The following is a 115343-nucleotide window of genomic DNA, read 5'->3' on the forward strand; positions in this document are numbered from 1 at the left end:
GCGGCAAGACCCACGAAGAGCTGTATTCCACCGACAATCGCACGACGCCAGACGGGCTCGCGGGTCTGCCAAAGGACTATTCGGGTGTGCCGAAGCTGGGGCCGCCGCTGCCGGGCGATCTCGGTCGCCCGATCCTCAACGCACAAAACTCTGGCCAACCGGTGCCGACCCCAAACATCGGCGCGCCCAATTCGGGGATCGATCAGGAAGAGCAACGCCGTCATCAGGAGTTGGAGTCGGCCAGAACAGCGCACCTGTTCGCATCTACCGAGACCAGGCCCGCCAACAACGCGCCCGCGCCCGCCACGATGCCGGTGCTACCGCAGCCGGACCTCGCGAGCCTGGGCCTCGCGCCCCAGCCTGCCACGCCATCCGCGCAAGACCGCCAACTCGCCTTCCTCAATCAGACCCCAGACAAGCGCACGGTCTCGACCGATCGCGTGGCGGCGCCTGCCTCGGCAAACGTGCTCCAGGCGGGCGCCGTCATCCCAGCCGCGCTGATCACCGGCATCCGATCCGACCTTCCAGGCCAGATCACCGCGCAGGTCACCGAGAACGTCTATGACAGCCCCACGGGCCATATCCTTCTCGTGCCGCAGGGTACGCGCGTGATCGGTCAGTATGACAATGGCGTCGGTTTCGGGCAGCGCCGCGTGCTGTTGGTTTGGAACAGGCTCCTGTTCCCCAATGGTCGCTCGTTCGTCCTGGAGCGCCAACCGGGCGCGGATGCCGAGGGCTACGCAGGCCTTGAAGACGGCGTCGACTACCATTGGGGCGAACTCCTCAAAGCTGCCGCGCTGTCGACCATTCTGAGCGTCGGCGCCGAGGCCGGGACGAGCCAGAACGAAAACAGCCTCGTTCAGGCGCTGCGCTCAGGCGCTTCCAACAGCATCAGCCAGACCGGACAGCAAATCGTCAGCCGCCAGCTCAATATCGCGCCGACATTGACGGTCCGGCCCGGATTTCCGGTACGCGTCATCGTTACGCGCGATCTCGTGCTCGAACCCTATGGAGGCTGAAATGGCGAAGCTGAAACTGCCCCCCATCGCAGACGACAAGCCCGTGAAGGTCGCTATCGAACTGCCGGCCAGCCTGCATCGCGACCTTATCGCCTATGCGGAGATCCTGGGCCGCGAGTCAGGCAAAACGCAAAGCGATCCGGTTCGACTGATCGTTCCGATGCTAGCGCGATTCATTGCGACGGATCGGGCTTTTGCGAAAGCAAAGCAGAGTCGGCCAGTTTAGGAGGAAACTCGCCGATCTCCCGCGATTGCCCGATCCCAGCCATGGACCTGGCCATCTCGAGAAGTCGATGCAAAGCCGGATTGTCGTTTTGCGGCGACCAAACCGCGCAGAAAGGCAAAAGTTCGCCAGCGATGGGGCGGTACATGACGCCCGGAAATTGCGCCGCCGTGGTCGCTTCGCTCGTGACCGTCAAACCGCGGCCGAGCGCCACGAGGCGCATCAGGTTATCGCGACTGACGGCCTGATGGTGGATTTCAGGGTGGCGTCCCAGATCGGCAAGTCGCTTGACGAGATAATCGTGGATTTCCTCGCCCGGCGCACTCTCGCTGACAATAAAGGGCTCGCCAGCAAGTTCTGCGAAATCAACTTCCCCCTCACCGGCAAGCCGATGGTCGGTCGGGAGCACGACATAGATGCGTTCGGTCCAGAGTTGCCGACCATCGCAGCCTGGCCAGTCCGCGGCGCCGGTTATGAACGCGACATCAAGTTGATGCTTTCGTATCGCCGCGACATGCTCAGCCGGATTGCCGTCGATGAACGTCAGCTTCACTGCTACATGGTTGATGCCGAAGGATTCGATCAGGTCGGACAAAAATCCTGACGCCAAGGATGAAAATATCCCGATCCTGACGTGTCCATCTTCACCACGTCCGATCGCCGTCGCCTCGGCCCTTGCAAGGCCGATTTCCAATAAGGCTTTACGCCCGCGTTGGACAAACTGCTTTCCCGCGTGGGTGAGTGCCACACCGCTTGGAGAGCGAATGAAGAAAGCGGTCCCGAGTCGTTCCTCGAGTTCGCGGATTCGGCGGCTTATCGCCGATTCCTGTATTCCCAAAGCTGCCGCTGCGCGACGAAAGCTGCCGTGGTCCGCTGCAGCAATCACATACTGGATGTGGCGGACTTGTACCGGCAAATCGACAGCCTCACCGATCAAGTCGCAAAGCAGGAAACAGTTTCGCTGCCTGCCGTGCATCAATGCATCCGCTGATCGCGCCGTTCAATTTCCTGAAAAGGGGTTCTCCAGCCGCGAATCTAACGCCTGAGGTTGGGCACACAGAGTTGGAGCCCCATGGATTAACTTCCCCGTCGTGCAAGTTGGCAGTCGCCTCGGGTGTGGGCATATATCGTTTCACGCATCCAGCAAATCGTCTCATTGAAATCCAAACCTACGATTGAAACTCGGCGCGCTCCCGATGGCGGGCAAGCCGTCGGCGATGTTCATCCGTCAGGGTGATGGGTGCGCTCCAGCGAAGCTCGGAACGAGCTTGATCGCTGAGACTCGGCGAGTACTCCGGCCGGCCCTGGTCGTCGAAGGTCACAAGCGCGCGGTCGAATGCGGCATCCCACAGCGCCGAGAGGAGGAGGCCGTTGTGCACGTCGAGCCTTTCCGCGTCGGTCTCGCATTCCGCCCAGGGTACGATGTGAGAGGCACGAAGTAGGGCTGCGTCGGTTATGCCGGTCAGGGGACAGCGGCCTTGCCAGTAGTCCATCAGACGGGCACGGAAAATGTCCTGGCCGATCCGCTGTACGACGAGACGCTCGGCCTCGGTGGTCCGCGGCAGATTCGCGACGCGGGTTTCGAACTCGCGCAGCGGCGCGTCAGGAAGGCTGAGGCCAAGTGCGTATACGCGATCGAGCGCAGCGTAGAGTTCGCGCAGAGTTGCGAAGGCGTAACGGGCTTTGCCGGGGCCTCGCACAGCCGCGGAAGGCGGTTCGAGCTCAGCGACTGCGCCAGCATGATCTACAGCGAGAAACCACGGACCATTGATGCCCTCGGCGGCAAGATAGATAACTCCGTGCGCCGTGGTGGAAGCGAAAGCTCGCCACCCGGCTTCTTCGCCTAGAACACGTCGAAAACCGTTCTGCGAGGCGGCCTTCTCACATTCCTCGCGAACCACAAAGGACTGGGGCGCTTCAATCATTGTCTATAGATCTCGCGCCATGAGACGTTCCGACCCAGGCGCTCCTCTCAGGGTCAGCCTCAGCCAAGGATCGCAGCGGAGGTCATCAGGGGGGCGGGTAGTGGTCGTGACGATATATTGAAAGGCCGCTGTTCCGGTCATTTCCTCAAGCTCGCGCATCAGCCGGAACAGCTCGTCATAGATGCTAAGACCGAGATCAGCCTCACGGGGACTATCGTGAACGAGGAATGCCGGGATGCGCGTTGCGCCCTCGATGCTCAAACAGAGGCAGGCGAGGTCGAAAGCCAGCACCTTCAGCGAGTCGATGGCGGCTGTACGGCGATCTCCGTCGACATCGACGGCCAATTGCAGTCTATCGCCGCTCAGCGTCACGGTTCCCTTAGCATTATCATTGACAAGCCGACGAACGATGGCGGAGAATTTTTCCGTTATTCGGCCGAAAGTAAGGCCCTGCTTGTCGCGGAAAGCTGCGAGCCGTTCTCGTTCTTTGGTCAACCTGTCCTCGAGATTGCGGAGCCGCTTTCGGACCTCGTCGCGCTCGGTCGATAGCTCCGTAAACCGTTCGACGCCTTCCTTGAGTCGCGAGGCCGCCTGCCAGGCGGACGTGCGCGCGTCGCGCACGATTTCGATGGCTTGAACTCGCTTCTCCGCCTGCTCGACCTGTTGGCGCCCGAGCGCGGCGGCTGGCTGAAGAGCTTTTAGTCGACTCTCGAAGCCGTCGATCTTTTGCTTCTGATCGCCGACTTCCTGGCGCTTGGTAGCGAGGCGGGCTCGGCATTCTGTCTCATTGTGCAGCTTGTGGGAAAGGCCGCATTTCTCCGCTAGCGCCTTGTCGATTGGCACCTCACAAATCGGACACACTTGACTGGCCGCATTCTCCGCCGCCGCTGACAGACTTGGTATTTCGCTGGAGAGCAGAGTCAGGACCTGCTTCTCAGCCGGTATCTGCGCTTCCACGCGGATGCGTTCTTCGTCAGTCCGCCGCAGTTCTTCACGGGCTACCTGCAACGCCTTCCGGGCCTGCCCGAGTTCCGAGGTGTCACCAGTCGGAAGCTGTGCAGCCGCAGCGAGCCGCTCATCGGCGGACTTTCGGAACAGATCCAGGAGAAGGGGCATCTCCGGCAAGGTCTGTCTGCCGAGGTCGAGCTGATCAATCAGTCGTTCTTGGCGTCGATTGCGATCCCAATCGAGGTAGGACGCTTCCCGCTCTACCGTGGTGACTTCGGCTCGCAGCGCTTCCTCCGCGCGTCGAGTTTGCTGTTCCTCCTCGGTGATCGCCATAAGGAATGCCCGAAGCGCCTCACGCCGAGGGCCGGTTTCACGTCCGCTCGCGGGAAGCGGCGCGTCAGAGCCGGATGCCGGGGAACGCCAGTCAAGAACATCGTCGAAGCGGCATTCCTGATCGCGGGTAAGCCAGGCGAGCGCGATCGGCCATGCTTTTTGGTCCGGCTGGAGGCGAGCCAGGGCCGCGACTCCGGGTGTCACGATGGCCTGTTCGATGGCCTCGATCAGCGGGTCGATACTTGTGGTCGCGCCGTCGCCGGCCGCGATCTCATCCAGATTGCCTTCAGCCATCGCGACATGTCGGCGCCGCATTCCCAGTGGCCGCACGACAGCCCAGCACACGCCGTCGAGCATCACCTCCGCGCCGACGACACCGTTCGGCAAGGCGAGCGCAATGCTTTCCCGCTGGGTCTCGTCTGCGAAGCGCTGCTCGCCAAGGCAGTAGCGTAGTAGGCGGCAAAACAGCGTCTTGCCACTTCCGTGGCCTATGGCGCGTACGCCGCCAGCGGTGGCGTCATCGAACCCATCTGGCGACCACACGACGTTGAGGCCCGGCCGAAGCTTGATGTCGCGGATTTTCTGGCCACCCGGCGCTTCCCAAATCGCCAAACGCCGCACCCAAAGCCGCGGCTCTTTCAGGCCTATCGGTATAGTCAGGCTGAGCTTCGGGAGCTCGAACATTTCATGCTGCGGCGGCATCTACAATCCAGCCCCGGACCTCGTCCGGCATCGAGGTCATGGTTTGATCAAGATCGAGCTGCCGCAGAGCTTCGAGCACAAACCAAGCCCGACCGTCGGGCCAGCCCGCCGTATCGAACGCATCGAGGCCTGGTCCCGGCGCCCACGTTCCTGCGGACAGGTCTTCGATCAGCCTGCCGTTGCCACGGTGGTTGGAGACGGCGACGCCCCAGCCCTGATTGGTGCGCGCTGCGAAGCCGACCACATTGCCCGAGCGCGGCTCGGCTTCTTGCCCAACCAGTCGTCGCCACTCCCGCGCTTGGGCAGCCGAAAGCAGCGAACTCAGCAGATGCGGCTCCAAGATCATTGCGGTGGCGAGACGGACGGTCCGGCTTGTTGTGGGGCCATGGATCGCCTTCAAAATCGCAGTGAGGGCAGCACCGGAATCATTCGGCTGCAGCGATGCGCGTATCCAGACCCGATCCGGCAGAGTGGAGAGAGCGGGCCTCGCCTCGGCCACCGTCACCTGATCCCACGCTTCTAAGATCAGTCGCTGGGTTCGAAACTCATTAAATTCGCGCCGCTCGCGATTGCGAAGCGCCTTGAAGGTCTCAATTCCGCAATCCTCTCCAAGAATATTTGCGGGATCGAGGATGTACAGCATCTCGTCCTTGCTGAGCCCATAGACCTCGCGCGCCACCAACATGTCGATCTCTGCCGCCAACACCGCACGATGAGCGGGATCTTCAACGACATCCTCTGGAGACGAGATTATTCCAGCCTGTACAGCTGCCTCACGGAACGCTTGCATTTCAGCTCCGACAGCGCAGAGCGCACAGGCGCGACGGGAAATCTCGGCAGCAGCGAGGGTATGTCCAAAGTCCCGCGGGAACGGTAAAGTGTCCATGATTGTGTAGGACATGGTCAGCGAGACTTTCTTGCGTGCGAGGTAGTCCATCACGAGGGAGTTAGCAACGCCCAGCCAGAGTAACGAGTATTCCATGGAGCCGTCGACAAACTCTATTGTCGGTACTTTGTGGCCGCTAACGCTTCTTGCTGGCAACAACGCTGCGATCAGTGCGCGCTGATTCGTCGGGCTCGCGACGTCCCCAAATCCGATCCTGTAGCGATCAGTTCGCCCAGCGAGTTTGTCAGGAATTTTCGCTTGCAGGACGCGCCATTGCGGCTGAATGCGTTTGCCATGCGAACCAAAGGGCAGATCATCCCATACAGCCGCTCGACCGCGACCGGAGACATAGCCTTTGGCTCGGTAGTCGTAGGCGTCGATCATCCGTCCCTCGAAGACGGGTAAACCATCATCGCCTTCAGAGAACAGGCCGCGGTCCGTTCCCATGTCGACTTCGCGCATATAGTGCCGGTATGGAATGCCTTCGATTTCGGCCCCGAACTTCGGATAGCGCCCATACATATTCGCGCAAACATCGATTTCCGACTGCGCGGCGAACTCCATCACCGCCATTGCGTCGGGCGAGAACTCCTCGACTATGGCTACTGGGATCGAGAGTATGCGTCCCGCCAAAAGATCCTGGAGCTTCTGCTGAGTATTGACCCGAAATGCCGCCGAAAGCCGCTCCGTTTGCCCACCTTTCCACGCTACGTAGAGGCAGAACTTCATCCGAGTATCAACCGCGGGGAACCAAATCCCTCTGGAGTTCTCAAAGCCCGCGAGCTTCTCGACGCGAAATTTTGTGAAAAGCTCCTTGCGAATAGCTGTGGCATTCGCACCGTTGTACAGACCTTCCGGCACGAACTGCGCCGCTACGCGGCCTTCGCGGGTAGCCGCCAACGCAGTCTCGATAAACATGCGGTAGACGTTGAAGTCACCTTTTCCAAGATTGCCTTCGGAAAACAACCTGTAGCGGCCACTCGATTTTATGAAATGGACGGCGGCGTAAAGTGCCGCACAATGCTGCTCCCAGCGTTCCGCTATCTTGCGATCAAGCAGAAGTTCTTCATAAGCGATCTTTTGATCCGCAGGAGACAGGTGGCGGACATTTGGATCATAGGTTGAAAAGAACTCTTTGTAATCCGGGCTCATCGTATCCCAGGGAGGATTACCCAATACTACGTCGAACCCACCGCGGGCCATCACGTCGGGAAATTCGAGAGGCCAATGGAACGCTCGCGCATTGTGAGCGGCGTCCACGCCCGCTCCGATTAGCGGTCCAAACGGTTGGACACCGCGCAGCCATTCCCAGACGGTGCCGCTCGTCGGCACAGTTTCGGCGCCGCGGCGCGGTAGGCCATCCGGCCCCGCGTGGGGTCCGCCTTTCAACTTCGGCAGCAGAAAGGCTGCAACGAAGAGATCGCATGCGGTTTCAAGCTGCCAAGCAGCGGCACCTTGGATTGTCAGTTTCCGGAGGCGCGCCGCTTTGGCTTCGATCTGCTCGACCGTGTTTTCCGGCATGGCTCGTAGAGCTTCGAAATCGCGCAACAGATCGCTGGCGCGGTAGAAACCAAACCCCTCAGAAACTCGGCCTTTTTCAGCCTGCTCTCGCTTATTCTTTTGCGCGTAGTATCTCGCCACCTCATTGTCGTCGCCAGCCAACGATTTGTAAGCGGCGTCGGGGATACCTGTTTCGAGGACCTTCAGATCGAGCACGCCGATCAGAGCATCACCGCAACGAATTTGCGCGTCGAAAAAGCCCAGCGGCAGGCCGGGATCCACAGTCTCGATCCAGAGTGCAACCTTGGTCAGCTCTACTGCCATGGGGTTGCGATCCACACCGTGAAGGCAGCTGCGCGCGACATCGCGCAACGCGTGTCGGAAATCAGCTAGCGACGGCGTGCCCTCTGCGCGGATCCGCGCGACCCGGGTGGCGATACGTCGGGCGGCCGCCAGGAGGAAATGGCCGGAACCACAAGCTGGATCGATGACGCTCAGCTTTAGCAGCCCGGCAACAGGATCGATCTCCTCTGCCTCGGTCTTGTCGAGCACGGGATCCAGCGCCGTATCGAGCAGCGCCTGAACCAGACTATCCGGCGTATAGTAGGAGCCAGTGGTCTTGCGCTGGTTGCCCTTCTGTTCGGCAGATTCAGACGCGAAGACCAACGTCTTCCCGTCTTCGCCTAGTTGCGGTTGCAGCTCCAGCAGCGATTCATAGACCGAGCCCAGCTCCTCGGTTTCCATCGCGCGCCAGTTCACGGGCGCCACGCCGGCTTTTCCCGGTAGCCAGGAGAGGCGGTAAAGGGCCTCCATGAAGGCCCGGTTGCGCAGCCGCGCGGTTTCCAGATGCGGCAGCATCCCGGCGGCGAACAAACCGCCCAGCGCCGGCAGGCCAAGCGTCGGTTGACCGTGGGCCAGAGCGCGGAAGACGATCTTGATGCCTTCGTAACGGTCATGGTGCTTGTCCCACGACGCCGCGCGGACGCTCTGCACACGCAATGCCGCAAGGCTGTAGCCCTCGGCATAGAGCTTGCGCGCCTCCGGACTCACCGCATCGGGATGAAGCAGGTTCCTGTCCTCAGCCACCATTAGGAAGATCAGGCGATAGATCAGGCGCAGCAGTTCGTTGAACCATTCCGTCAGGTTGACCTCACCAGAGTGCAGCCGAGTGGCAAGATCGGGGTTCGCTTCCAGAAAGCCTGATCCGAGCACCTTCAGCGCGACTTCGACCTGCGCGGCGAGCCGGTCGCGCGCTGTCTCGCCCTCGCGCGTGCCGGCCTCCCGCCAGCGTTCCAGTGCGCAATCGGTGACGGGCGCGCCGGCGGTGCCGAACCGCGTGCGGTGGATGAGTGACCAAAGGACGGCAAAGGAAGCTGCGTCCTCATTGGTGAAAATTTGTGCCAGGTCGGCTTCGACATAAGCCGGGCGTGTCAGCGAGGCATTGTCGCGCATCAGCCGGATCACGCTTCCGTTCGTGACCAGGCCCCAAAGGGCCTGTTCGCTGTCGTTGAGATAATCCTGCAACGCGAGGGCGGGTGACCGCGAGCGGTCGATCGAAAGTGTCGGGCTACGCCGATCAAGCTTTTCGTCGGAAGGCGGGACGACGACGATGGGAACGCGGCCACCAGCAAGAAAGGAGATCATGCCGTCGGCCGACGCGAGATCTTCGAAGCCGAAAGTTTCGGCGAGGAATCCGCGCACGAACCGTCGCGTCGCCTCGACCGACGGGTTCTGCAGCTTTGCAAAGGCATCGTAATGAGATTGACCCACCCGGAACGCGGTCGAGATCTCCTCGCGAATCGTCAGCCCCTTACGGACGCGGTAGTGCTCTTCGGCCTGTTCCGGGGCTTGCCTGCGGTCGACGCTGGCGACCATGGCGGGAGCTATAAGGTTGCCCTCAAGGGTGAGCGAGGGCCAGGCGGACATATCCGTGATTGGTTTGCGCGCCATGGCTCAGACCTCACCCGGCATCAGCGCGAACAGGCCAATGACGTCCGGTGGCAGAACCGCTTCCACCGTGACGCGCGATGCGGTGCCGGATGCGGCGCGGAGCCTCGCATGGTCCGCCATAAGTTCTTCCGCGCGCGAGTGTACGAAGTCGGCGATCGGTCCCTTGAGCAAGCTGGGCAATTCCTCCTTCGCCCCCACGATGAACCTGTCGCGCGCAGCGGGCGCCAAATCAGCCGTGGCGGGCGCGTTCAGCAACTCTCGGGCGGCTTCGCCGGCCGCGACGAACTGGCCGCCCTGGATCGCGACAAGGGCGGCTTCCTCCGCCAGCAGCAAGCGTTCCTTGCGTGCATGGACGGTCAGCTTGAACCGGATGCGGAGCAACGCAACACGAGTCACTTGCCGCACCGCCACCGTCGGCCAGGCGCCCACTCGACCAATGCCGAGTCCTGCAAGCGCCTCCGGGTCAAGCGACGCCTCGACCAGCGCTTCGGCAAGTGTGGCTGTCAGGGGGTGCGTCCGAGTCAGCAGCGCGGTGCCTGACGGCGCCGGCTCGGCTGTTGCGAGCCGCACCGATCCGTTCAACGCATGTTCTGCCAAACGCCCGCGCAGGCCAGCTTCAAGCGCATCGACGTGGGCAAGAAGAACGGTCTTCCGCGCTTCGAGCGGCACCCCGAAACGCGCCATCGCCCGTTCAACGAACTGCCTCGCATCTGCCGGAGACCCGAGCAGCGTCCGCACCTTTTGCCACTCAGGAGCGATCTCCTGCGGTCTCATGGCATTTTGCGCAAACCGCGCGCGGGACTTCTTTTCGTTCTCCTCTGCGTCCCGCCAACTCGCCTCCATCGCCCGCGTCCCATCGTCGAGCCGAAGATCGAGTGAAAGCTGCTGGTGCGTTCCACGCCGAAGCATCATCGACGCCATCAGCGCGTCCGTGACCGGACCACGCTCGTCCGGCAGCGGAACGGTCACACCCGTCGTTTTTCGGATCTTGTTCGCCTTACGGAGGATGACGTCGAGCACAGCGCCGTCGATCGCGCTGTCAGGCGAGAACATCATGATCGATCGGACAAGCTCCGCCGGCTGGCCGAACCGATCGACCCGTCCCTCGCGCTGTTGGTGCCGAGTCGGGTTCCACGACAAATCGTAGTGGACCACTGCATCGAAGAGCTGCTGAAGGTTGATCCCTTCCGAAAGGCAGTCGGTGGCAACGAGGATGCGCGGAACCTGTTTTTCTTCGTCAGCGGGAGTCATATCGGCCACGCGATCACGCCGCTCATCGGGCGTAAGAACACCCGTGACGGCTTCGATCATCAGCTTCGGAAAAGCCTTGCGCAGCCCGTTTCGGACATGCTCGGCCGTTGCCAGGTAGCGACAGAACACAACCGGATTTGCGCCTTTCTTTATGAGAGGCGTCAGGGCATCCACCAGAGCGGTTAGCTTCGGATCAGCTTCGTCGGCCAGGTGCTCGGCGCGCGTCACCAGCGAACGGAGTTCAGGATCGATCTGAAAGGCCGTGCCAGGCTCGAGATCTACCGCGTCCTCTTCGTCTCCGTCCTCGTCGAAAATTTGCGGTTCAAGTCGATCGCTTTCGTTTGCAACCCGGTTTCTCAGAGCGCTCAAAGCCGCAGCCGGTGAAGAGCCGACACAACGCATCAGCGCCAGCGTTCCCCAAAACGCCAAGCGTCGCTCCCTTTGCCCGGATCCCGCTCGGGAGACGATCCCGAGGCAGTAATCCAGCGCCGCCTCCTGGAATTCGAGATGCGCCTTCGAAAGGCGATAAGGAAACTCCGTCGTATCGTGCTTCGGGAAGGCGCGATCTTCATCCCAATCCCCTGAGGTGAGATCGATCCGGCGGCGCTGCACGTAGTGCCGCGCCAGACGTTCCCGATATCGTGCGTCATCGAAGTTCGCCGCGGCGAATGATGGCTCGATCAGAGAGAGAAGGCGCGAGAAGGCTTCCTCGTCCCCGGAATGCGGGGTTGCCGTGAGAAGGATCATCCGGCGGTCCGGATTCAGAGCCAGCCCGGACAGAAGCTCGAACCGCTGTTGCCGACCCTTGTGGGTGCCGACGCAGGCATGGGCTTCATCGACGATCACGAAATCCGGACAAGTGCGAGCGAATCCTTCCCGGCGTTTCTCGGCCTTGATGTAGTCGAGGCTGACAACAGTGAAGGGATAGGCATCGAAGAGGCTTTGTGTGAGAGGCAGGCCACGCTCCAGCCGACTTGCGGTGCCGGAAGTGACCGCGACGGCTTCTATCCCAAATCTATCCTTCAGCTCTCCAACCCATTGTTCGACGAGATGCGGCGGGCAGAGCACCGAGAACGCGTCCACCTCACCCCGGTCCATGAGTTCGCGCAGGATCAAGCCCGCTTCGATCGTCTTGCCGATACCGACGTCATCGGCGATCAACAGGCGTGGTACGGGCAAGCGAAGGGCCATCAGCAAGGGTACGAGCTGGTAGGTTCGTGGCTCGAAGGCGAGTTGCGCGGCTGAGCGGAAGGGGCCGGCGCCCCGGCGTAGGGTCAGGCGCATCGCATCGGCGAGCAACGCCGCTTTCGCCTGAACGGTTGCGGCCGCGTCGGCAGGCAGGTCAAAGCGGGCCGGCTCGACCGGAAGAAGTTCAAGCGCCGGGTCGAGGATAACCCTGTCGTTCTCGCCGCCCGAGAGAGGTCGGAGAGCCAAAATGCCGTCCTGTAGGGACGGCAGCGCGACCCATTCGCGCCCACGGGCGCGAACCAGATCTCCGGGGGCGAAACTCATCGTCATCAAGCCTTTTCCCCAAACATCGACACCAGCGCATCGGGGACGCCCGCGGCAACTTCTGGCAACTCGAACAGCGTCCAGCCTTTAGCTTCCGCCTCCTCTCGCGCCGCCTTGCCGATGGGCGCGACGCTGGCGGCGACAAAGTGGCTGCGCCAGGCGAAAATCATCTCCTGACCGGCGAAGCTGGCTGTGGAGGCATCGGGCGCCGGTACCCCCGCAACCTTGAAGGTGCTCGCCCAAGAACCGCCTTCTGACGCCCCGTCTGGCGCCACAGCGACCACCACCTGCCCACGCGCCAGATCGATGAGCATCTGTTTTGCTTCATCGCTTGTCCGATCGATCAATTCGTGGTCGGGCTGATTGAAGTACGACAGCAGGCAGCGATAGCAGCCGCGGACACAGGCCTCCCCGTCGTGACTATGAAGCAATGTGGAATCGCCCTTTGCGATCGCTTCGTCGACGTTTTCGAAGTGCATGAGCCGCAGCGCTTCCCTGGCGATTTTGCCAAGGGCCTGCGGGTCCTCGACCAGCCGGCTTAGCACCCCGGCCCCGCCCTCCGTGGCTTCGTAGGCAAGGACGGCGCGCCGATTGTCGCGAGCGGGCAGCGGTTCGCCGAGAATTTCGCCCTCTTCTAATTGGAAGACGACCTCAATTCCCCGCATGATTGCATGCTGCACCGTCGCGATCGTCTCCGGCGCATAGGCCAAGGGGTCGCTGAAACGGAAGAGAAGCGCATTCTTGTGATCGCGGACGATGGGGACGATCCGCACCGGTCTAACGACATCAGGCGGCACATCGACATCAGGATCTTCGTCGTTCGATTTCGCCCAGTAACCGCTGCGCGGATCGATATAGAAACCGAAGACGGTCTGATTGGCGCGCCGTTTCAGCCCTTTGTTGATCCGACTGATCTCGGCGCTGTTGGCATATTGCAGCTTGAGGATCGAGGCGTCGTCGCAACGGAAGTCGGCCTCAACGATCTGAATCCGGCCGTCTCGCTTCGGCCAGGAAAAAACGGTCTGAATATCAAAGCCCTGCCGGACCCGCTCTTCGTCATTTGCCGTGATGCGCTCTACCGGCGCGGCCTCAACATTGTCGATCCTCAGCGTCCTTTGCACCGGCACCTCGCCTGCCATCGGTGTGTTGCAAGCGTGGCAGCGTTCGACCTCGCCGTCGTGGCAGGCGCCACAGTTCGGGCAGATGAAAATATCTCTCGTGGCGAGCTCGGCGCCATCTCCCGTACGGACTTCCGGCGGAAGCTTCGCCTTCATGACCCGGTACGCCCGGCCTTCGTGATAGATCAGACTACGCGGACCGAATTCCGAGATCGCCAGGAAACGGGCGCGCTGGAGAAACGATCCGGTCTTTCCCTCTCCGGGGATAAAGGCATAGAGCGGCAGCCGAGGAAAATTATACCCTGGTAGGAATCCTTCCGTTGCCAGGTAGCGGTAGGAATAGAAGTCTGAGCCGTTTGTCGCCTTACCCTGTTCCAGAATGCTGATCTGGTCGCTCGCCTGCATCTGCGCCGCCTTTATCCGACGGCGATCCGCACCAGAGAGTCCTGTAATCTCTGATCGGGCATTGGCTTCCATAAGCTGGGTTCGGGCTGAGTTGTAGAGTTCACGCCATCGATCAAAGGCACGGTCGAACTCCAGCGGTGCGCGCTGGGCGACCGCAGTGACGAAATCGTCAGGCTCGCTCATCCAGACTGGTTTCCGGCCATCCACCGAGGCGAGCACCTGATCGAGCACGCGCTTCATTGTGGGGCGCGCTGCTATGGCCAACTCAGGTCGGTCGATTACATCGTGAATCTCTTGTTTGAGAGGATAGCCGGTCTGAGTTAGATCGAGGATTTCCGGAATGTCCGGAGACAGAGCGAGCTTCGCCTCCGCAAGCCAGACGGCATGTAGGTGTGAGCGCACGAGCTCTTCGTTGGTGATGTCAAGCGCGGGAGGCCGAACGACGCCAGCGACCATGTCGTTCCGCCGTTCGAAGAAGTACTGGTCGTGCGGCGATTGCGCGGCGCAATAGGTTACGATCACGGCTGCCTGCCCGGAGCGACCGGCGCGGCCGGCGCGTTGCGCGTAATTCGCCGGCGTCGGGGGTACGTTTCTCAGATAGACGGCGTTCAGCGCGGAAATGTCGACGCCAAGCTCCATGGTTGGCGAACAAAACAAAGCTGGCAGGAACTGTTCCGACTCTCCTGCCGCCTTGAGCTCACCGGCATTCTTCGTAAGATTTTCTTGGTCTTCCTTTTCAAAACGGAAGCGCCACTCGCGCCATTCGCGCTGTCGTTGCGACACCTGGGCGGTGTGTTCACGACCTTCCAGCCCCCAAAAACTGCTACGACCGGCCTTCAGATCTTCAGCGATCTCATTGTAAAGATCATGAAAATATAGGTTTCCCTGAGCGGTCTTTTTCCTAACTGCTTCGCCAGGAACGATGCGAACAGCTGAAGGTGACAAACGCCAACCTTGTTGGTCAGCCTCGATGTCGACGCGAGACACCACTCCTTCCTGCGAAAGGAGTTCCATCAGGGCGGTCATCACGCTCAGGTAGTCCGACTTCCCAAGCTTGGTCCCGATGACGCTCTTGCGATTGATGAGGCGTCCGATACGGGAGTTATGTCCCGCTCGGATGATCGTCTGCTCCTCCCGCAGTCCCACCCTGTCCTTGCCCGGCGCTTGCAAAAACATCGCCGTGCGACTTCTGGGCGTTTCCTTCGAGTCGATGGCCCACGGTGACCGCAACAGATTTCGTGACTTTTGGGCCACGGAGTCGAGCTCGGTCAGATCCAAAGCTTCCGTACCGACGGCTAGGCCGTCGAGCATGGCGCCGAGCAGCAGTTTCAACATCGCTTTCCGCGCTGGCGCGTCGAGCTTGCCGAGATCCGGCAGGATGGCCGCCATCCGTTCGGTGTCTGCCGCAATCTCATCGAGCCCGATGAAGGCGACGTCGATGAGCTTGAGAACGGAGAGACTCGGGTTCGTGTAGCGCCAACCCCGGCGGAGATCAGTCCAGACCCGATGGGCGAGAACTTTCGCTAAAGAGCGTTGCGCGTCTTCGCGGACTACGGCCCCTGACTCCGGATCCATCATCCAATGGATACGGGCGTCCTTGTTAGCCGCGGTGAATCCAAGCGCCTTTACAACTCGGAGACCGAATTCGTCCTCGGCCATACCATCGTCGCCGGCGTCCAGAACCGCCCGCAGGATCGCACCACGCAGCAGACTTACGAACAGATAGTCATTGAAATGACCCGCCTGGAGAGCCGCATCCTGGCGGTTGTCCGTGAAGCCGAGCAGCTTGCGTTTCTCTTTTGGAACGCCGCTGTTCCTCGAATTCATCCATTCCAAGGCGGTCGAAACTAGAAGTGTCGTGGCTGAGCTGCGGCCTTCACCGGATAAGCCTGCAAGCTTGGTGCGTTCGCGCATACTCGGATGCGGCTGATCGAGGCAGCACGGACAAAAACCGAATTTCCCCGGAATGAACCAAAAACTTCTCCCAGATGAATCTGGGCGTCCATCTGGAGCTACCTTTATCATCTGGGGAGCCCGGCGCTTCCTGTTCGCCCGAAGCCGCTCGACGCCATTACGCTCTTCTCGCCAATCCTCCGGGTAGGTCTCGATGTCACCGGTGAAGGCATAATCTGGATCGTCACCGCTAGTGGGGGTCAGATAGCCAGCAGTGTCTCCTTCTTGATCGTCGAGAGGCGCATCATCGATGTTCCTTGGAATAAACCGCACCCCATCGACATCATCGCTCTTGGAAACGACGTGAACCTCATGTCCACATCCCCGGCAGAACCGGGTCGGATAGAGCCGATGTCCCGGTGCGTCGGGATCTTCGAGCTGACCCTCGAACAGCACGTTTCTCGGCTTTTCGGTCAGCGTGGTGAATGTCTCACCAGCGCCCGAGATGAACTGATGAAGTTTGAACGCTAGAAATGCGCCTGTTCCCAAGCCCCCTCGTTCCGTCTCCGGAAGGCTAATACGGGTCAAGAATGACTCAAGCGCAGATCGGCAGGTCTCGATCTCTACGCCGCTATCCTTCGACAGCAGTTCAGCTGCATCTTGGAATGGAATTGGCTTTTTGCGCTTGAGTTCCTGTTTGTCATCAAGCCCGATAGCCAGTTCGGTCCAAACCGCCAATGGGTGCTTGGTCAGAACTTCATCTGTCAGTATATCAGGCAGTGAAGATGTCAGGATAGGCGCGAGCTTCGATCGTACATCCTCAAGTTTCAGGCAATCATCCGTCGCCCGTTGAAGCGACTCGTCAATAACGGATTCCGGACCGATGAACGTACCGAAAAGGCGCGAGGCAACGTCCGCGACGGCCTGTGCGCGGCTGATTTCGGATCCTTCGCTTGCCATGGTGGCCGAGGTCCCGATGCAGATTGGCGCTTTGCCGGGCGTGCAACGATTTCGAAGGCGGCGTACGAGGATGGCGACATCAGCGCCTTGGCGACCGCGATAGGTATGCAGCTCATCGAGAACGATAAAGTTCAGACCGGTTGCGTTCTCTATCACCTTGATGTCGAGACTATCTTGGCGCGTAAGTAGTAGTTCGGCCATCATAAAATTGGTCAAGAGGATGTCCGGTGGGTCGTCGGCAATCCGTCGCCGCTCTTCTTGGCTTTCTTGACCAGTGTAACGCCGGACAATCGGCTTGAGATCACTTGGCAGGCCGGACTGGGAGATGAACTTATCGATCTCGTTCATCTGGCTGTTGGCCAGTGCGTTCATCGGATAGACGATGATCGCACTCGTTTTGCGTGCCTTCCCGGCTTTTCGCGCTCGGACGATCGCATCGACTATTGGCACGAAAAAGCAGAGCGACTTTCCTGAACCCGTGCCGGTTGTGACGACGTAGCTCTGGCCGGTGCGTGCCTTGGCGATGGACTGCGCCTGATGTCGATGAAACCGTATCGGCGTCGCGCCAAAACGGAAAATGCGACCAGTCGCTTCGTCGAGGTCGCCCGAAGCGACCAGATCATCCACTGTCGCTCCCTGAAGATATCGGGGATTGAGAGACAGAAGGGCGTCTGGCCAGAAGCGCCCAGCGTCGTATTGGTGATCGATTTCAGACTTCAGGTCGTCAGACCGAATGGTGCTGAATGACCGCGAGAAGCTGGCGTAGGAGTCGATCAAACGATGGTCGAATTCGAACGCCTTCATTTTTGGAACCTCTCGGCAAGGTAGGATGGCATTTCGGCGAGAGACAACTCCTGAGAGGAGTTGCCACTGCGCACGTAGAATTTTTCTTGGCCGACGCCGTTCTTATCCTTCACGGTGAGCACGAGGGGTTTCGCTGATGGCTGAACATCGACTTGGCAAATCTCGACCTCGCCGATAGCCGGGAACAGCACCTTCAGCTTGCTACTGACGAAGGCCGCTCCAAACGCGCCGTTCATTAGGTTGCGCAGGTGCAACTCGAATTTGTCCCGGTTTGCGCCGCCGAGCGACAGATAGTCCCCTTCGAGACCAAGGATCTCGCCAGTGTCGCTGACGCCGATGAGCAGTGTCCCGCCCTGGCTGTTGGCGAAGGCCGCGACCGTCTTGACGATCACCTCCTCCAGTTTCTTGTTGGTCCCCAATTCCTTGAAGTCCCAGCGCAGGGACGATTTGAACTCCAGTTCGTCGTCCTCACCCTCGGCAATCAGCTCTTCCAGAGTGATGGCGGCTTCCGGCGGCTTGGTGTCGGTGATGCCTTTCAGGAAGGCGTTGAGATGCGTCGCCAACGCTTTACGCCGGGCTTGCAGAAAGGCCTCGTAGTTCTCGATTTCCCACAGTGCAGGGTCTTCGGGAACGCATTGCAGGGCCAGGCTATCGGGGAATCGCTCCTTCACGTCGGCGAGATATGCCTTTGCGTCCGTGGCGCTCTTGGTGCGATTGGCGATCTGGGTCAGAATTGCGCGGTTGGTCAGTTCCTGCGCGAGCGAATATTTCAGGCGATTTTCCTGGCCGAATCCCTGGGCCTTTAGCTTCGAGTACGGGAAGATGTGGTCGTTCTCGAGCGCATACTTTTTGCCCATGGCCTGGCGCAGTGCGACACCGGTCGTGAAGCAGACGGCGTTACGGCTCTTCAAATACCAGCGCAGGAGGCCAAAGAGCGGGTGGGAAATTGATCGGCCGACGAATTCGTCGGGTGTGATCTCCAGGCGCCGCTCCTCCTCAATGACCGCCAACAGCTCATCGAATGGGTTTTTCGATTCCTTGATCGTGCGCAGGTCGCGGTCCAATTTTTGAGGGAGCTGGCTGACGTATCGCGTCCTGATCTGGGAGTAGTAGAACCACTTCACCAGCTTGCGGATCTCCGCATCATTCAGGTGTGCGCCGCCTTTTTCGAAGCAATAGACGGTGATCGGGATCAGCGCGTAAACGGAGTTGATCTCATCCGTGTGGTCGACGAAGGCATGAGACCGCATCAGGCTTGCGACGTAATCAAGGACCTGACCGTCCAGCAGCTTCCACGCTGCGCGCAGCTTTTCGTCGTTGTCGGCGTCGTGGAGCTTTTTCATCTCTGAGCCGAGGTGGTAGAGGCAGCCCAGCAGGACGTAAACGATGAAGTCCAGCTTGAAGACAAAGCCCTTCTCGGCCAGCTCGCTCAGCTTTTTCTTGAAGGTGTCACGAGCTTCCGGCCAGTACCCCGAAATCTGAGCAAGCGCGAGTTCGGCGTCGGTGAGCGACACGCCGCTAGCATTCACCTTATAAAAGATGTCGATGGCTTCACGCACGCTGGCTCGAACAGGAATGGTTTGTTCCGGAAACTCCCGGTCGAGGATGTTCTCGATCGCCCGCGTGTTGTCATCCATCACATCGTCGCGCTCGCGACTGACCGTCTCACCTTTCTTTTCCAGTTCGCGGACAATGTCTTTGGCGCGAATTTTCCGCTGGAAAATGTCCGTGATGTTTTGCCATCGCGCGTCATTTTCCATCTTGTTTTTCGTGTAATAGGCGAGTTCTAGGGTCTCCACGTTCACGTACAGGCCGCGCGTATCATTCAGGATTTCGGAAGCGGTGTAGTAGGGCGGGATCTCGCCGCGCACGAGCATGTAGAGCGTCGTGATGCGCTGCTGGCCATCCAGCAGGATGCGAACGGCTCCCTGCTTTTCATTGTATTTATGCGGGCCTTTGAGTTCCGGCGGGTTCGCCGTCTCCCAGGTCAGCATCGTGCCGGTGGGGTATTGCTTGATGAGGGAGTCGACCAGCTGCTTCGCGTCATCCCGCTTCCAGACGTACTCACGCTGAAAGGCGGGGACAAACAATTGATGCTCGTCGATTTTCTCCAGTGCTGTCGAAATCTTCATCAAAACCCCTTCCGCGCCGCCCGCGCGCCCAATGTATTGTGCTTCTATTCCGTCAGACCGGCGGTCGGACACACGTCGGGCGCTGCGCCCTGAAAGGGAGCGACTTTAATTTGCGCTTCCCGCTCACGCGTCCGAGCGATGTCGTAACTATTCTGCATGCGCATCAGGGTATCCATCGAGACGCCGAATGCCTTTTCCAGACGGAGCGCCATTTCCGGTGACAGATGCGCTCGCTCATTGAGAACCGCTGACAGCGCCGCTCGCGTAACCCCCAGCGCCTGAGCCGCGTTGGTGACGGAAAGCCCCAACGGCTCGATGACTTCGCTCTTCACGAAACCGCCTGGATGCGCAGGGTTTCTAAGCCTCATACCGCCCATCGCCATCGTCGCCGCCTCCTACCGGCCGTCTAACCAATCGAGATCGAGGATCTCGGCTTGCCCTTTATCGACCCGAAATATGAGACGACAGCCCTCCGCGACCGGAATGCTTAGCCTCTCCAAGGCGCCCTCTGCCAGCGAGAGCGTGCTCCAACCTGGAACCGTCCGGACCTCATCTCCCCCGTCCATGTCCTGAAGAAAGGACACGATCCGACGCACTCTCGTTGCGACGGCGGGGGCGAGACCGGCAGCATCATCGTCGGAGATGAACTTGCGCAGCCCGTCATGGACTACGTTTCTGATCTGCATGGCTGAAGCTAGCCAAGGTTACGAATAGCGTCAAGCGACACTATACGCCTTCCAAACCAAAACTGATGCGTTCCTGAGCGGAGGAATTCGGTGCTGTATCCAGCGCGGGACCTGTGGACGGATCGTCGAGCATATTCATAGTTTTCCAAAGGTATGTTCTTGATGGAATTGACCTCTGCCGCACATCCGATCTGCACGCCAGAGCACGCGTCGTCACTACGCTCGCCGATTCTGGCTTCAAGTATCAGCGTCTATCGCCTTCTATTCCTCGCATCCGATGCGATGGAGGGACTACAGGTGAGACAGCGGATTGAAACTACAGTGCGCCGAACAATTCGGCGGCATGAACTCCGGGAAATGGTCCCGCTGGCTGACACCACCATCTATGACATGGAACAACGCGGCGAATTCCCGCAGCGCTTCTATCTCACGTCTCGCTGCGTGGTTTGGGATCTCGCCGAAGTCGAGGCGTGGCTGGAGGAACGGCGCCGCGCCTCACGCGCCAAGGCTGTGAAACGCGCGCCCATTCCCGACGTCCAGCTTCGCAAGACACGCCCCATCAAACATCCGGTTCGGGCGTGAGCAGATCCATCGTCGGCGGATAGAGAGTCGGCGTGTATTTCCGACCGGCGACCCAGGCGTCCACCAGATTGGACCACTCCTGTATCATGTGCCGACGCTGATGCTCATATTCAGCCTTGTTGTATATGCCCCGCGAAGATCGACCGTCTTCGTGCGCCAGGCACTTCTCGATCCAGTCGCTGTTGAAGCCCAACTCGTTCAGCAGAGTTGAACCGGTTCGCCGGAGATCGTGAACCGTAAAGGGCTCCAGCGGCAAACCCTCCTTTTTGGCCCTTTCCACAACCGCCGTCGTGATCCGGTTGAAAGTCGCCCGCGACATCGGAGCGTCCGCGTCGTAACGCGACGGAAGGACGTATTTCGAGTTACCGGCGCAGGTCTTGAGAGCAATGAAGATGTCGAGCATCTGCTGCGACAGGTAGACGTTGTGCGCCTTCGAGCGCTTCATACGCTCCTTCGGGATCGACCAGACGGCGTTCTCGAAATCAACCTCATCCCAAACCGCATCCTGCAATTCGCTCTTTCGCACCATCGACAGTAGGATCAGCTTTATCCCGAGCCGGATCGTCGGCAGCGTCGCCACATGCTCGATCTGTCCGAGCATGATGCGGATCTCCCCCGGAGACAGAGATCGGTCCTTCGGCACGAAGGTCGCTATCGACGCCGGGCCAACCTCGTCGGCCGGGTTGGCGACCTTTTCGCCGTGCAAGATGGCGAAAGCGAAGACCAGCTTCACGATGTCTCTGACGTGAACCGCCGTTGCCGGCGCCCCACGTTCCTTCACCTTCGCACACAGCCCGCGTAAATCCTCCGGCAGGATTTCCGGAAGCAGCCGGTTGCGAAAGGCCGGAAGGATGTCGCGCTCGAAGATCGATCTGCGCATGGCCCTCGTACTATCGGCCATTCGCGCTTCCTGAAGCCAGCGTTCGCCAAACTCGCCAAAGCACTTCGCCTCCTGGAGGCGGCGTTTCTCACGTTGCTTCTCCTGTGCGGGCGAGCGGCCTTCCGCAATGGCGCGCCGGGCATCGATAACTTTTTCGCGCGCCCGCGCCAGCGAGAGGCCCGCCGGGCCGTAGCGACCCAACGTCAACGTCTCCCGACGTCCGTTCAGCCGGTAGTCTAGGCGGAACACGATCGCACCCGACGGCTGAACCACGACGTACATACCGTCACGGTCCACAAGTTTGTATAATTTCTCTTTTGGTTTCAGTGCTTTGATTGCAGCGTCGGTTAGCATCTCCGCCCTCCAGAATAGCCTATAAATGCCGGAGAGCGTCCATTTATACCGTCAGGTCAAAAACGACCATTCGTGACAGATATTTTCTTTTATATTACAATTAGTTAGATCAGAAAATATACCGTCATAAGCTCTCTTACCTCTGACGGTATATCCGATTTTGAGTTGAGACAAGATGGGCCATACCGTCAGCCATACCGTCAATTCGCAGGCTAGCCCGGCGATAGACGCCGAAAGTCTACTAGACAATTATTTATATATTTCAGTTTGTTACGTCGTATTCTGGCGTAGTTTCGGATACCCTCGGATGGGCAAAAATTATTCCCACTCGATCGTGCCGGGCGGTTTCGAGGTGATGTCGTAGGTCACCCGGTTGATGCCCTTCACCTCGTTGATGATCCGGGTCGCGGTCTCGCCGAGGAAGTCGTGGCTGAACGGGTAGTAGTCGGCGGTCATGCCGTCGACCGAGGTCACGGCGCGCAGCGCGCAGGCGTAATCATAGGTGCGCCCGTCGCCCATCACGCCGACGGTCTTTACCGGCAGCAGCGCGACGAAGGCCTGCCAGATCTCGTCATAAAGGCCGTGGCGGCGGATCTGGTCGATGAAGACGGCGTCGGCCTGGCGCAGGATCGCGAGCTTTTCGCGCGTGACCGCGCCGGGGCAGCGGATGGCGAGGCCGGGGCCGGGGAAGGGGTGGCGGCCGATGAAGGAAGGCGGCAGGCCAAGCTCGCGGCCGAGGGCGCGGACCTCGTCCTTGAACAGTTCGCGCAGCGGTTCGACCAGCTTCAGGCCCATCTTTTCCGGCAGGCCGCCGACGTTGTGGTGGCTCTTGATCGTGACCGAGGGGCCGCCAGAAAAGCTGACCGATTCGATCACGTCGGGGTAAAGCGTGCCCTGGGCGAGGAATTTCGCGCCGCCGACGTCATGGGCGTGTTTCTGGAACACGTCGATGAAGAGGCGGCCGATGGTCTTGCGCTTCAGCTCGGGGTCGCTGACGCCTTCGAGCGCGGTCAGGAACAGATCGGATTCGTCGGCGTGGATGAGCGGGATGTTCCAGGTGTCGCGGAACATCGCGACGACCTCGGCGGCCTCGTTCTGGCGCAACAGCCCGTGGTCGACGAAGACGCAGATCAACTGATCGCCGATCGCCTCGTGGATCAGCACGGCCGCGACCGACGAATCGACGCCGCCCGACAACCCGCAGATCACCTTGCCGTCGCCGACCTGCGCGCGGATCTTGCGGATCGCCTCGTCCTTGTAGGCACCCATCGTCCAGTCGCCGGTGAAACCCGCGAGGCGAACGAAGTTGGCGTAAAGCTGCGCGCCCTTGGGGGTGTGGTGCACCTCGGGGTGGAACTGCACGGCGTAGAAGCGGCGCGCGGGGTCGGCGGTGATCGCGAAGGGGGCGTTGGGCGAGGTGCCATAAACGCGGAAACCCGGTGCGATTTCAGAGACATGGTCGCCGTGGCTCATCCAGACCTGCTCGCGTCCGCCGTCGGTGAACCAGCCGTCCAGCAGGGGCAGGCGGTCGTCGGTGGGTGTCACGAAGGCGCGGCCGAACTCGGCGGTGCCGTGGCCGCGTTCCACCTTGCCGCCCAGCATCTGCATCATCACCTGCTGGCCGTAGCAGATGCCGAGGATCGGCACGCCGAGATCGAACACCGCTTCGGGCGGCCGCGGCGAGCCTGCGTCGATCACCGAGGCCGGGCCGCCGGAGAAGATCACCGCCCTGGGGGCGAAGTCCTTCAGAAAGGTGTCGGTGACCTTCTGATAGGGGTGAATCTCGCAGTAGACATTCAACTCGCGCAGGCGGCGGGCGATCAGCTGCGTCACCTGGCTGCCGAAGTCGATGATGAGAAGGCGGTCATGCTGGGTCATCCGCGCGGGATATTGCGACCGGCGGCGTCGCGCAAGGGGGATGGGGCCGGGCGGGGGCCAGCCCCCGCGCCCCCGGAGTATTTTCACCAGGAAGAAGGATGGGAGGCCGGGAAGCGACAGCGGTTTTGTCGCTTTCCATCGCCAAGCGCCGCAATCCGGTCAGGGGGACGGCGCGAAAGGCGTAAAAGGAGCGCCAGGAAACAGGCGCCCCGTGGGCGCGGCGGGAGAGGTTCTCATGAGCGACGTGGCGACGGCAGGGCGGCGAGTGCGGAGCGGCGGCGGTGCGACGCGCCGGGCCGAGCGGACGGCGGTGCATTTCGAAACCGCGCGGTTCATCGAGCGGCAGATCCCCAACTTCGAGATTCTGAACGAGGAAGCGCTTCAGATCATCGAGTGGAACGCCGAGACCGTGCTGGAGGAGATCGGCGTCAACTTCCTTGAGAATCCCGACGCGTTGGCGCTGTGGCGGGCGGCGGGCGCCGACGTGCGGGGCGAGCGGGTGCATATCCCGCGCGGGCTGGCGCGCAAGCTGTGCGCGACGGCGCCCGCGCGGTTCACGCAATACGCCCGCAACCCCGAACGCAACGTCGAGGTTGGCGGGAAAAACCTTGTGCTGGCACCGGTTTACGGGCCGCCCTTCGTGCGCGATCAGGCCGGGGGACGGCGCTATGCGACGATCGCGGATTTCCAGAACTTCGTGAAGCTGGGCTACATGTCGAAATGGCTACACCATTCCGGCGGCACGGTCTGCGAGCCGACCGACGTGGCGGTGAACAAGCGCCATCTGGACATGCTGCTGGCCCACATGACGCTGAGCGACAAGCCCTACATGGGCTCGGTCACCGAACCCAGCCGGGCCGCGGATTCGATCGAGATGTCGAAGCTGCTGTTCGGGGCGGATTTCGTTGACCAGAATACGGTGATGACCTCGCTGATCAACATCAACAGCCCGCTGACCTTCGATTCGACGATGATGGGCGCGCTGGAAGTTTATGCCAAGGCGGGTCAGGCCGCGATCATCAGCCCCTTCATCGTCGGTGGGGCGATGGCGCCGGTGACGGTGGCGGGCACGCTGACGCAGGTGCTGGCCGAGGTGCTGGCGGGGGTGGCCTATTCGCAACTGGTTCGGGCGGGCGCCCCGGTGATCTTCGGCGCCTTCGTGACCTCGATCGACATGAACTCGGGCGCGCCGACCTTCGGCACGCCGGAAGCTGCGCATATCACCTATGGCGCCGGGCAACTGGCGCGGCGGCTGGGGCTGCCCTACCGCTCGGGCGGGGCGTTCTGCGGCTCGAAACTGCCCGACGCGCAGGCGGCCTACGAGTCGGCCAACAGCCTGAACATGGCGCTGCTGGCCGGGGTGAACTTCATGCTGCACGCCTGCGGCTGGCTGGAGGGTGGGCTGGTCTCGTCCTACGAGAAGTTCGTGATGGATGCCGACCAGTTGGGCACGCTGCACCATCTGGCGCAGGGGGTGCACATGGACCTGAACGGGCAGGCGATGGATGCGATCCGCGAGGTCGGGCCGGGTGGCCACTACCTGGGCTGCGCCCACACCCAGGCGAACTTCAAGAGCGCATTCTGGCGCTCGGACCTCTTTGATTACAAGCCGTTCGAGACCTGGGCCGAGGAAGGCGCGCGCGATACCGAGACGCTGGCGGCGGAACGGGTGAAGAAGATGCTGGGCGATTACCAGCAGCCCGCGCTGGACGAAGGCATCGCCGAGAGCTTGCGCGACTATGTCGCCCGCAAGAAGGCGTCGATGCCCGACGCCTTCGTCTGAGCCCGGTCAGGCCCGATCCGTTTCAGGCCCGATCCGTTTCAGGCGGGGGCGGGCAGCAGCCGCACCTCGGCCATCAGGGCAATGAGCACCTCGACATGGCGGGCGATGTCGTAACCGGCGTCGCCCGCGCGGCGCGTCTGTTCCAGCGCGGCCTCGGCATCGAGCAGCGCGGGCAGCGCGTGGTCCGGAGCGGCCGGCGTTCCGGCGATGCGGCGCAGATCCCGCTCGCGCCGGTAATCCGCCATCCCGAGGCGCGCGGCCTGCACCAGAAGGCGCGGGCGGCGCAGGTTTTTCAGCAGGTCACGGAAATCGGTCATCGGGAATCCTCCGGTTGGTGGCTCCTCTTCTTGACACGTCACAACCTTGCGTTGCGTCTCGCCGTGCAACAGCGCGCGGGCATTTCAATTTTCTTTAGGTTTCTTAAAGAAATATGACCGCCGGGTCGTGTGTTAACAGGTGGGTAACCAAGGCAACTCACGGTTGCATCCGGCCCGGACGGCAACTGACGGACGAGGGAAGGCGGGGCGCGGGGGATGACGGCCAACATCGGGATGACATGCGATCTGCCCCGCTGGGTGCCCGACGCCGTGCGCCTTTACCTCGACCACACGGAGGAGGGGCTGTCGCTGCGGGCGCTGGCCCGGCGCGAGGGCTGCCACGCCTCGACCGTGCTTCGTCAGGTGCGTCGCTACGAGAACCGGCGCGACGATCCGTTGATGGACGAAGCGCTGGCGCATCTGGGCCGCGCCCATGCGGCCCGGACCCGAACCCCGGACAGAAAGGACGCCGACATGACCGCGCCGCTCCGCCGCGAGACTTTCCTGAACGACGAGGCCACCATCGCCCGCGAGGCGCGCCGCATCCTGCGCCGCCTGTCGGAGCCCGGCGCCGTGCTGGCGATCGCGCCCGACATGGACAAGGCCGCCGTGCTGCGCGAAGGCCCCGACGGGCGCACCACCCGCACCGGCGTGCTCGACCGCGCGGTGGCGCAGGCCTTCGCGCTGAAGGACTGGATCACCTGCCGCACCCCCGGCCGGGTCTCCAGCTACACCATCACCGCCGCCGGGCGCGCCGCGCTGAAGCGGATGCTGGATGAGGACAACCGGGCGCGCCAGGGCCTGGCCGAGGCGCCCGCCGCCTTTGGCGACCAGCACCGCGTCTGGGGCGAGCGCGAGGTCCGGGAGCCCGGCGAAGAGCCGCGCCGGCTGCGCTGCAACCTGGCGGAAAGCCCGGTGACCGCCTTGTCGCGGCGGCGCGACAAGGACGGCGAGCCGTTCCTGAGTGGCGATCTGGTCGCGGCGGCGGAACGGCTGCGCGAGGATTTCGAACTGGCGCAGATGGGACCGCGGGTGGCGCAGAACTGGGACCGGTTCCTGACCGCGGGCGACCGCGGCGCCTTCGCGGGCGGCAGCGGCCCGGCCGAGGGGCCGCGCGCGGCGCGCGAACGGGTGGCGGGCGCGCTGCGCGATCTGGGGCCGGGCCTGGGCGACATGGCGCTGCGCTGCTGCTGCTTTCTGGAAGGGCTGGAGGTGGCCGAGCGGCGGATGGGCTGGTCGGCGCGCTCGGGCAAGATCGTGCTGCGCATCGCGCTGATGCGGCTGAAGCGGCATTACGAGGAGAACGGCGGGCTGGCGGCACCGCTGATCGGCTGACCGGGCAGCAGGGAGGGGACTGTCTGCCCCCTCTTGGCCTGCGTCCAATTCACTCCCGAGGATATTTGCGAACGGAAGAGGGGCGCCGGGGTTGCGGCGCCCTTGCATGACAGGGCTGCTCGGCGGGGCGTTGCGCGGCGCGGCCTGCGGGGCTATGTCAACCGAAAGGCCCCAGAGCGGAGCATGATCTTGCGCGACCTCAAAATCCCGTCGGAACGCCATCCCGAAAAGGCGCATCGCGCCGACACCGAGCGCCTGAGGAAGCCGGACTGGATCCGGGTCAAGGCGCCGGTCAGCGCGGGCTACAAGCAGACCCGCGACATCATCCGCGACCAGAAGCTGGTGACGGTCTGCGAGGAGGCGGGCTGCCCCAACGTCGGCGAGTGCTGGAGCCAGGGTCACGCCACCATGATGATCATGGGCGAGATCTGCACCCGCGGCTGCAGCTTTTGCAACGTGGCGACGGGCAAGCCGAGGGCGCTCGATGCCTTCGAGCCGGGGCGGGTGGCCCATGCGGTGGCGCAGCTTGGCCTGAAGCATGTCGTGGTGACCAGCGTCGACCGCGACGATCTGGACGATGGCGGCGCCGAGCATTTCGCGATGACGATCCGCGCCATCCGCCACCGCGCGCCCGACACCACGGTTGAAATCCTGACCCCCGATTTCCTGAAATGCCCGCCCTCGGCGCTGGAGACGGTGGTGGCGGCGCGGCCGGACGTGTTCAACCACAATCTTGAAACCGTGCCGGGACTTTACCCCGAGGTGCGGCCGGGGGCGCGCTATTTCGCCTCGCTCCGGCTGTTGCAGCGGGTCAAGGAACTGGACCCGGCGATGTTCACCAAGTCGGGCATCATGGTCGGCCTCGGCGAAGACCGCCAGGGCGTGGCGCAGGTGATGGATGACATGCGGGCGGCGGATGTCGATTTCCTGACCATCGGGCAGTATCTGCAACCGACGCCGAAGCACCATGTGGTGGACCGCTTCGTGACGCCCGAGGAATTCGCGGCCTATGAAAAGGCGGCCTATGGCAAGGGCTTCCTGATGGTGTCGGCGACGCCGCTGACTCGGTCGTCCTATCACGCGGGCGAGGATTTCGCCCGGCTGCGCGCGGCGCGGCTGGAAAGGCTTGGCCGCGGCTGAGGCCGGGGTCAGAACCGCCAGATCACCCCCACCGAGGAGATCGCGAACGACACCCTGGTCTTCTTGCCGTCGCCATAGTCCTTGTTGCCAAGCCGGACGAAGACCATGTCGAAGCGCAGCGAGGTGCGGTCGTTCAGCGCGTATTCGAGGCCCGATCCGAGTTCGTAGCCGACCCCGGTGCCGCTGCCGTCGGGTGTGTGCAGCCCCGCCGCCGCCAGCCCGGCGGTCAGGAACATCAGGGTCTGCGGGCCCGCGAAGCCGATGCGGCCGTTGGCCAGCGCCAGGCCGTGCACACTGAACCCGCCGCCCTTCAGGCCGGTCGCGAAGCCGCGCGCCTCGACCCCCGCGACGACCCGCGGCCCCAGCGCCCAGTTGACGCCCGACAGCACCGACACGGCGCCGCCGCGCAAATGCGCGGTCACATCGGCACCACCGCCGACGTAGGAGTAGACCCCTTCGCTGGTGTTGGAGGTGGCAACCACCGTGCTGCCGTTAAGGTAGTCTATGGCGACCGTGCCCGCGGGATACTCGTCGGACGAAGGCAGCAGGATCAGGCAGTCGTAGGGGTTCGGGATCGGTGAGCCATCGACATAGATCGAGCTGCGCCCGTCCGTCGCGGCGATCGGGCCCGTGGTGCCATAGCGCAGCGCCTGGACCTGCACGACGTCGGTGCGGTAGAGCCCGTCGAGGCTGTAAAGCGCGCCGCCAAGACCGGTGGTAAGCAATCCATCGTTCGCAACCATGCCCAGCTTCGCGGCGTCGACGTAATAGCCGACGTTGATGTATTTGATCGTGTCGGGCGGCGACGAGGGCAGCGGCAGCATGTCGATCAGGAATGACCCCGGGCCGAAAAGCTTGGTATCGGCCAGCGTGTACTGCGTGCCGCCGATGCTGCATCCGGTCGGCGCACCGCCGCCACCGGCTCCGGGCTGCTTCGCCGATCCGGTGGCGGTCCCGAGGCTCAGGCCGAAGTAGGGGCCGACCCAGCGGGCCGACGGGTCGGCAGGTCCGGCGCTGGCGGAGGGCACGATGCCGACCAGGGAAACCGCCGTGAGCAGAGCGAGCCCGACAGTCCGAGAACCCGACGCACGACGCATTCAGTGACCCTTTCAAAGAGGAAACCACTTCTGTCGTTCACAACTGCGTGATCCTTGTGCGGCGTCTTGTCAATCCTGTCCGGGCAGCACCCCGGCAAGGGCCAGGGTCGCGCGGTCGGGGAACCACATCGCCGTGTTGGGTGTCCGAAGCACCCGGCCAAGGAACGCCGGGGTGACGCCGCGGCCTTGCAGATAAGCGGTGTCGCGCGCCTGTTCGGCGCCAAGGTTCACCAGGCTGACCGGGTCGTTCAGCGCCTCGGCGTGGAACCCCAGCCGCCCGTCGGGCCCGAGGCTGCGGTGGTCGGCGGCGATGAACACCAGCGTGCAGGCCGACAGGCAATCGCCCAGAACCTCGGTCGCCAGCCCGCGCGCGGCGACGCGCTGCGCCAGCGCACGGGCGGCGTAGACCAGCCCGCCCGTGCTGTTCAGCCGGAGCGTGGCAAAGCTGGCGGGCGGCGTCGCGTCGAAGCGGTCGAGCATCGCGTAGTCGATATCGCCCGAAAGGACGGCGGTTTTGCCGGTGACGGGAAGCGGGGCGACCGGCACGCGGGCCACGATGGACGGCGGAACCTGGCGGGTCAGGTGGTCGAGCCAGCCGTTGAGCATCACTGGCAGGCTGAGCGCCACGACCCCCTGGGCGGCGAACACGGCAAGGCGGTCGGCGACGGGGTCGAAGGAACGCCGGATACTGCGCCAGGCGCCGGTGACCTGCCAGACCGCCACCCCGGCGTCGAGCAGGAGAAGCACCAGGAACAGCGGGCTGGGCAACGGGGCGGGCAGCCGGTGCCAGGCTAGGGCCAGCGCGACCCGCCCGCCCACCAGCACGCCGAAGACCGCGATCCAGGGCGGCATCGCGCCCTGCCAGCAGCGCCGCAGAAGGCCGGGGCGGGGCGGGGTGCCTCGGGCCGCCACCGCTCAGGACCGGGGCGGCAGCAGTGCGAGGTAGGCGATGATCGCCTTGCGGTCAGCCTCGGGCAGTTGGCCGAGGTTGTCGATGATATGCGCCATGTCGCCGCCCGCGGCATCGAAGGCGGGTGTCATGCCGGTGGTCAGGTAGGTCAGGAGATCGTCGGCCGACCAGTCGAGCTTGGCCGGCGTCAGGTTCGGGATATGCCCCTTGCCGGTCGGGTTGGCCGCCCCGGCGAGCCAGCGCGCGGTCTCCATCGCACCAAGGGCGTTGCGCGGGGTGTGGCATTCGCCGCAATGCGCCAGCGCCTCGGCCAGATAGCGGCCGCGCGTCTGTTCGGGCGTCAGCGGCCCTGTGATGACCCAACCGGGGCGCAGGAAAAGCCAGGTCCAGCCCCCGATCAGACGGCGGATGTTGAACGGGAAGTGCAGGTCGTGCGGCTGGTTGGGGCTGGCGACCGCGGGCAGGGTGGCAAGGAAGGCGCGCAGGTCGACGACGTCCTGCAGGCTGGCGTGGCTGTAGGAGGCATAGGGGAAGGCCGGGTAAAGGTGCCGGCCGTCGGGTGACAGCCCCCGGATCATCGCGTTGGCGAGATCGAGCGCCGACCACATGCCGATGCCGTGCTCGGGGTCGGACGAGATGTTGGGCACCGCGAAGGTGCCGAACTGGGTCACCAGTTTCTGGCCGCCACCGAGCCGCAGCCGCGCATCGCCCTCGGCCTGCTTGTCGGCGTGGCAGGACGCGCAGCCGCCCGCCCAGAACACCAGCCGTCCGCGCGCGGCATCGCCGCTCAGCCCGGCCAGCGCGTCGGCGGGCAGCGGCTGCGGCCGAGTGATCCACCAGAAGACCCCGGCGCCGATCAGCGCGAGGGCCGCAAGCAGGACAAGCGCGCGGCGCACCCCGGTCAGTTCAGCGGCGCGCGGTATTCCTTGTGGCAGGCACCGCAGGCCCCGCCGATCTGAGCCATCGCCGCCTTCAGCCCGTCAAGCCCGCCACCGGCCGCCGCCTGCATCGCCAGCGTCGCCTTGTGCATGTCCTCGTATTTGGCAAGAAAGTCATCCATTCCGGTCCAGATCGCGGGCAAGGCGTGGGTCTTGGGGTTGGCGGAATTGTCGGTGCTGGCCGGGAACAGCATCGAGACGTCGATCGCGGTCACCGATTCCAGATCATTAGCGGCGATCGTCGCGGCCTTGGCATCGTAGGGAACCTTGCCCTGCGCCATCTGTCCGAGCTGGCCGACGAAAAAGACCTGCAACCGCATCAGCGATTGGCGCGCGGTAATGGCCGCGTCGCCCGCCGGGTCGGCGAGGGTTGCGGAGGCGAGACCGCCCAGCAGGGCGCCGCACAAAAGAGGACGAATAAACTTCATCGGGCACGCTCCACGGTTGGATGATCTTGCGCCCAAGCTTATGGGCTTTTGCGCAGAATTCCACTGGCGTTTGCGGCCCACACGCGGGCGTGACACCGCGACAGCGGCAGAATGTTCAGAACGTTCGCGGCATCCGCAGCGGGCGATTGACCGACAGCCAGGCGGGCCAGCCCCAGAGATGCTCGATCCCGGCCAGCACGAGGCAAACCGCGACAACGCCCAGAACCAGCGCCACGCGCCCGGCCGAGGGTGGATGGCGCGCCCAGCGGGACATCCGCAGGAACCAGATCATCGGATTCATTGCGGCCTCAGGTAAAGCGCACCTTGCCGATATAGGGCAGGTTGCGGTTGCGCTGCGCATAGTCGATGCCGTAGCCCACCACGAATTCGTCGGGAATCTCGAAGCCGGTCCAGGTCGCCTTGATCGGCACCTCGCGGCGCGACGGCTTGTCGAGCAGCACGCAGGCCTCCATCCGGGCGGGTTCGCGGGTCTGCAACAGCTTGAGCACATGGGTCAGGGTGAAGCCGGTATCGACGATATCCTCGACCACCAGCACGTCGCGGCCACCGATCTCGCCGCGCAGGTCTTTCAGGATCCGCACCTCGCGCGAGCTTTCGGTGGAATTGCCGTAGCTGGAAACCTCCAGGAAATCGACCTCGATCGGCAGGTCGATCTCGCGCACCAGATCGGCGATGAAGATGAACGAGCCGCGCAGCAGGCCGACCACCACCAGCTTGTCGGTGCCCGCGAAATGCGCGCTGATCTCGCGCGCCAGCGCCTCGACCCGGGCGGCGATCGCCTTGGCCGAGATCATCCGATCTATGACATAAGGTCTCTGCACCATGCCTGCCCCTTGATTTCGGCGGGAAAACTATCGAAGTCTGCCGCCCGAGTCATCAAACTTTCATGGCCCTATGCCAAAGCACCACGAAACCCGCCCGCTGCCCTACACGGCGCAGGAAATGTACGATCTGGTGGCCGATGTGGCCGCCTACCCGCAGTTCCTGCCCTGGACCTCGGCGGCGCGCATCCGCTCGCGCATGCCGATCGCGGATGGCGGCGAGGTGATGGAGGCCGACCTCGTGATCTCGTTCAAGGTCTTTCGCGAACGCTTCGGCAGCCGGGTGACGCTCTGGCCCGCGCAGATGAAGATCGACACCGAGTATCTGGACGGCCCGTTCAAGCACATGCGGTCCAACTGGATGTTCCGCGACCGGCCGCAGGGCGGCTGCGAGATCGAGTTCTTCGTTGATTTCGAGTTCCGCAACGCGATCCTGCAAGGCATCATCGGCGTCGTTTTCAACGAGGCGATGCAGCGCGTGGTGAAGGCGTTCGAGCGGCGCGCGGTCGATCTTTACGGTGCGCGCAGGCTTCAGCCCTGAGGCGGCAGCGCGGCCAGCAGCATCCGCAGCGCATGGGCAACACTGAGCGCCCGCACCGTGCCACGCCCCAGCGGGCCGAGGTTGATGGTTTCGGTATGCGTGGGTTGCCCCTTGCGCGCCAGTCCGAAGCAGACCCGCCCCTCGGGCTTGAACTCCGACCCGCCGGGGCCCGCGATGCCGGTGACCGACACCGCCAGCGTCGCCTCGGACCGGTGCAGCGCGCCCTCGGCCATCTCGCGCGCGACCGGTTCGGACACCGCGCCGTGGGCCAGCAGCGTTTCGGCCCGCACCCCCAGCATCGCGCGTTTGGCGGCGTTCGAATAGGTGACGAAGCCGCGGTCGAAGATGTCGGATGATCCCGACACCTCGGTGATGGCGGCCGAGACGAGGCCGCCGGTGCAGCTTTCGGCGGTGGCGATCTTCGCCCCGGCGGCACGCGCGGCGGCCAGCAGTGTCTCGGCCTGGGTCATCGCGCCAGCACCCCGTGATAAAAGCCGGCCGCGACCACCACGACCACCCCCGCCATCGCGCCGGCGTAGAGGTCATCGAGCATCACCCCGGCCGCATCGTGGCGCCGGTCGGCGCGCCCGACGATCCAGGGTTTCCAGATGTCGAACAGCCGGAAGAAGAGGAAGGCGCTCACGTAGCCGGGCCAGGGAAAGTCCCAATTGTCGAGCCCGGCGAACCAGAACCCGGCCGAGGGCGCGCACATCGCGAGCCATTGGCCCGCGACCTCGTCGATGACGATCTCGGACGGATCGGTATCGCCCGGCGCCCGGCTGGCCAGATCGGCCCGCACGACGAAGAAGCCCAGCACGCTGACCAGGATCGTGCAGATCAGCAACAAGGGGAACCCGCCCGCGCCGTGCAGGAAGATGGCGAAGACCACGGCCAGCGCCGAGGCCCAGGTGCCGCTGCCGGGCTGCACGTTGCCGACGCCGAACAGGGTGGCAATCATCCGGTTGATCTGGTTCATGCCGTCACCAGCGTCGCGGTGGCCAGCGCCGCGATCCCTTCCTCGCGCCCGGTGAACCCGAGCCGTTCGGTTGTCGTTGCCTTCACGCTCACGCGGTCCTCCTCGACGCCCATGATGCGGGCGAGTTGCCGTTGCATTTCCACCGCATGTGGCCCGATCTTCGGGCGCTCGCAGATCAGCGTCACGTCGCAGTTCGCCAGCCGGAAGCCGCGCGCCCGCATCAGGTCGGCGGCGTGGGTCAGGAAGATCGCCGAGGCGGCGCCCTTCCACTGCGGATCGCTGGGCGGAAAATGGCGCCCGATATCGCCCGCCGCCAACGCGCCATAGATCGCGTCGGTCAGCGCGTGCATCCCCACGTCGGCGTCGGAATGGCCGATCAGTCCGCGCGGATGAGCGACCTTGACGCCGCAGAGCCAGACGTGATCGCCCGGCCCGAAGGCGTGCACGTCAAACCCATTGCCGGTGCGGATGTCCATGCGGCCCCTCAGAATGTGCTCGGCCCTGACGAAATCGCCGGGGAAGGTGAGCTTCAGGTTCTCGTCATCACCCTCGACGATCGTCACGTCAAGACCGGCGGCGCGGGCAACCTCGACATCGTCGGCGGCACCGCCCGGATGGGCGCGGTGGGCGGCGAGGATCGCCTCAAAGGCGAAGGCTTGCGGCGTCTGCGCGCGGAAAAGGCCGTCGCGCGGCACGGTGCCGCTGACGCGACCGTCTACGCCGCGCCAGAGCGCATCGGTGACCGGCAGCGCGGGTGCCGCCGCATCGGCGGTGTCGAGCGCGGCGAGCAGGCGGTGGATCAGCGCAGGCCCGACCAGCGGACGGGCGCCGTCGTGGATCAGCACGCGGGTGACGCCATGACCAGCCAGCGACTCGAGCGCCGCCTTCACCGAGGCGTCGCGGGTGGCGCCACCCGGCACGGCGGTGATTCGCGCGGTCAGGAGTGGCGCGGCACGGGCCATATCCTCGGGGTGCAGCGCCAGCACGATACGCTCGATACCCGCCACCGCCGCGAAGGCTGCGACCGCATGGGCCAGCACCGGACGGCCCGCCAGCCTCTGCCACTGCTTGGGTTCGGCGCCGCCCGCGCGGGTGCCGCGCCCGGCTGCGACAAGGATCGCGGCGGTTGTCATCTTGCCTCCATCATGCGACGGCATCTGTGTAGGCGATGCCGGAGACGGTGACAACGTGCGGGCGGATCGGGCATTGGCGCCTAAAAATTGGGCAAAGCGTGTTTTCTGATCAGATGGTTCAGGCCGTTCGATTGCCAAAATTGTGATCAACCGCTAGCTGCGAAGACAAGCGTAAGGATTGGGCAGTTGTCGATTAGACTTGCAGGTGAAGCGATCGACCCTCCGGTGCTGCTGGCGCCGATGGCGGGGATCACCGATCTGCCGTTCCGCCGCATCGTTGCGGGCTTCGGCGCCGGGCTGGTGGTCAGCGAGATGGTCGCCAGCCGCGAGGTGGTGGCGGCGCAGCCCGAGGCGCGGGCGCGGGCCGAACTGGGCTTCGGCGAGGCCGCGACCTCGGTGCAACTGGCCGGGCACGAGGCGCACTGGATGGCCGAGGCCGCGCGGCTGGTCGAGGCGCAGGGCGCGCGGGTGATCGACATCAACATGGGCTGCCCGGCGCGGCGGGTGACGACGGGCTATTCCGGCTCGGCGCTGATGCGCGATCTGGACCATGCGCTGACACTGATCGAGGCGGTGGTGGGGGCGGTCACGGTGCCGGTGACGCTGAAGACCCGGCTGGGCTGGGACAGCGACGCGCTGAACGCGGCGGAACTGGCGCGGCGGGCGGAAGCTGCGGGCATCGCGATGATCACCATCCACGGCCGCACGCGCTGCCAGTTCTACACCGGCCGGGCCGACTGGGCCGCGATCCGCCGGGTGAAAGAGGCGGTGACGATCCCGGTCATTGCCAACGGCGACATCACCGATGCGGCCAGCGCGCGCGAGGCGCTGCGGCTGTCGGGCGCCGATGGCGTGATGGTCGGGCGCGGCATTCAGGGGCGGCCCTGGGCGCTGGCCGGGATCGCCGCCGCACTATACGGGCGCCCGGCGCCGCTGGTGCCGGTGGGCGCCGCGCTGGCCGATCTGGTCGAGGATCATCACGGCGCGGTGCTGTCGTTCTACGGTGCCGACCTCGGGCTGAAGGTCGCGCGCAAGCATCTGGGCTGGTATTGCGAGGCGGCGGGGGTGGCGCCGGGCCTGCGCCACGCGCTGGTGACCGCCGCCACAGCGCAGGCGGCGCGGACGCTGATCCGCACCGCTTTCGGCGAAACCGAACAGGTGGCGGCATGAAGTCCGACATCCCGGCCCCCGGCATCGTCTGGGCCGCGCTGCCCATTCCGGCCTTGCTAATCGGTGCCGACAACCGCATCAGCCATGCCAACCCGGCCGCCGAAACCTTCCTGAACGTCTCGGCCAAGGCGCTGCGCGGCACTTCGGCCTGCGATCGTCTGGCGATCGACGCGCCGCTGGAGGAAGCCTTCGGCCGGGTGCGGGCGAACCAGTCGGCGCTGTTCGTCAACGATGTGGATGTCGGCGCGGGCGAGCGTCAGTCGGTGCAATGCACGATCCAGATCGCGCCGCTGAACGACATTCCCGATGTGCTCTTGCTGCTGATCTCGCCGCGCGACATCGCCGACCGGCTGGGCCGGACCAAGACGATGCAATCGGCGGCGAAATCGGCGATCGGCATGGCCGAGATGCTGGCGCACGAGATCAAGAACCCGCTGGCGGGCATTTCCGGGGCGGCGCAGCTCTTGTCGATGGGGCTGAGCGCGGAAGACCGCGAGCTGACCGACCTGATCGTCGAGGAAACCCGGCGGATCGTGAAACTGCTGGAGCAGGTGGAGCAGTTCGGCAACCTGCGGCCGCCGGAACGGCGCGCGGTGAACATCCACGACGTGCTCGACCGCTCGCGCAAGTCGGCGCTGGTGGGATTTGCCGCGCGGATGCAGATCATCGAGGATTACGACCCCTCGCTGCCGCCCGCCTGGGCTGATAGCGACATGCTGTTGCAGGTGTTCCTCAACCTCTTGAAGAACGCGGCCGAGGCGGCGGGGCCGAAGGGTGGCACGATCCGGCTGCACACCTTCTATGACCAGTCGCTGCGCCTGCGGCGCAAGGATGGCGCGCGCGCGCCGCTGCCGTTGCAGATCGAGGTCATCGACGACGGTCCCGGCCTGCCACCGGCGATCGCCGCCGACATCTTCGAGCCCTTCGTGTCGGGGCGCGAGAACGGCACCGGCCTCGGCCTTGCGCTGGTGTCGAAGATCATCACCGACCATGACGGCTGGATCGCCGTCGATTCGGTGCCCGGGCGAACCGTGTTCCGCGTGTCGCTGCCGGTGGTTCCCAAGAACATGGAGAGCGAGTGATGGACGGAACGGTTCTGGTGGCGGATGACGACCGGACGATCCGCACGGTCCTGACGCAGGCCCTGACGCGGGCGGGCTGCAAGGTTCATGCGACGTCGAGCCTGATGACGCTGATGCGCTGGATCGAAGAGGGCAAGGGCGACCTTGTGATCTCGGACGTGATCATGCCCGACGGCAACGGGCTGGAGGCGCTGCCGCGAATCGCCAAGGAACGGCCCGGCCTGCCGGTGATCGTGATCTCGGCGCAGAACACCATCATGACGGCGATCCAGGCCGCCGAGGCCGAGGCCTATGACTATCTGCCCAAGCCCTTCGATCTGCCCGACCTGATGAAACGCGCCGCCCGCGCGCTGGAAACCAAGCGCCGCGTCGTGCCGCGCAAGCCCGAGACCCGGGCCGAGGGCGATGACCTGCCGCTGGTCGGGCGCACCGCGCAGATGCAGGCGCTGTACCGCCTTGTCGCGCGGGTGATGAACACCGACCTGCCGGTGCTGATCACCGGCGAATCGGGCACCGGAAAATCGCTGATCGCGCGGGCGATCCACGACTTTTCCGACCGCCGCAACCAGCCCTTCGTGGTGGTTTCGGGGGCCGACCTGGTGGGGAGCGACGGGCCTTCATCATTGCTGGCGCGCGCACGCTCGGGGTCATTGGTGTTCGACGAGGTGTCGGACTACGACGACGAACAGCAGGCCCGCGTGGTGCGGATGCTGGATGCGCTGGGTGAGATGGCACCGCGGGTGATGGCGACCAGCCAGGCCGACCTGGCGGGCCAGATCGAGGCGGGCAAGTTCCGCCGCGACCTCTTTTACCGGCTGGGCGGGGTGACCATCGCGGTGCCCAGCTTGCGCGAACGGGTGGACGACATTCCGCTGCTGGCCGAGCATTTCCTGACCCGGGGCGACCGCGAAGTGGGCACCCGGCGGCGGTTCGCGCCCGATGCGCTGGACCTGGTGCGGGCCTATAGCTGGCCCGGCAACGTGCGGCAGTTGGAAAACACCGTGCGGCGGCTGTTGGTGACCTCGTCCGAGGAAGAGATCACCCGGACTGAGGTGGAGGCCGTGCTCGGCAGCCAGCCCGCGATGGAACCGCTGCGCGGCGGCGGCGAGGGGGAAAAGCTGTCGGCCTCGGTCGCGCGCCACCTGAAGCGGTATTTCGACCTGCATGGCGGTGCCCTGCCGCCGCCCGGCGTCTATCAGCGCATCCTGCGCGAGGTCGAAACGCCGCTGATCGAGATCGCGCTGGATGCCACGGCGGGCAATCAGGCGAAGTGTGCCGACCTGCTGGGAATCAACCGCAATACGTTGCGCAAGAAGATTACTGATCTGGATATTCGCGTGACACGGCGACGGAAATTGATGTAAAAGCGCAACAGAGGCGTGGCCGATCGGCGCCAGTCGATGCAGCGCACCCGGTTTGAGGCGGTGGGGGGAAGAGCCCCGAAGGTCAAGGAATCTCGCGTGCAGCGGGCGGCGCGCAATCTGACGCTTCGGCGGCTCAACTGGCTGCGCAAGCAGCGCCGTGTGCAAACGGCGGCAACTCTTGCGCTGGTGACGCTGGGCCCGGCGCTGACGCTGGCGACCTATCTGGTCTTCGGCCCGTTCAATCAGGGCGCCTCGTCGCCGATGCTGCGCGTCGTGCTGCTGGCCGACCTGGTCTACATCCTGGCGGTTGCGGCGCTGGTGCTGATCCGGATCGCGCGCATGATCTCGGAACGGCGGTCACAATCGGCGGGCTCGCGGCTGCACATGCGGCTGACCGGCGTCTTTGTCCTGATCGCGCTGATTCCGACCATTCTTGTTGCCACCTTCGCGGTGCTGACGGTCAACGTCGGGCTGGAGGGGTGGTTTTCCAATCGGGTGCAGCAGGTGGTGGCGAGTTCGCTGGCCGCCGCGCAGGCTTACGAGGGCGAACACCGTCATGACCTGACGGTGGATTCCGATGCGCTGGCAAAGTTCCTCGACGACGCGCGAGTCATCAATTTCTACGTCGACGACGGCGACCTGCGCCAACTGCTGACCGAGGGGCAGGCCAAGATTCAGCGCGGTCTGCGTGGCGCCTATATCATCGACGGTGCCGGCCAGATCCGGGCGCGGGGCGAGCGATCGTATCTGTTCAACTACGATGCCCCCTCGGCGCAGAACCTCGCCGACGCGGCGGCCGGCAAGACGGTGCTGATCGACGACTGGAACAACAACGAACTGCGCGCCCTGACCGTGCTGCCGGCCTATGCCGACCGCTACCTATATGTCAGCCGCGTCGTTGACGGCAACATCCTGAAACTGCTCGATGAAACCCAACAGACCGTGCACCTTTACCAGCAGCTTGAAACCAACCGCGGGTCGCTGCTGTTCGAGTTCGGGCTGTTGTACCTTGGCTTTGCGCTGATCCTGATCCTGGCGGCGATCTGGCTGGGCCTGTGGTTCGCCGAGCGGCTGGCGCGCCCGGTCGGGCGTCTGGCCGGGGCGGCGCAGCGCGTCGGCGCGGGGGATCTGGACGTGCAGGTGATCGAGGAGGAGGGCGACGACGAGATCGCCATGCTGGGGCGCATCTTCAACCAGATGACGCGGCAGTTAAAAGGTCAGCGCGAGGCGTTGATGGAAAGCCACGGCCAGACCGAGTTGCAGCGGCGGCAGTTCGACTCGGTGCTGTCCTCGGTGACGGCCGGGGTGATGGGGCTGGACGCGGAAGGCCGGATCGACTTCATCAACCGCGCGGCGCAGCGCCTGCTGGGGCTGGCGGAGGGGCGCGCCAACGGCCGCGACCTGGCGCGGGCGGCGCCCGAATTGCAGCACCTGTTCGAGCGGTTGCGCGATGGCACCGGCGGCGTGGTGCAGGAGGAAATCAAGATCAGCCGCAAGGGGCGGCTGGAAAGCCTGCTGGTGCGGATGGCGATCCGACGCAGCGAATCGGGCAGCCTCGAAGGCTATGTGGTGGCCTTCGACGACGTGACCGAACTGGTCAGCGCGCAGCGCATGGCGGCCTGGGGCGACGTCGCCCGCCGCATCGCGCACGAGATCAAGAACCCGCTGACGCCGATTCAGCTTTCGGCCGAGCGCATCAAGCGCAAGTTCCGCCCGCTGGTCGGCGATCAGGTCGAGGCGTTGGACCAATACACCGACGTGATCGTGCGCCAGACCAACGACCTGCGCCGGATCGTCGACGAGTTCTCGAAATTCGCCCGGATGCCGGAACCCGAGCGCGCCGAGCACGACCTGACCCGCCTGGTGCGCGATGCGGTCGTGTTGCAGGAAAGCGCGCTGCATGGCGCGCGTCTGGTGGCCGACCTGCCGGACCTGCCGATGATGATGGACATCGATGCCACGCTGTTGTCGCAGGCGCTTACGAACCTCATCAAGAACGCCGGTGAAGCGATTGAAAGCCTTGTTGAAAAAGGCGCCCCCGCGGACTACGCCCCAGAGGTGCGGGTGAGCCTGGGGACAGACGAGTCGGCGGTGGTGATCCGGATCGCGGACAATGGCATCGGCCTGCCGGAAGACCGGGCCCGGCTCTTTGAGCCCTATGTGACGACGCGGGCCAAGGGCACCGGGCTGGGCCTGCCGATCGTCAAGAAGATCGTCGAGGATCAGGGCGGCACGCTCGCCCTGCTCGACGCGCCGCCGTTTGGCGCGGACGGGCGGGTGGGTGCGATGGCCGAGATCAGGTTGCCCCTGCCTGCGCGACAGACGCGGGGCGCACGCGAACGCAACAAGACCCCGGCGCCAGGGGACACGGAACCGGCGACGACGGAACAAGAGGGACGGTAGCATGGGCGGCATTCTCATTGTCGACGACGAACGCGATATCCGCGAACTGATCTCGGACATCCTGCGCGACGAGGGCTACGCAACGCGGCTCGCCGGCAACTCGGACGAGTGCATGGCGGCGATCAATGCCGATGCCCCGGCCCTGATGATCCTCGACATCTGGCTCAAGGACAGCCGGATGGACGGCATCGACATCCTCAAGGCGGTGAAGCGCGACAACCCCGACGTGCCGGTGGTGATCATCTCGGGGCATGGCAACATCGAGATCGCCGTCGCCGCGATCAAGCAGGGGGCCTATGACTTCATCGAGAAACCCTTCAACATCGACCAGTTGATGGTGGTGGTCAGCCGCGCGATGGAAACCTCGCGGCTGCGGCGCGAGAACGCCGACCTGCGCCGCCGCGACGTGACGACGGCCGAGTTGATCGGCTCGGGGTCGGCCTTCAAGGTTCTGAAATCACAGATGGAAAAGGTCACGAAGTCGAACGGGCGGGTGATGCTCTGGGGGCCGTCCGGGTCGGGCAAGGAGGTCGCCGCCCGCTTCATCCATGCGCAGTCGACGCGCGCGGCGGGGCCCTTTGTCACCGTCACCTCGGCCTCGATCCGTCCCGACCGGATGGAAGAGGTGCTCTTTGGCCGCGAAACGCCCGAGCGCGGGATCGAACCGGGGCTGCTGGAACAGGCGCATGGCGGGGTGATCTACTTCGACGAGGTGGCCGACATGCCGCTGGGCACGCAGTCAAAGATCCTGCGCGTGCTGGTGGAACAGCAGTTCACCCGCGTCGGCGGCACCGACAAGGTGCGGGTCGACATCCGCGTGATCTCCTCCACCACCCACGATCTGAAGGCCGAGATTGCGGCGGGGCGGTTCCGCCAGGAACTGTTCGACCGCCTCAACGTGGTGCCGATCGCCGTGCCCGCGCTCGACGAGCGGCGCGAGGATATTCCCGAACTCGCCCGCCACTTCATCGAGACATTCAACCGCACGCAGGGGTTGCCGCTGCGCGCGCTCAGCGAAGAGGCCACCGCGCTGTTGCAGACGATGCCCTGGCCCGGCAACGTGCGCCAATTGCGCAACGTGGTGGAACGGGTGCTGATCCTGGGCGAGGGGACCGGCCCGATCGAGGCGCGCGAACTGCCGGGCCGCGAGGGTGGTGGCGCCGACAGCGACGGCCGGATCGTGCTGTCGGGCGGGCTGGCCACGCTGCCGCTGCGCGAGGCGCGCGAGTTGTTCGAGCGCGAATACCTGCTGACCCAGATCAACCGCTTCGGCGGCAACATCAGCCGCACGGCCAGTTTCGTCGGCATGGAACGCTCGGCGCTGCACCGCAAGCTGAAGTCGCTGGGCGTGGTGACGACGGCGAAGGCGGGCAACCGGGTCGCGCATCTCGACGAGGACGAGGAAGACGCGGAGTGACCCTTGGGCAATAGGTCCGTAACGGACTGATTTTGGGGCTGGAATCTCGTGAACTCCCGCATCATACTGTCGCAGGGGAGGCTTGGAGCCTTCGCATCAGGACGTGCCGTGCAAGGCACGCGACAAGAAAAAAGGCAAAAAAGACCATGGCCGCCGACAAACAGAATTTGCAGGACGCTTTTCTCAACCACGTTCGCAAGACCAAGATTCCGGTCACCATCTTCCTGATCAACGGGGTGAAGCTGCAGGGCGTCATCACCTGGTTCGACAATTTCTGCGTCCTGCTGCGCCGCGACGGGCAATCGCAACTGGTCTACAAGCACGCGATCTCGACCATCATGCCGGGCCAGCCGATCAGTCTTTATGACGGCGAGGACTGATCCCCGTCATGGCTGAGGGCGACGTCCTGCGCGCCTATGTCCTGCATCCGGACCTGAAGTCCGACCGCAGTCGCCGCACCCCCGAACACGGCCTGGCCGAGGCGGTGGCGCTGGCCCATGCGATGCCCGATCTCGATATCGCCGGGGCCGAGGTGGTGCGCGTGTCCCGCATTTCACCCGCAACGCTGTTCGGCTCGGGCAAGGTCGCCGAGCTGAAAGAACGGTTCGCGGCGCTGGAGGTCGGTCTGGTGCTGGTCGATGGCCCGGTCAGCCCGGTGCAGCAGCGCAATCTGGAAAAGCAGTGGGGGCTGAAGCTGCTCGACCGGACCGGGCTGATCCTCGAGATCTTCGCCGACCGCGCCCGCACCCGCGAGGGCGTGATGCAGGTGGACCTTGCCGCGCTATCCTACCAGCGCACCCGGCTGGTGCGGGCCTGGACCCACCTCGAACGCCAGCGCGGCGGCTTCGGCTTTGTCGGCGGCCCCGGCGAGACGCAGATCGAGGCCGACCGCCGTGCCATCGACGAGCAGGTGCTCAAGCTCAAGCGCCAGCTCGACCGCGTGGTGACGACGCGAGAGCTGCACCGCGCAGCGCGGCGCAAGGTGCCGTTCCCGGTGGTCGCGCTGGTCGGCTACACCAACGCCGGGAAATCGACGCTGTTCAACCGCATGACCGGCGCCGACGTGCTGGCGAAAGACATGCTCTTTGCCACCCTTGATCCCACGATGCGCGGGGTCGTGCTGCCCTCGGGGCGCAAGGTGATCCTGTCGGATACCGTGGGCTTCATCTCGGACCTGCCGCCACAACTGGTCGCCGCCTTCCGCGCCACGCTGGAAGAGGTGCTGGAGGCCGACCTGATCCTGCACATCCGCGACATCTCGCACCCCGAGACGGCGGAACAGGCGGCGGATGTGGCGGGCATCCTGACCAGCCTCGGCGTACGCCGCGAGGTGCCGCAACTGGAGGTCTGGAACAAGATCGACCTGACCTTCGGCGAGGCGCGCGAGGCGCTGGAAACCCAGGCCCTGCGCAGCGAGACGGTCTTTGCCGCCTCGGCGCTGACTGGCGAGGGGCTACCACGGCTGCTGGATGCCATCTCGGCCCAGTTGGACGAGGAAAAGACCGAACGAACGTTCAATTTACCCTTTTCCGCGGGCCGCCACCGCGCCTGGCTGCACGAGCAGGGGGTGGTGCAGTCCGAAACGCAAGGCGAGGACGGCTACTCCGTCACCGTCCGCTGGACCGCGCGGCAGGAAAAGCGCTACCGCGAGCTCTGAACGCCGCGCGCCCCATTCTTCTTGGCGGAAATACTCTCGGGGGGTGCGGGGGGCAGACAGCCCCCCGGTGCCCGACTCAGCCGCCCGGCGCTGGCGTCAGTTCGGTGATCCCGACCGCCCCAGCCCGCGCCAGCCCCGGATCGAGCGACATCGGGATGTATTCGCCGCGCCGCCACAACTCGCCCAGATCATCGTAGAACCGGCTGAGCGGATGGCCCGACTGGCCGGTGGTGGTGATGAACACCGAACTGTCGGGGTCGGCGAAGTCGTAGACGCCGCGGTAGCCCGCGCCGTGCACGTCAAGATAGGGGTTCGGCCCGCTGCCCTTGGTCTGGCCGCGGTTCAGCGTGTCGTCGCCACCGCTGACCGACTGTCGGATGTTGACGAAATAGCGCAGCAGCGGCGTGTTTCCCAGCACCGGATGATCATGCGTCGCCTCGTGCGCGTCGCCCCAGCGCCAGCTTTCGACGTTCTTGCCATAACGTTGCGACAGCCACAGCAGGGCGTCATCCAGCGCCACCCTGGCCATGTCGTCGCAGGTCTCGACCCGCGTCGATTGCACCACGTTGCACCAGACCCCGGCACCATCGGTATTCCTGAACACACGTTCAATGAACACCGGGTCGAGGTGGTCGAACTCGTCCGCCAGCGGCCCAAGTTCGTCGCGGATGATGCGGTCCTGCAGGAAATGCATCCAGGCGGCGTAGATCAGCGGCTCGGGCATGTGCTCGTTCATCTCGCCGTTCCAGTCGGCCAGCAGCTTGAGTGCCTTCTGCCGCATCGCGTCGGGCGTGCCATCGGGCGCGGCTTCGCCCGCGTACCACAGGTTCTTGGCGATCAGCGGCAACAGCCGCCGCGCGGTCGGGCTGACGGTGTCAAGCTGCGCCTCGGTAAAGCTTTCACGGGTATGCACCTCGCGCGTCTTCATCAGCGCCAGCCAGCGCTGGATGCGTTCGGTATCGCCCCATTCAAAGCTGAAGTTGTCGGGGTAGGGGCGGTCGACGATCTTGTTGTTGGTATTGCCCAGGATGCCGGTCGAGGGGTTCACCCAAGCCGGATTGTCGGCATAGGGCCGCAGCCCCAGCCAGCGGTTTTCCGGCAGCCAGCCCTGATTGGGCATCCGCCCTTGCGTGGTGTTGCGGGCGTCCCGCTTCGGCATCGCGCCGATCACCTGCAGGGCGATGCCCTGCTTGTCGGCCAGCATCAGGTTCTGCGACGGCGCGATGTATAGCTCGCCCGCCTTGATCGCCTCGGCCACCGATTGCGCGTGATCGAGCCGCAGCCCGGCCGTCATCGAGGTGTCGGCGTCGCTCAGCGCCGTCCAGCTTAGCGACATCACATGCCCGGGCGGCGTGATGGCGGCCAGGTTGTAGAGCGTGCCGGGCAGCACCGGGCCGTTGTCGGTCCAGTGCAGCGTCACCGTCACCGGCGCGGCGCCCTTCACGGTAATGATCGACTGCCGGGTGACGAAGGGTTTCCAGCCCGTCGGCGTCTGGTATTCGTTCGGGTTGTCGGGGTTCAGCTTCTCGATGTGCAGGTCCTGATCGTCGAGGTAGGACGTCGTCAGCCCCCAGCCCAGCTTGTCGCTGCGCCCGACCAGCACCAGCGGCATGCCCGGAATGGTGCCGCCGATGATGCCGCCCGATTGCAACTGAAGCCGCGCCAGATACCAGATCGTCGGCGCGGTGAAGCCAAGATGCGGGTCGTTCGCCAGCAAGGATCCGCCCGCCGCCGACCGCGACGGCGCCGCCGCCCAGGCGTTCGAGGCGCCGGCGAAGGCGATATCCTTGACCGGCGACAGCGGATCGGGATCGACATTCAGGCCCGCGTAACTGGGTTGCACAGTCGGAAACAGGCTCGAAAAGCTCGGCAGCGCCGCCACCGGGTCGTTCGGATCGTCGGGCAGGATGTCCGTCAGCCGGTCGGGCGCGACGATCAGCGAGGTCCGCGCCCTGAGCACCTCGGATTCGAGATGCGAGGACAGTTGCAGCGCCATCAACTTGAGAATGCCGATCGAGTCGGCGGGCGTCCAGACCGCAACCTTGGGCGAGAACAGGAAGAATTCGGGCGCGCCGCGACCAAGGGCGTCCTTGTTGACAATGTCGATCCAGGCGTTGACACCGCGCGAATAGGCCTCCAGCGCCGCTTTGGTGGGCGCGTCCTGCGCAACGACCGACTGGGTCGCCAGGCCGTAAAGGTCGAGCCGCCGCATCAACTCGTCGATCTTCTCGGTGCGGGCGCCGAACAGTTCCGACAGGCGTCCCTGCACGGTGCGGCGCATCATCGTCATCTGCCACAACCGGTCCTGCGCCTGCACGAAACCAAGGCCGAAATACACATCCTCATCCGTCTTGCCGAAGATATGCGGCACGTCGGCGTTGTTGCGCACGATCTCGACCGGGGCGGTGATCCCGGCAATCGTGTAGTGCGCGTTGTAGTCGGGCAGCGAGCGCGACAGGAAGTAATAGGCCAGCACCGCCGTCAGCGCCGCCAGAACCAGAAGCCCGGTGAAGAGGCGCAAAAGCCAGCGGAACAGGGTGACCATCGGGGCGCCTCGGCTTGACGGTTTCGGGGAAGCGGTTAGGTAGGGTCGAGCTTTAGTCGAAACCGGTCGAGGGGGGAAGTGATGGCAAAGGTTGCGTTTCTGGGACTCGGGGTGATGGGCTTCCCGATGGCGGGGCATCTGGTGAAGGCCGGGCATCAGGTCACGGTCTGCAACCGCACGGCGGCGAAGGCCGCGGCCTGGGTCGCCCGGTATGGCGGTCAGGCGGCGGAGACCCCGGCCAAAGCCGCGACGGGTGCCGACTTCGTGCTGGCCTGTGTCGGCAACGATGACGACCTGCGGGCGGTCTGCCTGGGCGCGGAGGGTGCTTTCGCCGGAATGGCGGCGGGCGCCGTCTTTGCCGATCACACCACGGTTTCCGCCAAGGTCACGCGCGAGCTTGCGGCGGCGGCGGCGGCGCTGGGGATCGGCTTTGTCGATGCGCCGGTCTCGGGCGGGCAGGCGGGCGCCGAAAATGGCGCGCTGTCGGTGATGTGCGGCGGCACGCAGGCGGAGTATGACCGCGCCGAGCCGGTGATCGCCGCCTACGCCCGCATCTGCCGCCGCATCGGTGACTGCGGCGCCGGGCAGATCGCAAAGATGATGAACCAGATCTGCATCGCGGGCACCGTGCAGGGCCTCGCCGAGGCGCTGCGCTTTGGCGAAAAGGCCGGGCTGGACGGCGAGGCGGTGGTCGAGGTCATCAGCCAGGGCGCCGCCGGATCCTGGCAGATGGCGAACCGCCACAAGACCATGCTGGCGGGCAAGTTCGACTATGGCTTCGCGGTGGACTGGATGCGCAAGGATCTGGGCATCTGCCTTGATACCGCCGACGAGATCGGCGCACCGCTGCCGCTGACGGCGCTGGTCGATCAGTTCTACAAGGACGTGCAGGCGATCGGCGGCGCGCGCTGGGACACCTCGTCACTGATCGAGCGGCTGCGGCGGCTGAGCTGAGCCAGCAAGGCGCGCGGCGGAACCCGCGCGCCACATCGCGCGATCAGGGCAGGATGCGCGTGTATTTGGTGCCGCCAAGCGTCGCCCCGGCGATCAGGCCCGCCTGACCGAAGACGATCGCCACCACCGGCGCCATCTCGGTCGTGGTGTCGATGCCCATGCTGCCGCCCTTGTTCGACAGCGCATAGCGCATGTCGGCGCCGGCGGTCCAACCGTCGGAGCGGCGGAAATCCTCCAGCGCGGGCTGGGTCATGAAGTAGAGCACATGGGCATACTGCTGTGCCCCGATCTGAAAGCCGAAAGTCGCCTTGGCGGCCGAGTAGTAATCGACCGTCACGTCGTTGATGCGCAGCGCGCCGCGCCCGTAGGCGCCGCCGATGCCAAAGCCTGCCTCGGTGATCAGCGGCATGTAGAGGATACCGACCGACTTGCGCTTCAACTCGTCGGTGCCGGGGAAGCTGTGTTGCAGATACTGGATCGTTGCATCCACGCGGGCGTCGATCGTGGCACCGCCCCGGTTGCCGACTCCGTTGCCGCAGGCGGCAAGGGCCGCCGTGGAACCGATCCCGATCAGGACGCCGCGTCGGGTCACACCGTTCATGTTTGTCATCTGCTCCTGCCTGTCGTGTTGCGGGCCGCGCCCGATGTGGGGCCGTTTCCCGGCCGTTGCACCAAGGATAGTGGTTTTTCGGCACGCTGTCACGCCTTGCCCGTGACCTTCGGGCGGAGCCTTGCCGACGCTCAGAGCCCGGCGGCCAGCAGACGGGCGGCCTCGGGCGCGAAATAGGTCAGGATGCCGTCGCAGCCCGCGCGCTTGAAGGCCAGCAGGCTTTCCATCATCGCCTTCTCGCCGTCGATCCAGCCATTCAGCGCGGCGCCCCGGATCATCGCATACTCGCCCGAGACCTGATAGGCATAGGTCGGCACCCCGAACGTGTCCTTTACCCGCCGACAGATGTCGAGGTAGGGCATTCCCGGCTTCACCATCACCATGTCGGCGCCCTCGCGCAGATCGCGCTCGATCAGCCGCAGCGCCTCGTCGGAATTGCCGGGATTCATCTGGTAGGTCTTCTTGTCGCCCTTCAGCGCGCCACTGGCCCCGACCGCATCGCGGAACGGCCCGTAGAAGGCGCTGGCGTATTTCGCGGCGTAGGAGAGGATCGTCACATTCGTGTGACCTGCCGCCTCCAGCGCCGCCCGGATCGCCCCGATGCGGCCATCCATCATGTCCGACGGGCCAAGAATGTCGGCGCCCGACTCGGCCTGGGCCAGCGCCATCTTCACCAGCGCCGCGACCGACTCGTCGTTCAGGATCACGCCGTCGCGCACCAGCCCGTCATGCCCGTCGGCGTTGTAGGGGTCGAGTGCCACATCGGTCATCACGGCGATCTCGGGCACCGCCTGCTTGATAGCGCGAATCGCGCGGTTGGCGAGATTGGCGGGGTTCCAGGCTTCCTCGCAGGTCTCGGTCTTCAGGGCCGGATCGGTGTAGGGAAACAGGCAGATCGCCGGAATGCCAAGCCCCGCCGCCCGTTCCGCCGCCGCCACGACCCGGTCGATCGACAGCCGCGAGACGCCGGGCATCGAGCCGATCGGCTCTTCGACATTCACGCCATCGCGGATGAACACCGGCCAGATCAGGTCTTTCACCGACAGCCGGTTTTCCTGCGTCAGATCGCGCAGCGCGGCGCTGGCGCGGGTGCGCCGGAACCGTGTGGTGGGAAAGGCGGCTTGCGTGGGGCGCATCGGCGGCTTCCGTGCTGGAACATCTCGTCTTGCGTGGCACGGATTTCGGCGTATCTCAAGGCTAGGATTCAGGTCCGGGCGCCGCTAGGGTTGCCAAAAACCAAGGCGGAAGGCTGGGGCAGGTGCATTTCTACAATACGGTGCTTGAACTCATCGACCTCAGGTCGTTTTCCAATCTCTGGTTCTGGATCGCGCTGGCGGTCGTGTGGTCCTCGACCAGCCATTGGGTTCTCGGCGTCCCCTATGACATGCTGCTGCGGGCCCGGCGCCACGGCGGGCAGGCGATGACCGACCTGGAGGATATCGCCCGCATCAACGCCGCCCGGATGCTGTTCATCGCGCGCACCTCGGGGCTCTGGCTGCTGGGGTTCCTGTTCTTCCTGCTGACCGTCCTCGCGGTGATGGGGTTCTTTTACAAGATCGAGTTCGCGCAGGCGGTGTTTCTGCTGGCGATGCCGCTCAGCCTCGTCGGGGTGCAGAGCATCCTGACCGCCCGCCGGATCGAAAACGGCGAGGGCAAGGGCGAGGCGCTGGAGCGGCGGCTGCACCGCCATCGGCTGATCACTCAACTGATCGGCATGGTCGCGATCTTCGTGACCGCGATGTGGGGCATGTATCAGAACATCGCGCTCAGCCTGCTCGGCCATTGACATCGCGGCCGGTGCGGATAGGTCAGCGCGATGACGAACGGCACCCGGATCGTGATGGGCGGCGCGCCCGAGGGCTTTGATGCCCGCCTGCTGGCCCGCGAGATGGAGCGGACCGGCCGCGCCGTCGTGCATGTCGCGCGCGACGACAAGCGGCTGGAGGCGATGCGCCAGGCGCTGGCCTTCTTCGCGCCGCAGGCCGTTGTGCTGACCCTGCCCGCCTGGGATTGCCTGCCCTACGACCGCGTTTCCCCCAACCCCGACGTGTCGGCGGCGCGGATGGCGACGCTGGCGGCGCTGGCGCAGGGCGTGGCCGGGCCCTTCATTCTGCTGACCACGCTGAACGGCGCGACCCAGCGGCTACCGGCGCAGGCGGTGCTGAAGGGGGCGGCGTTCACGGCGCGCGTCGGCGGACGGATCGACGAGCCCGCGTTGCGCGGGTTTCTGGTGCGGATGGGGTTTTCGCAGACCTCGACCGTGTCGGAACCGGGCGATTACGCGGTGCGCGGCGGCATCATCGACATCTATCCGCCGGGCGACCTTGGCCCGGTGCGGCTTGACCTCTTTGGTGACGTGCTGGATGGCGCGCGGCGGTTCGACCCGGTCAGCCAGCGCACCACCGAAAAGCTGACCACTGTCGAGTTCGCGCCGGTGTCCGAGGTCATCCTCGACGAGGCGGCGATCACCCGGTTCCGGCAGAACTACCGCATCGAGTTCGGCACGGCGGGCACCGATGATCCGCTCTATGAAGCCGTCAGCGCCGGCCGCAAGCATCAGGGCATGGAGCATTGGCTGCCGTTCTTCCATGACCGGCTGGAAACCCTGTTCGACTACCTGCCCGATGCCTCGGTGATGCTGGACGATCAGGTCACGCCGCAGCGCCTGAGCCGCTGGGACGGCATCGCCGACCAGTATGAGGCGCGGCGCGAGGCGCTGACCGCCAAGGGGCGGATGGACACGGTCTACAAACCCTGCCCGCCGCACGCGCTGTATCTGGACGATGCGGGCTGGGAACAGGCGGTGGCGGGGCACCGCGTGGTGCAACTGAACCCGCTGCCGCAGTCGGTCGGCCTGAACGCGGTGGATGCGGGCGGTCGCATCGGGCGCAATTTCTCGCCCGAGCGTCAATTGGAAAACGTCAGCCTTTTCGGTGCCTTGTCGGACCATCTTCGGGCAAAGCGTCAAGACGGCCAAGTCGTCATTGCCAGCTATTCCGAAGGCGCGCGCGAGCGTCTGAAGGGGCTGATGGAGGATCAGGGCGTCAAGGGCGCCACCGAGATCCGCGACATCCGCGAGGTGCCGGCGGGCAAGGGCGGGCTGTTCCTGGCGATCTGGCCGCTGGATCACGGCTTCGAAGGCCCCGGCCTGACGGTGGTGTCGGAACAGGACGTGCTGGGTGACCGGCTTGTCCGCTCGACGAAAAAACGCCGGAAAGCCGAGAACTTCCTGACCGAGGCGCAATCGCTGTCACCGGGCGATCTGGTGGTGCACGTCGAGCACGGGGTGGGCCGCTACACCGGGCTGGAGACGATCACCGCGCTGGGGGCCCCGCACGAATGCATCGCGCTGGAATACGCCGAGGGCGCGCGGCTTTACCTGCCGGTCGAGAACATCGAACTGCTCAGCCGTTATGGCCACGAGGAGGGGCTGCTCGATCGCCTTGGCGGCGGCGCCTGGCAGGCCAAGAAGGCCAAGCTCAAGGACCGCATCCGCGAGATCGCTGACCGGTTGATCCGCATCGCCGCCGAACGCCAGTTGCGCCACGCCCCGATCCTGGAGGCGCCGCATTCGATCTGGGAAGCCTTCGCCGCACGCTTTCCCTATCAGGAGACCGACGACCAGCTTGCCGCCATCGAGGACGTGATCCGCGACCTGGAGGCGGGCATCCCGATGGACCGGCTGGTGGTCGGCGACGTCGGCTTCGGCAAGACCGAGGTCGCGATGCGCGCGGCCTTTGTCGCCGCCATGTCGGGCGTGCAGGTGGCGGTGATCGCGCCCACGACGCTGCTGGCCCGCCAGCACTACAAAAGCTTTGCCGAACGCTTTCGGGGCTTTCCGATCACGGTGCGGCCGCTGTCGCGCTTTGTCAGCGCCAGGGATGCCAACGCCACCCGGGCCGGGCTGACCGATGGCACGGTCGACATCTGCATCGGCACCCATGCCCTGCTGGCGAAATCGGTGAAGTTCAAGACCCTCGGGCTGATGGTGATCGACGAGGAACAGCACTTCGGCGTGACGCACAAGGAACGGCTGAAGGAAATGCGAACGGACGTTCACGTTCTGACGCTGACCGCGACGCCGATCCCGCGCACGCTGCAACTCAGCCTGACCGGGGTGCGCGATCTGTCGATCATCGCCACCCCGCCGGTGGACCGGCTGGCGATTCGCACCTATGTCAGCGAGTTCGACACCCTGACGCTGCGCGAGGCGCTGCTGCGCGAACACTATCGCGGCGGGCAGTCGTTCTTTGTGGTGCCCCGCATCGCCGACCTGCCCGAGATGCAGGCGTTCCTGGCCGACCACATCCCCGAGGTCAGCGTGGTGGTGGCGCATGGCCAGATGGCGGCGGGCGAGCTCGACGACCGCATGAACGCCTTCTACGACGGCAAGTATGACGTGCTGCTGGCCACCACGATCATCGAAAGCGGCCTCGACATCCCGACCGCCAACACCATGATCGTGCACCGCGCCGACATGTTCGGCCTGTCGCAGCTTTACCAGATTCGCGGCCGGGTCGGGCGATCCAAGACCCGCGCCTATTGCTACCTGACCACCAAGCCGCGCGCGCCGCTGACGCCGCAGGCGGTCAAACGGCTGCGCCTGCTGGGCAGCCTCGACAGCCTCGGCGCGGGCTTCTCGCTGGCGAGCCAGGATCTCGACCTGCGCGGCGCGGGCAACATCCTGGGCGAGGAACAGTCGGGCCACATCACCGAGGTGGGCTACGAACTTTACCAGTCGATGCTGGAAGAGACCATCGCGCGGATCAAGTCGGGCGAGTTGCAGGGGCTTTCCCCCGCCGACGACCAGTGGGCGCCGCAGATCAACCTGGGCGTGCCGGTGCTGATCCCGGAACCCTATGTGCCCGATCTCGACGTGCGCCTTGGCCTGTACCGCCGCCTGTCGCAACTGGCGACCAAGGTCGAGCTGGAGGGCTTCGCCGCCGAGATGATCGACCGCTTCGGGCCGCTGCCGAAAGAGGTCAACACGCTGATGCTGGTGATCCGCATCAAGGCGATGTGCAAACGGGCGGGCATCTCTCGGCTCGATTGCGGGCCGAAGGGCGCCACGGTGCAGTTTCACAACGACAAGTTCGCCAACCCGGCGGGGCTGGTCGAATATCTGCAGGCGCAGGGCGGCAGCGCGCGGATCAAGGACAACAAGATCGTGCTGGCGCAGGCCTTCACCACCGAGGCCGAGCGGATCAAGGGCGCCTTCGGCATCGCCCGCGATCTGGCCGAGAAGGTGGTCAATCCGGGCGCCCCGCCGAAGGCCGCGCCGAAACCCGTGCCGGCGCCACCCAAGTCGGCGCCGAAACCCGCGCCAAAAACCCCCGCCAAACCCTCGTGGGCGAAGTCGCGCCGTTAGGGATAGCGCGGGATCGTCTGCATCAGCCCCCAGCCCACCGCGCAGAGCGTGGCGACCGCGACCATCAGCGGCACCGGCGTGCCGTTGAACGCCAGCCCGATCGGCACCGCCAGCGCGACCGCCAGCACCGTCGCGATGAAGCCGTTGACCGAGGCCGCCATGCCCGCGATGTGGCCCAAGGGCTCCAGCGCCAGCGCGTTCAGGTTGCCCAGAGTCAGCCCGGTCATGAAGAAGACCGAGATCGTCCAGACCAGATAGGCGGGGAAATAGAGCCAGTCGGGCCAGACCCCGGCCGCGCACATTGCCGCCATGACGACCGACAGGACGACCTGCGCGCCCAGCGTGACGGTGATCAGTAGCCGCATCCCCAGCCGCACCACCAGCGTCGCGTTCAGGAAACTGGCGCCCCCCGCCATCAGCGCGATCACCGCGAACCACACCGGAAAGCTTGTCGCGCGGCCAAAGCTGATGTCGAAAATCTGCTGGGTCGAGGACAGCGTGCCGAACAGCGCGCCATAGACCAGCGTCTGCACGGCGATCGAGGTGACCACGACGCGGTGCGACATCACCTCGCGGGCCGCGCGCACGAGGGGCGACAGCCGCAGCGGGCGGCGGCGCGCCTTCGGCAGCGTCTCGGGCTGGCGCAGCACCATCCAGAGCGAGCCGATCAGCGAAAACCCGATCACCGCGCCGAAGATGCCGCGCCAGCCGAAACCCGCGATGATCACCGCGCCGACCGAGGGCGCGACGGCGGGCACCAGCGTGAAGATCATCATCGCGAAGGATACGATGCGCGCCATCTGCCGCCCGGAATGCAGATCGCGCACCATCGCCAGCGTCACGATGCGCGGGCCCGCGGCGCCCAACCCCTGCAGCACGCGGGCGGCCAGCAGAAGCTCCAGCGATTGCGCCATCGAGGCCAGCGCGGCGCCCAGGATGTAGATCGCGACCCCGCCGACGATCGTCGGCTTGCGTCCGAAGGTATCGGAAATCGGCCCCACAAACAGCGTGCCGACCCCCATGCCCAGCACGAAGGAGGTCACGATCAGCTGCGCCGCGTTCACGTCGTCGGGTGTCAGCTCACGCGCGATGCGGGGCAGGGCGGGCAGCATCCCGTCGATGGAAAACGCGACAATGGCGAACAGCGTCGCCATCATCGCGATGAATTCGGTCCGGGGCATCGGTTTCGTCGGCATCGTGCATGTCCGAGATGGGATCACGCAGGCCGATCAGGCGAACTGCCGTGTCACTGGTCTTCGTTGGATTGGCGCGACACATAGAGGCCGATCTGCTGCACGGCCAGAGCGAAAACACCAAGGCCGACAAAGATCAGGATGGTGGCGCCGATCTTGCCAAGGTCGGTCCGCGGCGTCAGATCGCCGTAGCCCACGGTGGAAAGCGTCACCACGGTAAAGTAGTAGGCGTCGATCCAGGCCCAGCCCTCGACGTAGTGGAAGAAGGTCGTCGCGACTGTCACCACGGTGAACACGAGCCCGACGACGGTGCTGATGATGAACCGCATCGCCGCCTATCCCGGCTGGTCCGCGCCGTATCGCGGCGATCCGACGGGTCTGCGGGCGAACCGGCGCGGCGGCACCATCGTCACAGCCCGCGCAGGATCAGGGCGGCGACCGTAAAGGCGATGCCGGTCGACAGAAGCTCCACCCCCAGCAGCAGCCCGAGGATCGAGGTCGCGGCGGCGGGAAAGTTCGCCAGGATCATCGCGCCCAGCAGAACCGACACCAGCCCCGAGACCATCACCCAGCCCCCGCCCCTCAGCGGGCGCAGGCGGAGCGCGAAAACGATCTTGAAGGCCCCGATCAGGATGAACAACACCGCCACCATCACCGTCAGCGACACCAGACCCGCCAGCGGATTGGCCCAGAGCCCGAAGCCGAGAAAGATGAACAGCGCCGCGATCAGCAGCGAGAAGATGAAGGCGCCGGTATCGCGGATGCGGGCGGCGTAAACCGCCTTCATTATGCCCGCCATGATGAAGCAGAGCGCGGCGAGGGAAACGACGGTCAGGCTGGCCGCGAAGGGATGCACGAAGGCGAGCACACCGCCGACAAAGCACAAGAGCCCGAACCCGAGCAGCCAACCCCACCCGTCGGCGAGTGGGGAACGTGAAGAGGCAAAGGGCATGGCGGCGATCCCTCCTGACAACCGAAAGAAGTTAACAGGCGCAAAGGTATATACGGCCCCCTGGTGAAGGATGCCAAGCCAATTGAGTCGTCCAGGATGAAAAACGCGAGCCGTTCACGGCGGCGCGAGCGCGCGTGTCAGCCGCGTGAAGTGTCAGCCGCGTGAAGCCGCGATCTCGGCGATCACCTCGGCCCAGAGCGCGGCCGGTTGCGCGCCGGACAGGGCGTATTGATTGCCGACGATGAAGGTCGGCACCGCGGTCACACCGCGTTCGCGGGCATGGGCGTCGCGGGCGGCGATCGCGTCGCGGTCGGCGTCGCTGGCCAGCAGGCGCGCGATCATTGCCCGGTCCAGCCCCAGTGCCCCGGCGATGTCGGCCAGCACGGTGGGGTCGCCGATGTCGCGCCCCTCGCGCCAGTAGGCGCGAAACAGCGCCGCCACGGCAGGCGTCTGCCGCCCCTCCAGCCCGGCCCAATGGATCAGGCGATGCGCGTCGAGCGTGTTGGGAATGCGGGGAATGCGGTTGAAGTCGATCTCGATCCCGGCGTCGCGCGCCGCCTGCTCGACGCGGTCATGGATCTGCGCCACGCGCTCGCGCCCGCCGAACCTGGCGGCGAGGTAGTCGGCGCGGTCCACGCCGCCCGCGGGCATGTCGGGGTTCAACTGGAACGGGTGCCATTCGATCGCGAAGGGATGATCAGGTGCGGCTTCCAGTGCGCGGTCGAGGTAGGTCTTGCCGATGTAGCACCAAGGGCAGACCGGGTCGGAGAAGATATCAAGCTGGGTCAAGCGTCGCCTCCAAGTCGCGCCGCAGCACGGGGCGCAGCAGTTTTCCATTCGCCCCGCGCGGCAGCGCCGCCACCTGCCGCCAGAGCCTTGGCTGCTTGTAGCGCGCAAGGCGGCCGGCCGCAAATGCCTGCAACTCCGCCTCGGGCACCGGGTCGCCGGTATAGGCCAGCGCGATCACCGTCACCTCGGCCTTCAGGCGCACCTCGACCGCCGCGCAGTCGCGGATCGCCGGGAGGGTCGCCATCGCCGCCTCGACCTCCAGCGGCGAGACGCGGTAGCCGCCCGCGTTCATCATGTCGTCGTCGCGGCCCAGATAGGTGATCGCCCCCCGTGCATCCATCACCACAGTGTCGCCGGTCAGGAACCATTCGCCGCGAAAGCGCGACAGTGTTTCCGCCTCGGCCTCAAGGTAGCCGAGGAACAGGCCGGGATCGCGCGACGACACCGCCAGCGTGCCCGGCGTGCCGCGCGGCACCGGCGTGCCATCGGGGCCCAGCACGGCCAGCCGTCGGCCCGGTTGCGGATAGCCCGTCGCGCCGGGCGGCGCGGGCCGGTCGGGCGACCCCGAGACGAAGGTGGAGCATTCCGACATCCCCAACGCCTCGTGGACCCGCGTTCCCGTCGCGGCCGTCCAGGCCGCCGTGGTGGCATCGGGCAGCCGTTCCCCGGCCGAAAGCCCGTGCCGCAACCGGGGCAGGTCAAGCTTCGCGTGATCTCTCAACATCTGCCGGTAAATGCCGGGTGCAGCGGCGAAAAGCGTGGCATCATAGCGGCGCAGCAACAGCGGCAGGTGGGCCGGATCGACGCCCGCGCCGGGGATCAGTGCGGTCGCGCCACTGGCCCAGGGGTCCAGCAACCCGGTGCCGAGGGTGTAGGTCCAGTTGAACGCCCCCGCGTGCAGGATGCGGTCGGTCGCCGTCAGCCCATACCATCCCGCCCACATCATCCGCCGCGCCCGGATCGCGCGATGGGCATGCAGCACGGCACGCGGGCGGCCGGAACTGCCCGAGGTGAACACGATGTAGGCCGCCCGATCGGGGTCGCTCCGGTCCCAGTCGCAGGGCGCGCGATCCTGCAAGGCCACCAGCGCGGGCAGGGAAAGCACCGGGCAGCCGGGGGCTTCGGGCAGCGCGATGCCGTCGCCCGCTGCGATCAGCGCGGGGCGGATCACCTGCGTGATCGCCTCGACCTCGGGCCGCGTCAGTTGCGCCGAGGTCGGCACCGGCACCAGCCCGGCCGCGATGGCGCCCAGGAACAGCACCGGGAATTCCACCGTGTTACCCAGCCGCATCAGTACGCGGTCGCCCGGCCGCAGCCCCAGCGCCAGCAGGCCCGCGCCGGTGCCGCGCACCGCCGCCGTCAGCCGCGCATGGCTCCAGCTCTCGGCGCCGGTCGGGCGCACCAGAAGCAACGCGGGCCTGTCGGGCGTGGCGGCGCCAGCGGCCAGCACGTCCTCGGCCAGGTTGAACGGCGTGGGGCAGGGCGGCGGCGGCCCGTGGTCAAAGATCGACAGCATGTGCCTTGGCTAGCGGTGCGGCGGCTCTGTTGCAAGCCGGGGGTGTGGTGTCGTAGGACGGGAGACATGACCAAAACCGACCCCACCGCCATCATCCGCATCGCCCGAGAGAACGGGGCCGAGGTCGCGCCGGTGCCGCTCGACCTTGGCCACCGGGTGCGCGAACTCAGGAAGGCGCGCGGCTGGACGCTGGAACAGGCGGCGGCGCAGGCGGGGCTGGCGCGATCCACGCTGTCGAAGATCGAGAACGGGCAGATGTCGCCGACCTATGACGCGCTCAAGAAGCTGGCGCAGGGTCTGGCGATCTCGGTGCCGCAACTCTTCACGCCGCCCTCGAAGGCGCAGGTGAACGGGCGCATGGCGGTGACAAAGGCGGGCGAGGGGCAGGCGCAGGCCACCGCGACCTACGAACACGAACTGCTGGCGGCGGCGCTGACCCGCAAACAGATGCTGCCCTACCGCGCCCGCATCCGTGCCCGCGATCTGGCCGAGTTCAACGGCTGGGTGCGCCACGACGGCGAGGAATTCCTTTACGTGCTGACCGGCACGATCCGGTTGTACACCGAGTTCTACGAACCGCAGGACATGCGCCGCGGCGATAGCGCCTATTACGACGCCACGATGGGCCACAACGTCGTCTCCACCTCGGAAGAGGACGCAACGATCCTCTGGGTCACGTCCCTGGTCTAAGGCGGGGCTGGTCTAAGGCGCCGCCCTACATCCCGATCGCGTTGCCGACCTTTTGCGCGCCGGTCGTGATGTCCTGGCCGGCCCCGGCCACGGTGTTGCAGGCGGCAAGACCCGCCAGCAGGACGACAAGCAAGACGTTCCGCATCATCCCTTATCCTTCATACCACCAGACGTTCGGCAGGAAGCCGATCCAGTCGCCATAGATTGGCAAAGTCTTGGGATATTTCAACTCTTTCACATGGGCAAGGCGTGACACGGCGTCGAACCAGATCGGGATCACATAGCGCCCCGAGGTCAGCACCCGGTCCAGCGCCTGCACGGCAGAGACGAAATCCTCATGCGTGGTCGCCGTCAGCATCCCCTTGATCAGCGCGTCGATGGCGGGCTGGTCGGCCCCCATCAGGTTGCGGGTGCCGGGTTCGGTCACGCCCTCGGCGCCCCAGTAGAGCGTCTGTTCATTGCCGGGGCTCAGCGACAGCGACACGTCGTATTGCGTCATGTCGAAGTCATAAGCGCCGGTGCGCTGCACATATTGCGCCGAGTCGATCGTCACCGCCTGCACCGCGATCCCCAGCCGCTTCAGCGCCGCGATATACATCTGCACCACGGCCTGCATGTCGGCCGAGCCTTGCGGCAGCAGGATGGTGAAGGCGAAGGCCTCGCCCGCCGCGTTGCGCAGCACGCCATCGGGGCCGGGCGTCCAGCCCGCCTCCTCCAGCAGGTGCGTGGCCTTGCGCAGGTTGCCCCGGTTCGCCTCGGTGCCGTCCGAGACGGGCAGCGCATAGCCGTCGAGCGCGCCGGGCAGCAGGCTGGCGGCGAACGGCTGCAGGTCGGCCAGCACCTGCCCCTGCGCCGGGCCGTGATCCATCCCGAGGTCCGAGTTCGAGAAATACGAGGTGATGCGCGGCTCGCTGCCGCCGTTCAGGGTCTGGTTGATGAACTCGAAGTCGAAGGCGTCGATCAGCGCCTCGCGCACGCGCCAGTCGGCAAAGATCGGCTTGCGGGTGTTCATCACCAGCCCGGTGATGCCCGAGGGGCGGTGGTGCGCGATCTCGTCCTTGACCACGGCCCCTGAGGCGACGGCGGGAAAGTTGTAGTTCGTCTGCCACTTGGCCGGGTTGCCCTCGCGGTAGACGCTCAGCAAACCGGCCTTGAACGCCTCGAACAGCACGTTCGAATCGGCAAAATAATCCACCCGGATCTGGTCGAAGTTGTATTGGCCCCGGTTGAACGGCAGATCCTTGCCCCACCAGTCCGGGTTGCGCTTGAAGCTGATGAACCGCCCGGCCTCGAAGCTGTCGACCACATAGGGGCCCGACCCGATCGGCGCCTCCAGCGTCGAGGCGGTGAAATCGCGGCCCGCCCATTGCGCCTTTTCCAGCACCGGGCGCAGCCCGAGGATCAACGGCAGCTCTCGGTCGGGTGTCGAGAAGGTGAACCGCACGCGCCCCGGCCCGGTCTGTTCGGCCTTGGCAACCTTCGTCCAGGCGGTCAGATAGCGCGGGTGGCCGACGGTGCCCAGGGTCTGGAACGACCACAGCACATCCTCGACCGTCACCGGATGACCGTCCGAGAATCGGGCGGCGGGGTTCAGGGTGAATTCCACCCAACTGCGGTCGGGTGGCGTCTCGATCGATTCGGCCAGCAGGCCATAAAGCGTGAAGGGCTCGTCATAGCTGCGCCCCATCAGGCTTTCGACCGTCAGGCCGGCCAGCGCATAGGGCGGGCGGCCCTTGAGGATGAAGGGGTTGAGCGAATCGAATTGCCCGACCTCGCCGGTGACGATGGTGCCGCCCTTGGGCGCATCGGGGTTGGCATAGGGCAGAGACACAAAACCCTGTGGCAGCGCGGGTTCGCCATACATAGCTATGCCCCGTGTCGGCTCTGCCGCACTGATTCCGGCGCTGAACACCACAGCGGAAAGAGCAAGGGCGAGTCGCGCGGCGGCCGCATGCACGAGGCGCACCGATTGGAAAAACTCTAGGCGTTCCATCGCAACAATCCCCTGCCGACCTTGTTTTGCTGGCCCCTCACTAACGGGGCTTTGCTGGAAATTCAAACTTCTAGCTTCCCTTGTGCATCAAGATTGCGTATAAAGACTGCACTGCTCGATAGGTTTCTTGCCTGTATGAAACCTGCCTCAACGACTTAACGCCCGCCTTGTGCGGGCGTTTTTTTTTGGCCGTCGCGTCACAACCGCGAGACCCTGCGCCGCCCGCTATGGTATTTGCACCCGCAGCAGGGCCGCCACGGACCGACTGCAGGTGCAGCAAGGAGAATCCCATGTCCCTTTCAGGAAAGACCGCCATCGTCACCGGCTCCAACTCGGGCATCGGCCTCGGGATCGCGCATGAACTGGCGCGGGCCGGGGCGAATGTGGTGCTGAACTCCTTCACCGACCGGCCCGAAGATCACGCGCTGGCCGCCGCGCTGGCGAAAGAGCACGGCGTGACGGCGCGCTACATCGCGGCCGACATGTCGAAGGGCGACGACTGCCGCGCGCTGGTGACCAAGGCGGGCGGCTGCGACATCCTCGTGAACAACGCGGGCATCCAGTTCGTCGCGCCGATCGAGGATTTCCCGGCCGCGAAATGGGACGCGATCCTGGCGATCAACCTGACCTCGGCGTTCCACACCACCGCCGCCGCGCTGCCGAGGATGCGCAGGGCGGGCTGGGGCCGCATCGTCAACATCGCCTCGGCGCACGGCCTGACCGCCAGCCCGTTCAAGTCGGCCTATATCGCCGCCAAGCACGGGCTGGTCGGCCTGTCGAAGACGGTCGCGCTGGAAACCGCGGGGCAGGGCATCACCTGCAACGCGATCTGCCCGGGCTATGTGCTGACGCCGCTGGTGGAAGCGCAGATCCCCGACCAGATGAAGGCGCACGACATGGACCGCGAAACCGTGATCCGCGAGGTCATGCTGGACCGCCAGCCCTCGCGCCAGTTCGCCACGGTGGAACAGATCGGCGGCACCACGGTGTTCCTGTGCACGGCGGCGGCGGACCAGATCACCGGCACCACGATCAGCGTGGATGGCGGCTGGACCGCGATGTAGCGCCCGGCGGCGGCCTTCGCCTCCGGCGGGGATATTTGGGCCAAGATGAAAGCGGTCAGGCGAAGAGCGACCGCACAAGGCTGGCGGCGATCGCCCACATCGTCAGCGCGATCGCGAGGTCGAGCAGTTGCCAGGCGCGGCGGCTTTGCATCAGCGGCGCCAGCAGGCGGGCGCCGTAACCGAGGCTGAAGAAGAACACGAACGAGGACGCGGTGGCGCCGACACCGAACGCGGTCTTCAGCGGCAGCCCCGCGTAGCGGGTGGACACCGCGCCGACCAGCGCCAGCGTGTCGAGGTAGACATGCGGGTTGAGCCAAGTGAAGGCGGCCCCGGCGGCGAGCGTCGGCCAGAGGCCCTTCGAGGTGCCGCCGATGTGCAGCGCCTCGTCGCCGCGCCAGGCCGCGCGCAGCCGCAGCGCGCCGTAGACGGCGAGGAACGCCGCGCCAAGGGCCGCGAAGATCGCGGGCAGGGCGGGCACCAAATGCACCACCGCGCCGAAGCCCGCGACCCCGGCCGCGATCAGCACCGCATCCGACAGCGCACACAAGAGCACCAGCGGCAACACATGGGCGCGCAACAGCCCCTGGCGCAGCACGAAGGCATTCTGTGCCCCGATGGCGAGGATCAGCGACAGGCCGGTGGCGAAGCCGGTAAGGGCGGCGGCGAGCATTCAGGCCGCCCGCTGGCGCGCGATTTCGGCCGCGATGGCGGCGCCGAGGCGGGCGTTGTTCAGCACCAGCGCGATGTTGGCGGTCAGCGAGCGGCCCCCGGTCAGTTCGAAGATGCGTTGCAGCAGGAACGGCGTCACCGCCTTGGCGGCGATGCCCTGCGCCGCGGCCTCGGCCAGCGCGGTTTCGATCGCCGGGGCGAGGGTGCTGGCGGCGATTTCGTCCGCCACCGGGATCGGGTTGGCGACCAGTTGGCCGCCGGGCAGGCCAAGCGCCGCGCGCATCAGATGCGCCGCCGCGATCTCGGCCGCGCTGTCCATCCGCAGCGGCGCGCGCAGGCCCGAGGCGCGCGACCAGAACGCGGGCAGATCGTCCTGCCCGACCGCGATCACCGGCACGCCGAGGGTTTCCAGCACCTCCAGCGTCTTGGGCAGATCGAGGATCGCCTTGGCCCCGGCGGCCACCACGCTGACCGCGGTTTGCGCCAACTCGCGCAGGTCGGCCGAGATGTCGAACGTGCGTTCCGCGCCGCGATGCACCCCACCGATGCCACCGGTGGCGAAGACGTCGATGCCCGCGATGCGCGCCGCAATCATGGTGGCGGCCACGGTGGTGGCGCCGGTGCGCCCGGCGGCCATGCAGGCGGCCAGATCGGCGCGCGACAGCTTCATCACGCCCGTGGCGCGGCCGAGCGCATCCAGCTCGGCTTCCGACAGGCCGATGTGCAGCCGCCCCTTCAGCACCGCGATGGTGGCGGGCACGGCGCCTGCGGCGCGCACCTCGGCCTCGACCCGCGCCGCGGTCTCGACGTTCTGCGGAAAGGGCATGCCATGCGTGATGATGGTGGATTCCAGCGCCACCAGCGGCGCGCCCGCGGCACGCGCGGCGCGCACTTCGGCTGCGTAGGTCAGGTCCATGATCGCCTCGTGTGCTGCGGTGTCGGGGAGGGTATCGCAAGCGGCGGCGCGACGCGCAAGGGCACGGGGTTCATTGACCCGGCCCCGGTCCGGGCCTACCGTCGCACGAGAGCAACCGGAAGGGATACGGCCATGGCTGAACAGTCACATGCGGGCCACGCGAAAGCGGATACTGCGCCCGACCTCGCCGCCGAGATCGCGGCGCTGCGCAAGGAGCTTGAGGTGCTCGCGCGTCATGTGGCGCGAATCGGGGAGGCGGGCGTCGCGGGCATGACCGGGGCGACGAGGGCGAAGATCGGCGAAGGCGTCGAGACGCTGGAAGGGCTCGAGGCGCGGGTGGAGGGCGAGGTGCGCACACGCCCGCTGCGCGCGCTCGGCCTTGCGGCGCTTGGCGGGTTCGTGCTCGGCCTGATCCTGCGGCGCTGAGCATGGCGGCCCTCTGGCGGCTCGCGCAGCTGGCGCTGGCGGACGAGATCGAGGTCTGGCGCGGCCACGCCCGGCGGCGGGCCGGGCTGTCGGTGGTGCTCGGGGTGCTGGCCATGATTGCGGTGGCGATCGCGGTCACGCTTGGCGTCGTGGCGCTGGCGATCCGGCTGGGGCTGGTGGGCGCGTTGGCGGTGGCGTTGGGGCTGGCGATCCTCGGCTGCCTGATCGTGCTGATCGCGTTGCACCTGGAAGGCCGCGCCCATGCGCGCAGCGTTCAGGCGCAGAAGGCCGAGCGCAAGCTGCTGATGGAAACCGCGCTGATCGCCCTGCTGCCGGGGATGAAAGCGGGCACCGCCGTGGCGGTGGGGCTGGCCGTGCTGGCGCTGGCGCTGCTGACCGGCAAGGGCAAGGACAAACCCTAGCCGACCTCGCCCGAGACATAATCCGCCGCCGCCCGCAGCGCGGCATCGAGCGCGGCTTCCGGAGCGGCGCCGCGCGCCTCGGCCACGATATGCGCCGCCATGAAGGTGTCGCCCGCGCCGGTGACACGGGTCACCATGACCTGGCGCGGGGTGCGGGTCAGCACACCGCGCGCCGATCCCTCGGCACAGGCGCGCCCGCCATCGGTCACCAGCACGCGGGCAGCGCCGCGGGCCAGCAACCCCGCAGCCGCCGGGCCGGCCGCCTCGAACCGGGTCTGGCACAGCAGCCCGGCCTCTTCGAGGTTGACGTAAAGCGTGACGCGGGGATGCGCGAGCAGCGGCCGCAGCCGTTCCGCCTTGCCGGGCGAGGCGGGCGCCACCCGCAGGTCGGCCGCCGAGAACAGCGGGCTTTGCGCGATCTCGGCCAGGAGCCCCGTCGTCAGGTTGCCGTCCAGCGCCACCGGCCCGGCCCAGGGCGCGGCCGCGCTGCCGAGCCGCCCGTCGGCCAGCGGCCGCAGGATGCGATCGCCGGCGGCCTCCAGCGAATGGGCGTCGGCAATGGCGGCGATCAGGCCGTTCGCACCCTCGACTGCCATGTAGCGGTCGGTCGGCAGATCATCGGAGCGATAGACGTGGTCGGTGATCAGCCCCAGACGCCGCGCGGCGGCGATCAGCTCCTCGCCCTCGGCGTCGCGGCCGATGGCGGTCAGGATCGCGGGCCTGAGGCCGAACCGCGCCAGCGTCATCGCGATGTTCATCGCCACGCCGCCGGGCAGCCGGGTGATGCGGCCCGGCACGTCGGACCCCAGCCGCATGTGCGAGGGCGCGCGGCCGATGATGTCCCACAGGACGGAACCGATGCAGAGGATGTCGGGGGCTTCGTTCATGCGGGCACCGTCTCGGATCACGCAGTCTCGGATCACGCAAGTTTCATCGCCGGTTACGGGCCGCAACGCAAGTAGCGCCTTCTGCGGCGGGCGGGCAGGCGTATGCTGCGACGACCCGATGCGCCACCACAGGGGAACGGCGATGCAGGCGACCATGTTCAAGCCCATGCAGGCCACCATCCGCAAGGCAAGGCCGGGGGATGCGCTGTTCATCGCGCGCATGGCCGATGCCGCGACCGGCGGCGTGGCGCATCGCGGCTGGGCTGCCATGACAACGCCGGACGGCGACGCCTTCGCGGTCGGCGCCGAGATCGCCGCCGATGCGACCGGCTGGCCATCCTATGCGACCTCGTGGATTGCCGAGGTCGATGGTGCGCCCGCCGGAATGCTGATGGGCAAGTTGCTGCCGCCCGAGCCGGAGCCGATGCCCGAGGGGCTGCCCGCGCATCTGGCGCCGATCTTCGAACTGCATGCGCTGGCGCCCGACACGTTCTACATCGACATCCTGGCGGTGGAGCCGGACCGGCGCGGTCAGGGCCTTGGCACGGGCCTGATCCGCTTTGCCCAAGGGCGCGCGGGGCGGCAGGGTCTCAGCCTGATCGTGGCGGGGGAAAACCGCCGCGCCCGTGCCCTTTACGCCCGTGAAGGCTTCGCCGAACGCGCCCGCCGCCCGATCCTCGACCCGGCACTGACCCCGACCGGCGATGACTGGGTGCTGCTGGTCCGCCCGACACAGGGGAATGGCCAATAGCGGTTTCCGCGGCGGCGTGGCAGGATCACGGAACCGATGCCGCAAAGGATACCGCAGATGCCGACCTGGGCCGGATTGCCGCGCGAGACCCCGGCCTATCTCGCCGAGCTGGCCGCCAACAACCGGCGCGACTGGTTCGAGGCGCACCGCGAGCGCTATGAAGCGGCGTGGAAGACCGCCGGGCTCGACTTGGTGCAGGCGCTGGCGCCGGTCTGCGCGGCGGCAGTGCCCCGGCTCGACGCGGTGCCGAAGGTCGGCGGAAGTTTGCGCCGCATCCACCGCGACATCCGGTTTTCCAACGACAAGTCGCCTTACGCGCCGATGCTGCACATCCTGCTGCCGGTCGCGGGCGGGGCGGCCCACCACGGCATGCATCTGGTGCTGCACGCCGACCACCTGAGCTTCGGCGCCGGGCAATGGGGCCTGTCCCCGGCCGGGCTGACGCGGTTCCGGGCGCGGGTGGCGGACCCTGCCGACCGGGCCGCGCTGCTGGCCGCTGTCACACAGGCCGAAGCCGTCGGCAGCACCTGGGACGAACCCGTCCTGAAACGCCTGCCCGCGGGCCTGAGCGCCGATCCGGCCTGGGCGCACCTGATGCGCCGCAAGTCGGTGATCCTGCGCGGCGCGACGCCGGGCCTGCCGGACTGGCTGTTCACCGCCGACGCCACCGCGCAGCTTTCGCGCCTGATCGCGGGGCATCTGCCGCTGCTGGGCTGGCTCGGGCGTTAGCGGGGCTTGCCAACCGGGCGGGCAGGCTGTAAGGGCAGCCACACTTCACAGGCAGAGCTTGGGCCGTTCGGGACACACATCCCCGAAGGTCCGCCGGTTGCTTCGGACGTCTTCCGGGGTGAGTGGCTTTGCCGAGGGATAAACCGGAAAGGAAAACGAATGGCGCTTCCCGAGTTCAACATGCGTCAGCTTCTTGAAGCTGGCGTTCACTACGGCCACCAGACCGCACGCTGGAACCCGAAGATGGGTGAATACATCTACGGCGACCGCAACGGCATCCACATCCTCGATCTGACCCAGACGGTGCCGATGCTAGACACCGCGCTGCAGGTGATCCGCGACACCGTCGCCCGCGGCGGCCGCATCCTCTTTGTCGGCACCAAGCGTCAGGCCCAGAAGCCGATCGCCGAGGCCGCGGAAAAATGCGCGCAGTACTACATGAACCACCGCTGGCTGGGGGGCACGCTGACCAACTGGCAGACCGTGTCGAAGTCGATCCAGCGCCTGAAGCAACTCGACGAGTTGCTGGGCCACGGCGCCGAGGGCCTGACCAAGAAGGAACGCCTGGGCATGGAGCGTGAGCAGGGCAAACTGCAAGCCTCGCTGGGCGGCATCCGTGAAATGGGCGGCGTGCCGGACCTTCTGTTCATCATCGACGTGGGCAAGGAAGACCTTGCCATCCTCGAAGCGCAGAAGCTGGGCATCCCGGTCGTGGCGGTGGTCGATACCAACTGCTCACCCAAGGGCATCACCTATGTGATCCCCGGCAATGACGACGCGGCCCGCGCCATCGCGCTTTACTGCGATCTGGTCAGCCGCGCGGCGCTGGACGGCATGTCGGCCCAGCTTGGCGCCGCCGGGGTGGACCTTGGCGCGCTGGAAGATGCGCCGGGCGAAGAGGCCACCGCCGACGCGTAAGCGGGCGAAGAGGCCACCGCCGACGCGCAAGCGGGCGGGAGGCTGTAGCCGATCTGTTACCGGGCGGGGGTAAGCCCCCGCCCGAACCCATGAATTGAAATCGACACATCGAGGAGAGCCGCTATGGCAGTCACCGCTCAGATGGTGAAGGAACTGCGCGATTCGACCGGCGCGGGGATGATGGACGCGAAACGCGCCCTGACCGAAACCGATGGCGACATGGAGGCCGCGGTCGACTGGCTGCGCACCAAGGGGCTGGCGAAAGCCGCCAAGAAGGCCGACCGCGTGGCGGCCGAGGGTCTGGTCGGCGTTGCCGTGATGGACGGTCGTGGCGTCGCGGTCGAGATCAACTCGGAAACCGACTTCGTCGCGAAGAACGAGGACTTCCAGAGACTCGTGCGCGAAGTGACCAGGGTTGCGCTGGAGGTTGGCGACTCGGTCGAGGTGGTGAAGGCCACGCATCTGAACGGCAAGACCGTCGAGACGGTGCTGGCCGAGGCCATTGCCCGCATCGGCGAGAACATGACGCTGCGCCGCCTGCATGTGCTGGATGGCGACACGGTGGTGTCCTACGTCCACAACGCGGCGACCGAGGGCATGGGCAAGATCGGCGTGCTGGTCGCCCTGAAGGGCCCGGCCGACAAGGCGCAGGCGATCGGCAAGCAGTTCGCGATGCATATCGCCGCGACCGCGCCGCTGGCACTGGGCGAGGGCGATCTCGACCCCGCCGTGGTCGAGCGTGAACTGACCGTGCAGACCCAGAAGGCGCTGGAAGAAAACGCGGCCTCGGTCAAGCCGAAACCGGAAGCGGTGATCCAGAACAACATCATCCCGGGCCGGATGAAGAAGTTCCTGTCGGAAGCCACGCTGCTGGGCCAGGCCTTCGTGATCAATCCCGACGTGACCGTGGCGCAGGCCGCCAAGGACGCGGGCGTGGAGATCACCGGCTTTGCCCGCCTCGCCGTCGGCGAAGGCATCGAGAAGAAAAGCGAAGATTTCGCCGCCGAAGTGGCAAAGACCCTCGCCGGCTGATTCGGACCGGGACGCACACCGACAGGGCGGGGCGGGCCGCAGGGCCCGCCCTTTCCGTTTCGAGCCGTCGGATTCGGAGGGACTTCGGGGGGACTTCGGGGGCCATTGCAAACGGAAAACGGCACAGACCGTTTGATCTGCACCGTTCCCGTACTCGCGCCGGTCGTTTGGGGATATAGACAAAGCGCAACACACGTGCCAAGCGGGTCTGGCGGACTATGCGCCAGACCCCGTCGGCTGCAAACCCGGAGAGCCTGAAATTACAGGAGGCCGGGTCCGCGTTCCTTGGCATGAGCCACCACACTCGGAACAAGACAGAGGGTGCCAATTTACGTCGCGTCACGTAAGTCGGGTTTTCCTTACCTTGAATCATTGACCGGCGGAATGCTGCCGATCACCCTTCGACGATGAAGATCTGATTAAGCCGCGAGGCTTTTGCCACGGCATGAGCAGTGGTTTCCACCGCCAACGCCTCGCGCGTCAGGCGCAGGTGCTTTTCCACCATCGCGGTCGAGATGCCCATCAGCAGGGCGATGTCCTGCGTGGTCTTGCCATCGGCGACCCATTCCAGCGCCTCGCGCTGGCGCTGGGTCAACGGGGTGCCGACAAGACGCGGCAGGCTGGTGAGTTTCAGGTGCAGCAGGTTGGAAATGACCAGCAGTTGGCGGCCGTGCTCGTCCCAGATCGCGTCAACCTTGTCTTGCGTCATGTCGCGCCGCCCGACCAGACCAAGCGCCCCCTTGGCCCGCACCGACACATCGCGAAAGCTGATCGAATAGCCTGCGATGACGCCCATCGAGCGGTTGAACTCGATCACCTTGCGCTCGGCCGGGGTCAGCCGACGCGCGACATAGGCCTCGGCCACCTCGCGCCAGCTGGTCGCGCCGACGTTCTCGGTGGACCAGCGGACCATCGGCGCGTCGCGGTAAAGCTTGCGGCCGACGAAGCCATCCAGATAGGCCTGATCATGGTTCGACAGGAACAGCAGGTTTTCGATATTGTCGAGGGTGTCGGACTGCCAGTAGGGCGTGAAGCCGTACATCACCCGGTCAAAACCGAAGCCCGACACCCAGTCGAGGTAGAGCGACCAGACCTCGGTGATCGTATCGGCCTCGATCATGCGTTCGAGTGTCGTGAGCATTCCGCCCGATCCCGCCGCCTTACGCCGCAAGGCATGATGCCCTCGGACCTTCACTTGATCACTTGGTCAAAGAGTAGACAACCTTTCCCTCTTGTCGAGGGGTTACGTGTGCTTTTCTTCGCCGATGCGCATGGTAGAAGGCGGCAGGCAAGGAGACGGGCATGGCGGAAACCTGGGATGTGGTCATCGTCGGCGGGGCGGCGATGGGGGCGTCGGCGGCCTATTGGCTGACCCGGATGGCCCCGGGCTTGCGCGCTCTGGTGGTCGAGAAAGACCCGACCTATGCCCGCGCCGCCACCGCGCTGTCGGTGGCCTCGGTGCGCCAGCAGTTTTCCAACCCGGTCAACGTGGCGGTGTCGCGCTTTGGCGTCGGCTTCATCCGCGACTTTCAGGCCTCGCTGGGCCATGATGTCGGGATCGGTTCGCTGGGCCTGCGCGAGAATGGCTATCTGTTCCTCGCCGCCACCGATGCGGGTGCCACGCTGATGGCGGATCTGGCCGCGATGCAGCGCGGCCTGGGCGCCGCGACGGAAGTGCTCGCCCCGGCGGCACTGGCGGCGAAGTTCCCGTGGATGACCTTCGACGACGTCACGGCGGGATCATTCGGGCCGCGCGACGAGGGCTGGTTCGACAACATGGGCCTGCTGAACGGCTTTCGCGCCGCCGCACGGGCGCAGGGCGCGGTGTTCCGCACCGATCACGTCACCGGCCTGCACCGTGTTGGCGCGCGCATCACGGGGGTGGCGCTGGCCTCGGGCGGGTCCGTCGCGGCGGGTGCGGTGATCAACGCAGCCGGCACGCGGGGCGCCGAAGTGATGCGGATGGCAGGTGAAGACATTCCCGTAGAACCCCGGAAACGCACGGTTTTCGTGATCGACGCCCCGAACGCGCGGCACCCGGATGCGCCGCTGCTGATCGACCACACCGGCTATTACATGCGCCCCGAACATGGCCACTGGATCATCGCGACGGTGCCCAGCATCGACCCGGCGGTGGACCCCGAGGATTTCGAGCCCGACGCGAACCAGTTCGAGGACGTGATCTGGCCACTGGTCTATGCCCGCGCGCCCGGCTTTGACGCGGTGAAGGTGGTGCGGCTCTGGGTCGGGCAGTATGATTACAACACGCTCGACCAGAACGCGATCGTCGGGCGCTGGCCGGGGACCGACAACCTCTATCTGATGAACGGCTTTTCCGGCCACGGGTTGCAGCAGTCGCCCGCGATGGGGCGCGGCATTGCCGAACTGGTGCTGAGTGGCGGCTACCAGAGCCTCGATCTGTCCGATCTGGGCGCCGAGCGGGTGCTGGCGGGGCGGCCGTTCCTGGAGGCGGCGATCGTCTAAAGCAGCCGGGCGAGCAGGGTCGGCAGATGCTCGCGGGCGAGGCTGGGCGCCACCCAGTCGGCACCGGCATGGTCTTCGTGGTCGGTGTAAAGGCTCGGCGTCACCAGCACGCGCAGCCCGGCGGCGCGCGCCGCCAGCAAGCCGTTGCGGCTGTCCTCGAACGCCAGCGCATCCGACGCGGGCAGGCCAAGCCGCTCCAGCGCCAGCAGGTAGACATCGGGGGCGGGCTTCTTGCGCGCCACCTCGTCGCCCGCCGCGATCACGTCGAAAACCTCGGCCGCAGGCAGGCCCCAGGCGGCCAGCGTCAGCGCCTCGATGTTGGGGCGACTGGTGGTGGTGGCCACCGCCAGCCGCAGCCCGGCGGCCCGCGCGGCGGCGACCAGCGCCGCCACGCCGGGGCGCAGGGGCAGGGCGCCCGCCGCGATCAGGGTGGTGTAGTGCGCGGTCTTGTCGGCATGCAGCGCGGCGATCTCGCCCGGTGTCAGCACCGCGCCGAGACGTGCCGCATGGGCCGCGATGCGTTCCTTGCCGCCGGTGGTGGCCAGCAGGCCGCGGTAGTCGTCCGGCGTCCAGTGCCAGCCCATGCCGCGCGCGGCAAAGGCCGCGTTGAAGGCCGCGCGGTGCGCCTCCTCGGTCTCGGCCAGCGTGCCGTCGACGTCGAAGATCAGCGCGGCCGGGGTCATGGCAGCAACGCCTCCAGAATGGCCGGAAGGGCGGCGAAATCGTCGAACAGCGCGTCATGGTGCAGATCGGCGACCGGCGTCTTGCGATAACCGTGGGTAAACAGCGCGAAGGGCAGGGCGGCGCGATGGGCGGTTTCGGCATCGACCTCGCTGTCGCCGACATAGGCGGTGCGCGCGCGACCAAGTGCGGCGGCGGCGTGCAGCAGCGGCGCGGGGTCGGGCTTCTTTTCGGCCAGACTGTCGCCGCCCACTACGGCGCGGAACAACCCGTCGATCCCGAAGGCCGCAAGGATCTCGTGCGACGGCCCCACCGGCTTGTTGGTGCACAGACCGATCGCCCAGCCCGCCGCCGCCAGCGCCTGCAACGTTTCGCGCACGTTGGGGTAAAGCCGGGTCAGCGTCGCCGGGTCGGCGTTGTAGTGGCCCAGAAAGCGCGCCATCAGATCGCCGTGCGGCTGCGGCAGGGCGCGCGCGGCCTGCACCCGCTCGATCAGGACCGGCACACCGTTGCCGATGAACGAGGTCACGCGCGCCAGATCGAGCGGCGCGGCGCCCACCTCGGCCAGCATGCGATTCACCGCGGCGTGGATGTCGGGCGCGCTGTCGATCAGCGTGCCGTCGAGATCGAAGACGACCGCCCTCATGCCGCGGTTTGGCGCTGTGCCGCGCTGGCGGCATCCCGGATCGCGCGGATATTCGCGCCGTAAGGTGCCGGGTTGGCGACCGAACCGCCCTTGAACACGGCCGATCCCGCGACCAGCACGTCGGCCCCGGCCGCCGCCACCAGCGGCGCGGTTTCGGGCGTCACGCCGCCGTCGATCTGAATATGGATCGGGCGGTCGCCGATCATCGCGCGCAGGGCGCGGACCTTGGCGATCTGGCTGTGGATGAACTTCTGCCCGCCGAAGCCGGGGTTGACCGTCATGATGCAGACCAGATCGACCAGATCGAGCAGGTATTCGATATCGCCCAGCCCGGTGCCGGGGTTGATCGCCAGCCCCGGCCGCGCGCCCGCCGCCCGGATCGCCTGCAAGGTGCGGTGGGTATGCGCGCCCGCCTCGGGGTGAACCGAGATGATGTCGGCGCCCGCCTCGGCGAAGGCGTCGATGAACAGATCGACCGGCGAGATCATCAGGTGCACGTCCATCACCGTCTTGATGTGCGGCCGGATCGCCTTGCACAGCGGCGGGCCGAAGGTGAGGTTGGGCACGAAGTGGCCATCCATCACATCGACATGGACCCAGTCGCAGCCCTGCGCCTCGATCGCCTGAATTTCGGCGCCGAAGTTGGCGAAATCGGCGGACAGGATCGACGGCGCGATCTTGATGGAACGGTCGAATGTCATGGCAAGCCTCGTTTGCATGGCTGGGGCCGGGCGGGGGTCACCCCGCCCGAGGTTCTACAGTCGGTTCAGGCGGCAGAGTTGATCCGCAGCGCCTCGCGCCAGCCGGGGAACAGCTTGTCGGCATCGCCGGGGAAGCTTTCGAAGGCGCGGGCGAATTCCTTGTTGTCCTTGGCGAACTCCACCGGGTTGGCGCCCTGTTTCCAGCATTGTTCGGCCTGCCGCAAGGAGGTTGCGCCCGCCGCCGCGCCGTCGATATGGCCGAAGGCGCCGCCGCCCGCCGTCATGATCAGGTTGGAGTGGCCAAGGTTCTGGAAGAAACCCGGCATCCTGAGCGCGTTCATGCCGCCCGAGATGATCGGCGTCGTCGGGTTCATGCCTTCCCATTCCTGATGGAAGTAGGGCCCGTCGGCGCTGTCGTCCATGATCATGTAGGCCATCAGCCTGTCGTCGGCCTCGCCCTCCATCTTGCCATAGCTCATGGTGCCGGTGTGGATGCCGCTGGCCCCCTGCAGGCGCGCCATCTTGGACAGCACGAAGGCGGTATAGCCGCGCTTGGCCTGCGGCGAGGTCACGGCGCCATGGCCGGCGCGGTGGTAGTGCAGGTACTGCTTGGGAAAGCGGCGCCGCGCGGTGGTGATCGCGGCCGGGCCTGCGACATAGCCATCGACGAGGAAGGCCACATGGTCGGCGTCCTCGCCGAAGGTTTCCAGGATGTACTCGCCGCGTGCCACCATCTCGTGATGGTCATCGGCGGTGATGTTGGCCGAGAAAAGCTTGGCCTGGCCGGTCTTGTCCTGGGCGCGCTTCATCGCATCGGCGACAAGGCGGATGGTTTCCTTCAGCGGCGAGAACACCTGGTTGCCCTGCGGCTCGTCGTTCTTGATGAAGTCGCCGCCCAGCCAGAAATCGTAACAGGCGTTGGCGAAGGGCTGCGGGCGCAGGCCGAGCTTTGGCTTGATGATCGTGCCGACGATGAAGCCGCCATCCACCACCGGGCGGCGCAGCACGCGCCACAGGTCGCGGATCGTGGTCGAGGGGCCGTCGAACAGGCGCAGGAAGTTCGGCGGCACATAGAAGTCGTGCATCTTGGCGTATTCGACATCACCCATGCCCTGGTTGTTGCCGATCGTCAGGGTCAGGAACGAAGCGATCATCGCGCGCCCGTCGATGATGTTTCTGTCAAAGAGATCAACCGGGTAGGCGATCTTCATCAGCTCCCTGGCGGGGTCGATCTCATACACCAGCGCATCGACGCCGCGGGTGAAATCATCGGTCGTCGACACGTCGACGTTGGTCCCGGTGGAGCTTTCGGCGGCAAAGTGGGCCGCGGTCTCAAGGTAACCATACCCGGCCTTGGGCTTCATGATGTAGGCGCAGAGCACATGGCGCCCGGCCGCGATCAGGTCTTTCTCTTTCAGGTTCAGATTGGCGTAACGGCCTGATTGATCCATTTTCAGTCTCCCTTATTCGGCGGCTTGGCTGATGGTGATGGCGGGGTCGAGGCTGCCTTTGGCATAGCGTTTCGCCATGTCGTCGATCGCGATCACCTTGATCTTGCTGGCGTTCCCCGCCGTCCCGAAGGCTTCGAGCCGGTCCCGGCAAAGGTCGCGCATGGCGTCCATCGCGGGTTTGAGGAACTTGCGCGGGTCGAACTCCCTGGGGTTCGAGACCGCGATCTTGCGGAACTGTCCGGTCATCGCCATCCGGCAGTCGGTGTCGATGTTGACCTTGCGCACGCCCATCTTGATGCCGCGCACGATCTCTTCCACCGGCACGCCGAAGGTCTGCGGCATCTCGCCGCCGAATTCGTTGATGATGTCCTGCAACTCCTGCGGCACCGACGACGAGCCGTGCATCACCAGGTGGGTGTTGGGCAGCTTGCGGTGGATCGCCTCGATCACGCGCATCGCCAGAATGTCGCCGGTCGGCTTGCGGCTGAACTTGTAGGCGCCGTGGCTGGTGCCGCAGGCGATCGCCAGCGCGTCGACCTTGGTGCGGCTGACGAAATCAACCGCCTGATCGGGATCGGTCAGCAGCATCGAATGATCCAGCTTGCCCTCGGCGCCGTGGCCGTCCTCGGCCTCGCCCTCGCCGGTTTCAAGGCTGCCCAGCACGCCCAGTTCACCCTCGACCGAGGCGCCGACCCAATGCGCGAAGCGCGACACCCGTTCGGTGATCTCGACGTTGTAGTCATAGCTCGCCGGCGTCTTGGCATCGCCTTCCAGCGAGCCGTCCATCATCACGCTGGTAAAGCCGTGGCGGATCGCGGTCAGGCAGGTGGCTTCGTTGTTGCCGTGGTCCTGATGCATGCAGAGCGGGATATCGGGATAGATCGCCGCCAGCGCCTCGATCATCTTCGACAGCATGATGTCGTTGGCATAGCTGCGTGCGCCGCGGCTCGCCTGGATGATGACCGGCGCATCAACGGCCTTCGCCGCCTCCATGATCGCCAGGCCCTGTTCCATGTTGTTGATGTTGAAGGCGGGCACGCCATAGCTGTGCTCGGCCGCATGGTCAAGCAATTGTCGTAGCGTAATCAATGCCATGTGGGTAACTCCTCAGATGGGGAAGGGGGCTCAGGCGCGCTTTGACTCGCGCACCAGACGCTCGATCAGCGGGGTCAGGATCAGTTGCATCGCCAGGTCCATCTTGTTGCCCGGGATCACGATCGAGTTCGCGCGGCTCATCCACGAGCCTGCGATCATCGAGGTGAGGTAGGGAAAGTCGATGCCGCGCGGGCTGCGGAAACGGATCACCACCAGGCTTTCGTCGGCGGTCGGGATCCAGCGCGCGATGAACGGGTTCGAGGTATCGACCACCGGCACGCGCTGGAAGTTGATGTCGGTTTCGGTGAACTGCGGCGTGATGCAGTGCACATAGGCGTGCATCCGGCGCAGGATGGTGTCGGTCACGGCTTCCGTGGTGTAGCCGCGCTGCGCCCGGTCGCGGTGGATCTTCTGGATCCATTCCAGGTTGACCACCGGCACCACGCCGATCTTCAGGTCGGCGTATTTCGGCAGGTTGACGGTATCGTTCACCACGCAGCCGTGCAGGCCCTCGTAGAACAACAGGTCCGAGCCGTCCTCGAACGGTGCCCAGTCGGTGAACTTGCCCGGCTCCACGCCGTAAAGCTCGGCCTCGCGGGCGTCATGGACATAGTGCCGGGTGCGGCCCTTGCCGGTTTCGCTGTAGTCGCGGAACACCCGCTCCAGCTCGCCCAGCTCGTTGGCTTCAAAGGAGAAATGCGAGAACGTCTGGTTGCCCGCCTCCTGTCGCTTGGTCAGTTCGGCCTTCATCGCCGCGCGGTCGTAGCGGTGGAAGGCGTCGCCCTCGATCGACACCGCCTTGAAACCCTCGCGGCGGAAGATCTGGTCGAAGGTGTTCTTGACGGTGGTGGTGCCGGCGCCGGATGACCCGGTGACCGAGATGATGGGGTGTTTCTTGCTCATGCTCTCAACTCCGGAACAGGCCGCGCTTGCCGAAGAGGGCGGATGTCTCTTCCTCCGGCAGGTCATGGTAGGCGGTGACGCGGGCGACCTTGTCGGCCGACCCGAAGATCAGGGGGGTGCGAACGTGCAGGCTGGTGACCGTTTGGCCCAGCAGCGAGTCGGCGCCATCGGTGGCCCCGCCACCCGCCTGCGCCATCAGAAAGGCGATCGGCGCGCCTTCGTAGAGCAGGCGCAGGCGGCCCTTCTCGTAGCCCTTGCGGTCGTCGCGGGGGTAGAGGAAGACGCCGCCGCGGGTCAGGATGCGATGCGTCTCGGCCACCAGCGAGGCGATCCAGCGCATGTTGAAGTTCTTGCCGCGCGGCCCCTCGGCGCCCGCGACCAGATCGTCGACGTAGGACCGGATCGGCCTCGGCCAGTGCCGGTAGTTCGAGGCGTTGATCGCGAACTCCGACGACTTGTTCGGCACCTGCACATTCCGCTCCACCAGGCTGAAGCGGCGCGTGTCGGGGTCGAGCGCGTATTTCAGCACGCCCGCGCCGAAGGTCACGACCAGGCAGCACTGCGGCCCGTAGATGATGTAGCCACCGGCGATCTGCTCGGCTGCCGGGCGCAGGAAACTGGCCTCGGCCGTTTCGGCGGCCGGATAGATCGAGAAGATGGTGCCGATCGACACGTTGACGTCGATGTTGGACGACCCATCCAGCGGGTCGATCGCCAGCGCCAGATCGCCGGTCGGGCCCAGGGTGACCACGTCCTCCTGCTCCTCGGAGGCGTAGAAGCGCACCGCGGTGCCGATCAGCGCGTCGCGAAAGGCATCGTCGGCGATCACGTCGAGCGCCTTCTGCCCGTCGCCGCCGGCGTTGGTGCCCACGGCACCGGCCAGATCGCCATCGTCGATCCCACCGCGCGCGATGCGGCGGGCGAGGTCGGCGCCGACCGCCGCAAGGCGGTTCATGACCTGCTGCAGGTGCTCCGGAACGTCGGCTCCTGCAAAGGCGGGTTGGTCCAGCGGCATCGCACTCCTCCCAAGGCTACGATTCTGTCATCATCATTGCGGAAGGCGGCATTAGATGACATTTAATAAAAGATGCGGAGCAGTCAGGAAAATTGAATGAGCCTCTCGGATGCCGTCACGCTGAAGCAACTGCGCGCGCTGGCTTCGGTCGCGCGCCGCGGGTCGATTGCCGCCGCGGCCGAGGCGCTGCGCCTGACACCGCCCGCGATCCACAGCCAGATCAAGGGGTTGGAGGCACTTGTTGAGACGCCGATCCTGCAACGAAGCTCTGACACCGCAGGCTCGCAACTGACCGAGGCCGGGCGCGCGCTGCTGGAGGCGGCGGAACGGATCGAGGTCATTCTGTCGCAGTGCACCGGCCAGGTGGAGGCGTTGTCGCGGGGGCAGGCCGGCAAGGTGGTGCTGGGCGTGGTCTCGACGGGAAAGTACTTCGCGCCGAAACTTGTCAAGCGGCTTAAGACCTTGTGTCCTGAGATTGAGATCGTGCTGCGGGTCGGCAACCGCGACGACGTGATCCGCGATCTGGAACGCCACGCGGCCGACCTGACGGTGATGGGCCGACCGCCGCGCTGGCCGCCGCTGGAGACCGAACCGCTGGGCCCGCATCCGCACGGCATCGTCGCCGCGCCGGATCATCCGCTGGCGGGCAGGCGTCACGTCACCGCCGCCGATCTGGTCGGGCAAACCTTTCTGGCGCGCGAGGACGGTTCCGGCACGCGCATCCTGATGACGCGCTACCTGGACCGGATCGGCGACGGACAGGTGTTCGACACGGTCGAGATGGGCTCGAACGAGACGATCAAGCAGGCGGTGATCGCGGGCCTCGGGATTGCGCTGCTGTCGCTGCACACGGTGATGGACGAGCTGCACGCCGGGCGCTTGGTGCTGATCGACGCGCCGGGGTTGCCGATCGTGCGGCACTGGTTCCTGGTCTGGCCCGCCGACAAGCCGATGCGGCCGGTCACCGACCGGGTCCGCCGCGCGATCCTTGACCTGAAAGGCGGATTTCTGCCCGAGTGATCGACCCGAATGATCGACCGGGCCGCAAGGTGTTGGCTAGCTTTCATATTACATAATATTGATTATAGGAATCTCGCCACTCCACCGGATCGTCGGCCCGTCCGGTGCTGCGCTGTCGGTGCCCAGCCCTGCGCCCAGCCCTGCGCTGTTTACCGCGAGTATGGCGGCGGTCCCTGATAAGGCCCCGAATTCCCGCCGCTGAACGGCATGAAGCGGTTCACCGTCCCCATCATCGGCCCGACGCTCTGGTCGATGTTGCGCGCCGAGTGCTGCATCAGCGTGACCGCCTCGGCCATCCGCGCGATGCTGGCGGACATGCCTGCGATCGTGCCGTTGATCTCGACAAAGCTGGTCTTCATGGTGTCGATGTCGCCCCGCATCCCGGCGACGCTTTCGTGCAGGTTGGCCATGATGCGGGTCATCGCCTGCATCTGCTGCGTCATCACCATGGTCTGCGCCACGGCCAGGTGCACGTCGCGGGTGAGCTGGTAGATCAGCACGAAGCCATAGGCGGCAAGGATCACGAAACTGGTCATGCCGGCGTAGACGATCATCCGCACCGTCTTCAGCGCGGCCGCCGCCTTTTCGAGGTATTCGAGGTATTCCGGCGGACGGTAAACCTCGCCCCGCAGGGCCGCCGCGCCAAGCGAGTGGTCATAGCCGGGATCGGCCGCACGCGGCTGGGCAGGAACGGTTGTGGCGTCGGGACTGGTATCGGGCATCCGAGGGCTCCGGGGTCTGGGTCTGTCGGGCGGACGGGCTCGCCCCGCCCCCCCATGGATCGTTACCGCTCAAGGCGCGGCGGCAAGCCGTCGCTCAAGGTCGGTGGCGAGTTCGGGCGCGCCCAGGCGGATCGCAGGAACCAGCGCAAGGGCGCGCGCGCGATCCCCCCGCGCGATCAGCGCGATCGCGGCCTGGTGGAAGGCGGCGGCGGCCTCGGCGGTGCGGCCGCTGTTGAAATAGACGTTGCCAAGTTCGCCAAGCGCGTCGGGGTCGTCGGGATGGGCGGCCAGAAACGCCGTGTAGGCGTCGATCGCCGCGCTGAGATCGCCGCGCTCGAAGGCCGCGCGGCCCGCATCCAGGGTTGCGGCCGGGGCCTGCGACGCCTTCGGGGCCGCCACTTGCCCCGGCGCCGTTCCCCGCGCCCAGAGCCAGGCCGCATGGGCCTCGCGCACGGCCCCCCGCCCGGCCCGATCGAGATCGGCGCTGAGTGGGCGCAGGTGATCGCTGCTCCAGACGCCAAGCAGGAAGAACACGACGGCGTAGAACAGATAGGTGACGATGCGGGCGATCATGCGCCTGCCCTCCCTTGAACCCGATGCGGGGCTACCTCGCCGCCCCGTCTGGCGTGGATGGCATCAGAAGCCGAACGGGCTGCTCATGCCCGGAAAGCCGCCGAACGGGCTGCCCGAGCCGGGGAAGCCGCCGAACGGGCTGCCTGCGCCGGGGAAACCGCCGAACGGCGTGCCGGTGCCGGGGAAGCCGCCGAACGGGGTGCCCATGCCGGGAACTCCGCCGAACGGAGAGCCGTAGCCCGGAACGCCATTGAACGGCCCGCTCATGCCGGGCACGCCGCCAAACGGCGAGCCGTAGCCGGGAACACCGCCCCAGGGGCTGCCACCGTAGCCCGGAATGCCCCCCCAGGGGCTGCCGTAGCCGCCCGGAATGCCACCCCAGGGGCTGCCGTAACCGTTGCCGTAACCGTAACCGTAACCGTTGCCGTAACCGTTGCCGTAACCGTTGCCCCACCCGCCGAGATCGGCGCTGAAGCGCAGGTTGCCGATGCCCCTACCCCAGCCGTTGCCATAACCATTGCCGTTGCCGTAACCGTTGCCCCAGCCATTGCCGCCGGAGCCCGGATAGGCGCCCCAGGGGCCACCGCCCATCGGGCCGCCGCTCCAGGGACTGCCGTTCCACCATTGTGCTTCGGCGGCGCCGGACAGCGCCAGACCGGCCGCCAGCGCAACGATGCCGAGCGCTCGTCTCATGGCTTTCATCGCCATCTCCTTCCTGAAAGTGGATAGCGCCTCCGACCGGACCGGACGCCAGCCGGCCGGAGGCGGTTCAGATCACCAGCCCGGACCCCAGCCACGGCCGCCATTGTAGCCGTTGTAGCCGTTGTTGCCGTAGCCATTGCCACCGCCGTAGCCATTGCCGTAGCCATTGCCACCGCCGTTGCCCCAGCCATCGCCCGCCATGTCGGAATTGCCGCCAAAGCTGAAATTGCCGCTCATGTTGCCATGTCCGCGGCCATTGCCCCGGCCGTAGCCCTGACCGTAGCCCTGGCCCTGACCGTAGCCCTGGCCCTGGCCGTAGCCATTGTCGCCATAGCCGTAGCCGTTGCCGTAAGGGGCATAGCCGTAGCCATAGGGCGGCGGCGGCGGGCCGTAGCCATAAGGCGCGGGCGCATAACCGTATTGCGGATAGCCGCCCTGCGGTGCGGCGGGGGCCTGGGCCTCGGGCGCCGGTTGCTGCTGGGCGCCGGGCTGCTGCGGGGCGTTGGGCATGCCCTGCCCCATCATGCCGGGGCCACCCCAGCCGGGCGGCGGATAGCCATAGCCATAACCGGGGCCATAGCCGGGCGGCGGCATCATGGCGGGGCAGCCGCCGGGCTGCATCGGCGCGGGCTGTCCGGCGGCGGGGGCAGGAGCCGGGGCGGCCGGGGCCGCCGTGTCGGCCAGCACCTGGCCTGCCGAGAGGACGGACGCGACCGCGATCGCGGCGGCGCCCATCAGGTTCGGGGAAATTTTCATCGTCTTCCTTTCTGTCGCTGTCGTCAGGGGAATATGAGGGTGTCGGCGCCCGAGGGCGCCGACCTGCCGGTCACCACCAGCCCGGGCCCCAGCCACGGCCGCCGTTGTAGCCGTTGTAGCCATTGCTGCCGTTGTAGCCGTTGTAGCCATTGCCCCAGCCGTTGCCGCCACCGTCGCCGTTCATGTCGGAGTTCCCGCCGAAGCTGAAATTCCCGCTCATGTTGCCGCGGCCGTTGCCGTAGCCACGGCCATTGCCGTTGCCGTAACCATTGCCGTAACCGTTGCCGTTGCCGTAACCGTTGCCGTAACCGTTGCCGCCGTAGTAGGGCGCCGGGCCATAGCCGTAGGGCGGCGGCGGGTAGCCGTAGCCGTAGGGCGCGGGCGGCGGCGGGTAGCCATAGCCGTAGTTCGGCGGCGGCGGGGCCCAGCCCTGCGGCGCCTGGCCGGGGTTGCCCTGCTGTTGGCCGCCCTGCTGATCGCCCGGACCCGGCGCATAGCCTTGCGGGTAGCCCTGCTGCGGGTAACCCTGCTGCGGGTAACCCTGGGGTGCGGCGCCATAGGGCCCGCTCGGCGGCGGCGGCTGCATGGTCTGCTGCGCGACGGCCATTGTCGAAACGGCGCCGAACGCAACGGCAATCAGAACACTCGTCATCCTGGTCATTCTTGGTTCCTCCAGTTTGCTTAGCCGGGGCGGGTTTGCCCGGGCTACCAGTTGCGTGGCAGGGCGCCGGAACGCTCTCGCCACCAGTTCCATGTCGCGGCGTTGGACCAGCCCGAAAGCGGGGTGGACCACGGGACGTACATGTACGGCGTGCTCAATCCGGCGGCGTCGAACGGGTCGGTCGTCGCGTTGACCTGTCCGAAACTCCAGAGCCTGAGCTGGTCGTTGGGGGTGTCGCCACTGCCGTCCATGGGCAGGTAGGCGCGCGGATTGGCTTGAACGGGCGGGACGTAGGGCATCGCCTGCCCGGCAGGGTCGGGAAGCGCGCCCTCGGGCCCGCCATATAGCGGCGCGGGCGGGCGATAGCAGTCGGGCGGGCAGGAACTGCCCGGCGCCGTGGCATAGGGCCCGGCGGTATAGACCGGGCCACCCTGCGCGCCGCCCCCGGCCAGCTCGCCGAAGGTGGCGCCCTGTGCGGCGGTGGCCGCCGCGCAAACTGCTGCAAGACCGGCCGCGAAGCCTTTGAGCGTGAAGCGGGAAACCTGCATCGGGTGTGTCCTCCTCATGACGGTTTCGCCTCCGGTGGCCTGACGGCCTTGCGCCGGGCGGGCTTGGCCTTGGTCTTCGGTGCGGTGCCCGGCTCGGTCGCGGCAAAGGTCTCGTGCATGATGTCGGCCACCACCTGCGCCAGGCTTTCCGCCTCGGGTTCGGCGACGCTCGGCGCCGGGGCACTGGTGACCGCGTCGGCAGCGGCCGTTTCGGCCAGCGGCTTGCGCTCCAGCCGCGGCGGCCGCGCCGGGGCCACCACCACCGGGGCATCGGGGGCCTTGCGCTCCAGCCGCGCCGGGCGCGCCGGGGCGACCGCGTCGGGTTCGGCCGCCTTGTGCTCCAGCCGGACCGGGCGGCCCGCGGGCGCGTCGGGGCTGACCGGCGCCGGGGCCACCGGCGGCAGGCCACCCGAAGGGCCGTCCGGCGGGGTATCGTCGCCCGCGCGGTTGAAGTGGTTGCGCGCCGAGATGCAGCCAAGCGGGATCACCACCAGCGTCAGGAAGGTCGCGACCAGCGAGCCGAACAGCAGCGACACCGCCATGCCCTGAAAGATCGGGTCGCTGAGCAGCACCATCGAGCCGATGATCAGCGCCAGCGCGGTGATCAGGATCGGCCGCAGGCGCACCTGCGCCGCGAGCGTGATCGCCTCCTGCACCGGCAGCCCCTTGCCCACCTCGGCCCGCGCGAATTCGACCAGCAGGATCGAGTTGCGCACGATGATGCCGGCCAGCGCGATGAAGCCGATCATCGAGGTGGCGGTGAAGTCGGCGCCCAAGAGCCAGTGGCCGGGAATGATGCCGATCAGCGTCAGCGGGATCGGCGCCATCACCACGCCGGGCAGCGTGAAGTTGCGGAACTCGGCCACGACGAGGATGTAGATCAGCACCAGCGCCGCGATGAAGGCCAGCCCCATGTCGCGGAAGGTGACATAGGTCACCTGCCACTCGCCGTCCCACTTGAAGCCGCTGACGTCGGTCTGCGCCGGGCGGGCGATGTAGTTGCCGCTGATGTGCTGGCCATCCGGCGTGACGTAGTTCTTCAGCGCCGCGTCGACCGCCATCATGCCGTAAAGCGGCGCGCCAAGGGCCCCCACGACCTCGCCGGTGACGTATTCGATCGGGCGCAGATCCTTGTGGTAGATCGGCGGGTCCACCGGCACCTGCGCGAACTTGCCCAGTTCGCCCAGCGGCACCGTCGTGCCGGTCTGTGTCGGGATCGGCAGCACCAGCAGGTTGCCAAGGTTGACCCGCGTCGCCAGCGGCGTCTGCACCACGATCACCGCCTGTTCGAGGTTGTAGACGCTTTGCAGCGCGCCCGCCTCGAAGCCGCCCGCGGCGATGCGGATCTCGCGGTTGATCGCCTCGACCGAGACGCCGAACATCGCGGCGCGCTGACGGTCCACCTGGAATTCAAGCTGGCTGTGCGGCGCCTCCATGTAGGTGTTGACGTCGGCGATATTGGGCGTCTTTTGCAGGATCGACATGATCTTGGCCGCGACCTCGCGCCGGATCTCGGCGGTGGGGCCGTAAAGCTCGACTACCAGCGGCGCCAGCACCGGCGGCCCCGGCGGGGTTTCGGCGATGGTCAGCCGGGCGCCCGCCTCGGCCGCGATCGGCGCCAGCACGCGGCGGATTTCGGAGGCGATGTCATGGCTCGACCGGCTGCGGTCGGCCTTGTCCTTCAGCTCGACCGACAGGTCGCCCTGCCAGGCCAGGTTGCGCAGGAAGTAGTGCCGCACCAGCCCGTTGAAGTTGAACGGCGAGGCGGTGCCGACATAGGTCTGGTAGGCCGTCACCTCGGAAATCTGCTGCAACCGGGTGCCGATCCTTTCGGCAAGGTTGGCCGTCACGATCAGGTCGGTGCCCTCGGGCATGTCGATGACGACCTGAAGCTCGGACTTGTTGTCGAACGGCAGCATCTTGAAGGCCACCAGCTTCAGCGGGAACATCGCCACCGCGCCCAGCATGGCCAGGATGATCGCCAGCAGCGTCAGCTTGCCCAGCGGGCGCGAGTTCATGATCGGCACGATCAGCTTGCCATACCAGCGCGCGATCACCGCCGACTGGCGATGCTCGGACTCCGCCGCCCGGCGCAGCGCGCCCATCGAGGGCTTCACCCGCGCCGCGAGCCAGGGCACGAAGACGAAGGCCGCGATCAGCGAAAAGAGCATCGCCGCCGAGGACAGCACCGGAATGGGCAGCATGTAGGGGCCCATCATCTCGGACACAAAGCCCATCGGCAGCAGCGCCGCCACCACGGTGAAGGTGGCCAGGATGGTCGGGTTGCCGACCTCGTCGACCGCCTCCACCGTGACGCGGTCCGAGGTATCCTCGTCCGCCAGCCAGCGGCGATAGATGTTCTCGACCACGACGATGGCGTCATCCACCAGGATGCCGATGGCGAAAACCAGCGCGAACATCGACACCCGGTTGATGGTGAAGCCCAGCACATAGGCCACCGACAGCGACATCAGCAGAACCGCCGGAATGGTGATCAGCACGATCACCGCGGGCCGGATGCCCATCGTCACGAAGGCGAGCACCGTGACCAGCGCCGACACGATGAACAGCTTGAAGATCAGGTGCGAGACCTTGTCATGCGCCGTCGCCCCGTAGTCGCGCGACACCCTCACATCGACCGAGGCCGGGATCAGCGAGCCCTTCATCGCCGTGAGTTCGCTCAGCAGAGCGTCGGCGACGTCGACGCCGTTGGTGCCGTGCTTCTTGGCCACCGCCACCGTCACCGCGGGCTTGCTGGCAAACGTGCCATCGGCGCCGCGCTCGGCATTCTCGACGATGGTCTTTGTCTCCGAGGCGCCCTGGCTGACCGTCGCGACGTCGCGCAGGTAGACCGGGCGGTTCTGGTCGACCGCGATGACCAGGCCGCCGACCTCGGCCGCCGAGGTCAGGAAGGCGCCGGTGTAGACGTCGAAATGGGTGTTGGCGTCGACCACATCGCCCGCCGGGCCGCGCTGGTTGGCGGCGCCGATCGCCTGGGCGATCCGGCTCATGGTCAGGTGGTAGGCGGCCAGCATCGAGGGATCGACATCGACCCGCACCTGTTCAAGACTGCCGCCGGTGACAAAGCTCAGCCCAGTGTTGGGCAGCGACTTGAACCGCTGCTGCACGTCCAGCCCCAGCTTGCGCAACTGCACCGCGTCGAGCGTGTCGGACGACAGCGTCACCGTCACCACCGGCACGTCGTCGATGGTCTTGGGCTTCACCAGCGGCGGCAGCACCCCCTTGGGGATCACGTCCATGTTCGATTGCAGCTTGTCGTAAAGCTTGACCAGCGAGGGCTCCATCTGCTCGCCAACCTTGAAGCGCACGGTCACCATCGCGCCGCCCTCGTGCGACACCGAGTAGACGTGATCGACGCCCGACAGTTCGCTCATCAGCCGCTCCAGCGGCTCGGCGATCAGGTTGGCCACCTCGGGCGACGAGGCGCCGGGATAGGCCACCATGATGTCGACCATCGGCACCGAGATCTGCGGGTCTTCCTCGCGCGGGGTGACGAGCACGCCGAGGATGCCGATCAGGAAGAAGGCGGCCAGCAACAAGGGCGTCAGCGGCGACTGCACGAAGGCGCGCGCGGTGCGCCCGGCGATACCAAGGCCGTAGTGGCGCACGGGGCTGACTTGCGCGCCGGGGGGTGTGGGATGATCGCTCATGTCCGCGCCCCCTGCCCTAATGATCCGCGCCGCCGGGCGCCGAACCGGCCCGCAACGCCGGGCTCGGGTCGGTCACCACCATCTCGCCGGGCGCGACCCCCGCCAGGATCGCGGTATTGCTGCCCTGCGCATCGCCCAGCCGCAGCACCCGCATCTCGACGCCGCCCTGGGCATTGACGACGAAGGCCACCGGCAGGCTGCCGCGCCGCACGATCGCCGAGGTCGGGATCGCCGGGGTCAGTTGCGACGGGCTGCCGCCGCCGGGCTGCGCGATCCAGGCCAGCGCATACATGCCGGGCGCGGCGGCCGTGCCCTGCGGCAGCGCCAGCTTTACCGTGATCGTGTGCTGGTCGTTTGAGGCGCCGGGGAAGATCTGCGCGACCGGCGCCCAGACGTTGCTGTTGCCCAGCGTCACCGGCACCTGATCGCCGACCTTGAGGTTCGCCACCAGCGCCACCGGCACCTCGATGCGCACGTCAAGCTGATCGACGTCGGCCAGATCGGCCAGCGGCTGGCCGGGCTGCACCATGTCGCCAACGCGCACATAGCGTTTCATGATCGCCGCGCCCCAGGGCGCCATCGCCTGGTGGTCGCGGGCCTGCGCGTCAAGCTGGTCGATGTGCGCCTGCGCGCCCGCCAGCCCGGCAAGCTGGCGCTCATAGTCGTAGCGCGCCGCGCTGTTGGCGGCATTGTCGTGCTGCGCCTGCTGCTGGGTCATCATCGGCCCGCCGTTGACGGGCGAGGATGCGCCCTGCCCCATGCCGGGGAACATCGAGCCCATGAAGGTCTGCGCCATGTTGTAGATCGGCACGGTGGTGCGCTCGTAGGCGTCATAGCCCGGCCCGCCCATCGGCGAGGTGCGCTGGCCGTAAAGGTTCTGGTAAAGCTGGGCCTGCGCGTTCTGCTGGCCCGACATCTGGGCGCCAAGATCGGCCCAGGCGGCGCGGTACTGCGGCGCCAGCCCATCCTGATCGAGCGCCACGACGACCTGGCCGCCCTGCACCCGCTCGCCCTCGTCGCCCGCGACATAGACCACCCGGCCGGGCGCCTGCGCCGTCAGTTGCACCGCGCGCCGCGCCTCGACATAGCCGCCCAGCCGGATCCGCTCGGCCGCGGGCATCTGCGCCACCGGCACCAGATCGCCGCGCATCGCATTGGGCTGGGTCCGGGTCGCCTGTGCGTCGCCGGCGCTTGCGGGCGGCGCCGCCGGACGGCCGCCGAGCATCAGCACGACCAGACCGCCGATCAGCCCTGCGGCTGCGAAAGACATGACTCGATAGACCGCTGACATTGCGCAGCAACCCCTTGCAAAGTCGTGTAAAACCGATCAGACGCGCGGAACGCGGCCCATCGCCGTGAAGCTTTTGATGAAGGGGCCGGCCATCGCCGGGTTCTTGACCATCGCGCCGTAGTCACCCAGCTTGAACTTCAGCTTGCCGGTGGTGTAGGCGAGGCCGAGCGCCATCATGCCGATGCCGTTCGTGCACCACTTTTCCCAGTCGGCGGGTTTGGCGCGCAAGTCCCAGCTCAGCGCGGACCCGTCATAGGCGCCCGCGCCGGTGACATAGCCCTTTTCGACCTTGATGAAGCCGCGCGGCGCGGCCTCGCCCTCGAAGCCGTAGCCGATGGTCGAGGTGAAACCGATCTTGGCCAGCGCGTCGCCAAGCTCGGAGTCGTCGTTCCAGGCGTTGCCGAAATCGACCATCCAGTCGTCAGAAAACAAGGCAGGCATCGTCGCACTCCTCCCAAGCGGGGCCCCCTCCTCAAGGATTCCCGCTTTCTCGTTCCGCCCGCGGTTCAGGTCGCGGATCAGTTTTCTGCGGCTGCTCGACACCTTCGCATCTATATATCTTCATATATGAATATTAGTCGCCGTTCAAGCCTTTGTATTGTTCCTGTGTTGGTGACGGCGCAGGGAAAGCGGCAAAGCTAAATCCTGTGTTTGGTTAACGCCGCAGTACCAGATGCAGATAGATCGCAACAAATAGGCCCTTGACGCTGGGTAGATGCCCCAGGCGCCCTGTGCGAATCATACCAAAAACTGGATGTAAAGAACCCGTAATCGCCCGCGGAGCGTGTGGAAACAGCGTTTCCTTGCAGGCGACAACCGCAGGGCGTTAGCCACCCCGGCCGATCAGCGCGACCCGGGTCAGAGCCCGTAGCGCGCCGCCGTCAGCCCGTCGAACGAAATCTCCGGCACCTTGCCCAGCACCAGATCGGCCACCGCCCGGCCCGAGCCGCAGGCCATCGTCCAGCCCAGCGTGCCGTGCCCGGTGTTGAGGTAAAGGTTCGGAAAGCGTGTCGGCCCCAGCACCGGCGTGCCGTCGGGTGTCATCGGGCGCAGGCCGGTCCAGCCCTCGGCGCGGTCAAGGTCGCCGCCGTTGGGGAACAGGTCGCCGATCACATGGCGCACGGTGTCGGTGGCGTGCGGCCCCAGCCTGCCGGAATAGCCCGCGATCTCGGCCTGCCCCGCCACCCGGATGCGGTCGCCCAGCCGGGTGATGGCCACCTTATGCGTTTCATCCATGATCGTCGATTGCGGCGCCTGCGCATCGTCCGTCACCGGCAGCGTGACCGAGTAGCCCTTGACCGGGTAGACCGGCAGCCGGAGCCCGATCGGCTTCAGCAGGATCGGCGCATAGCTTCCCAGCGCGCAGACATAGGCATCGCCCGTCACCCGCCCCATCTGGTCGGTATCGACGCCGACCACGCGGGCGTTTTCCACCGCGATCTGCTCGATGGTCTGGGCATAGTGGAACTTCACCCCCAGTTCGGCGGCCTTGTCGGCCAGCGCCATCGTGAACATCCGGCAGTCGCCGGTGCGATCGGCCGTCAGCCGCAACCCGCCGACGAACTTGTCGCGCACCCCCGCCAGCGCCGGTTCCACCGCCACGCAGCCATCGGGGTCGAGCACCTCGAACGGCGAGTCGAATTCGGCGAGGATCGCCTGATCGGCCGTCGAGCCCTTCAACTGTTTCTCGGTGCGGAAGAGTTGCAGCGTGCCCTGCGCGCGGCCGTCGTACTGGATGCCGGTTTCCGCGATCAGGTCGGGCAGCACATCGCGGCTGTAGTTCGAGATCCGCACCATCCGCGACTTGTTCAGCGCGTAGCTTTTCTCGTTGCAATTCATCAGCATCTGCGCGCCCCAGACCCACATCGTCGGGCTGATCAGCGGCCAGATGAACAGCGGCCTGCGCTTCATGAACAGCCACTTGACCGCCTTCACCGGGATGCCCGGCGCGGCCCAGGGCGAGGTCATGCCGTAGGACAACTCGCCCGCGTTGGCATAGCTCGTCTCCAGCCCCGGCCCGGCCTGGCGGTCCAGCACGATGACCTCGGCGCCCTGCCGAGCCAGATACCACGCCGTGGTGACCCCGATCACCCCTGCCCCCATCACCACGATCTTCATGCCGTCCGCCCCGTTCCAACTGCACTCTCACGCCAGTGTTACATCTGCCACCGCGACCGGGCCACTCTTTTGCGGCACCGCGGCGTAAGTCTGCGGCGGGATCGCCGGGTTGGGTCGCCGCTTTTTCATTGATTGCACCGGGCCGGTCACACTACCGTGAAGGCAGCCTCAAACTCAGGCGATCCGCCATGAAGCCGGTCGCGCACAAACCCAGGGAGACCAATCATGATCCGTAAATTGATCCTCGGCAGCACCAGCCTTGCCTTTGTGCTCAGCGGCCAGCCCGGCCTGGCCGACATGATCACCAAGGTCGGCCCCGGCGAGGGCGCACTGAACATCGTGGCCTGGCCCGGCTATGTCGAGCGTGGCGAGTCCGACAAGGCCTACGACTGGGTGACCAAGTTCGAGGCGACGACCGGCTGCAAGGTCAGCGTGAAGACCGCCAACACCTCGGACGAAATGGTCTCGCTGATGAACGAGGGCGGCTTTGACCTCGTCACCGCCTCGGGCGACGCCTCGCTGCGGCTGGTGGCGGGGCACCGCGTGCAGCCGATCAACACCGACCTGATCCCGTCGTGGTCCAAGGTCGATGCGCGGCTGAAGGATGCGCCCTGGTTCACGGTCGATGGCGTGCACTACGGCGTGCCCTACCAGTGGGGGCCGAACGTGCTGATGTACAACACCGACGTGTTCAAGACCGCGCCGACCTCGTGGAACGTGGTGTTCGAAAAGATGGACCTTCCCGACGGCAAGACCAACGAGGGCCGCGTGCAGGCCTATGACGGCCCGATCCACATCGCCGATGCAGCCCTTTACCTGATGGCGCACAAGCCCGAGCTGGGGATCAAGTCGCCCTACGAGTTGAACGAGGATCAGTACAAGGCCGCGCTCGACCTCTTGCGCGGGCAGCGCAAGCTGGTCGGCCGCTATTGGCACGACGCGATGATTCAGGTCGACGATTTCAAGAATGAGGGCGTGGTAGCCTCGGATAGCTGGCCGTTCCAGGTCAACCTGTTGCAGGCCGACAAGGCGCACATCGCCTCGACCATCCCGTCGGAAGGCGCGACCGGCTGGGCCGACACCACGATGATGGAGGCCGACGCCGCGCATCCGAACTGTTCGTACCTGTGGATGGAGCATACGCTGAACTCGAACCTGCAATCCGACCTGTCGGTCTGGTTCGGCTCCAACCCGGTAGTGCCCGCCGCCTGCACCGACAAGTCGGGGATGCAGACCGCCGAGGGCTGCACGGCGAACGGCATGGATGATTTCGACAAGATCCGGTTCTGGACCACGCCGGTCACGAAATGCGCGCAGGGCACCTGCGTGCCCTATTACCGCTGGGTGTCGGACTACATCGCCGTGATCGGCGGGCGCTGATCCGGCGCCCCGATCGCCGCTGTGCCACCTCTCACCCCGGCGCAAGCCGGGGTCTCCCCGTCGCCCCCTCGCCCCGGCCCTGCGCCGGGGCCGACCGGATCATCCATGCCAACCGCCGTAGAATTTCACAACGTTTCCCGCCACTTCGGTGCCGTTCTTGCGGTGAACGGCGTCGATCTGGCGATTGCCGAGGGCAGTTTCTTCGCGATGCTCGGCCCCTCCGGCTCGGGCAAGACCACCTGTCTGCGGCTGATCTCGGGCTTCGAGAAACCGACCGGCGGCCGCGTCAGCATCTTCGGCCAGGACATGACCGCGATTCCGCCCAACCGGCGCAACGTGAACACGGTGTTTCAGGACTACGCGCTGTTTCCGCACATGAGCGTGGCCGACAATGTGGCCTATGGGCTGATGGTGAAGGGCGTCGACCGCCGCACCCGCGCCGCGAAGACCGAAGAAATGCTGGCGCTGGTGCGGCTGGAAGGTTACGGCGCCCGCCGCCCCGCGCAACTGTCCGGCGGCCAGCGGCAGCGGGTCGCCCTCGCCCGCGCGCTGGTGAACGAACCGAGCGTGCTGCTGCTCGATGAACCCTTGGGCGCGCTCGACCTGAAGCTGCGCGAACAGATGCAGGACGAGTTGAAGGCGCTGCAACGCCGCCTTGGCATCACCTTTGTCTTTGTCACCCATGACCAGGGCGAGGCGCTGTCGATGGCCGATACCGTCGCGGTCTTCGCCAATGGCCGCGTGGCGCAGGTCGGCCCCCCGCAGGAGATATACGAACGCCCGCGCAGCCGGTTCGTGGCGGATTTCGTCGGCTCGTCGAACGTGCTGCCGCCCGCGCTGACCCAGCGCCTGGGCGGCGCCGCACACTGGGCCAGCCTGCGCCCCGAGGCGCTGCGGCTGGTCGCCCCCGGCACCGGCCGGATCGACGCGCGGGCGGGCGAGGCGCGCTATCTGGGCGCGGGTAACCGGCTGGTGCTGGACCTCGGCGGGCAATCGCTCTCGGTGATCGCGCCCGCCGGGATGACGCTGCCGGAACCGGGGGCGAACGTCGGGCTCGACTGGGACGCCAGCGCCCTGCACCTGATGGAGGGCGAGGCGTGAACGGTGCCCCAGTCAGCTTTCCCGACCGCGGCCCCGGCGACCGGCTGAGCGGCCTCTTCTGGCGCCGCCCCGGCCTGCTGCTGGCGCTGCTGCTGGCGCCGCCGCTCTTGTGGCTCGGGGTGATCTACCTTGGCGCGCTCGCGGCACTCCTGCTGCAAAGCTTCTATTCCATCGACGAATTCTCGGGCCTCATGGTGCCGGTTTTCACGCTGAAGACCTACGCCGAACTGATGATCCCCGCGAACGCCGACATCATCCTGCGCACCCTCGCGATGGCCGCCGCCGTCACCGCTGGCGCGGTGGTGACCGCCTTCCCGATCGCCTATTTCGCCGCCCGCTACGCCCGCGGCCGCTGGAAAGCCGCGTTCTACCTGGGCGTCATGCTGCCGCTGTGGTCGAGCTACCTCGTGAAGGTCTACGCCTGGAAGCTGATCCTGGCGAAAGAGGGCATCGTCGGCTGGGCCTTCACCGCGGCGGGCGCGGGGTCGGTGCTCGATGCCGTTCTGGCGATCCCGGTGATCGGTGGCACCTCGCTTTCCACCAGCTACATCGGCACCTTCCTCGTGTTCCTCTATGTCTGGCTGCCCTACATGATCCTGCCGATGCAGGCGTCGCTGGAACGGGTGCCGCCCTCGATGCTGGAAGCCTCGGCCGATCTGGGCGCCAGCGGCTCGCAGACGCTGCGCCGGGTCACGCTGCCGCTTGCGCTGCCGGGGATCGTGGCGGGGTCGATCTTCACCTTCTCGCTGACGCTGGGGGACTACATCATCCCCTCGATCATCGGCTCGTCGCGCAACTTCATCGGGCAGGCGGTTTATCAGTTGCAGGGCACCGCGGGCAACGTGCCGCTGGCCGCCGCCTTTGCCGTGGTGCCGATCGTCATCATGCTGATCTACCTGACCATCGCGCGCCGCCTGGGGGCGTTCGATGCCCTCTGACACCCGCGCCCCGCTTGGCCTGCGCCTTGCGGCGCTTGGCGGAATGCTGTTCCTGCACCTGCCGATCCTGCTGATCTTCCTTTACGCCTTCACCACCGAGGATCGCAGCTACCAGTTTCCACCCCCCGGCCTGACCGCGAAGTGGTTCGCCGTCGCCTGGAACCGCGCCGACATCTGGCCGCCGCTCTGGCTTTCGCTGCGCGTCGCGGCACTGTCGACCAGCCTCGCGCTGATCCTCGGCACGCTCTGCGCCGCCGCCCTGTCGCGGGCGCGGTTCTTCGGTCGCGACCAGTTCTCGCTGCTGGTGATCCTGCCGATCGCGTTGCCCGGCATCATCACCGGCATGTCGCTGCGCTCGGCGTTCTCGATCATGGACATTCCCTATTCCACGCTGACCATCGTGCTGGGCCACGCCACCTTCTGCATCGTCATCGTCTACAACAACGCCGTCGCCCGCTTCCGCCGCCTGTCCGGCCCGATCGCCGAGGCCTCGGCCGACCTTGGCGCCAACGCCTTCCAGACGCTGCGCCATGTGCTGCTGCCGAACCTTGCCACCGCGCTGCTGGCGGGCGGCATGCTGGCCTTCGCGCTGTCGTTCGACGAGGTGATCGTGACCACCTTCACCGCCGGGCAGCAGGCCACCTTGCCGATCTGGATGCTCAGCGAACTGGTGCGCCCGCGGCAGCGGCCGGTGACCAACGTGGTGGCGATGGTGGTGTTCGCCGCGACCTTCCTGCCGATCCTTGCCGCCTATTACCTGACACGCGGCGGGGATGAACATGGCGGCGGACGCACATGACGCGGCCCTGCGACCCTGCTAGAACCGGGGCAACCAAGGGAGGCGCGGGATGAGCGGACAGACCATGTGGATCGGCACCGGCGGCAGCGATTTCACCACCCGGCCCGCGCATCGCGACTGGCTGATGGGTCAGGCGACGGGCCTGTTCAGCTTCTTCCAGCGCGCGGCCCTGAACCCAGCGGGCGGGTTCTACGCGCTGGACAATGCCGGGCAGCCGCTGCCCCCCGGCCCCAACGGCACGGTGCGCGGGCTGCACGACACGACGCGGATGGTGCATTGCTTTGTCCTCGCGCACCTGCTGGGCCTGCCGGGGGCCGACCGGATGATCGACCACGGCATGGCGTTCCTTGCCTCGCATCACCGTGACCGCGCGAACGGCGGCTGGTTCTGGACGGTGGACGATGCGGGGGCGGTGAATGCCACCAAGCAGGCCTATGGCCACGCCTTCGTGCTGCTGGCCGCCTCTTCGGCCAAGATCGTCGGCCACCCCGGCGCGGATGCCTTGCTGGCCGAGGTGACCGAGGTGTTGCTCACCCGGTTCTGGGATGACACGGCGGGGGCCACCACCGAGGAATATGGCCCCGACTGGGCGCGCTTGGGCGACTATCGCGGCCAGAATTCCAACATGCACCTGACCGAGGCGCTGATGGCGGCGTTCGAGGCGACCGGGAACGCGATGTACCTGACGATGGCCGAGCGCATCGCATCGCTGATCATCGACCGCCACGCCCGCGCCGAGGGGTGGCGGGTGGCCGAGCACTTCCATGCCGACTGGTCGGTGGATCGCGGCTATCAGGGCGACCCGATGTTCCGCCCGGCAGGCACCACCCCCGGCCATGCGCTGGAATGGAGCCGCCTTCTGAACCAACTCTGGGAACTCGGCGGCCGCAAGCATGGCTGGATGATCGCGGCCGCACGCGCGCTGTTCCTGCACACCTGCGCGATCGGCTGGGACCACGCGAAAGGCGGCTTCTACTACACGCTGGGCTGGGATGACCGCCCGACCCGGTCGGACCGCTACTGGTGGCCCTGCGCCGAGGGCATCGGCGCCGCCACCGTGCTGCGCCAGACCGGCGGCGATGCGCGGTTTGAAGGCTGGTATCGCCGGATCTGGGATTTCACCGCGCAGCACCTGATCGACCACGCGGCCGGAAGCTGGTTCCCCGAGCTTGACGACGATCTGCGCCCGGTTGCCCGTGTCTTCACCGGCAAGCCCGACCTTTACCATGCCGTGCAGGCCTGCCTGATCCCGCTGATGCCCGCCAATGGCAGCGTGACGCGCGGCCTTGCGGCGCTGGTGGCGCGCTAACCCCAGTTCGGCTGATCAAGCTCCGGCAGCGGGATCGCATCGAGCAATTCGCGCGTATAGGCGGCCTGCGGGCGGTCGAACACCTCGGCGGTGGCCGCGTTCTCGACGATCTCGCCCCGGTGCAGAACGATCACGCGGGTGCACAGCCGCCGGATCACCGAAAGATCGTGGCTGATGAAGGCCAGCGTCAGGCCAAGCTCTTTCACCAACCGCTCCAGCAGGTTCAGGACCTGCGCCTGGCTCGACACGTCAAGGCCCGAGACGATCTCGTCGGCCAGGATGAACTCGGGCGCCATCGCGATCGCCCGCGCGATGCCCACGCGCTGGCGCTGGCCACCGGAAAGCTCGTGCGGGTAGCGGGCGCGGAAGGCACGCGGCAGGCCGACGTGATCCAGCGCGTCATCCACCCGCGCGTCGATCCGGTCCAGCCCGTGCAGGCGCAACGGCCCCGCGATGATGCCGCCCACCCGGCGGCGCGGGTTCAGCGACGACATCGGATCCTGAAAGATCATCTGCATCCGCCGCCGCATCGGGCGCAGCGTGGCCTCGTCCAGATGGGTGATGTCGCGCCCGTCAAACCGGATGCTGCCCCCGGTCGGCTCCAGGAGCCGGATCAGCGTGCGCCCCAGCGTCGATTTCCCAGAGCCCGAGCCGCCGACGATGCCGACCACCGCGCCGCGCGGGATGTCGAACGTCAACCCCTTCAGAATCTCCAGCCGGGGTGCCCGCCCGATCAGCGGTTTCTGCGTCATGTCGGCCAGCGATACCCGCAGCCCCTCCACCCGGATCAGCGGTTCAGCGTCCATGCTGCCACTCCGTCTCGGCGGCCTGAACCTCGGCGCGCACGGCCTCGATCACCGCGTCGCTGACCGGCATCAGGCTGGCCCAGGGATCGGTGTATTTCGGCGTCGCGGCCAGCAGCGCGGCGGAATAGAGATGCGCCGGGCCACGGAAGAAGGCGGCCACCGTGGTATCCTCGACCAGCTTGCCCGCGTAAAGCACCGACAGGCTTTGGCACACCTTCGACACCACACCCAGATCATGCGTCACGAACAGCAGCGTCGTGCCGTGCCGCGCCTGCATCGCCGCGATCAGCCGCAGGATCTGCTTTTGCACCGTCACGTCCAGCGCCGTGGTCGGCTCGTCCGCGATGATCAGGCGCGGTTCGGCGGCAAAGGCCGAGGCAATCAGGATGCGCTGCCGCATCCCCCCCGAAAGCTCGTGCGGGTAACTGCGCATCACCCGGGCGGGGTCGGGAATGTGCACCTCGGCCAGCAGTTCCAGCGCCCGCGCCTCGGCTTTCGCGCGCGGCCAGCCGAGGATATCCACCAGCCGGTCGGTAACCTGGCCGCCGATCCGGCGCGAGGGGTTCAGCGCGGTCAGCGGGTCTTGCGGGATCAGCGCGGCATTGGCGCCCACCAGCCTGCGCCGATCCGCAGGCGCGAGCCGCAAAAGGTCGGTGTCGCCCAGCCAGATTTCGCCCTCCACCACCTCGACCGAGCGTGGCAGGATGCCGAGCACGGCCTTGCCGATCATGCTTTTGCCCGCGCCGCTTTCGCCCACCAGCCCGCGCACCTCGCCCGCCTCGACCTCCATCGAGACGGACCGCAACAGCCGCGCGCCGCTGTCGCGCATGGCGACCGACAGGTTGCGGATGCGCAGATAGCCGCTCATCGCAGCACCGGGTCGAAGCGGTCCTTCAAGCCTTCGCCGAACTGGCTGAAGCTGAGGACGGTCAGAAAGAGCGTGATCAGCGGGAACACCAGCACCCACCACGCCTGATGGATCGACAGCCGTCCCTCGGCGATCATGCCGCCCCAGGTCGGCTGATCGGTCGAGATCGAGAGGTTCACGAACGACAGGATCGCCTCGACAATCACCGAGATGCCCATTTCCAGCGACAGCAGCGCCACGATGGTGGGCAGCACGTTGGGCAGGATTTCCGCCAGCATGATCCGCCCGCGCGGCATCCCCGCCACCTGCGCCGAGGCGACGTAATCCATCGCGCCCTGATTCATCGCCTCGGCCCGGATCACGCGGGCAAAGCGGGTCCAGTCGATCACCACGATGGCGATGATGATCGACAAGAGCCCCGGCCCCAGCACCGCGATCAGTAGGATCGCGAACAAGACCGGCGGAAACGCCATCCAGATATCGACCAGCCGCGAGATCAGCCGATCCGCCCAGCCGCGATAATAGCCCGCGATCAGGCCAAGCGCCGAGCCGACGGTGGCGGTCAGCGTGCCCGCGACAAAGGCCACGATCAGCGCGATGCGGGCGCCCCAGATGATCCGGCTGAGCACGTCGCGCCCCAGGCTGTCGGTGCCGAGCCAGAAGCCGGGCGCGGCATCGGGCGACCAGACCGGCGGCAGACGGCCCGACATCAGGTCTTGCGCCAGCGGGTCTTGCGGGCTGATCAGCGGCGCACAAAGCGCCGCCACCAGCACCACGACCAGCCAGCCGCCCGACAGCCAGAGCCGCAGGCCAAGGCGGCGGCGGATCGCGGCGCGCCCGTCAAGCATGACGCAGCCGGGGGTTCAGCGCGGCATAGGTCATGTCGACGATCAGGTTCACCGCCGTGAAGATCAGCGCGAACAGGATCACGATGCCCTGGATCACCGGCAGGTCGCGGTTGATCACCGCGTCGATCGCCATGTTGCCCAGGCCCTCGTAGGAAAACAGCCGCTCCACGATCACGGTGCCGCCGATCAGAAAGGTGAACTGCACCCCGATCAGGGTCAGCGTCGGCAGGATCGCATTCGGCAGCGCCTCGCGCAGGATGACATGGTTTTCGCCATAGCCCTTGGTGCGGGTCAGGGTGACGTAATCGAGATGCATGGTTTCCTTCAGCGATTGCTTGAGCAACTGCCCGAGGATCGCCGCCAGCGGCAGCGCCAGCGCCAGCGCGGGCATGAACATGTGCGACAAGAGGTCGGCGGTCAGATCGAAGCGCAGCCGCAGGACGCTTTCGACCAGATAGAATTGCGTCGTGAACGGCAGCTTGAGGTCGGGCGTCACCCGGCCGGAAATCTGGAACACCGGCACCAGCACGCCAAAGAGGATGATGAGCAGAAGCCCCCAGAGGAAATCCGGCACCGACATCGCCATGCCGTTGACGACGTCGATCCCGGCCTCCACCCGCGTGCCGCGCTTGCGGGTGCCGGTCAGCGCCATCACCCCGCCCATCACCACCGCCATCAGAAGCGCCAGCACCGACAGTTCCAGCGTCGCGGGCAGCCGCCCCAGCACCAGCCCCAGCACCGGGCGGCGCAGCGAGATCGAGGTGCCGAAATCGCCGTGCAGCACGCCCCAGCCCCAGATCAGGAACTGCTGCGGGATCGACTTGTCAAAACCGTAGAGCGCCTTCAGATGCTCGATATCGGCGGGGGTCGCGCCGGGCGGCAGCATCATCGCGATCGGGTTGCCGGGCACGACCCGCACCACCACGAACACGATCACCGCCACCCCGAACAGGGTGACGGCGGTCGTCGCCAGCCGGGTCAGAATGGTTCTGAGCAAAAGCACGGGGTCTCTTTCCGGCAAAGGGGGCGCCCTGCGGCGCCCCCGACTGGTTCAGGCGCGTTTCATCAGCGCGGGCAGCAGCGCGCCCGAGCCGTGCGGCGTCACCTTCACGCGCTTGTCGAACAGGATCGGCTGCACGTATTGCAGCAGCGGCAGCACGTCGCCCTGTTCGGCCACATACTTGTCGACCGCCTTCCAGCCCGCGATGCGCTTGGCCTCGTCGGCCTCGCCCCACAGCGGGCCGATCATCGCGTCGACGTCGTCCGACTTCCACGACGAGTGCGGCGAGGGGCCGAACATCGCAAAGCCGGTCGAGGTGGTCGGATCGCCGATCGCATCGCCCCAGTTGTAGAACGCGGCGGGGGCCAGCTTGTGGGCGGCCCGCAACTCGTAGTGCTTGGCGATCTCGTAAACCTCGATCGTCGCGTCGATGCCGACCTTGCGCCACATGCCGACGATGGCCTGCACCATCTCGTAATCCTTGGGCTTGTAGCCCTTGGTGGTCTGGATGGTGAACTTCGCCGGCTTGTCGGTCGAATAGCCCGAGTCGGCCAGCAGCTTCTTCGCCAGCGCCGGATCGTGCGCCACCTTGATGCTGTCGTCATAGGCCGCGTAGCCCGGCGCATCGAGCGTGTCGATCGGCACGCCGTAACCCGACAGCAGCTTGTCGATGATCAGCTTCTTGTCGACCGCGTGACAGGCGGCAAGGCGGACGTTCTTGTCCTTCATGATGCTGTCGCTGTTGAGGAAGATCATGCCGATATCGGTGATCGGATGCGTCACGCCGTCCAGTTTGCCGCCCTTCTTCAGACGATCGAACTCCTCATAGGGCATTTCCAGCGTGACATGGGCATTGCCGGACTCGATCTCGGCCACCCGGCTGGCGGCGTCGGTGACGAACTTGATCGTCACGGTGTCGAAGTCGGGCTTGCCGCCCCAGTAGGTCGGGTTCGCCTTCAGCCGCACGAAGGCGTCACGCTCGAAGTGGTCGACCATGTAGGGGCCGGTGCCGATCGGCTTGGCCTCGAAGCCATCGGCGCCGACCTTGGTGTAATAGGCCTTGGGCAGCACGTAGCCGGTGAGGAACGACATCCACTTGAAGATCGTCGGGTCGAACTGGATCACGTCGCCGGTGATCTTGTTGCCGTCGATCTTGAAGTTGCCGATGTTCTTCCAGGTGAACTGGATCGGGTTGCCGGTCTTGGGGTCGGCCGCGCGTTCCAGCGACCAGACCACATCCTCGGCGCTGAACGGGCTGCCGTCGTGCCAGGTCACGCCGTCGCGCACCGTCATGTGGATCTGCTTGCGGTCATCGCTCCAGCCCCATTCGGTCAGGAGGCCGGGGCCGAAGCTGAGGTCGGGGTTCTGGGCGATGAACATGTCGAACACCGACTGGTAGATGCCCTGAATGGTCGGGTTCACCGCCGACCCGCCGACGGTCGGATCCCAGCTTGGCAGGTCGACGTTGTAGGCGATCACCAGTTCGTCAATCCCGGCGGCAAAGCTGGGCAGGCCGACGGAGGCAAAGGCGAGCGTGGCGGTGGATAACTTCAACAGACTGCGTCGTGTCATCTGGGTCATGGTTGGGTTTCCCTGTTGGTGGTTCTTGGTCTTCAGTGTCCGGCGAGGTCTTGCGCCAGCAGATACCCGGCCCCCGCGCCGGTTCCGGCCCCCGGCCAGACGGCGGCGCCGGTCAGGTGCAGCCCCTTGACGGGGGTCGAGCCGTCGGCCCTGCCCCGCGCGGGGCGGAACAGGAAGTGCTGCGCCAGGTGGTGGCTGCCGCAGACCTGATCGCCGCCGACCAGGTTGGGGTTGTCGGCCTCCAGTTCCAGCGGGCTGACGACGGCGCGCGCGATGATCCTGGCGCGGGTGCCGGGTGCGGCGGCCTCCAGCATGTCCAGCGCGCGCTCGGCCATCTGATCCTTCACGGTGGCCCAGTCGGTCGCCGTGATCCGGCCCGCCGCATCGCCCGCGATCACGCCGGGCACCATGCGGACCTGCAGCCACAGGATGTGCTTGCCCGCCGGCGCGCGGCCGGGGTCGATGGCGGTCGGCTGGCCCACCACGATCACCGGCTGGTCGGGCAGCAGGCCCGCCTTGGCCTGCGCGTAGGTTTTCGCCATCTGATCGAGCGAGGGCGCGAGGTGGACATAGGCGAACTGCCGCAGCTCGGGCCCCGCCGCCCAGTCGGGCAGATCATCCATCGCGAGGTGGATCATCAGCGTGCCCGGCGCATGGGCGAAGGCGGTCATCGCGGTGTCGAACGCCGCCTCGCCCGAGCCGCCGTCCAGCAGCCGCGCCAGCGCGCCCGGCGCCACATTGGCGATCACCGTGCGGGCCGCCATGATCCGGCGCCCGTCCGCCAGTTCGACGCCGGTCGCCCGGCCGCCCTCGCGCAGCACCCGCGCCACCGGGGCGTTGCATTCGATCGTGCCGCCGCGCGCCTGAACCATCGCCACCAGCGCGCGGATCATCGTGTCCGCCCCGCCCTTGCCCAGCACCATGCCGAAGGACTGGTTGGCCATCGCCTCCAGATAGGGAAACATCGCGCCGCCCGCGATGTCGGGCGCGAAATCGAGGTGCATCCCCCAGGCGCCCAGCGTCGCGCGCAGTTCGGGCGAGCGGAAGGTTTCGGTCAGCCACTGACGCGGCGACATCAGCAGGAAGCGGCCCAGATCGGCGCTGCCGCCAAACCCGTTGCGGCGCAATGTTTTGAACACGAAATATGCAAGCGCACGGAATTTCATCGGACTGCCGAGCAACCCGAACAGATCGGCCGCCCGATCCGGAAACCCGGCCACCAGCGCGCCCCAGGTCTTGGCGTCCTCGGGCGACAGCGCCGCTATCCGTTGCGTGGTGGCGGCCAGATCGGTTTCCACCCCGAGCCAGCGCCGATCGGGAAAGACCGAGGCGAAGCATTTCGCCACCGGCGCGAATTCCAGCCCGTGGCGCTGCAATTCGGCGCCATACTGGCGAAAGAAGGCCGATCCGGCGAACAGCGACAGGTTCATCGCGGCCCAGTCATGGCGAAACCCCGGCGCCGTCAGCGGCAGCGTCTTGACTGCGCCGCCGGGGGTCGCGGCCTGTTCATAGACCCCCACACGCCAGCCCTTCGCCGCCAGATGCGCCGCGCAGGCCAGGCTGTTGTGCCCGGCACCGATGATCACCGCGTCATGGGAAAGGTTCACGTCGCGCCCTCTGCTGCCACCTTCATATTTGCAAATGCATTTAATCCTGTCTAGTATATTGTCAGAAGCAACAGGGCGCCGCGGCAGACCCGGGAAGGCGCCAGAACAGGGAGTTCGGACGATGACCGCTGCCACCACTCTGCAAAGCCTGGGCGCACTTCTGATGTCGGGCGGGGTCGAGGTCATCGACCTCGCGGGCCCGCTCGGCCCTGATACGCCGCTTTTGAAACTGCCGCCGGATTTCGCCAAGGACACGCCAAAGATCGAGGTTCACAAGATCTCGGAATATGACAAGGACGGCCCGTTCTGGGCCTGGAACTGGCTGAAGATCGGCGAGCATTCGGGCACCCATTTCGACGCGCCGCACCACTGGATCACCGGCAAGGATTACCCCGACGGCTACACCGACACGATCCCGGTGCAGAACTTCGTCGCGCCACTGAACGTGATCGACTGTTCCGCCGAAACCGCCGCCAACCCCGATTTCCTGCTGAGCGCCGACGGCGTGAAGGCATGGGAGGCGAAACACGGCGCCATCGGCAAGGGCGAATGGGTGGTGATGCGCACCGACTGGGACAAGCGCAGCCATGACGAGGCGCTCTATCTGAACGCCAACGCGACCGGGCCGCACTCGCCGGGGCCGACCGTCGATTGCATCGAATACATCCTGTCGAAAGGCGCTTTGGGCTGGGGCACCCAGTGCATCGGCACCGACGCGGGGCAAGCGGGCGGCATGACGCCGCCGTTCCCGGCGCACAACCTGCTGCACAAGGCCGACCGCTATGGCCTGGCCAGCCTGGCCAACCTCGACAAGCTGCCCGCCAAGGGCGCGATCCTGATCGCGGCGCCCTTGAAGCTGGTCAAGGGAACCGGCAGCCCGATCCGGGCGCTGGCGCTGATCGCCAGGTAACGCGATGGATCGGGTCGATCACGTCATCATCGGCAGCGGCATCAACGCTTTGGTGGCCGCCGCGATGCTGTCGGGCAAGGGCGCCCGCGTTCTGCTGCTGGAACGCGAGGCCGAGATCGGCGGTTGCATGCGCACCGCCGAGATCACCCTGCCCGGCTTCCACCATGACGTGATGGCCGCCACCTTCGTGCTGTTCCTGACCTCGCCCGCCCATGCCGCCCTCGGGGCCGACCTCGCGCGGCATGGGCTGACGTTCTGCCCCACGCCGCACCCCACCGCCGTGCTGCGCCCCGATGGCCGCGCGCTGGTGCTGACCACTGACCGCGCCGCCAACGTGGCGGCCTTCAACGCGCTGGCGGCGGGCGATGGCGACCGCCACGCCGCCGACGTCGGCGCCATCGAGGCCGACGCGCCGTTCCTGTTCGCGCTCTTGGGCGGCGCGCTGTGGAGCTGGCCGACGCTGAAGCTGCTGCTGGCGCAGGCGTGGAAACGGGGGCCGCGCGGGCTGGCGACCTGGTTCGGGGGCGCGCTGATCCCGGCGCGGGGCTGGCTGGAAACCAGCTATGGCTCGGACATGGTGCAGGCGCTCTGGGCCCCTTGGGTCTTGCACACCGGGCTGACGCCGGAAAGCACGCTGTCGGGCCAGATGGGCAAGGTCATCGCCTTCGCGCTGGAGGCGGCGGGGGCGCCGGTGATCAAGGGCGGCGCCGGGGCGGCGGCCACCGCCTTCCGCAAGCTGATCGAGGAATGCGGCGGGGTGATCCGCACCGGGGTGGACGTGGACCGCATCACGGTCATGGCCGGGCGGGCAACCGGCGTGGTCACCGCAGCGGGCGAAACCATCGCGGCGGGCAGCGTCATCGCCTCGGTCACGCCGGGCCAGCTTTACCGGCGCCTGTTGCGCGACGACGCGCCCCCCACCGAAGCGGCGGCGGCGAAGGCGTTCCGCCACGGGCGCGGCGATTTTCAGCTTCACTTCGCGCTGAGCGAGGTGCCGGAGTGGCTGACCCCCGGCCTTGATCAGGTCGCGCTGATCCACTTGTCGGACGGCATCGACGCGGTGTCGAAATCCGCCAACGAGGCGGAACGCGGGATGCTGCCCGCGACGCCGACGATCTGCGTCGGCCAACCGCACCGGCTCGATCCCAGCCGCTGCCCCGACGGCCGTGCGATCCTGTGGCTGCAAATCCCCGACGCGCCGCGCGTCATCAAGGGCGACGCGGCGGGCGAGATCGCGACCACGCCCGACTGGACCGAAACCACCCGCGAGGCCTTCGCCGACCGGATCGAGGACATCCTCGCCCGCCATATCCGCGACTTCGACCGCATCAAGCTGGCCCGGCGCGCGTATTCCCCCGCCGATTTGCAGGCGATGAACATCAACCTTGTCGGCGGCGACCCCTACGGCGGCGCCTGTTCGATCGACCAGTTCTTCCTCTGGCGGCCGTTCGCGCAGCCGGGAACCGCCATCGCGCACCTGCATCCGATCGGCGCCTCGACCCACCCCGGCCCCGGTCTGGGCGGCGGCTCGGGGTTCCTCCTGGCGAAAAGGCTGGGCGCATGAACGATCTGGCCAAGCCGCCACAGGAGGACGTGCCGCGCCTGGGCGAGATCGGGCTGCACAACTACCCGCCCTATCTGATGAACCGCATCATGGGCCGCTACAACGCCAGCCTGCGCGACGACATGGGCGTGCTGGGCCTGACGACGCCGAAGATGCGCGCGCTGGCGGTGCTATCGGTGATCGACGGCATCCAGATCCGGCAACTGGCCGTTTATGCCGTGGTCGAACAATCGACGCTCAGCCGGGCGCTCGACGGGCTGGAGGCCGAGGGGCTGGTGCGCCGCGACAGCGACCCCGCCGACAGCCGCGCGACCCGCGTCACCATCACCGAGGCCGGGCGCAGCGCGTTCGAGACGCTGTGGCCGACGATGGCGCACAGTTACGCGCGCATGTTTGCGGGCATCCCGGCGGGCGAACGCGCGGCCTTCGTCGCGACGCTGCAAAAGATGCTGATCAACATCCGCAAACACGATTTCTGACGCCGGGACCGGCCGACAGGGGGCATGATGAATTCCACGACAACCGAACCGACCAAGGGCCCGCTTCCGGGGCTGCGCGGCATCGACCACATCGGCCTGACCGTGCCCGATCTGGATCAGGCGGCGGCGTTCTTCACCGACGTGCTCGGCTGCACCACGGTCACGCGCGTCGGCCCGTTCCGCGATGATAGCGGCAGCTTCATGGCCGACGTGCTGGACGTGCACCCCCGCGCGGTGATCGAGCGGATCGTGCTGCAACGCTGCGGCCACGGCAGCAACATCGAGCTGTTCAAATACACCGCCCCCGACCAGACCACGCTGCACCCGCGCAACAGCGACATCGGCGCGCATCATCTGGCCTTCTACGTCGACGACATCGACGCCGCCACCGCCAGCCTGCGCGCGCGCGGCATCGCGACCCTCATGGGCCCGATCCCGATCAGCGACGGGCCGGTGGCGGGCCAGTCGATCCTTTACTTCAAGGCGCCCTGGGGGCTGCAACTGGAACTGATCTCCTACCCCAAGGGCATGGCCTACGAGACCGGGGCCGACGCGGTCCTTTGGTCGCCCTGCAACCCGGCCGCCTGACGCGCCAGCAAGGAGACGGACATGGCCGAACGGTCTTTCGCGGAAGAGGTCGGAAAACTCCGCCTCGGCGCCGGTGACACCTTCACCGGCGAGGGCATCCTGGCCATCACCAAGGCGCTGCTGGAAAACGGCGTCGGCTACGTCGGCGGCTATCAGGGCGCGCCGATCAGCCACCTGATGGACGTGCTGGCCGACGCCGAGGAGATTCTGGCCGAGCTTGGCGTGCGCTACGAAGCGAACGCCTCGGAAGCGGCGGCGACGGCGATGCTGGCGGCCTCGGTGCACTACCCGATCCGGGGGGCGGTTACCTACAAGGGCCCGGTGGGGGTCAACGTCGGCTCGGATGCGCTGGCCAACCTCGCCTCGTCCGGCGTCACCGGCGGCGCGCTGATCATCGTGGGCGAGGATTACGGCGAAGGCTCGTCGATCATGCAGGAACGCAGCCACGCCTTCGCGATGAAAAGCCAGGTCTGGCTGCTGGACCCGCGCCCCAACCTGCCCTCGATCGTGCAGGCGGTGGGTCAGGGCTTCGCGCTGTCCGAAGCGTCGAACACGCCCGTCATGCTGATGGTGCGGATCCGGTCATGCCACGTCACCGGCACGTTTCCGACGCGCGACAACCGGCGCCCCCCGCTGACGGTGAAGGACGCGCTGGCCCATCCGCGCAGCGATTTCAACCGCGTCGTGCTGCCGCCGATGTCCTTCGTGCAGGAACAGGACAAGGTGAAGAACCGCTGGCCCGCCGCGCAGGCCTTCATCACGGCGCAGGGGCTGAACGAACGCTTCGGCCCCGATGCGGCGCCGGTCGGGATCCTGTTGCAGGGCGGCATGTACAACGGCGTCATCCGGGCGCTGCAACGGCTGGGGCTGGCCGATCTGCACGGCGAGACGCAGGTGCCGCTTTATGTGCTGAACGTCACCTATCCGCTGGTGCCAGATGAGTTTCTGACGTTCTGCGACGGCAAGGAGGCGGTGCTGGTCATCGAGGAAGGCCAGCCCGAATTCCTCGAACAGGCCTTTGCCGCGATGCTTTACCGCGCGGGCCACACGATCCGGCTGCACGGCAAGGACGTGCTGCCGATGGCGGGCGAATACACCGGCCAGGTGATGCTGGACGGGATCGAGGGCTTCCTGCGCAAGGCCGCGCCCGGCTATCTGCCCGCACAGCGCCGCGCGCCCAATGCCGAAAAGGCGCCGGTCCCCGACCTGTCGAAAACCGTGCCGATCCGCCCGCCCGGCTTCTGCACCGGCTGCCCCGAACGCCCGATCTTCGCCGCGCTGAAGATGGTGCAGGGCGAACTGGGCCAGCACCAGATCGCGGGCGACATCGGCTGCCACCTCTTCGCCTGCCTGCCGCCGTTCGAGATCGGCGGCTCGACCATGGGTTACGGCCTCGGCCCCGCCTCGAACGCGGCCTTCGACGGCGGCGGCGAGAAACGCTCGGTCGCGATCCTCGGCGATGGCGGGTTCTGGCACAACGGGTTGTCGTCCTCGATCGGCAACGCGGTGTTCAACAAGTCCGACTCGGTCACCGTGATCGTCGACAACTTCTATTCCGCCGCGACCGGCGGGCAGGACGTGATGTCCTCGCGCGCCGACAACCGCTCCAAATCCACCCAGCACCCGATTTCCAAGGCGCTGCAAGGCGTCGGCGTCGACTGGGTGCGCCAGATCGACCGCACCTATGACGTGCCCAAGATGCTGGCGACGCTGCGCGAGGCGCTGACCACCGACTACAGCGGCCCCAAGGTGATCGTCGCCTCGTCGGAATGCATGCTCAACAAGCAGCGCCGCGAAAAGCCCCTGCGCAATCAGGCGATCAAGGAGGGTCGCCGGGTCGAAACCCCGCGCTTTGGCGTGGACGAGGAGATCTGCACCGGCGATCACGCCTGCATCCGGCTGTCGGGCTGCCCCTCGCTCAGCCTCAAGCGGCTCGACGATCCGCTGCGCGACGACCCGGTGGCGTCGATCGACCAAAGCTGCGTCGGCTGCGGCAACTGCGGCGAGGTGGCGGATGCCGCGATCCTCTGCCCCTCGTTCTACCGCGCCGACGTGGTGCACAACCCCGGCCCGTGGGAACGCCGCCGCGCAGGCTGGCGCGCCGCGGTCATCGGCTGGTTGCAGGCCCGCCGTCAGCGCGGGCGGCTTGATTTTTCGGCGGGTGCGGCATGAGCGTGCTGGCCCCAATCGACGCCGACCCGCGCCTCGGCGGCATCCTGAAGCTGGCGGTGATGGCGGTCGGCGGTCAGGGCGGCGGCGTCTTGACCGACTGGATCGAGGCGGTCGCCCGCGACGGCGGCTACGCGGTGCAGGCCACCTCGGTCGCGGGCGTGGCACAGCGCACCGGCGCCACGATCTACTACATCGAGATGGCCCCCTCGGGCGACCGCGCGCCGGTCTTCGCCCTGCTGCCCGCGGCGGGCGACGTCGATATCCTGGTCGCCGCCGAGTTGATGGAGGCGGGCCGCGCCATCCTGCGCGGCTTCGTCACGCCCGACCGCACCACCCTGATCGCCTCGACCCACCGCGCGCTGGCGGTATCGGAAAAGACGGTGCCCGGCGACGGCATCGCCAGCGCCGACGAGGTGCTGGCGGCAGCCGAGATTGCCGCACAGCGCACGATCCTGTTCGACATGGAAAAGATCGCGGTGGAGTCCGGCACCGTGATCTCGGCCAGCCTCTTTGGCGCGCTGGCGGGCTCGGGCGCCCTGCCCTTTCCGCGCACCGCGTTCGAGGCGGCGATCAAGGGCTCGGGTCGCGGCGTCGAGGCAAGCCTGCGCGCCTTCGCCCGCGCCTTCGACGCGGCGCAAAAGGGCGCCGCCGCGCCGGGGAAAGCCGCCGCCAAGCCCGCCCCCACGACCCCGCGTGGCGCCCCGAAGCTCATCGGCCAATGGGCCGCCCTGACCGCCGCCGCCGAAGCGCTGCCCGCGCCGGTGCAGCCGATGGCGCTGGTTGGCTTGCGCAAGGTGGTGGATTTTCAGGATATCGCCTACGGCCGCGAATACCTCGACCGCCTCGCCACCGTGCAGCGCGCCGACAGCGTGGCGCACGACTGGGTGCTGACCCGTGAATCCGCGAAATACATCGCCAACGCAATGGCCTATGACGACGTGATCCGGGTCGCCGACCTCAAGACCCGCGCGCCCCGCCTTGGCCGCATCCGCGCCGAGATGGGCGCCACCGGGGCCACGCTGTTGCAGGTCACCGAATTCCTGCACCCCCGCGCCGAGGAAATCGTCAGCCTCCTCCCCCCGAGCCTCGGCACCACGATCGAGGCAAGCCCCGCCCGCATGGCCTGGATCGACCGGCGCTTCGGCACCGGCCGACGGCTGCGCAGCGACAGCCTTGGGGCCTTCGCGCAACTCTACCTGCTCGGCGGTCTGCGCGGCTGGCGCCGCCACACCCTGCGCCATCAGCGCGAACAGCAGCACCTGAACGGCTGGCTTGCCGCCGCCCTCGCCCAGACGCCCGAGCGTTACGATCTGGCGGTCGAGGTGATCCGCACCCGCCGCCTGATCAAGGGATATTCCGACACCCACACCCGGGGTCTCACGAAATACGACCGCGTGATGGCGGGCATTGCGCTGGTCGCCGCCCGCCCCGACGCCGCCGACTGGGCCCGGCGCCTGCGCGAGGCCGCGCTGAAGGACGAGGCGGGTGCTGCGCTCGACGGCGCACTGCTGACGATCCGGTCGTTCGTCTGAAACGCGCAGCACCCGCCCCGTCTTTCGGTCCTCAAGTATCCCGGGGGTCCGGGGGCTGGCCCCCGGCTTCGTCGCAACCTCAGCGGATGCCGCGCGCCTCCAGGATCGGCAGCACGGTGTCGCGGAAATAGGGGAACTCGGCGACATAATCGACAAAGCTCAGCGTGGTGCCGCGGAACCCCGCCGCCTGCAGCGCGCAGATCCCGTCGGCCACCTGTTCCGGCGTGCCGATCAGCGGAAAGCCACCGTGCCCGGCCGCCATCAGGTCGCGGATATGGGCCAGCAAGTCATGCGGAAAGCTTTGCGCATGGGCGAACTGCAAGCGCACCAGATTGTCGACCGCGACCCAGTCGGCGTTGGTCTTGGCGGTGTGCTCCAGGTAGGCCCGCGCCTCGGCCTCGGTCGGGCGGCAGATGACGTGGCTGAAGGTCAGCACGTCGACCTTGCGGCCCTTCGCCGTGGCCTGATCCTTCAGCTCCGCGATCTCGGCGGTGGATCGGCTCAGGTCGATCGCCGGGGTGAACAGGAAGTTCGCGTTGTCGGTGGCAAAGCCGCGCCCCTGCGGTGATCCCGCCGCGTTGATGATCGGCACCGTGCCGCGCAGCGGTTTGGGATCGCCCTTCACGCCCTTGAGGTGGAAATACTTGCCATCCCAGTCAAAATGCTCGTCCGAGGTCCAGAGCTTGCGCACCACGTCGAACCATTCCTGCGCATAGCCATAGCGCGTTTCGTGATCATCCGGCAGCGTCAGGCCAAGCGCCTCGTATTCCGGCTTGTTCCAGCCCGCCACGATGTTCAGCCCGGCCCGGCCCGCGCCGATCTGGTCGATGGTGGCGATCTGCTTGGCCACCACCACCGGGTTGTTCGCGGCGGTGTGGATCGTCGCGAACACCGCGATCTTCTTGGTCGAGGCCAGCAGCCCGGCGGCCCAAGTCATCGTTTCCAGCACACCGCCGTGGAAATCGGTCTCGCCGCCATAGCCGATCCAGCGCGCGATCGGCAGCATGAAGTCGATCCCCGCGTCATCGAGCATCTGCCCGAGTGCGAGGTTATTCGCCCAACTGTTCACCCAGCGTTCCGGCACCTTGGTGACGGTCATGCCAGACGAGCAGTTGGACGAAAACGTGCCCAGCAGAAAGCGGTCGCCCGCCAGCATCGGGTTGTCGGTCATGGTTGGTTTTCCCTGTTGATTTGATTTTATGATAGAAAGTCTATCGTAAATTCAATTTGCGTCAACCGCGATGATTGCCCAGACTGCACCGCGATGCAGGAGGCAGGAATGGCGCGCAAGCCCTTGGAACCGAAGGATGCCACCCCGCGCGAGGCGCTGGATTACCGCTGGCATCTGGCGCAGAGCGGGGTCGAGATCGACACCACCGAACTGGAATTCGCGCTGATGCGCGCGACCGAGGGATTCGGGCGCTGGCAGTCGGAATGCCTGGCGGGCGTGGTCGATCTGGCCGCCACCGGGCCGGAAAACGCGCTGCTGCACATCATCCGGATGAACGAGCGGCCGAAGACCATCAAGGATCTGGCCCGGCTGACCAACCGCAACGATGTGCCCAACATCCAGTATTCGCTGCGCAAGCTGATCGGCGCCGGGCTGGTGGAGCGCAAGGGCTCGGGCCGGGCCGGTGTCACCTACGAGGTGACGGCGACGGGGCGCAAGGTGACCGACGATTACGGCGACCTGCGCCGCCGCCTGCTGATCACGGCGATTGCCGCCCTGCCCGACCTGCCCGCCCGGATGCAGGAGGCCGCGCGGACGCTGAACCTGCTGTCGGGCCTTTACGAGGAGGTCGCGCGGGTCGCGGCCACCCATCGGCGCGCCTGAGGGGTCAGCCCACCGCCGCGCCCAGAACCTCCAGCATCCGGTCCACCCCCGCGGCGGTCGTCATCACCCCCGGCGACAGGCGCAACAACTGCCCGCGCGCGTCGGCAAAGACGCCCGCCGCGCGGAACCCGGCCAGCACCCCGGCGGCGGGCACCCGGTCGGGCAGGCGCAGCATCACGCTGCCACCCCGCTCGGTCTCGTCGCGCGGGCTGACCTGCGGCAGGCCAAGGCCGTCCAGCCCCTCGATGATCCGCGCCGACAGGGCGCGGTTGTGCGCCAGGATCGCCGCGTGGTCCTGCGCCGCGTGCCAGTCGAGCGCGGGCAGGCTGGCCGCTGCCGCCATCACCCCCGGCGTGCCGGTATCGAAGCGGCGGATATCGGGCGCATAGGCGAACTTGTCCAGCGCCCAGGAAAACGGGTTGTCCTGACTGAACCAGCCGCGCAGCTCGGGCTGGCAGGCGGCGATCAGGCTTTCGGCAACCTGCAATATCCCGGCGCCCGGCGTGCCGCACATCCATTTCAGGCTGGTCGAGATGGCGAAATCCACCGCCGGTTCCGCCACGCTGAACGGGATCAGCCCCGCACCTTGGGTGATGTCCACCCCCACCACGCTGCCCATCGCCCGCCCCTGCGCCACCAGCGGCGCCAGATCGCAGCGATGCGACGAGATCGAACTGACCCAGGTGATCAGCCCCAGCCCCACATCCGGGCCCCAGCGGTCGGCCATATCCTCATCGCGCACCCAGGCCTCGCCCTGCCGGATCGGCACGGTGTCGAGCGTAAAGCCCAGCCGCGGCGCAAGGCCGGTCAGCAGGAAGTGGTTGCTGGGAAAGCAATCCGCCCCCACCAGCACGCGCTTGCCCTTCAGCCGCCCCGCAGGCAGCGCGGTGATCAGCGCATGCAGCGCGGCGGTGACGTTTTCGGTGGTGGTCAGGGTGCCGGGGGCCGCCCCGATCAGCGCCGACCAGCGGTCGATGAAGCGCTGCCGCAGCGGCAGGATCGCGCCCCACTGGCCATCGTCGGGCGCGCCCCAGGCGGCGGCGAAGGACGCCATCGCGGCGGCCAGATCGGCGGCCTTGCCGGGATACTGGCCGATCGAGTGGTACAGGAAATAGGCGGAACCGTCGGTCATGCTGTGCTGTCTCATCTCTCGTTGTGCCTCAGTGGCCGCCCTTGCGTTTGTAGCGCCGCTCCAGCCGCCCGGTCAGCCGCACCAGCGGCCAGAGGATCGCCACATAGATCAGCGCCGCGCCGATCAGCGGCGTCGGGTTGGCAAACAGCGCCTGCGCGTCGGTCGCCTGTTTCAGCAGGTCGTTCATCGCCACCACCGAGGCCAGCGAGGTATCCTTGATCAGCGACACCGAACTGGAGGCAAGCGGCGGGATCACCAGCCGGATCGCCTGCGGCAGCACCACCTTCTGCATGGTGCGCCAGAACGGCAGCCCCAGCGATTCCGACGCCTCGAACTGGCCGCGCGGCACCGCCTCGATGCCCGCCCGCACGATCTCGGCGGTATAGGCGGCCATCACCATCGACAGCGCGATCGCGGCGGCCTGAAACGACGAGAAGGTGATGCCGACAAAGGGCAGCGCGTAATAGATCAGGATCAGCACTACCAGCATCGGCATCGCCCGCATCAGGTCGATGTAGAGGATCGCCAGCAGGCGCAGCAGACGCGGCGCGTAAAGCCGCATCAGACAGACCAGAACCCCGCCGACACTGCCCAGAACGATTGCGGTCGCGCCGAGCATCAGCGTGTTGCCGAGCCCGCGGATCAGAATGGGAAACGCCCGCAACAGGACGCTCCAGTTGAAGAAAATGTCGATGGCGTTCATGCGGGCGTCCGGCGCAGAGGGGGATAGGCGGCGGCCTCACGGCCGCCACCCGCGCCGGTCAGTCGGCCGAGGTCGGCACCGGCATCGCGGTCAGCGTCACGCTGCCCGCCGCCGGGTCCACGCCGAACCATTTCTTGTAAAGCGTCGCCATCGTGCCGTCGGTCTTGATCTCCGACAGGGTGCTGTTGATCTTGTCGAGCAGGTCCGAGCCCTTCGGCAGCATGAAGGCGAACTTCTCGCCGGTCGGGATCTCGATCGGCACGGCCAGCCCCTTCATCTGGGTCATCGCATAGCGCAACCCGACGACATCGTTCGCCACCGCATCCACCCGCCCGGCGGTCAGGTCGGTCAGCATGTTGGCGACGGTGTCATAGCTCTTGTAGTCCTTGTAGCCCATCTCGGCCTGATGGTCCTTCATCCACTTCTCGCCGAACGAGGTGGCGATGGAGCCCACCGTCTTGTCCTTCAGATCGGCCAGCACCTTGATGCCCGCGCCGTCCTTGGTGGCGATCCCCAGCGCGCCGGTGACGATCGGCTGGGTGAACGACTGGCTTTGCAGCCGGTCATCGGTGATCGTCAGCGACGAGATCACGATATCCACCCGGTGCGAGGCCGAGGCAACGAAGAGCGCCTTGAAATCAAGGCCCTGGATGTCGGTCGTCATGCCCATCCGCTTGGCGATCTCGTTCACGATATCGACCTCGAAGCCCTGGAACGCGCCGCTGGCGTCCTTGAATTCCCACGGCGGGTTGGCGGGGTAGGACCCCACCTTCAGCACCCCGGCCGCGATCCCCTGCACGGCCGAAACGGCCAGCGCCGCCCCGGCGATCAGACCCATGAGGGCCCGGCGATTCAACGTCATGTGTAACCTCCTGTCGCTGCCGGACAGTCTGTCCGGTCTGTTTGTTTGCCGCCAGCGTCCCGCCAAACCGGGCCGCCGATCCCAAATGCTGCCATGATTCCGATGGCGCACCTAGTATTATTTCAAGCTTGAAGGAAGACTCGCCCACACATCTTTACCCCCTCGCATCCAGCGCATCGCGCAGCATCGCCAGCGGCAGATGCGCGTTGGGCGCATAGCGCATCAGGCCGTGCCACGGGATCGGCGATGGCGGCCCGCTTGGCACCGGCAATGCGGCCGCCGGAACCCCGCTCGTCCAGTCGGCCAGCACCCGGCCGAGCATCGTCGTCATCGCGATACCGCGCCCGTTGCAGGCGATCCCGGCGACCAGGCCGGGGGCAGGCTCGATCAGATGCGGCAGGAAATCCGGCATCACCGCCGCCATGCCCGACCACGCGAACTGCACCGGCGGCAGATCGGGCAGGTCGAGCAGGCGCGACAGCCGCCGGTGGATCGCGCGCGGCACCCGATGATCCGCACCGGGGCCGAGGATGTGCATGCCCCCGCTGATCAGCCGGTTGGCGGCATCGAAGCGGAAGGTGAAAAGGTTGCGCCGCGTGTCCGACACACATTGGCCGCCCGGCAGCAACCGCGCGCGCACCTCGGCGGGCAGCGGCGCGGTGGCGATCTGGAACACCTTCAACGGGAAAAACGACCGCGCCACAGCGGGTTGCAGCGCGCCGACATGCGCGTTCGTGGCCAGCACGACCCGCCTGGCCCGGACCGATCCGGCGCCGCTGCGGGCGATCCAGCCGCCGCGCTCGGGCGCCAGATCGGTGACCGGCGTGTCCTCGAAGATCGTCGCCCCGGCCCGTTCGGCCGCCCCGGCCAGCCCGCGCGCATAGGCGACCGGGTTCAGCACCCCGCCCGAACGGTCGATCCAGCCGCCCGCATAACCGCGCGCGCCCGTCATCTGCGCGACCTGGTCGGCGTCGAGCACCTCGGCCGGGCGGCCGCATTCGGCCCATTGCCGGGCGCGCGCGCGGATCACCGTCATCGCAGCGGCGGTTGGCGCGGGCTGGATCCAGCCGCTTTGCAGCGCGTCGCAGGCGATGGCGTGGTCGCGGATCAGCCCGAACACCAGATCGGCGCTTCCGGCGGCGAACGCGACCAGCCGGGCGCCCTTTTCGGGGCCAAGCCGTGCCAGCACCGCCTCGGGGTCCACCCTGGCGAAGTTCGGCACCACGAAGCCCGCGTTGCGCCCGCTGGCACCCGCCGCGATCCGCTCGCGCTCCAGCACCACCACGCGCAGGCCCGCCGCGGCGGCGTGCAGCGCGCAGGACAGGCCGGTGAATCCGCCACCGACGATCAGCAGGTCGGCCTCGACCGCATCGGCGAGCGGCGGGCGTGGCGCG

General features: G+C 66.4%; 101 protein-coding genes (1 of these 101 running past the window's edge). 39 read left to right on the forward strand and 62 right to left on the reverse strand.

Annotation, left to right across the window (positions count from 1 at the left end):
* Positions 1-1019, forward strand: a 1019-nt coding sequence (locus AC11WY_RS02390; protein WP_482922157.1) for a TraB/TrbI/VirB10 family type IV secretion system protein, incomplete at its 5' end; no start/stop codon positions are given.
* A gap of 1 nt (position 1020) precedes the next feature.
* Complete coding sequence (locus AC11WY_RS02395; protein ID WP_482922159.1) at positions 1021-1245, forward strand: DUF2274 domain-containing protein; 225 nt, start codon at positions 1021-1023, stop codon at positions 1243-1245.
* Here the strand turns inward: AC11WY_RS02395 and AC11WY_RS02400 are convergent.
* From AC11WY_RS02400 to AC11WY_RS02435, 8 genes are all read right to left on the reverse strand, one after another.
* Positions 1193-2218, reverse strand: coding sequence for a LysR family transcriptional regulator (locus tag AC11WY_RS02400; protein WP_482922161.1), 1026 nt, complete (start codon positions 2216-2218; stop codon positions 1193-1195). The genes AC11WY_RS02395 and AC11WY_RS02400 overlap by 53 nt on opposite strands.
* A gap of 193 nt (positions 2219-2411) precedes the next feature.
* The gene (locus AC11WY_RS02405; protein WP_482922163.1) at positions 2412-3167 is read right to left on the reverse strand and encodes an HNH endonuclease; all 756 of its coding nucleotides are present in this window, start codon (positions 3165-3167) and stop codon (positions 2412-2414) included.
* 3 nt (positions 3168-3170) lie between these two features.
* The gene (locus AC11WY_RS02410; protein WP_482922165.1) at positions 3171-5150 is read right to left on the reverse strand and encodes a hypothetical protein; all 1980 of its coding nucleotides are present in this window, start codon (positions 5148-5150) and stop codon (positions 3171-3173) included.
* Positions 5134-9486 (reverse strand): Eco57I restriction-modification methylase domain-containing protein, encoded by a 4353-nt coding sequence (locus tag AC11WY_RS02415; RefSeq protein WP_482922167.1) that lies wholly within the window; start codon positions 9484-9486, stop codon positions 5134-5136. The genes AC11WY_RS02410 and AC11WY_RS02415 overlap by 17 nt, the downstream gene beginning before the upstream one ends.
* 3 nt (positions 9487-9489) lie before the next feature.
* A complete protein-coding gene (locus AC11WY_RS02420) occupies positions 9490-12255 on the reverse strand; it encodes a helicase-related protein (protein ID WP_482922169.1) in 2766 nt (921 codons plus the stop codon).
* Entirely contained in the window at positions 12255-17429 is a 5175-nt protein-coding gene (locus tag AC11WY_RS02425; protein WP_482922171.1) for a DEAD/DEAH box helicase, read from the reverse strand. The genes AC11WY_RS02420 and AC11WY_RS02425 overlap by 1 nt, the downstream gene beginning before the upstream one ends.
* Positions 17426-19561 (reverse strand): GmrSD restriction endonuclease domain-containing protein, encoded by a 2136-nt coding sequence (locus AC11WY_RS02430; protein ID WP_482922173.1) that lies wholly within the window; start codon positions 19559-19561, stop codon positions 17426-17428. Before AC11WY_RS02430 ends, AC11WY_RS02425 begins: the two co-directional genes overlap by 4 nt.
* A gap of 44 nt (positions 19562-19605) precedes the next feature.
* Positions 19606-19944 carry a HigA family addiction module antitoxin gene (locus AC11WY_RS02435; protein ID WP_482922175.1) on the reverse strand — a complete coding sequence of 113 codons (339 nt, stop codon included), beginning with the start codon at positions 19942-19944 and terminating at the stop codon, positions 19606-19608.
* Between the two features lie 465 nt (positions 19945-20409).
* On the opposite strand from AC11WY_RS02435, the gene AC11WY_RS02440 reads away from it, so the two are divergent.
* Positions 20410-20829: a helix-turn-helix transcriptional regulator gene (locus tag AC11WY_RS02440; protein ID WP_482922177.1), complete on the forward strand. Its 420-nt coding sequence runs from the start codon at positions 20410-20412 to the stop codon at positions 20827-20829.
* Here the strand turns inward: AC11WY_RS02440 and AC11WY_RS02445 are convergent.
* Positions 20807-22063, reverse strand: a complete 1257-nt coding sequence (locus AC11WY_RS02445) for a tyrosine-type recombinase/integrase (protein WP_482922179.1) — start codon at positions 22061-22063, stop codon at positions 20807-20809. The two genes, AC11WY_RS02440 and AC11WY_RS02445, sit on opposite strands and share 23 nt — an antisense overlap.
* Before the next feature lie 318 nt (positions 22064-22381).
* The gene (guaA, locus tag AC11WY_RS02450; protein WP_482922181.1) at positions 22382-23941 is read right to left on the reverse strand and encodes a glutamine-hydrolyzing GMP synthase; all 1560 of its coding nucleotides are present in this window, start codon (positions 23939-23941) and stop codon (positions 22382-22384) included.
* Positions 23942-24176: 235 nt separating this feature from the next.
* On the opposite strand from guaA, the gene AC11WY_RS02455 reads away from it, so the two are divergent.
* Positions 24177-25724: a trimethylamine methyltransferase family protein gene (locus AC11WY_RS02455; protein ID WP_482922183.1), complete on the forward strand. Its 1548-nt coding sequence runs from the start codon at positions 24177-24179 to the stop codon at positions 25722-25724.
* A gap of 38 nt (positions 25725-25762) precedes the next feature.
* On the opposite strand, the gene AC11WY_RS02460 is transcribed toward AC11WY_RS02455, so the two are convergent.
* Positions 25763-26041 carry a DUF6477 family protein gene (locus tag AC11WY_RS02460; protein ID WP_482922185.1) on the reverse strand — a complete coding sequence of 93 codons (279 nt, stop codon included), beginning with the start codon at positions 26039-26041 and terminating at the stop codon, positions 25763-25765.
* Between the two features lie 216 nt (positions 26042-26257).
* Here AC11WY_RS02460 and AC11WY_RS02465 point away from each other — a divergent pair, with 216 nt between their 5' ends.
* Both AC11WY_RS02465 and lipA read left to right on the forward strand, forming a co-directional pair.
* Complete coding sequence (locus AC11WY_RS02465) at positions 26258-27376, forward strand: DUF6456 domain-containing protein (protein ID WP_482922187.1); 1119 nt, start codon at positions 26258-26260, stop codon at positions 27374-27376.
* Between the two features lie 183 nt (positions 27377-27559).
* A complete protein-coding gene (gene lipA / locus AC11WY_RS02470) occupies positions 27560-28516 on the forward strand; it encodes a lipoyl synthase (protein ID WP_482922189.1) in 957 nt (318 codons plus the stop codon).
* 8 nt (positions 28517-28524) lie between these two features.
* Here lipA and AC11WY_RS02475 read toward each other — a convergent pair whose 3' ends face one another.
* From AC11WY_RS02475 to hpt, 6 genes are all read right to left on the reverse strand, one after another.
* Positions 28525-29544, reverse strand: a complete 1020-nt coding sequence (locus tag AC11WY_RS02475) for an outer membrane protein (protein WP_482922191.1) — start codon at positions 29542-29544, stop codon at positions 28525-28527.
* Between the two features lie 138 nt (positions 29545-29682).
* Entirely contained in the window at positions 29683-30465 is a 783-nt protein-coding gene (locus AC11WY_RS02480) for a hypothetical protein (protein ID WP_482922193.1), read from the reverse strand.
* Between the two features lie 63 nt (positions 30466-30528).
* A complete protein-coding gene (locus tag AC11WY_RS02485; RefSeq protein WP_482922195.1) occupies positions 30529-31419 on the reverse strand; it encodes a c-type cytochrome in 891 nt (296 codons plus the stop codon).
* A gap of 5 nt (positions 31420-31424) precedes the next feature.
* Positions 31425-31889 carry a c-type cytochrome gene (locus tag AC11WY_RS02490; protein ID WP_482922197.1) on the reverse strand — a complete coding sequence of 155 codons (465 nt, stop codon included), beginning with the start codon at positions 31887-31889 and terminating at the stop codon, positions 31425-31427.
* Positions 31890-32004: 115 nt separating this feature from the next.
* Positions 32005-32190 (reverse strand): hypothetical protein, encoded by a 186-nt coding sequence (locus tag AC11WY_RS02495; RefSeq protein ID WP_482922199.1) that lies wholly within the window; start codon positions 32188-32190, stop codon positions 32005-32007.
* Positions 32191-32197: 7 nt separating this feature from the next.
* Entirely contained in the window at positions 32198-32734 is a 537-nt protein-coding gene (gene hpt / locus AC11WY_RS02500; protein WP_482922201.1) for a hypoxanthine phosphoribosyltransferase, read from the reverse strand.
* 70 nt (positions 32735-32804) lie between these two features.
* On the opposite strand from hpt, the gene AC11WY_RS02505 reads away from it, so the two are divergent.
* Positions 32805-33272, forward strand: a complete 468-nt coding sequence (locus AC11WY_RS02505) for a type II toxin-antitoxin system RatA family toxin (RefSeq protein ID WP_482922203.1) — start codon at positions 32805-32807, stop codon at positions 33270-33272.
* On the opposite strand, the gene AC11WY_RS02510 is transcribed toward AC11WY_RS02505, so the two are convergent.
* From AC11WY_RS02510 to AC11WY_RS02520, 3 genes are read right to left on the reverse strand one after another with little or no spacing between them, the layout of a single operon-like run.
* Positions 33263-33742, reverse strand: coding sequence for a CinA family protein (locus tag AC11WY_RS02510; RefSeq protein WP_482922205.1), 480 nt, complete (start codon positions 33740-33742; stop codon positions 33263-33265). The genes AC11WY_RS02505 and AC11WY_RS02510 overlap by 10 nt on opposite strands.
* Positions 33739-34248 carry a phosphatidylglycerophosphatase A family protein gene (locus tag AC11WY_RS02515; protein ID WP_482922207.1) on the reverse strand — a complete coding sequence of 170 codons (510 nt, stop codon included), beginning with the start codon at positions 34246-34248 and terminating at the stop codon, positions 33739-33741. The genes AC11WY_RS02510 and AC11WY_RS02515 overlap by 4 nt, the downstream gene beginning before the upstream one ends.
* Positions 34245-35381: a bifunctional 2-C-methyl-D-erythritol 4-phosphate cytidylyltransferase/2-C-methyl-D-erythritol 2,4-cyclodiphosphate synthase gene (locus AC11WY_RS02520; RefSeq protein WP_482922208.1), complete on the reverse strand. Its 1137-nt coding sequence runs from the start codon at positions 35379-35381 to the stop codon at positions 34245-34247. Before AC11WY_RS02520 ends, AC11WY_RS02515 begins: the two co-directional genes overlap by 4 nt.
* 186 nt (positions 35382-35567) lie before the next feature.
* On the opposite strand from AC11WY_RS02520, the gene dusB reads away from it, so the two are divergent.
* The 7 genes from dusB (at position 35568) to hflX (ending at position 44474) form a co-directional block, all read left to right on the forward strand.
* Positions 35568-36551, forward strand: a complete 984-nt coding sequence (dusB, locus tag AC11WY_RS02525; protein WP_482922210.1) for a tRNA dihydrouridine synthase DusB — start codon at positions 35568-35570, stop codon at positions 36549-36551.
* Positions 36548-37633, forward strand: a complete 1086-nt coding sequence (locus AC11WY_RS02530) for a two-component system sensor histidine kinase NtrB (RefSeq protein WP_482922212.1) — start codon at positions 36548-36550, stop codon at positions 37631-37633. The genes dusB and AC11WY_RS02530 overlap by 4 nt, the downstream gene beginning before the upstream one ends.
* Positions 37633-38997, forward strand: coding sequence for a response regulator (locus AC11WY_RS02535; RefSeq protein WP_482922214.1), 1365 nt, complete (start codon positions 37633-37635; stop codon positions 38995-38997). The genes AC11WY_RS02530 and AC11WY_RS02535 overlap by 1 nt, the downstream gene beginning before the upstream one ends.
* A 96-nt stretch (positions 38998-39093) precedes the next feature.
* Complete coding sequence (locus AC11WY_RS02540; RefSeq protein ID WP_482922216.1) at positions 39094-41400, forward strand: sensor histidine kinase NtrY-like; 2307 nt, start codon at positions 39094-39096, stop codon at positions 41398-41400.
* Between the two features lies 1 nt (position 41401).
* Positions 41402-42817 (forward strand): nitrogen assimilation response regulator NtrX, encoded by a 1416-nt coding sequence (ntrX, locus tag AC11WY_RS02545; protein WP_482922218.1) that lies wholly within the window; start codon positions 41402-41404, stop codon positions 42815-42817.
* Between the two features lie 146 nt (positions 42818-42963).
* Entirely contained in the window at positions 42964-43197 is a 234-nt protein-coding gene (gene hfq / locus AC11WY_RS02550) for an RNA chaperone Hfq (protein ID WP_127900169.1), read from the forward strand.
* A gap of 8 nt (positions 43198-43205) precedes the next feature.
* Positions 43206-44474 (forward strand): GTPase HflX, encoded by a 1269-nt coding sequence (gene hflX, locus AC11WY_RS02555; protein ID WP_482922220.1) that lies wholly within the window; start codon positions 43206-43208, stop codon positions 44472-44474.
* Positions 44475-44550: 76 nt separating this feature from the next.
* On the opposite strand, the gene AC11WY_RS02560 is transcribed toward hflX, so the two are convergent.
* Positions 44551-47019, reverse strand: coding sequence for a penicillin acylase family protein (locus tag AC11WY_RS02560; RefSeq protein ID WP_482922222.1), 2469 nt, complete (start codon positions 47017-47019; stop codon positions 44551-44553).
* 81 nt (positions 47020-47100) lie between these two features.
* On the opposite strand from AC11WY_RS02560, the gene AC11WY_RS02565 reads away from it, so the two are divergent.
* Positions 47101-47973, forward strand: coding sequence for an NAD(P)-dependent oxidoreductase (locus AC11WY_RS02565; RefSeq protein WP_482922224.1), 873 nt, complete (start codon positions 47101-47103; stop codon positions 47971-47973).
* Positions 47974-48016: 43 nt separating this feature from the next.
* On the opposite strand, the gene AC11WY_RS02570 is transcribed toward AC11WY_RS02565, so the two are convergent.
* Together AC11WY_RS02570 and hemB are read right to left on the reverse strand one after the other, a co-directional pair.
* Positions 48017-48574, reverse strand: coding sequence for a lipid-binding SYLF domain-containing protein (locus AC11WY_RS02570; RefSeq protein ID WP_482922226.1), 558 nt, complete (start codon positions 48572-48574; stop codon positions 48017-48019).
* A 140-nt stretch (positions 48575-48714) separates the two neighbouring features.
* Positions 48715-49719, reverse strand: coding sequence for a porphobilinogen synthase (gene hemB, locus AC11WY_RS02575; protein ID WP_482922228.1), 1005 nt, complete (start codon positions 49717-49719; stop codon positions 48715-48717).
* A 122-nt stretch (positions 49720-49841) separates the two neighbouring features.
* Between hemB and AC11WY_RS02580 the strand changes: the two genes are divergently transcribed.
* A complete protein-coding gene (locus AC11WY_RS02580; protein ID WP_482922230.1) occupies positions 49842-50369 on the forward strand; it encodes a component of SufBCD complex in 528 nt (175 codons plus the stop codon).
* A gap of 30 nt (positions 50370-50399) precedes the next feature.
* Positions 50400-53951 carry a transcription-repair coupling factor gene (gene mfd / locus AC11WY_RS02585; RefSeq protein ID WP_482922232.1) on the forward strand — a complete coding sequence of 1184 codons (3552 nt, stop codon included), beginning with the start codon at positions 50400-50402 and terminating at the stop codon, positions 53949-53951.
* Here the strand turns inward: mfd and AC11WY_RS02590 are convergent.
* The 5 genes from AC11WY_RS02590 to AC11WY_RS02610 all read right to left on the reverse strand — a co-directional run bounded on the left by AC11WY_RS02590 (position 53948) and on the right by AC11WY_RS02610 (position 58401).
* A complete protein-coding gene (locus AC11WY_RS02590) occupies positions 53948-55147 on the reverse strand; it encodes a multidrug effflux MFS transporter (protein ID WP_482922234.1) in 1200 nt (399 codons plus the stop codon). The two genes, mfd and AC11WY_RS02590, sit on opposite strands and share 4 nt — an antisense overlap.
* A 50-nt stretch (positions 55148-55197) precedes the next feature.
* The gene (locus AC11WY_RS02595) at positions 55198-55473 is read right to left on the reverse strand and encodes a potassium channel family protein (RefSeq protein ID WP_482922236.1); all 276 of its coding nucleotides are present in this window, start codon (positions 55471-55473) and stop codon (positions 55198-55200) included.
* Between the two features lie 80 nt (positions 55474-55553).
* A complete protein-coding gene (locus AC11WY_RS02600; protein WP_482922238.1) occupies positions 55554-56096 on the reverse strand; it encodes an HdeD family acid-resistance protein in 543 nt (180 codons plus the stop codon).
* Positions 56097-56249: 153 nt separating this feature from the next.
* Entirely contained in the window at positions 56250-56885 is a 636-nt protein-coding gene (locus tag AC11WY_RS02605; RefSeq protein ID WP_482922240.1) for a DsbA family oxidoreductase, read from the reverse strand.
* A complete protein-coding gene (locus AC11WY_RS02610; protein ID WP_482922242.1) occupies positions 56872-58401 on the reverse strand; it encodes a class I adenylate-forming enzyme family protein in 1530 nt (509 codons plus the stop codon). Before AC11WY_RS02610 ends, AC11WY_RS02605 begins: the two co-directional genes overlap by 14 nt.
* A gap of 66 nt (positions 58402-58467) precedes the next feature.
* On the opposite strand from AC11WY_RS02610, the gene AC11WY_RS02615 reads away from it, so the two are divergent.
* Entirely contained in the window at positions 58468-59091 is a 624-nt protein-coding gene (locus AC11WY_RS02615; protein WP_482922244.1) for a helix-turn-helix domain-containing protein, read from the forward strand.
* Positions 59092-59116: 25 nt separating this feature from the next.
* Here AC11WY_RS02615 and AC11WY_RS02620 read toward each other — a convergent pair whose 3' ends face one another.
* On the reverse strand, positions 59117-59236 hold the full coding sequence (locus AC11WY_RS02620; protein ID WP_482922246.1) for an entericidin A/B family lipoprotein: 120 nt from the start codon (positions 59234-59236) through the stop codon (positions 59117-59119).
* Between the two features lie 6 nt (positions 59237-59242).
* Positions 59243-60955: an extracellular solute-binding protein gene (locus AC11WY_RS02625; protein WP_482922248.1), complete on the reverse strand. Its 1713-nt coding sequence runs from the start codon at positions 60953-60955 to the stop codon at positions 59243-59245.
* Between the two features lie 419 nt (positions 60956-61374).
* Between AC11WY_RS02625 and AC11WY_RS02630 the strand changes: the two genes are divergently transcribed.
* On the forward strand, positions 61375-62148 hold the full coding sequence (locus AC11WY_RS02630; RefSeq protein WP_482922250.1) for a 3-hydroxybutyrate dehydrogenase: 774 nt from the start codon (positions 61375-61377) through the stop codon (positions 62146-62148).
* A gap of 55 nt (positions 62149-62203) precedes the next feature.
* On the opposite strand, the gene AC11WY_RS02635 is transcribed toward AC11WY_RS02630, so the two are convergent.
* Positions 62204-62818: a LysE/ArgO family amino acid transporter gene (locus tag AC11WY_RS02635; protein ID WP_482922252.1), complete on the reverse strand. Its 615-nt coding sequence runs from the start codon at positions 62816-62818 to the stop codon at positions 62204-62206.
* On the reverse strand, positions 62819-63733 hold the full coding sequence (locus AC11WY_RS02640; protein WP_482922254.1) for a pseudouridine-5'-phosphate glycosidase: 915 nt from the start codon (positions 63731-63733) through the stop codon (positions 62819-62821).
* A gap of 132 nt (positions 63734-63865) precedes the next feature.
* Here AC11WY_RS02640 and AC11WY_RS02645 point away from each other — a divergent pair, with 132 nt between their 5' ends.
* Both AC11WY_RS02645 and AC11WY_RS02650 read left to right on the forward strand, forming a co-directional pair.
* Positions 63866-64159 (forward strand): hypothetical protein, encoded by a 294-nt coding sequence (locus AC11WY_RS02645; protein ID WP_482922256.1) that lies wholly within the window; start codon positions 63866-63868, stop codon positions 64157-64159.
* A gap of 2 nt (positions 64160-64161) precedes the next feature.
* Entirely contained in the window at positions 64162-64581 is a 420-nt protein-coding gene (locus AC11WY_RS02650) for a hypothetical protein (RefSeq protein ID WP_482922258.1), read from the forward strand.
* On the opposite strand, the gene AC11WY_RS02655 is transcribed toward AC11WY_RS02650, so the two are convergent.
* Positions 64578-65468: a PfkB family carbohydrate kinase gene (locus AC11WY_RS02655; RefSeq protein ID WP_482922260.1), complete on the reverse strand. Its 891-nt coding sequence runs from the start codon at positions 65466-65468 to the stop codon at positions 64578-64580. The two genes, AC11WY_RS02650 and AC11WY_RS02655, sit on opposite strands and share 4 nt — an antisense overlap.
* Positions 65469-65610: 142 nt before the next feature.
* Here AC11WY_RS02655 and AC11WY_RS02660 point away from each other — a divergent pair, with 142 nt between their 5' ends.
* The 4 genes from AC11WY_RS02660 (at position 65611) to tsf (ending at position 68898) form a co-directional block, all read left to right on the forward strand.
* Entirely contained in the window at positions 65611-66219 is a 609-nt protein-coding gene (locus AC11WY_RS02660; protein WP_482922262.1) for a GNAT family N-acetyltransferase, read from the forward strand.
* Positions 66220-66276: 57 nt separating this feature from the next.
* Positions 66277-66948 (forward strand): DUF2461 domain-containing protein, encoded by a 672-nt coding sequence (locus tag AC11WY_RS02665; protein WP_482922264.1) that lies wholly within the window; start codon positions 66277-66279, stop codon positions 66946-66948.
* Between the two features lie 159 nt (positions 66949-67107).
* The gene (gene rpsB, locus AC11WY_RS02670; RefSeq protein ID WP_482922266.1) at positions 67108-67866 is read left to right on the forward strand and encodes a 30S ribosomal protein S2; all 759 of its coding nucleotides are present in this window, start codon (positions 67108-67110) and stop codon (positions 67864-67866) included.
* A 123-nt stretch (positions 67867-67989) separates the two neighbouring features.
* Positions 67990-68898 carry a translation elongation factor Ts gene (gene tsf / locus AC11WY_RS02675; RefSeq protein WP_482922268.1) on the forward strand — a complete coding sequence of 303 codons (909 nt, stop codon included), beginning with the start codon at positions 67990-67992 and terminating at the stop codon, positions 68896-68898.
* 394 nt (positions 68899-69292) lie between these two features.
* On the opposite strand, the gene AC11WY_RS02680 is transcribed toward tsf, so the two are convergent.
* A complete protein-coding gene (locus AC11WY_RS02680; protein WP_482922270.1) occupies positions 69293-70039 on the reverse strand; it encodes a LuxR family transcriptional regulator in 747 nt (248 codons plus the stop codon).
* A gap of 161 nt (positions 70040-70200) precedes the next feature.
* Here AC11WY_RS02680 and AC11WY_RS02685 point away from each other — a divergent pair, with 161 nt between their 5' ends.
* Entirely contained in the window at positions 70201-71382 is a 1182-nt protein-coding gene (locus AC11WY_RS02685; RefSeq protein WP_482922272.1) for an NAD(P)/FAD-dependent oxidoreductase, read from the forward strand.
* Here the strand turns inward: AC11WY_RS02685 and AC11WY_RS02690 are convergent.
* The 7 genes from AC11WY_RS02690 to AC11WY_RS02720 all read right to left on the reverse strand — a co-directional run bounded on the left by AC11WY_RS02690 (position 71379) and on the right by AC11WY_RS02720 (position 77874).
* The gene (locus AC11WY_RS02690) at positions 71379-72065 is read right to left on the reverse strand and encodes an HAD-IA family hydrolase (protein WP_482922274.1); all 687 of its coding nucleotides are present in this window, start codon (positions 72063-72065) and stop codon (positions 71379-71381) included. The two genes, AC11WY_RS02685 and AC11WY_RS02690, sit on opposite strands and share 4 nt — an antisense overlap.
* Positions 72062-72709, reverse strand: coding sequence for a phosphoglycolate phosphatase (gene gph, locus AC11WY_RS02695; protein WP_482922276.1), 648 nt, complete (start codon positions 72707-72709; stop codon positions 72062-72064). The genes AC11WY_RS02690 and gph overlap by 4 nt, the downstream gene beginning before the upstream one ends.
* A complete protein-coding gene (gene rpe, locus AC11WY_RS02700; RefSeq protein WP_482922278.1) occupies positions 72706-73410 on the reverse strand; it encodes a ribulose-phosphate 3-epimerase in 705 nt (234 codons plus the stop codon). The genes gph and rpe overlap by 4 nt, the downstream gene beginning before the upstream one ends.
* A gap of 65 nt (positions 73411-73475) precedes the next feature.
* Complete coding sequence (locus AC11WY_RS02705; RefSeq protein ID WP_482922280.1) at positions 73476-74861, reverse strand: ribulose-bisphosphate carboxylase; 1386 nt, start codon at positions 74859-74861, stop codon at positions 73476-73478.
* Positions 74862-74873: 12 nt separating this feature from the next.
* On the reverse strand, positions 74874-75956 hold the full coding sequence (gene fba / locus AC11WY_RS02710) for a class II fructose-bisphosphate aldolase (protein WP_482922282.1): 1083 nt from the start codon (positions 75954-75956) through the stop codon (positions 74874-74876).
* Between the two features lie 30 nt (positions 75957-75986).
* Positions 75987-76859, reverse strand: coding sequence for a phosphoribulokinase (locus AC11WY_RS02715; RefSeq protein ID WP_482922284.1), 873 nt, complete (start codon positions 76857-76859; stop codon positions 75987-75989).
* Between the two features lie 4 nt (positions 76860-76863).
* On the reverse strand, positions 76864-77874 hold the full coding sequence (locus AC11WY_RS02720) for a class 1 fructose-bisphosphatase (RefSeq protein WP_482922286.1): 1011 nt from the start codon (positions 77872-77874) through the stop codon (positions 76864-76866).
* A gap of 96 nt (positions 77875-77970) precedes the next feature.
* Between AC11WY_RS02720 and cbbR the strand changes: the two genes are divergently transcribed.
* Positions 77971-78894 carry a LysR family regulator CbbR gene (cbbR, locus tag AC11WY_RS02725; protein WP_482922288.1) on the forward strand — a complete coding sequence of 308 codons (924 nt, stop codon included), beginning with the start codon at positions 77971-77973 and terminating at the stop codon, positions 78892-78894.
* 149 nt (positions 78895-79043) lie between these two features.
* Here cbbR and AC11WY_RS02730 read toward each other — a convergent pair whose 3' ends face one another.
* The 10 genes from AC11WY_RS02730 to AC11WY_RS02775 form a co-directional block, all read right to left on the reverse strand.
* Positions 79044-79616: a hypothetical protein gene (locus AC11WY_RS02730; protein ID WP_482922290.1), complete on the reverse strand. Its 573-nt coding sequence runs from the start codon at positions 79614-79616 to the stop codon at positions 79044-79046.
* A gap of 69 nt (positions 79617-79685) precedes the next feature.
* A complete protein-coding gene (locus tag AC11WY_RS02735; RefSeq protein ID WP_482922292.1) occupies positions 79686-80189 on the reverse strand; it encodes a tetratricopeptide repeat protein in 504 nt (167 codons plus the stop codon).
* Positions 80190-80252: 63 nt separating this feature from the next.
* Positions 80253-80891, reverse strand: a complete 639-nt coding sequence (locus AC11WY_RS02740) for a hypothetical protein (RefSeq protein WP_482922294.1) — start codon at positions 80889-80891, stop codon at positions 80253-80255.
* Positions 80892-80963: 72 nt separating this feature from the next.
* On the reverse strand, positions 80964-81647 hold the full coding sequence (locus AC11WY_RS02745) for a hypothetical protein (protein ID WP_482922296.1): 684 nt from the start codon (positions 81645-81647) through the stop codon (positions 80964-80966).
* A gap of 70 nt (positions 81648-81717) precedes the next feature.
* Positions 81718-82308, reverse strand: a complete 591-nt coding sequence (locus AC11WY_RS02750; RefSeq protein WP_482922298.1) for a hypothetical protein — start codon at positions 82306-82308, stop codon at positions 81718-81720.
* A gap of 44 nt (positions 82309-82352) precedes the next feature.
* Entirely contained in the window at positions 82353-82856 is a 504-nt protein-coding gene (locus tag AC11WY_RS02755; RefSeq protein WP_482922300.1) for a hypothetical protein, read from the reverse strand.
* Between the two features lie 14 nt (positions 82857-82870).
* Positions 82871-86527, reverse strand: coding sequence for an efflux RND transporter permease subunit (locus tag AC11WY_RS02760; RefSeq protein ID WP_482922302.1), 3657 nt, complete (start codon positions 86525-86527; stop codon positions 82871-82873).
* A gap of 16 nt (positions 86528-86543) precedes the next feature.
* The gene (locus AC11WY_RS02765; RefSeq protein WP_482922304.1) at positions 86544-87797 is read right to left on the reverse strand and encodes an efflux RND transporter periplasmic adaptor subunit; all 1254 of its coding nucleotides are present in this window, start codon (positions 87795-87797) and stop codon (positions 86544-86546) included.
* Positions 87798-87854: 57 nt separating this feature from the next.
* A complete protein-coding gene (locus AC11WY_RS02770) occupies positions 87855-88259 on the reverse strand; it encodes an SCP-2 sterol transfer family protein (protein WP_482922306.1) in 405 nt (134 codons plus the stop codon).
* A gap of 417 nt (positions 88260-88676) precedes the next feature.
* On the reverse strand, positions 88677-89936 hold the full coding sequence (locus AC11WY_RS02775; protein ID WP_482922308.1) for a D-amino acid dehydrogenase: 1260 nt from the start codon (positions 89934-89936) through the stop codon (positions 88677-88679).
* Between the two features lie 225 nt (positions 89937-90161).
* Between AC11WY_RS02775 and AC11WY_RS02780 the strand changes: the two genes are divergently transcribed.
* The 5 genes from AC11WY_RS02780 (at position 90162) to AC11WY_RS02800 (ending at position 95463) form a co-directional block, all read left to right on the forward strand.
* Positions 90162-91316 carry an ABC transporter substrate-binding protein gene (locus tag AC11WY_RS02780; RefSeq protein ID WP_482922310.1) on the forward strand — a complete coding sequence of 385 codons (1155 nt, stop codon included), beginning with the start codon at positions 90162-90164 and terminating at the stop codon, positions 91314-91316.
* Positions 91317-91421: 105 nt separating this feature from the next.
* Positions 91422-92417, forward strand: a complete 996-nt coding sequence (locus AC11WY_RS02785) for an ABC transporter ATP-binding protein (RefSeq protein WP_482922312.1) — start codon at positions 91422-91424, stop codon at positions 92415-92417.
* Positions 92414-93355, forward strand: a complete 942-nt coding sequence (locus tag AC11WY_RS02790; protein ID WP_482922314.1) for an ABC transporter permease — start codon at positions 92414-92416, stop codon at positions 93353-93355. The genes AC11WY_RS02785 and AC11WY_RS02790 overlap by 4 nt, the downstream gene beginning before the upstream one ends.
* The gene (locus tag AC11WY_RS02795; RefSeq protein WP_482922316.1) at positions 93345-94154 is read left to right on the forward strand and encodes an ABC transporter permease; all 810 of its coding nucleotides are present in this window, start codon (positions 93345-93347) and stop codon (positions 94152-94154) included. Before AC11WY_RS02790 ends, AC11WY_RS02795 begins: the two co-directional genes overlap by 11 nt.
* Positions 94155-94203: 49 nt before the next feature.
* A complete protein-coding gene (locus tag AC11WY_RS02800; RefSeq protein WP_482922318.1) occupies positions 94204-95463 on the forward strand; it encodes an AGE family epimerase/isomerase in 1260 nt (419 codons plus the stop codon).
* Here the strand turns inward: AC11WY_RS02800 and AC11WY_RS02805 are convergent.
* The 6 genes from AC11WY_RS02805 to AC11WY_RS02830 are packed head-to-tail and all read right to left on the reverse strand — an operon-like array spanning position 95460 to position 102173.
* Positions 95460-96269 carry an ATP-binding cassette domain-containing protein gene (locus tag AC11WY_RS02805; RefSeq protein WP_482922320.1) on the reverse strand — a complete coding sequence of 270 codons (810 nt, stop codon included), beginning with the start codon at positions 96267-96269 and terminating at the stop codon, positions 95460-95462. The two genes, AC11WY_RS02800 and AC11WY_RS02805, sit on opposite strands and share 4 nt — an antisense overlap.
* On the reverse strand, positions 96259-97137 hold the full coding sequence (locus tag AC11WY_RS02810) for an ABC transporter ATP-binding protein (RefSeq protein WP_482922322.1): 879 nt from the start codon (positions 97135-97137) through the stop codon (positions 96259-96261). Before AC11WY_RS02810 ends, AC11WY_RS02805 begins: the two co-directional genes overlap by 11 nt.
* A complete protein-coding gene (locus tag AC11WY_RS02815; protein WP_482922324.1) occupies positions 97134-97985 on the reverse strand; it encodes an ABC transporter permease in 852 nt (283 codons plus the stop codon). The genes AC11WY_RS02810 and AC11WY_RS02815 overlap by 4 nt, the downstream gene beginning before the upstream one ends.
* Entirely contained in the window at positions 97978-98988 is a 1011-nt protein-coding gene (locus tag AC11WY_RS02820; RefSeq protein ID WP_482922326.1) for an ABC transporter permease, read from the reverse strand. The genes AC11WY_RS02815 and AC11WY_RS02820 overlap by 8 nt, the downstream gene beginning before the upstream one ends.
* Positions 98989-99036: 48 nt before the next feature.
* Positions 99037-100566 carry an ABC transporter substrate-binding protein gene (locus tag AC11WY_RS02825; protein ID WP_482922328.1) on the reverse strand — a complete coding sequence of 510 codons (1530 nt, stop codon included), beginning with the start codon at positions 100564-100566 and terminating at the stop codon, positions 99037-99039.
* A 32-nt stretch (positions 100567-100598) separates the two neighbouring features.
* A complete protein-coding gene (locus AC11WY_RS02830) occupies positions 100599-102173 on the reverse strand; it encodes a phytoene desaturase family protein (protein ID WP_482922330.1) in 1575 nt (524 codons plus the stop codon).
* Between the two features lie 121 nt (positions 102174-102294).
* On the opposite strand from AC11WY_RS02830, the gene AC11WY_RS02835 reads away from it, so the two are divergent.
* From AC11WY_RS02835 to AC11WY_RS02860, 6 genes are read left to right on the forward strand one after another with little or no spacing between them, the layout of a single operon-like run.
* Positions 102295-103083, forward strand: a complete 789-nt coding sequence (locus AC11WY_RS02835; protein WP_482922332.1) for a cyclase family protein — start codon at positions 102295-102297, stop codon at positions 103081-103083.
* A 4-nt stretch (positions 103084-103087) separates the two neighbouring features.
* Positions 103088-104647: a phytoene desaturase family protein gene (locus tag AC11WY_RS02840; protein ID WP_482922334.1), complete on the forward strand. Its 1560-nt coding sequence runs from the start codon at positions 103088-103090 to the stop codon at positions 104645-104647.
* A complete protein-coding gene (locus AC11WY_RS02845) occupies positions 104644-105126 on the forward strand; it encodes a MarR family winged helix-turn-helix transcriptional regulator (RefSeq protein ID WP_482922336.1) in 483 nt (160 codons plus the stop codon). Before AC11WY_RS02840 ends, AC11WY_RS02845 begins: the two co-directional genes overlap by 4 nt.
* 27 nt (positions 105127-105153) lie before the next feature.
* Positions 105154-105714 carry a VOC family protein gene (locus tag AC11WY_RS02850; RefSeq protein WP_482922338.1) on the forward strand — a complete coding sequence of 187 codons (561 nt, stop codon included), beginning with the start codon at positions 105154-105156 and terminating at the stop codon, positions 105712-105714.
* Positions 105715-105735: 21 nt separating this feature from the next.
* On the forward strand, positions 105736-107886 hold the full coding sequence (locus tag AC11WY_RS02855) for a thiamine pyrophosphate-dependent enzyme (protein WP_482922340.1): 2151 nt from the start codon (positions 105736-105738) through the stop codon (positions 107884-107886).
* Entirely contained in the window at positions 107883-109418 is a 1536-nt protein-coding gene (locus AC11WY_RS02860) for an indolepyruvate oxidoreductase subunit beta family protein (protein WP_482922342.1), read from the forward strand. Before AC11WY_RS02855 ends, AC11WY_RS02860 begins: the two co-directional genes overlap by 4 nt.
* A gap of 79 nt (positions 109419-109497) precedes the next feature.
* On the opposite strand, the gene AC11WY_RS02865 is transcribed toward AC11WY_RS02860, so the two are convergent.
* Positions 109498-110589, reverse strand: a complete 1092-nt coding sequence (locus AC11WY_RS02865; protein ID WP_482922344.1) for an LLM class flavin-dependent oxidoreductase — start codon at positions 110587-110589, stop codon at positions 109498-109500.
* A 108-nt stretch (positions 110590-110697) separates the two neighbouring features.
* On the opposite strand from AC11WY_RS02865, the gene AC11WY_RS02870 reads away from it, so the two are divergent.
* Complete coding sequence (locus AC11WY_RS02870) at positions 110698-111252, forward strand: winged helix DNA-binding protein (protein ID WP_482922346.1); 555 nt, start codon at positions 110698-110700, stop codon at positions 111250-111252.
* A 4-nt stretch (positions 111253-111256) separates the two neighbouring features.
* Here the strand turns inward: AC11WY_RS02870 and AC11WY_RS02875 are convergent, their stop codons facing one another.
* The 4 genes from AC11WY_RS02875 to AC11WY_RS02890 form a co-directional block, all read right to left on the reverse strand.
* Positions 111257-112384: an aminotransferase class V-fold PLP-dependent enzyme gene (locus AC11WY_RS02875; protein WP_482922348.1), complete on the reverse strand. Its 1128-nt coding sequence runs from the start codon at positions 112382-112384 to the stop codon at positions 111257-111259.
* A gap of 28 nt (positions 112385-112412) precedes the next feature.
* The gene (locus tag AC11WY_RS02880) at positions 112413-113087 is read right to left on the reverse strand and encodes an amino acid ABC transporter permease (protein ID WP_482922350.1); all 675 of its coding nucleotides are present in this window, start codon (positions 113085-113087) and stop codon (positions 112413-112415) included.
* Positions 113088-113145: 58 nt separating this feature from the next.
* Entirely contained in the window at positions 113146-113949 is an 804-nt protein-coding gene (locus AC11WY_RS02885) for an ABC transporter substrate-binding protein (RefSeq protein WP_482922352.1), read from the reverse strand.
* Positions 113950-114103: 154 nt separating this feature from the next.
* Positions 114104-115343 carry the 3' portion of an NAD(P)/FAD-dependent oxidoreductase gene (locus AC11WY_RS02890; RefSeq protein ID WP_482922354.1) on the reverse strand. The gene runs 38 nt beyond the window's last position, so only the last 1240 of its 1278 coding nucleotides appear in the window; its start codon lies beyond the right edge, outside the window — the gene reads right to left on this strand; its stop codon occupies positions 114104-114106.

The sequence above is a fragment of the Solirhodobacter sp. genome (assembly GCF_964715405.1).

Bases quoted from the DNA above. Each gene is read 5' to 3' on its own strand.
- AC11WY_RS02395 (WP_482922159.1), top strand. From the start codon at position 1,021: ATGGCGAAGCTGAAACTGCCCCCCATCGCAGACGACAAGCCCGTGAAG.
- AC11WY_RS02400 (WP_482922161.1), bottom strand. From the start codon at position 2,218: ATGCACGGCAGGCAGCGAAACTGTTTCCTGCTTTGCGACTTGATCGGT.
- AC11WY_RS02405 (WP_482922163.1), bottom strand. From the start codon at position 3,167: ATGATTGAAGCGCCCCAGTCCTTTGTGGTTCGCGAGGAATGTGAGAAG.
- AC11WY_RS02410 (WP_482922165.1), bottom strand. From the start codon at position 5,150: ATGCCGCCGCAGCATGAAATGTTCGAGCTCCCGAAGCTCAGCCTGACT.
- AC11WY_RS02415 (WP_482922167.1), bottom strand. From the start codon at position 9,486: ATGGCGCGCAAACCAATCACGGATATGTCCGCCTGGCCCTCGCTCACC.
- AC11WY_RS02420 (WP_482922169.1), bottom strand. From the start codon at position 12,255: ATGACGATGAGTTTCGCCCCCGGAGATCTGGTTCGCGCCCGTGGGCGC.
- AC11WY_RS02425 (WP_482922171.1), bottom strand. From the start codon at position 17,429: ATGAAGGCGTTCGAATTCGACCATCGTTTGATCGACTCCTACGCCAGC.
- AC11WY_RS02430 (WP_482922173.1), bottom strand. From the start codon at position 19,561: ATGAAGATTTCGACAGCACTGGAGAAAATCGACGAGCATCAATTGTTT.
- AC11WY_RS02435 (WP_482922175.1), bottom strand. From the start codon at position 19,944: ATGGCGATGGGCGGTATGAGGCTTAGAAACCCTGCGCATCCAGGCGGT.
- AC11WY_RS02440 (WP_482922177.1), top strand. From the start codon at position 20,410: ATGGAATTGACCTCTGCCGCACATCCGATCTGCACGCCAGAGCACGCG.
- AC11WY_RS02445 (WP_482922179.1), bottom strand. From the start codon at position 22,063: ATGCTAACCGACGCTGCAATCAAAGCACTGAAACCAAAAGAGAAATTA.
- guaA (WP_482922181.1), bottom strand. From the start codon at position 23,941: ATGACCCAGCATGACCGCCTTCTCATCATCGACTTCGGCAGCCAGGTG.
- AC11WY_RS02455 (WP_482922183.1), top strand. From the start codon at position 24,177: ATGAGCGACGTGGCGACGGCAGGGCGGCGAGTGCGGAGCGGCGGCGGT.
- AC11WY_RS02460 (WP_482922185.1), bottom strand. From the start codon at position 26,041: ATGACCGATTTCCGTGACCTGCTGAAAAACCTGCGCCGCCCGCGCCTT.
- AC11WY_RS02465 (WP_482922187.1), top strand. From the start codon at position 26,258: ATGACGGCCAACATCGGGATGACATGCGATCTGCCCCGCTGGGTGCCC.
- lipA (WP_482922189.1), top strand. From the start codon at position 27,560: ATGATCTTGCGCGACCTCAAAATCCCGTCGGAACGCCATCCCGAAAAG.
- AC11WY_RS02480 (WP_482922193.1), bottom strand. From the start codon at position 30,465: ATGCCGCCCTGGATCGCGGTCTTCGGCGTGCTGGTGGGCGGGCGGGTC.
- AC11WY_RS02490 (WP_482922197.1), bottom strand. From the start codon at position 31,889: ATGAAGTTTATTCGTCCTCTTTTGTGCGGCGCCCTGCTGGGCGGTCTC.
- AC11WY_RS02495 (WP_482922199.1), bottom strand. From the start codon at position 32,190: ATGAATCCGATGATCTGGTTCCTGCGGATGTCCCGCTGGGCGCGCCAT.
- hpt (WP_482922201.1), bottom strand. From the start codon at position 32,734: ATGGTGCAGAGACCTTATGTCATAGATCGGATGATCTCGGCCAAGGCG.
- AC11WY_RS02505 (WP_482922203.1), top strand. From the start codon at position 32,805: ATGCCAAAGCACCACGAAACCCGCCCGCTGCCCTACACGGCGCAGGAA.
- AC11WY_RS02510 (WP_482922205.1), bottom strand. From the start codon at position 33,742: ATGACCCAGGCCGAGACACTGCTGGCCGCCGCGCGTGCCGCCGGGGCG.
- AC11WY_RS02515 (WP_482922207.1), bottom strand. From the start codon at position 34,248: ATGAACCAGATCAACCGGATGATTGCCACCCTGTTCGGCGTCGGCAAC.
- AC11WY_RS02520 (WP_482922208.1), bottom strand. From the start codon at position 35,381: ATGACAACCGCCGCGATCCTTGTCGCAGCCGGGCGCGGCACCCGCGCG.
- AC11WY_RS02530 (WP_482922212.1), top strand. From the start codon at position 36,548: ATGAAGTCCGACATCCCGGCCCCCGGCATCGTCTGGGCCGCGCTGCCC.
- AC11WY_RS02535 (WP_482922214.1), top strand. From the start codon at position 37,633: ATGGACGGAACGGTTCTGGTGGCGGATGACGACCGGACGATCCGCACG.
- ntrX (WP_482922218.1), top strand. From the start codon at position 41,402: ATGGGCGGCATTCTCATTGTCGACGACGAACGCGATATCCGCGAACTG.
- hfq (WP_127900169.1), top strand. From the start codon at position 42,964: ATGGCCGCCGACAAACAGAATTTGCAGGACGCTTTTCTCAACCACGTT.
- hflX (WP_482922220.1), top strand. From the start codon at position 43,206: ATGGCTGAGGGCGACGTCCTGCGCGCCTATGTCCTGCATCCGGACCTG.
- AC11WY_RS02560 (WP_482922222.1), bottom strand. From the start codon at position 47,019: ATGGTCACCCTGTTCCGCTGGCTTTTGCGCCTCTTCACCGGGCTTCTG.
- AC11WY_RS02565 (WP_482922224.1), top strand. From the start codon at position 47,101: ATGGCAAAGGTTGCGTTTCTGGGACTCGGGGTGATGGGCTTCCCGATG.
- AC11WY_RS02570 (WP_482922226.1), bottom strand. From the start codon at position 48,574: ATGAACGGTGTGACCCGACGCGGCGTCCTGATCGGGATCGGTTCCACG.
- hemB (WP_482922228.1), bottom strand. From the start codon at position 49,719: ATGCGCCCCACGCAAGCCGCCTTTCCCACCACACGGTTCCGGCGCACC.
- mfd (WP_482922232.1), top strand. From the start codon at position 50,400: ATGACGAACGGCACCCGGATCGTGATGGGCGGCGCGCCCGAGGGCTTT.
- AC11WY_RS02590 (WP_482922234.1), bottom strand. From the start codon at position 55,147: ATGCCGACGAAACCGATGCCCCGGACCGAATTCATCGCGATGATGGCG.
- AC11WY_RS02595 (WP_482922236.1), bottom strand. From the start codon at position 55,473: ATGCGGTTCATCATCAGCACCGTCGTCGGGCTCGTGTTCACCGTGGTG.
- AC11WY_RS02600 (WP_482922238.1), bottom strand. From the start codon at position 56,096: ATGCCCTTTGCCTCTTCACGTTCCCCACTCGCCGACGGGTGGGGTTGG.
- AC11WY_RS02610 (WP_482922242.1), bottom strand. From the start codon at position 58,401: ATGCTGTCGATCTTTGACCACGGGCCGCCGCCGCCCTGCCCCACGCCG.
- AC11WY_RS02615 (WP_482922244.1), top strand. From the start codon at position 58,468: ATGACCAAAACCGACCCCACCGCCATCATCCGCATCGCCCGAGAGAAC.
- AC11WY_RS02620 (WP_482922246.1), bottom strand. From the start codon at position 59,236: ATGCGGAACGTCTTGCTTGTCGTCCTGCTGGCGGGTCTTGCCGCCTGC.
- AC11WY_RS02625 (WP_482922248.1), bottom strand. From the start codon at position 60,955: ATGTATGGCGAACCCGCGCTGCCACAGGGTTTTGTGTCTCTGCCCTAT.
- AC11WY_RS02630 (WP_482922250.1), top strand. From the start codon at position 61,375: ATGTCCCTTTCAGGAAAGACCGCCATCGTCACCGGCTCCAACTCGGGC.
- AC11WY_RS02635 (WP_482922252.1), bottom strand. From the start codon at position 62,818: ATGCTCGCCGCCGCCCTTACCGGCTTCGCCACCGGCCTGTCGCTGATC.
- AC11WY_RS02640 (WP_482922254.1), bottom strand. From the start codon at position 63,733: ATGGACCTGACCTACGCAGCCGAAGTGCGCGCCGCGCGTGCCGCGGGC.
- AC11WY_RS02645 (WP_482922256.1), top strand. From the start codon at position 63,866: ATGGCTGAACAGTCACATGCGGGCCACGCGAAAGCGGATACTGCGCCC.
- AC11WY_RS02650 (WP_482922258.1), top strand. From the start codon at position 64,162: ATGGCGGCCCTCTGGCGGCTCGCGCAGCTGGCGCTGGCGGACGAGATC.
- AC11WY_RS02655 (WP_482922260.1), bottom strand. From the start codon at position 65,468: ATGAACGAAGCCCCCGACATCCTCTGCATCGGTTCCGTCCTGTGGGAC.
- AC11WY_RS02660 (WP_482922262.1), top strand. From the start codon at position 65,611: ATGCAGGCGACCATGTTCAAGCCCATGCAGGCCACCATCCGCAAGGCA.
- AC11WY_RS02665 (WP_482922264.1), top strand. From the start codon at position 66,277: ATGCCGACCTGGGCCGGATTGCCGCGCGAGACCCCGGCCTATCTCGCC.
- rpsB (WP_482922266.1), top strand. From the start codon at position 67,108: ATGGCGCTTCCCGAGTTCAACATGCGTCAGCTTCTTGAAGCTGGCGTT.
- tsf (WP_482922268.1), top strand. From the start codon at position 67,990: ATGGCAGTCACCGCTCAGATGGTGAAGGAACTGCGCGATTCGACCGGC.
- AC11WY_RS02680 (WP_482922270.1), bottom strand. From the start codon at position 70,039: ATGCTCACGACACTCGAACGCATGATCGAGGCCGATACGATCACCGAG.
- AC11WY_RS02685 (WP_482922272.1), top strand. From the start codon at position 70,201: ATGGCGGAAACCTGGGATGTGGTCATCGTCGGCGGGGCGGCGATGGGG.
- AC11WY_RS02690 (WP_482922274.1), bottom strand. From the start codon at position 72,065: ATGACCCCGGCCGCGCTGATCTTCGACGTCGACGGCACGCTGGCCGAG.
- gph (WP_482922276.1), bottom strand. From the start codon at position 72,709: ATGAGGGCGGTCGTCTTCGATCTCGACGGCACGCTGATCGACAGCGCG.
- rpe (WP_482922278.1), bottom strand. From the start codon at position 73,410: ATGACATTCGACCGTTCCATCAAGATCGCGCCGTCGATCCTGTCCGCC.
- AC11WY_RS02705 (WP_482922280.1), bottom strand. From the start codon at position 74,861: ATGGATCAATCAGGCCGTTACGCCAATCTGAACCTGAAAGAGAAAGAC.
- fba (WP_482922282.1), bottom strand. From the start codon at position 75,956: ATGGCATTGATTACGCTACGACAATTGCTTGACCATGCGGCCGAGCAC.
- AC11WY_RS02715 (WP_482922284.1), bottom strand. From the start codon at position 76,859: ATGAGCAAGAAACACCCCATCATCTCGGTCACCGGGTCATCCGGCGCC.
- AC11WY_RS02720 (WP_482922286.1), bottom strand. From the start codon at position 77,874: ATGCCGCTGGACCAACCCGCCTTTGCAGGAGCCGACGTTCCGGAGCAC.
- cbbR (WP_482922288.1), top strand. From the start codon at position 77,971: ATGAGCCTCTCGGATGCCGTCACGCTGAAGCAACTGCGCGCGCTGGCT.
- AC11WY_RS02730 (WP_482922290.1), bottom strand. From the start codon at position 79,616: ATGCCCGATACCAGTCCCGACGCCACAACCGTTCCTGCCCAGCCGCGT.
- AC11WY_RS02735 (WP_482922292.1), bottom strand. From the start codon at position 80,189: ATGATCGCCCGCATCGTCACCTATCTGTTCTACGCCGTCGTGTTCTTC.
- AC11WY_RS02740 (WP_482922294.1), bottom strand. From the start codon at position 80,891: ATGAAAGCCATGAGACGAGCGCTCGGCATCGTTGCGCTGGCGGCCGGT.
- AC11WY_RS02745 (WP_482922296.1), bottom strand. From the start codon at position 81,647: ATGAAAATTTCCCCGAACCTGATGGGCGCCGCCGCGATCGCGGTCGCG.
- AC11WY_RS02750 (WP_482922298.1), bottom strand. From the start codon at position 82,308: ATGACCAGGATGACGAGTGTTCTGATTGCCGTTGCGTTCGGCGCCGTT.
- AC11WY_RS02755 (WP_482922300.1), bottom strand. From the start codon at position 82,856: ATGCAGGTTTCCCGCTTCACGCTCAAAGGCTTCGCGGCCGGTCTTGCA.
- AC11WY_RS02760 (WP_482922302.1), bottom strand. From the start codon at position 86,527: ATGAGCGATCATCCCACACCCCCCGGCGCGCAAGTCAGCCCCGTGCGC.
- AC11WY_RS02765 (WP_482922304.1), bottom strand. From the start codon at position 87,797: ATGTCTTTCGCAGCCGCAGGGCTGATCGGCGGTCTGGTCGTGCTGATG.
- AC11WY_RS02770 (WP_482922306.1), bottom strand. From the start codon at position 88,259: ATGCCTGCCTTGTTTTCTGACGACTGGATGGTCGATTTCGGCAACGCC.
- AC11WY_RS02775 (WP_482922308.1), bottom strand. From the start codon at position 89,936: ATGAAGATCGTGGTGATGGGGGCAGGGGTGATCGGGGTCACCACGGCG.
- AC11WY_RS02780 (WP_482922310.1), top strand. From the start codon at position 90,162: ATGATCCGTAAATTGATCCTCGGCAGCACCAGCCTTGCCTTTGTGCTC.
- AC11WY_RS02785 (WP_482922312.1), top strand. From the start codon at position 91,422: ATGCCAACCGCCGTAGAATTTCACAACGTTTCCCGCCACTTCGGTGCC.
- AC11WY_RS02795 (WP_482922316.1), top strand. From the start codon at position 93,345: ATGCCCTCTGACACCCGCGCCCCGCTTGGCCTGCGCCTTGCGGCGCTT.
- AC11WY_RS02800 (WP_482922318.1), top strand. From the start codon at position 94,204: ATGAGCGGACAGACCATGTGGATCGGCACCGGCGGCAGCGATTTCACC.
- AC11WY_RS02805 (WP_482922320.1), bottom strand. From the start codon at position 96,269: ATGGACGCTGAACCGCTGATCCGGGTGGAGGGGCTGCGGGTATCGCTG.
- AC11WY_RS02810 (WP_482922322.1), bottom strand. From the start codon at position 97,137: ATGAGCGGCTATCTGCGCATCCGCAACCTGTCGGTCGCCATGCGCGAC.
- AC11WY_RS02815 (WP_482922324.1), bottom strand. From the start codon at position 97,985: ATGCTTGACGGGCGCGCCGCGATCCGCCGCCGCCTTGGCCTGCGGCTC.
- AC11WY_RS02825 (WP_482922328.1), bottom strand. From the start codon at position 100,566: ATGACCCAGATGACACGACGCAGTCTGTTGAAGTTATCCACCGCCACG.
- AC11WY_RS02835 (WP_482922332.1), top strand. From the start codon at position 102,295: ATGACCGCTGCCACCACTCTGCAAAGCCTGGGCGCACTTCTGATGTCG.
- AC11WY_RS02840 (WP_482922334.1), top strand. From the start codon at position 103,088: ATGGATCGGGTCGATCACGTCATCATCGGCAGCGGCATCAACGCTTTG.
- AC11WY_RS02845 (WP_482922336.1), top strand. From the start codon at position 104,644: ATGAACGATCTGGCCAAGCCGCCACAGGAGGACGTGCCGCGCCTGGGC.
- AC11WY_RS02850 (WP_482922338.1), top strand. From the start codon at position 105,154: ATGAATTCCACGACAACCGAACCGACCAAGGGCCCGCTTCCGGGGCTG.
- AC11WY_RS02855 (WP_482922340.1), top strand. From the start codon at position 105,736: ATGGCCGAACGGTCTTTCGCGGAAGAGGTCGGAAAACTCCGCCTCGGC.
- AC11WY_RS02860 (WP_482922342.1), top strand. From the start codon at position 107,883: ATGAGCGTGCTGGCCCCAATCGACGCCGACCCGCGCCTCGGCGGCATC.
- AC11WY_RS02865 (WP_482922344.1), bottom strand. From the start codon at position 110,589: ATGACCGACAACCCGATGCTGGCGGGCGACCGCTTTCTGCTGGGCACG.
- AC11WY_RS02870 (WP_482922346.1), top strand. From the start codon at position 110,698: ATGGCGCGCAAGCCCTTGGAACCGAAGGATGCCACCCCGCGCGAGGCG.
- AC11WY_RS02875 (WP_482922348.1), bottom strand. From the start codon at position 112,384: ATGACCGACGGTTCCGCCTATTTCCTGTACCACTCGATCGGCCAGTAT.
- AC11WY_RS02880 (WP_482922350.1), bottom strand. From the start codon at position 113,087: ATGAACGCCATCGACATTTTCTTCAACTGGAGCGTCCTGTTGCGGGCG.
- AC11WY_RS02885 (WP_482922352.1), bottom strand. From the start codon at position 113,949: ATGACGTTGAATCGCCGGGCCCTCATGGGTCTGATCGCCGGGGCGGCG.